This is a genomic window from Algoriphagus sp. NF (assembly GCF_028823735.1).
In the GTDB taxonomy this organism is placed as follows: Bacteria; Bacteroidota; Bacteroidia; order Cytophagales; family Cyclobacteriaceae; genus Algoriphagus; species Algoriphagus marincola.
In genome coordinates, this window is record NZ_JAPEIB010000006.1 from 1 (window position 1) to 115,343 (window position 115,343).

Here is a 115,343-nt window from a genome sequence, read left to right on the forward strand (position 1 = left end):
GAAAGCTCCTTTTGGCTACAATGAATTGGCTTTTCAGGCCCTTATCGAAGATCCCCTGAGAGCTAATGAAGAATACCATGTGGAGGTAGGCTTCTATCAAAAAGCCGGTAAAGAGGAAGTACAGGAGGTCCGTCGATTGATACAGACAAACTTGGATACTTACCTCAGTACGATTACCTCTGTGAAGAAAGGTGGGATCAGATTTGAAGATTCGGATGAGCAGATTCTGAACAATATGAATCAAATAGTCAAAACGGGAGCCTATTATTTTGAATTGCCTAATGGAGCGGAATTCCCGGGGTTTTCTGACCTCACCCGCAAAAAACTAGAGCAGCGAAAGAAGCTTAAGATGGGAAAGGCCAAGTTTAATGTGTCTGGCCTTAGCGAAGCAGATAATGCAAGAGGGGCCTATGCAAGACAATATTTGGACGAATTAGAGGCTATTGTTTTCTCAGAAGTTGATCAGTATTTCAGCACCAATTTACTAGCCCGAGTAGATGAAAAAATTTTTCAAAATTACTCCACTGAAAAGAAGCCCAATTCCATCCCCATCAATATAGGCTATGGAGCAATCTCACTATCCAAAAATCTTCCCCAGCAGGAATTTGTGTATAGTCCTTATGTAGGGTTTTCATTTCCTCTTGGCAACCGAACTTTCGCTCGCTTCATGAGCAATATGTCTATCAGTACTGGGGTTTTTGTCTCCGGAAATATGGAAAACTCACTGGGAGAGCGGATCTCTGGACCAGCCTTGGACAGGCCGGTTTATATCGGACTGGGTTATAATTTCTTTCGTTTTATCCGGCTCAATGCAGGCGGTACATTTTTGACCACGGAGCAGCTGGACGGTAGCAATGTCAATAGCTTCCAGCCCTATGTAGGCTTGAGTGCAGAATTTAGGATTTGGTTGGGATTTGGAAATAAAAGATGAGCACGATGAGAAGAACACTTTCAATACTCGCTTTTCTGCTGATTTTTTCTGCAGCACATAGCCAGCAATACGGATATAAATGGCGCTTTGGTTTTAGTGCCGGTACTACCAATTACTTTGGAGACATCCGGCCTCTGGGGGTCAGAAATTTCAGTGATTTCACAAAACTCTACCGTCGCTACGATACTTATTCTCAGGATCTTTCATTCCAAGCATCTATAGAATACGCCTTGGGCAATTCGGTGGGATTGATGCTTACGGCAGGAAGCTATCAATTTGGTTCAGGAGATCGATTTGTCAGAAATGACGGGACGCTTTTCACAGAAGGAGAAAACTTTGACCGCGCTCTCAATTTCCAAACAAACCTTCTCGATGCGGGACTTTCCTTTGTCATCAAGCCAGACAATAATTGGCTGCTTTCCGGAAAATCCATATTTGCACCCTATATCACCATTGGCGCAGGGGTTCAGACCTTTGATGTATTTGGTGACTTGCTGGATGCCAATGGAAACCGATATGATTATCGTAATCCGAATGTAATCCCGGACGGAACCTTCGAAACCAACCTAAGCGAACTGGAGACTGAAGTTCCGGGTGGCTATGACCGAGCTACTTTGTATGCAAACCTTGGTTTGGGCTTTCGGATCAGAATAGCCAAAGGCATCGAAATCTTTGCCCAGTCTGATTTCAAAAGAGCTGCTACTGATTATCTGGATGATGTATCGGGGGCCTATCGGGTGACCTATGACAATGATTTCCAAGAATATGCCGCAAAACCTGGAACCAACGTCATTACGGCCGATAATCCATTTCGAGGAAATCCAAACGGAAGAGGAGATTGGTATATTTATCATGGAGTGGGTGTGAAATTCAGTCTTGGAGCCAATAAGGAAAGCTTTCAGCCCCCAGTTATCAGTCAGCGCTTCACTTTTGTGCCAGATGAATTACTAAAAAAACAAATGGAGCAGGCTGATTCCATTAGGGCGCAGAGAAACATCCCCAGCGGTCCAGCAGTAACCAATAATTATTTTACGGTCATTCAATTACCAGCTTGGGAAGAGAAGGGTTTTCAGCGGGATAGTCTGGCCTTGGATTCAGCCGCTCAAGCCGAGGTAGAATTGATGATGGATTCAGTTTCCTTACAACGAGAAGAAATTCAGCGTGAACTTTTGGCTACCCAAGGGGAAATTTCTCGAATAGAGGAAACCATATCACTTGCAAGACGGGACAGCAGTGTCTCTGCTGCTGTCACAGAAAGCCGGGTAAATGGACTAGAAAACGAGCGATCTCAAGCCTTAAACCGAATGACTGCTTTAAATACACAAAACGCCCAATTGGAGTTTAAAGGCGATTCCCTCAACGCTGTATTGCAAAATGAGCAAATTCACTACTTGGATAGCGGCGCCATGATGAAGCAGATTCTGATCTACCCAGGGCAGGTCAGCAGGATTCTTTATAGTGCTAGTGGTGATACAGAAGTGTATTTGGATAGTATGAGCACAAATACTGAATCAGCCCAAGCTATGCAGTCAAGAGCTGTAAATAGTGCAATGAATGACACTACAGGCATGATGACCCGAGAGGAGTTTGAGGAAAAGATGGATGAATTCAGGTCTGAAATGCTACAGGCTCAGGCTACTCGAGACTCGGCGATGATGATGGCTTTTGCATCCAGAATACCTGAACCGCAGGCCTATGAACCTCAAGAAACAGAGCCGCAGGAACTCCTCATCAATACGGAAGCTGTTGATGAGAAAACTGCCAAAAAGCTTGAAAAGAACAGGAAAAAACAGGAAAAACTAGAAGAAAAAAACAATGAACTTCTAAAGGATGCTTTGTTAGTAGGAGGTACAGCAGCCACCACGGCAGCCATTGCAAACTCTGGCGAAAAGAAAGAGGCTGCCGCACAAGCTCAGCGAGACTCTTTACTGATGGCTCAAATTCAGGCGGACTCCATTCTAATCGATAGTCTCCAGCGCCAGTTAGCCATTCCTGTAGAAACAAGCCCGGATACGGTGATTGTGGAAAAAACCGTTCCTTCCTCCTCTCATATTTTACTCAACCAAAGTAAGGTAGATATCTATTTTGGCATCAATCAGACTTCTATCTCGGAGTCTGAGAAGACCAAATTAATGAAGGTGAAAGAAGTACTCGATGCAAACCCTGAGCTAGGAGTGGAACTGATCGGCTTTGCCGATAATACAGGAACAGTCAGCTATAACCTGAAAATATCTGGACAGCGGGTGGACTCTGTCAAGGCTTATTTCATAGAGTTGGGAATATCCGAAGACCGTATCTCCTCTGATGTCGGGGGACTTATAATCCGGGGAACTGCCAAGGGCTCAGTGGACAATGACCGGAAAGTAGAGGTACGGTTTGTAGAAATGTAAGCCTTTAACTCTAGGAGGCTTATTGTGTTCAATTTTGTCAAATTTTACTCATTATTGACAGCGATCCAGGGGGATCAAGTTGAATATCCGATTCAATCTTACAGTTTTATCAAATTATATCATTTTAAAATCAGCATGTTATGAAAAAAATCAGTTTTTTGGTTTGTGCATTTTTACTGTCAGCTGTCAGTATTGCTCAGGAAAAACCAAATATTCTTGTCATCTGGGGAGATGACATCGGTACTTGGAACATCAGCCACAACAATCGAGGCATGATGGGATACATGACTCCCAATATTGACAGAATTGCCAAAGAAGGAGCCGGATTTACGGATTATTATGGACAGCAATCCTGTACAGCTGGAAGAGCAGCCTTTTTGGGAGGGAATGTCCCTGTAAGAACAGGAATGACTAAAGTTGGTATGCCAGGGGCAAAAGAAGGATGGCAAGAGTCTGATGTGACGATTGCAACTGTCATGAAAAGCCTCGGTTATGCAACTGGCCAATTTGGTAAAAACCATCAAGGGGATCGGGATGAACATTTACCAACCAATCATGGATTTGATGAGTTCTTTGGGAACCTTTATCACTTGAATGCAGAAGAAGAGCCTGAAAATGAGGATTATCCAACGGGATTAATTTTAGCAGACGGTACTAAGTTTGAGGACCGCTATGGCCCCAGAGGAGTAATTCATAGTTGGGCAGATGGTAAAGGTGGTCAAAGAATTGAAGATACGGGACCACTCACCAAAAAAAGAATGGAAACTATCGACGAAGAAACCCTTGCTGCCGCAAAAGAGCATATCAAAAAGCAAGTGGCAGATGGAAAGCCCTTTTTCACCTGGTGGAATGCAACTCGGATGCACTTCCGTACGCACGTAAAAGAGGAAAACCGAGGAATCTCAGGTCAAGATGAATATAGCGACGGTATGGTAGAGCATGACCGCCATGTTGGTGAGCTATTGGCTCTTCTGGATGAATTGGGAATAGCAGACAATACCATTGTTTTTTACTCAACAGACAACGGCCCTCATTACAATACCTGGCCTGATGCTGGAACTACTCCCTTCCATGGAGAGAAGAACTCCAGCTGGGAAGGTGCTTTCAGAGTGCCTGCATTTGTAAGATGGCCTGGAAAAATCCCAGCAGGAGTGACTTACAATGGCATTGTATCACATGAGGACTGGCTCCCAACATTTGCAGCAGTAGCAGGTGATCCTAACATAAAATCTAAAATTATGAATGGTGTCACTTTGAATGGAAGGACCTATAAAAACTACATCGACGGAGTCAACCAATTAGACTATTTAACTGGTAAGGCGAAGGAATCACCGAGAAAAGGCTTTGTATATGTAAATGATGCTGGCTCAATTGCTGCACTTAGATACGATGATTGGAAAGCGATGTTTTTGGAAAACAGAGCTGATCAGCTTCAGATTTGGCTCGAACCTTTTGTAGAATTAAGAGCGCCTTATCTGATAAATCTAAGAAGAGATCCTTTTGAAAAAGCGCTCTATGGATCCAATACCTACTATGACTGGTATATTGATCGAGCCTACATTTTGATTTCAATCCAAGGCTATGCATTTAATTTCCTTTCTACCTTCAAAGACTATCCTCCAAGCCAGACTGCTGGTGACTGGAGTCTTGGCAAGGTCGAAAAACAAATCGAAGACATGGTGAAAGGCCAAAACCAATAATTAATCAATGAGCTATGGTCACCAAACCATAGCTCTTTTTTTTCCCATCCTACTATGAAAAAGAATACCTTTTCTATAATTGCGCCTTCCTTTCTCGCTTTAATCATTTACTCCTGTCAGTTTTCAGAAAATACAAGTGGAAATACTGAGACCGAAACTGCAGATATTACCTATTTAGAATCTTGGAATGATGGAGAAGCCAGGTCAAAAATCGAAGATTTTATCCGTAGCACAGCTTCCGAAGGGAGTTCCAACTTCGTTCCGGAAAAGGACCGTGTCGCCGTTTTTGATAATGATGGCACCCTATGGGGGGAGCAGCCCATGTACTATCAGCTGCTATATGCCGTGGATTTCATCAAAAAAAATGCGGCTGACCATCCCGAATGGTCTTCCAGCGAAGCTATTCAGGCCGTTTTGAATGACGACCTTAGTGGGGCCTTAGCCGGAGGGCATCAAGCCATATTTGAATTGGTAATGGTTTCTCACGCTGGCATGTCGGAGGATGAATTTGCTCAATCAGTTAAGACCTGGCTAGAGACCACTCGCCATCCCGATACCGGAAAAGCTTACAATGAGATGATCTACCAGCCCATGCTGGAGCTCTTGGAATTTCTAAGAGCAAATGGATACAAAACTTTTATCGTCTCAGGAGGAGGAATTGATTTTATCCGGGTTTGGGCAGAAGAAGCCTACGATATCCCTCCCTATCAAGTAGTGGGCTCTTCGCTTAAAGCCAAGTATGAAGAAAAAGATGGTGAAAAACAGGTCATTAAAATCCCAGAATTGAACTTCATCGACGACAAGGAAGGAAAACCCGTAGCCATTCACCAGCATTTGGGTATTCGCCCTACCATTGCGGTAGGCAATTCAGACGGGGACTATCAAATGCTGGAATACACCACCAACTCAACTGGCCCCAGGCTAGGTATCCTCATCCACCACACTGATTCCGAGCGGGAATATGCTTATGATAGCCTTTCGGCCATTGGAAATCTCAAAATGGGACTGAACAATGGTCCTGGCCTAGGTTGGGTTATCGTGGATATGGCTGAAGATTGGAAATCCATTTATCCGGATTGATATGGCTTTTAAGGTTAGCTTTTTTTTGATTCTTAGTGGTCTGATTTCATTTGCTTCAATAGCCCAAGAAACTGAGGAACCAGAGCGGGAAAAATCTCATATCCCAAAAATTCGGGGAGCGATCATGATGGCAAATTCCCACGTCCCCAATGCATTTGAAGGTGATAAAAGGGTCGCAATTATTCCTACTTGGGGCCTAGATATAGACTATTATTTCCATCCCAAATGGTCGGTAGTTTTTCAGGCTGATATGAAGGTTCAGTCCTTCGAAGTCGAAAAAGAGGAAGTACTTTTGGAGCGAAGCTATCCATTTTCTGGAGCTTTTGTGCTTCATTATCATGCAAAAAGGCATTGGTCCTTTTATGCCGGACCGGGTTACGAATTCGAAAAGAACGAAAATCTATCCTTTTTCCGGTTTGGATCAGAATATAGCTTTGAAATCACCGAAAAGTTTGAAATTGCATTAAATCTGGCCTACGAAACCAAGCAGGATGTCTACAATGCTTGGACCTTTGGCATCGCATTCAACAAACTGCTTTGGGAAAAGGAAGAATAAAAAATTAAAACAGAGACTCAGACATCTTTACTTATCATGAAAAAAATCACAACTCTTTTCGCACTCCTATTCATTGTATTCGGGAGTTATGCACAGGAAGTCCGACTTAACACCTACGGCGGCTATGTGTTTAAAGACCGCGTGGACTCTTACTTCTCCAACTCATCCTTTTTCGATGGAACTATCCAAGATGGGTTTCGCTGGGGAGCGGGATTGGAGTACCATATTCCACAAAAAGGTGCAATCGAACTTCAATACCTTCGACAAGACACCAATGCGCCGACCATTTATCAGGATGGAGGCTTTTTGAATGGGGAACTTCAATCCACCAATTTTGATTTGGCAATCAATTGGATCATGCTTAATGGTACCCGATACTTCCCGATCAATGAAACTGTTGAGCCCTTCGCCGGCGCAGGAATTGGCTTAGGAATCTTTGGAGTAGACAATCCTGACAATGGAAATTCGAACTCTTCCACAAAATTCTCTTGGCAAATCAGAGGCGGTTCCAATTTCTGGTTGGCTGAAAATGTGGCCTTGAGAATCCAAGCTTCTTTATTTTCAGCTACTCAGGCGATTGGTGGCGGATTATATTTTGGAACTGGCGGAGTGGGAGGAGGATTAAGTACCTATTCCAGCATGTATCAGTTTGGATTTGACGGGGGGTTAGTATTCCGAATTCCTCAGAAATAATTGCTTATCCTATGATTAAAGGCCTTTGCTTTTGTGTAAAGGCCTATTTTTATGCCTGTGCTATCGCTCAAAGATCATCCGACGAAGCGAGAGTTTTCTTCAAAAACTCTATCTTTCCTTATGAAATACACACTCCTCGCTTGGTTTTGTCTTCTCTTATTCTGCAGATCGGGATTTGGGCAAGAACCAGTCCAATATACTCCCAATAAAATCAACCAATTCAAATTTGTACCACTACCAGCCATCGGATCCAATCCTGCAAATGGCTGGATGTTTGGCTTGGCTCCTTCTGCCACTTGGTACATGGGAGATCCCCAGACGACCAAGCTGTCAAATTTGGTAGGGAACATCCTCTATACCACCAAGAAGCAATGGATTTTTAGTGTCAGAAGCAATATCTTCTTGAATGAAAACGACTGGATATTAGTTGGGGATTGGCGTTATTTTATTACCTCTCAGCCAACCTTTGGACTGGGAAGCAGCTCTCCGAACGAACCCAGTCAGGATCCATATTTCCGTGAACCACCGGGTGTTTTGTGGGGGGAGCAGCAGATGAATTTTCGATTGCTACGTTTTTATGAGACAGTCCTGAAGCGAATCTCGGACAGTAATTTCTATTTAGGAATTGGCTACCACCTGGACATTCACTCCAGAATCGAAAACTTCCTTAATGAACCAATTTCAGCTCCGGAGGAAGTTTTCACACATAATGCATACAACCTTTCCAATGGTTTTGATACAGAATCATACGCCCTATCAGGTCTCACACTCAATGCAGTTTACGAAAACCGCGACATTCCAGTCTCTCCTTATGAGCGAAACTTTGCTTTGATTTCTTATAAGGTCAATCCTACGTTCCTAGGATCTGATCAAAGTTCTTCCACCCTTCTGCTGGACTACAGGCACTATTTTAACCTGAGTGAAAGGCGAAAAAGGCACCTCATTGGATTTTGGGCCTATGGCAACTTTTTGGTCAGCGGAAAGCTACCTTACATGAACCTTCCTGCACTGACTTGGGATATGTTTGGCCGTACCGGAAGAGGGTATGCTCAAGGAAGATTTCGGGGAGAATCCATGCTTTATTCAGAGGTAGAATACCGATTTCCGCTACAAAAGAACAAGGAAACTTTTGGAGGTACCTTATTCCTAAACGCCAACTCATTTGGAAATGAATTCAATCAAGAAAATCTACTGAATCAAGTCAATCTTGGATATGGACTTGGTCTCCGGGTAATGATCAATGAAAAAAACCGAACCACGATCACCATTGATTATGGCTTTGGGAGAGAAGGAAATTCAGGATTTTATTTAAACATTAATGAGTCATTTTAATGCAAAAAATTAAATTTTTTCATCCTTAAAGTATATTTTTATTGAATATTGACATAAATAAAACTGATTTAAAAAAATCTGGGAGACCATTTAGATACTTTTGATTTTACTTTAAATGCAAGATTATGAAAAAGCTCATTTTACTATCTCTTTTACTGCTTGTCAGTCCAGTTTTAGTTTTTGCACAATCAATCGAAGATGAAATCACCTTGATCCAAGCTGAGTTTGGGATGGGTAAAAAACAATTGGTGGAAGCCTACATGGATCTACCAGAGTCCGTTGCCAATAGTTTTTGGTCTGTCTATCAACAGTACGAAGCCGAAAGACAGCTTCTCGCCAGGGAAAGACTTCTTATTATCAATGATTATCTAGAAAGTCTCGATTCCATCGGAGAAGATGAAGCCAATTCTTTGGCTACAAGAACCTTGAATAACGACCTTGCTCTGAGCAAGCTACATAAAACCTATTTCAAGAAATTCAAAAAAGCCACTTCTGCCAAGGATGCAGCTAAATTTCTGCAAATCGATGTGTATATCCACAATACCATCCGAAATGCTATGCAACAAGAGTTGCCTTTTATTGACGAAAACTAAACACGCCTAATAGATTAATATGAGAAAAAGTTACAAAGAAATCCTTCTAGGATTACTTCTAGCGGTCATTTATACTGCCTGTATTCCAGAGGGAGCAGAGTATGTTGATGAGCTAGATATCGTTTACACCAATTACTCTGAGGATTTTAATTTTACTTCCCAGAGCACCTATTCAGTACCTGACAGAGTCATCAAAATAACCGGTGATGAGATTGATGGAGAAGAAGGTTTCGAGCCAGAATTTATTGATCCGGTTTATTCGGCAACTATCATTGCTTCCATCCGATCCAATATGAATGCTTTGGGCTACAGGGAAGTCGATAAGAGTGCAAACCCTGACTTGATAATATTACCATCAGCTCTTCAAACCGATCAGGTATTTTTTTACTATGATTGGTGGTATTGGAACTGGTACTATCCGGGATGGGGCTTTGGCTGGGGCTGGTACTATCCTGGCTACTTCCCACCACAAGTTTCTAGAGTACGCACCGGTACTGTTTTTCTACAGATGACTCAGCCAAGCGGAATCAGTGCTTCAGATAAAATCCCCGTGGTTTGGTCTGGAATTATGAATGGTCTTTTAGAAGGAAGTAGAGATCAGATTGCCACTAGAATCACCAATGGCATCAATCAAGCTTTTAATCAATCACCTTACCTAGCCAAATAACCATGAAAAAGATCATTTACAGCAGTTTACTATTTCTTTTCTTGGGTTTAGGCGTGGCTAAGGCCCAGACATCTGCATTCACCATTGAGGTACCTGTGACCATTCCCTTGGGCAATACCTCAGACTTCATCGACCAATCAGCCCTAAGAGGCATCAATATCGAGTATCAGCGGTTTGTGACACGAGAAATAGCCGTGGGCGGTGAAGTAGGTCATCTGACACTTTACAAAAGAGAAGAAAACAAGGTATATACCGAAGGTACCGCTTCCCTTTCCGGTGTTCAATACCGCTACCAATATGCATATCCTATCTTAGTGACAGGTTCTTATTTCCCTGTGGTAGAAGGTAAAGTCAAACCTTATGCAGGATTGGGAATAGGTACAATCGCTCATGATAGACGAATTGACATGGGAATTTTCACATCACAAGATACCCATTGGCAATTTGCTATTCGTCCTGAAGTGGGATTGATCTTTGAACCATCCCCTCAGGTAGGATTCAAGATCGGGGCAAAATATTACAACTCCTTCGAGAGTAATAATCTAGCCGGACAATCTAACCTTGGGATCAACTTTGGAATTGTCTTTCTTCGCTAAGACAAATAAAATCTAATGATTAAGCTAGCCTCAATGAAAAGTAGCTTTTTGAATTAATATTAACTTATCAACCTCAACAGCTATGAAAAATTCATTTGTCTTACTGATTGCTATCGCAGGAATACTTGCTTCTTGCTCTGGTAAAAAATACGTGAATGTTCCCAAAGGGATATATGATGACTTCAATCTGAAAGAGTATAAATCTTTTGACTTCTATGAGCTCAAAGGTCCTGAGGAGCGTGGAGAATACTATGAAGAGAACATAGCCTTCCTTCAAGACGCCATAACCAAAAAAATGGAAGAGAGGGGCTTGAAACGAGATGCAAATAACCCCGATCTAAAAGTGAATTTGGGTATCAGCGTGCAAGAACAAATTCAAACGCGGGAGACAAGTTTGGCAACTGATCCATTTATGTACACTGGGCAACGAAGCTATACTTGGACAAGGACAGAAGTACCCGTAAACACCTATACAGAGGGATCACTGACCATGCACTTGGTAGATGTATCGGACAATGAGGCCGTTTGGGTAGGCACCATAGATCGGGCACTTCCTAAAAAGCAAAAGAATATCCCAAGTACCATTCAGAGTGCAGTGGACCTATTATTCCTTAAAATCGATAAATAATTACCCCAGCTGGTATTCTCATGGGAGCTCCGATCAAATTTAAAGATGGAAAATTTAATCGGGCATTTTTAGTAAATTGAACAGCTTAAAATAAAATAGAAATGAAGAAAAACTTATCAATCCTTAGCCTATCCTTGGTGGCTTTGATGCTTTCCTGCTCTCCCAGTGTAAAAATCCTAGGCTCTTGGACTGGTCCAAGCACACCAGCTGAAGGATATAGCAACCTTTTTGTCACGGCTCTGACAGATAACATACTTGCCAGACAAATGGTCGAAACTGATCTGGATAATCTATTACTGGAAGAAGGAGTAAATGCTGAAAGCAGTTTTGATATTCTTCCTCCGGGATTCAAATCCGATGGAGTTGATAAAGAGGAGGTTCTAAGAAAAATCCGAGAACTAGGTACCGATGCAATTCTTACGGTGGCAGTTTTGGACCAAACCAATGAAACACGCTACGTTCCAGGCTCAACCATGTATTCTCCGATGGGATATGGTTATTATGGCAGATTCTGGGGATATTATAATTATTACAATCCCGTCATGTATGATCCGGGCTATTACACCACTGACAAAAAATACTATTTGGAAGCTAATTTATATGATGCACAGACTGAAGAATTGGTTTGGTCTTCCCAGTCTGAAACCACCAACCCAAGCTCTATCGAGACCTTTTCAAGATCTTTCTCCACAACCATCATCAATCAATTGATCAAGGATGGTTTGATTGCGAAATAATTAATTAAAGCATCCAAATCAGAAAAGACCAGTTTTTATCAAACTGGTCTTTTTTATTCACACAAGCTAATCCTACCATTAAACCCCTGACTAGCTGATAAATATCAGCTCCGGAGATCCTATTTTTCAATCCAATTTGGAGTAAGTTTTTGTAATTTGGTATTACACCAAAAGGATCACAACCATGAAGACAGGATCTAAAGTTTTGTTGATGACCGATTTCTCGGAGGTCGCAGGCTATGCGGCTTACTATGCTAAGCAGCTTGCTTCCAAACTCAAAGCATCCGTAGAAGTCATGCATATTCTCAGCACTCCCGTAGACTGGGTGAGATTGGATAAAGACAAGGAAAAGTTTTATCCTCAAACCTTGCAAGACATCTCTTCTGCCAAAAACAAGCTTTCAGGCTTAGTACATGAGTTTGAGCAAGGTGGCTTAGATGCTTTTTCTACTCTGATCTATAGCTATGGCTCGGAGACGGTTTTCGAACATGTCAATCAAGCCTCTCCAGACTTTGTGATCATGGGTTCCGAGGGAAGAGGATCTAAAAAACCTTTCTTCTTAGGCTCGACAGCCCAAAAGATTCTTCGGAACATCAAAATCCCTACGCTAATCGTGAAAGAAGAGCCTGCCCGAATGGAAATCAAACGGATTGCCTTTCTCTCCACTCTTGAGCCAAGTCAAAGACCTGTATTTCAGAAACTAAAAAGCTTGGCCAATATGCTTGGAGCAGAACTGGATGTCATCTTTGTCAATACGCCTTACGATTTCTATGAGCAGGAGCGATCCGATGAACTCTTTCAAGAACTATGCGATGGAGACACATCCATCCGCCAAATTCTAATCAATGCAGAAAATCCTGAGAATGGAATCTTATACTATGCGGAGCGAAATCAACCGGATATTTTAGCATTAGCTAAGACCGACAAGTCAGGCTTTAGCAAGTTTTTCAATCCAAGTCTAACCGAAAATCTAGTACGGGTTCATAATTTTCCTATGCTTTCGATCTGTGCGGAGTGAAAATTTCTAAATAGGGAAGGAATTTCTAAACTCCAGTTAATTTCAAAGAATTATTCCTTTAACCTTGTTTTTAGATCCATCTGCTGATGCAAAATTCTGATAATTTCAATTTCAAACGGGTTTGACTTGTGATAAAAAATAATATGCTTCCCAATTTGATAACCCTTCAACCCTTGTAAAATATCACTGTAATCTTTCCCTAACTGACTATTTGAAGCGATTTCTTGACAGGCAAGTTTTAGCATTTCATAGTATTTATCCGCTTGCGTTTCGGACCAATTGTAAAAAGTATATTCCCATATTTCCGAAAGATCATCTATGGCTTCTTGCCGAAGAACAAGATTATCCATTTTCCTTCTTTTGGGACTTGAGCTTGATTAGATGCTGATCAAAATCAAACTCATTTACTCTTGGGCTATTTAAGCCCTCCTCAATTGCATTTTTTAAAGCCAGAGCCTGGGTCTCTTGATTTTCTAAGAGACGAAGCCCTGCCCGTATGACTTCACTTGCATTTTTATACCGTCCTGACTCCAATTGAGTAGTTACAAAACGGTCAAAATAATCTCCTAACGATATAGATGTATTTTTACTCATAGGAAAACCTTTCATTAAAATTACCAAAAATCGGTAAAAAATCCATGTTGAGTTATTTCCTGATCATCCTCGCAATGTAAAATCCATCGAATCCACTCTGATGGGAAAAGACCTTCTGCTCTTCCAGTAATTCAAAGTCTTTTCCTGCCTCTGATGCCAGAAACTTCTTGACTTGCTGTTCATTTTCTGAAGGGAGAATACTGCAGGTGGCATAGACTAGCTGTCCACCCTTTTTCAGCATGCTAGGATAGGATTGTAAGATTTCTTGCTGTGCCTCTTTCACTTTTGCTATGGACTCTGGACTGAGTTTCCACTTGGTATCCGGATTGCGACGAAGTACTCCAAGACCCGAGCAGGGGACATCCAAAAGCAATCGATCCGCAGAATCTTTCAGCCTTTTGATAGTCTTCGATCCTTCGATCACCTTTCGTTCGATGATGTCAATTCCATTTCGTCTCGCTCTGAGTTTGGTCTGCTGAAGTTTCCATTCCTCCAAGTCCATGGAGATGATTTTCCCCTTATTTTCCATCAAAGCTGCCAAATGCAAGGTCTTTCCGCCTGCACCTGCACAAGCATCAATCACCCGCATACCAGGCTCCACCGCAAGGGATGCAGCTACCAGTTGGGAGGATGCATCTTGCACCTCAAATAGCCCAGCCTTGAATGCGGCAGAACGAAAAATATTTTGTCTTTCTTCCAAAATCAAAGCATCAGGATAACCTTTCACATGGTAGGTTCGGACTCCTTCTTCCAGCAATTGATTCTTCAGCCGCTCCCGAGTAGTCTTTAGGGTATTCACACGGATGACAACTTCTGCTTCTTGGTTGAGACTGTGCAACTCAGTATCCCAGGTCTCGCCCAGTTCCTTTTTTCCTAATTCATAAAGCCATTCTGGCACAGATTCCAAAATTCCCGGATCCTCCAGTTGCTCATACTTTTCCTTGATTTTGGCTGGATTTAGCTTAGAAAATTCCTCCCAAGAAGGAAGCTCATGGCCTTGCATCAACCAATAAGTCCCAAAAAGATCCCAATAATTGGAAGAAGGACTGAGGTAATTGATCAGGCGCCACCAACGCACCATCTCGTAGGTAGTTTCAGCTATAAATGCTCTGTCCCTTGCTCCCCATTTTGGATTGGACTTGAGGGTTCGTTCGATGACCTTATCGGCAAATTGTCCCCGTTCAAAAATGGCTTCTAAGGCATCATGCACGCCTCGTATGGTGTTGTTGTGTAACTTCATCAGAAATATATTCTGCACAAAGGTAGTTTTTCTTTTGCAGACTTAAGGAAAAGAATGCTAAAAGGGCCTAAAGGTCAAGGAAATTCGGACACCTTCCCTACCTACCGCCGACCCAAAGTCATAGCGGTCCCCTGCATAACCATCAGCAAGGGCTTGTAAGGGGTCAAAAACAAGCGTGTTGATTTCTCCAGAATTCGTGGAGATCGTGCGCTTTCGAAACTCTAAAAAATTTGCTCTGATTCCCAAGTCAAGTTTCTTGGAAAGTGCCCAGGCAAAAGCCAAATCAATCCCCGATTTCCAATTGCGCTCCTCCACTGCTCGGGTGATAGGGCCAGGTGCAATCGACAGGCAATTAGGACAAGGCCACCAAGCCCAATAGGAATAATCAGGAAAGATTTCTATTTGGCCATTTTTCCCGCTTTCTCTCATGGCATACAGGTTGAAATTCAGCGAAGTCCGAGTGCCAAGCTTGATTTTTCGCTGTAAAAATAGTCCCCATCCCACCAGTTCATTTTGCAATCCTACATTCAATTCGTCTTGTGTGTATCCCAGCAAGATAGAATTACCGCTTTCATTTGGGTCAGGGCCATAAATCTCACGATTTTGATAGCCATTTGCCTGCTCCTCATAGTAGGCTTGATGTGAGCTTAATAAGCCAATAGCCCAGTTTTGACCGATTGGAAGCCCCAAAAATACACGTACACTTCCAAAGCGATTTTTCTCAGGAGCAAAGAATTGAGGGTGCTTTATGGCTCTTTCCCAATAACTCCCATCAATTTCAATAAAGGGACCTCTATTGCTTTCCTGAGACAAAGAGAGAAGTGGATTGAGACCAAAAACGAAGAGCAGAAGCAGTTTTTTCATAGGTAGCTTGATTAGTGATTACCTTTACGGAGCAAAGACCTAATTCGCTACAATGATCAATTATAACAGTCTAGTAAAAAAGTGGGCCTCAGAACTTGAACTCTATGAGCTACCCGAAGCTCAAAACTTGGTCGAGTGGCTTTTGGAGCATCATTTAGGGCTTCGACGAGTGGACATGATGAATTTTTTGGAGGAAAAGGATTTGCCAAAATCCCTCTTTGATGACTTTGAAAGACTAAAAAAGGGAGAGCCAATTCAACAGATTCTTGGAAAAGCTCCGTTCTACGGAAGAGAATTTCAGGTAAGCAGAGATACCTTGATCCCAAGAAATGAAACCGAGGAATTGGTGCATTTGATCATCAAGGAAAATCCGCAATCAGGTCTTAAAATTCTCGATATCGGAACCGGCACAGGTTGTATTCCAATTACTCTGTTTTTGGAAATGAACGAGGCAGAAGTTTACGGATTGGATGTGTCTGAGTCTGCTTTAGCCATTGCTCATAAAAATGCAGAGGAATTAAAAGCGAAAGTGCACTGGATTCATTTAGATATTTTGGAAGAAGAGCTTCCAATCGGAGATTTGGATATCTTGGTAAGCAATCCACCTTATATTCCTGAAAAGGGAAAGGAAAAAATGCACCGCAATGTCCTGGATTTTGAGCCAGAACTGGCACTTTTTGTACCTGACGAGAACCCGCTTCTTTTTTATCGCAGAATTGCCATTTTGGGTAAAAAGGCATTAAAACCTAAGGGCAAACTTTACTTCGAAATCCATGAGGATTATGGAAAAGATGTCCAGAACCTTCTTTTTGATTTGGGCTATTCAGAGGTAGAAATCATTCCTGATTTGAATGGGAAAGATCGGATGGTAAAAGGCAAAAACCTATAATTAGGGAAATTCTAGGCAAAACCCCTTTACAAGATTTAAAGTCCTTTCCTTTTCCTCAATCATTCCCATATGGCCTGTACCTTCGAGTTCGAAATAATGCGTGAATACTTCTTTTTGCCTCCGACTGGATTCAATCTTAACAGCTCCGTCTTCCGTACCGGCAATCATTAATTTGGGACCTTGAAAGTTTTTCAATACTTCGAATCGATCTTTTCGATCCCGCATGGCTTCAGTAAAAGCAATCAATCCTTCCAAGCTAGACTGCTTGGCCTGCTCTGTAGCTTGTTCGATTTCAGAGGCAAATTCCTCCCGGTGTTTCTCCGAAAAAAGCGGGGGGACAAAAGAACTCACGAATTTCTCTGCTCCAAATTTCTTCAAAAACTGAATCGTACGATTCCGCATTTGTTTTTTCCCGGCATCATCGGCAAATGCCGTCGAGTGAAAAAGCCCTATTCCCCTGATTTTACTGCCCATCAATTCCAATAGTGCCAAGGCTACATAACCTCCTAATGAGTGACCAATAATCACTGGGTCTTGGATTGAATGCTCTTCCATCCATTCCTCCAGCATCACGGCAGTTTCCTCCAAGGAGATTTGCGGCTTTGGCAAAGGACTCTTTCCAAATCCCGGTAAATCAAGACAAAGGACACGAAAGTCTTTCGATAATTCTTGGGTAAAATCTTCCCACATGGCTCCGATCTCACAAAATCCATGAATCAAAACCACAGGCTGACCTGAGCCTTTTTCAAAAAAATAAACTGAAGACATGATTTTAGTGTGCCTTTGCTACCTCAGCTAGACTACGAACTGCATCAGCAATGCCCGCAGCATCAAAACCACAAAGCTGGTGAAGTTGCTCCTGCTCTCCGTGCTCGATAATCGCATCAGGAATACCCAATCGCTTGATTTGAGCCTGATAGCCATGGTCCATCATCCACTCCAATACTGCGGATCCAAATCCACCCATCAAACATCCATCCTCCACGGTCACGACTTTAGAGAATTTTCCAAAAATCTCATGCAGAAGTTCCTCGTCCAATGGCTTGACAAATCGCATATCATAGTGAGCCGGATTCAGCCCTTCCTTCGCCAACTCTTCAGCTGCTTGGATTGCATAATTTCCAATATGTCCAATGCTCAAAATGGCCACATCCTCACCTTCTTTCACAATTCGACCCTGTCCGAGAGGAATCTGCTGGAAAGGAGTTCTCCACTCAGGCATCACGCCTTTACCTCTTGGGTATCGGATAGAATAAGGACCTTCATGCCTAAGCGAGGAATACATCATATTTCGAAGTTCTTCCTCATTCATAGGAGCTGAAACAACCAAATTTGGGATGCATCGGAAATAAGCTAAATCGTATGCACCATGGTGAGTCGGTCCATCTGCTCCTGCAAACCCTGCTCGATCCAAGCAAAATACGACAGGAAGATTTTGGAGGCAGACATCATGGATTACCTGATCATAGGCCCGCTGCATAAAGCTGGAGTAAATATTACAAAAAGGCTTCAGGCCTTGAGTTGCCATACCTGCCGAAACGGTCACGGCATGCTGCTCCGCAATACCCACATCAAAAGCCCGGTGAGGCATTGCTTTCATCATAATATTCATTGAAGAACCGGAAGGCATAGCCGGGGTCACTCCCATGATTCGCTCATCCTGCTCTGCCAGTTCTACAATGGTATGTCCAAAAACCTCTTGATATTTCGGTGGTTGTGGAGTGGAAGGCACTTTTTTGAATATCTCACCAGTCACTTTGTCGAAAGTACCGGGAGCATGCCAAGTGGTTTGATTTCCATTTTCAGCCGGAGCATATCCTTTGCCCTTTACGGTCACACAGTGCAGAATCTTCGGACCTGGAATATCCTGCAAATCCCGCATGATTTCAACCAAGTGATTGACATCATGTCCATCTACCGGTCCAAAATATCTAAGGTTGAGAGACTCGAATAAGTTGCTCTGCTTTAGGACTGCGGATTTGATCGCTCCCTCCACTTTGGAGATAACTTCTTGGGCAGACGAGCCAAACTTGCTCAGTTTACCAAGCATTTTCCAAACTTCGTCTTTGACCTTGTTATAAGTATGAGAAGTGGTAATATCAGTAAGATAATCCTTTAGAGCCCCAACATTTGGGTCAATAGACATGCAATTGTCATTCAGGATAATCAAAATATTGCTGTCGCTGACTCCTGCATGATTCATAGCTTCGAAAGCCATACCTCCTGTCAAGGCACCATCACCAATGACTGCTACATGTTGCTGCTTGTTTTTGCCCTTATATTTAGAGGCCATCGCCATTCCTAGCGCCGCCGAAATAGAGGTGCTTGAGTGCCCTACTCCAAAAGTGTCATATTCACTTTCTGACCTCTTGGGGAAACCTGAAATTCCTCCATAAATTCGGTTCGTATGGAATTTATCTTTTCGCCCTGTTAGAATTTTATGCCCGTATGCCTGATGCCCCACATCCCAAACCAACTGATCCTCAGGTGTATTAAGCACATAATGAAGTGCTACTGTGAGTTCGACCACTCCCAGACTAGCTCCAAAATGCCCTCCATATACAGAAACATTGTCCACAATAAAGTCGCGGAGTTCGTCACAAATTTGGACAAGCTTGTCTTTTGGAAGTTTTTTAAGATCGGCAGGGCTGTCGATTTGGGCGAGTAGTTCTCCAGGTTGGATCAACATGAATTCTTTGCTTTTTTTATGTATTGGAAAGATAAACCAGCGCGATTTGGTATTGTTTTTTAGTTAGCATAGCAACTAAAATCGAGCCGCTACTCCATCTCCCCTTTTCAATTAATTTACTTTAATTGAATATCTTTGGCTATAAGTTCGCAAAATTAACCAATAATCTAAATATCCTTTGAGTTTCGAAATCAAAATACCACTTTTCGAAGGGCCTTTCGACCTCATGCTCTTTTTCATCGAGCGTGACGAATTGGATATTTACGATATTCCCATCTCCAAGATTACCAATGATTTCCTCGATTATCTCCATCATCTCGAACGGATGGAGATCGAGGTGGCAAGCGAATTCATCTTGTTTGCAGCCACGCTGATGAAAATCAAGTCTCGGATGCTACTACCCCGACCCGAACTCAACGAAGAAGGTGAGGAAATTGACCCGAGAGAAGAACTCATTCGAAATCTTCTGGAGTACAAAAAATACAAGTCTGTCATTCAGGATTTAGCCAGTCTGGAATCTGACCGTCAGGCTAAAGAAAAGCGGGGAAATATTGCAGCCGAACTTAAATCACTTCATAAGATTGATGATGTGGATGCAGAAATGCAGCATGTGGATCTCTACAAACTGCTGAAGGTATTCCAAAAGTGCATGGCCAAAATGGCCGCTCGCAGCGAGGAAACAAAACATACCGTCATTCAGTATCCATACACTATCGAGCAACAAAAAGACTTCGTATTGGAAAAAATAAGCTTCAAGAAACAAGTACCCTTCTCAGATTTTATTGAATACAAGCCGGATAAGATTTTTGTCATTTACACCTTTCTGGCCATTTTGGAACTCTTACAGCTCTCAGAGGTTACCATTGTCATTGGTGAAGGATATAATAATTTTTGGGTAGAAAAGACTGAGCCAATCGCTGCAGCCTAAGTATGAAGCTTGACAACAAGAAGATTTTCAAAACGCTAAACCCTAATAAGGTTTGGGTTCCGATCCTAATCGGTTTAGGCATTGTGTTCGCAATGTTTTATTTCGATCCCAATGTCAATACCAAGACTTTGAAAGGAGTCTTTGACGCTTCATTACCCTACATCTTTTTGGCGATCCTGGTAATCATTTTCAGAGATGCCGGCTACGTCTACCGAATTCGTGAAATCACCCAGCGAGAGCTAACTTGGACTAGAGCGATTTATGTCATCATCCTTTGGGAGTTTGCCTCTGCGGTGACTCCTTCCGTGGTAGGCGGTACTGCTGTCGCGATTTTCATCCTAAATAAGGAAGGAATCAAGCTAGGAAGAGCCATTTCCTTTGTCATGGTGACTGCCATTTTGGACAATTTATTCTTTGTCATCGGAGCACCCATTATCTTATTCTTTGCCAAAGGAAACATCTTTCCAGACAGCAAAATCCTCGAAAATCAGCTTGAAAACAGTCTACAGGCAATATTTTGGATCAGCTATGGCCTGTATGCCACATATAGCTTGATCATGGCGGCAGCCTTATTCTACAGACCCCGCGTATTCAAATGGGTACTGATCAAGATATTTTCTATAAAATGGCTGAGAAAGTGGAAGCATGATGCGCAAGAATACGGCAATCAGATCATCGAAGCATCCAAGGAACTTAGCGGTAAAAAGTGGAGCTACTGGATTCCGATTATACTGGCTACGATATTTATCTGGAGCTCTAGATACTTGATGCTAAACGCGCTGATTTCAGCCTATGTACCGCTGAGCCTCGATAATCACGTGATTGTTTTTGCGAGACAGGTGATCATGTGGATCGTAATGATGATCTCTCCAACTCCGGGAAGTTCGGGAACTGCCGAGTTTTTCTTCGGACAGTTTTTCACCCAGTTCCTGGATGGTTACACCTTTGTGACCAGTATTCTGTGGCGATTGCTTTCCTATTATCCCTATTTGATTTTAGGAGCCATTTTCCTTCCTAGATGGATTCGGCAGGTTTTTTTCAAAAAGAAAAAGACACCAAGTCAAAGTCATGATTAGGCCTTTAAAGCTACCGGAGATTGCAAAAATCTGTGAGGGAAGCCTGTCATCCAATCAGCAGGATCTCGAAATAAATCGCATTTTCATAGATTCCCGGCAAGTATTTCAGCCATCCAAAAGTCTCTTTGTAGCCTTACAAGGGGCAAAGGCAAATGGAGTGGATTTTATCCCTGAGCTGATTGAAAAGGGCGTAAAATCCTTTATTATCCCTGATTCATTTGATCCACAGGGGCTAGAAGCAAACTTTATTCAGGTAGCAAATCCTCACAAAGCATTGCAAGCAATCAGTGCTTTGCTTCGGGATCACTTTGAAAAGCCGGTCGTCGGAATCACTGGATCCAATGGAAAGACCATCGTCAAAGAATGGCTTGGCCAGCTCCTACAGCAAGGGTTTTCTGTGGTCAAAAGTCCCAAAAGCTACAACTCACAGGTAGGCGTGCCCTTATCAATTTTGGAAATCCAAGCTTATCATCAAGTGGCAATTCTGGAGGCAGGGATTTCTAAAGTAGGCGAAATGCAAACTCTTGGAGAAATGATCCGGCCTGACTTGGGTATATTCACCAATATTGGAACAGCACATGACTCAGGCTTTCCGGACAGAAGATCCAAGATTCAAGAAAAGCTCCAGCTTTTTAAAGATTCTAAGCTTTTGATCTATTGCAAGGATCAGGAAATCGTCAGGGAGGAAATTGAAAGAAAATTCCCTGAAGATCGATTGATTGCCTGGTCGGATAGGGAAGGAGCGGATTTCACTCGAATTGTAAAAAAAGAGGCGACCGAAACCCGACTTATTTTCATCAAAAAAGATCTGTCCACACATACTTTTCGGACACAGCTTCGTGACACAGCTTCCCTTGAAAATATCACCCATTGCATCGTGGCAGCCTTGACTTTGGGTCTGCCAGCTCAAAAGATTCAAGAAGGTCTAAGTCATCTCAAACCGGTAGACATGCGCCTGACTCTAAAGGCGGGCATACGGGATTGCTTACTGATCGATGATACTTACAATCATGACTTGGGAGGACTGAGAGTTGCTCTGGATTTTATGAAGCAGCAGCGACCGAAGCGGAGGAAAATTTTAATTTTATCCGATTTCTTGCAGCAAGGGGAAGCAGCCCAAATCTACCAAGAGGCTTCAGAAATTTTGAAGAATCACCAACTGGACTTAATCATAGGGGTGGGCAAAGAGATTCGAACCTTAGAAAATCACCAAATCAGTTCATTCTCCTGGTTTCCAACTACCCAAAGCTTGCTAGCAGAACTCAAGTCATTCAATTTCGAAAATGATCTGCTTCTAATCACGGGAGCGAGGATTTTTGAGTTTGAAAAAATTGTCAATCAGCTGCAGCAGCGAATCCATGGAACAACTCTGGAAATCAATCTGAATTCCCTGACCCATAATTTCAATTTTTATAAAAAGCTCCTCAAAGCCCAAACCAAGGTAATGGTCATGGTCAAAGCTTTTGCCTATGGAGGCGGGGCTCCGGAGATCGCCAATCATCTTCAGATTTTGGGAGCAGATTATTTGGCAGTTGCCTTTACAGACGAAGGAGTGGCTTTGCGGCAGCAGGGCATACACTTACCCATCATGGTTCTCAATCCTGCTGAAGAGTCCCTGAGTCTTTGTCAGGAATATCAATTGGAACCAGTAGTGTTTAGTTTGGAATTCTTTCAGCTTGTAGGAGAATGGTCCAAGCATGGAGGTCAGGCCATGAAGATTCATCTAGATCTGGATACAGGGATGCATCGATTGGGTTTTGAAAAAGCTCATTTGGAGGAACTCAAAAAGCTCATTCAAGAACATCCCCAACTTAGCATCGCGTCCATTTATACCCATTTGGCTGCTGCTGATGAGTCCCACGAAAAAGAGTATTCGCTTAGTCAATTGAAAGATTTTGAGGAAATGAGTACAGAAATCTCTGCTTTCCTACCCGAAAAACCACTGTTTCATGCACTCAACTCGGCTGGAATCGTAGCCTTTCCGGATTATCAATTTGATATGGTTCGTCTGGGTATAGGTCTCTACGGCGTGGAAGTCACCGGTAATTACTCATCCGAACTCCAATCCATCAGTCAATTGAAGACGACCATTTCCCAAATCAAAGATTTACCGGCAGGGGCAAGTGTTGGATACTCTCGAAAAGGAAGACTCCCCAATGGCGGTAAAATCGCAACCTTGCCCATTGGCTATGCAGATGGCTATGACAGACGCTTCAGCAACGGTAAGGGATATGTTTTGATTAGAGGAAAGAAAGCACCTGTAATCGGAAATGTCTGCATGGATATGGTCATGATCGATGTGACTGCTATCGATGCTGAAGTGGGAGATGAAGTATTAATTTATGGTGCAGAAATTCCATTGGCACCCCTCGCTGAGGCCATCGGAACGATTCCTTATGAGTTACTAACCCACATCAGTACCCGGGTCAAGCGCGTGTACTTTTTGGACTGATCAGTAAAAACTGAAATTCATTTTTTTTATCTTCCCTCATGGAATTAACCAAAAAGCGACTTGCGCAGATTGTCTTTGATCATAATGACAAAGCTTCCCGCACATTTGACCTAGTCCTTTTAGCTCTCATATTTGGCTCCGTACTAGTGGCCGTCTTGGATTCAGTTGCCGAGCTGCATGATGTGTATGGAGACACTTTTTATATTTTGGAGCTACTTTTCACTTTTTTGTTTACGATCGAGTACATCCTTCGTATTTGGCTGACGAGCAAGACCTTCCGCTATGTTACCAGCTTTTTTGGGATTGTTGACCTTTTGGCGATACTTCCGGTCTACCTCAGCTTTTTTGTAGTAAATATCCAGTTACTCACTGTGGTCAGAGCACTTCGCCTTTTGCGCGTAATCCGAATATTGAAGCTTGGACGATACCTTTCTGAGGCAGATTTTATCAAGGAATCGCTGAAGGCTAGTATGGCCAAAATTCAGATTTTCTTGTTTACTGTATTGACAGTGGTATTAATCATGGGAACCCTGATGTATCTCGTCGAAGGTCCGGCAGCTGGCTTCACCTCTATTCCGAGAGGGATGTATTGGGCAATTGTCACCTTGACTACTGTGGGTTTTGGAGATATCACTCCGGAGACACCTCTTGGACAGTTTATCGCATCCCTGATTATGCTTTTGGGTTATGCCATCATTGCCGTACCAACAGGTATTGTAAGTTCGGAGATGGCCAAAAGACGGAAGCCAGATGAAATTATACATACTAAAGCCTGCCATTCCTGCGGTGAAGAAGGTTTGGGATTAAGTGACCTGTATTGTCGCCACTGCGGTGAAGAATTGGATAAAATCCGATGATTCGGTTTTCCTGAGCCTAAAAACTCCGCCCCGGTTCGGGAATGCCTGACGGACTTCAGATCTCCACGAAAAGAAATTAGAATTACGAATCAAATCGCTCAGCCTTGGTTCGTGTCTCCACGAACCAAAATAAGGATCACACTAATCAAATCGCTTCTCCGAAGCTCTGTTTTCTCTTTCAAAACCTCTGGACTACACTCAAAAAGCCTCGCTGAGTATTAAAAGCTAAAAGCCACATTTCCATTCATTCGTGCGAAAAATTGTCGCCCTCGCCAGAGGCCGCTTGGATTAGACGAATATCTTTCAAAAATTTTTTCCATACTCTAAATCGATTGCAAACTGAGATAAGCCTGATTTAAAGCGCTTTAGACAAGTCAGCTTAACCTTCTATTTTTCAAAATTTTCTTTGGCAAAAACAATTCCATTACCTTTGTAACGCAATGATATTCTTTAAGCCCCGAAAAAAGCCACATTAATTTTTGCTATTTGTCTAAGAAGCACAGGACTGCCAATCTGGACCCGGGACCTCAACGCACCAAAACATTCCTCTTTCATTGATTTGAACAGCCTTATGAAGAAGTATTTCAACCTATTTGATTTTAGCCAAAAAGTAGATTACAAAACCGAAGTTTTGTCTGGGTTGACCGTTGCCCTTGCTTTGATACCGGAAGCAGTTGCTTTCGCATTTATTGCGGGACTTTCTCCTTTGACCGGCTTGTATGCGGCATTTGTGATGGGCTTGGTCACTTCCATCTTTGGAGGACGTCCGGGTATGATCTCCGGTGCTACAGGAGCTATTGCAGTAGTAATCGTCACTTTAGCGGCTACGCATGGCGTGGAATACGTGTTTGGAGCAGTGGTTCTTTCCGGTTTGATACAGATTCTGGCAGGTAGCCTCAAACTGGGAAAATTCATCCGCTTGGTTCCTCATCCGGTCATTTTTGGCTTCGTCAACGGGCTTGCCATTATCATTTTCATGTCTCAATTGGATCAGTTTAAGGGTGCAGATGGCAACTGGCTTACTGGAGAGACCTTGTATATACTACTTGCCTTGGTACTCTTGACCATGTTGATCATTTGGGGACTTCCAAAACTCACCAAGGCTGTTCCCGCTTCTCTTACAGCTATCTTAGTAGTCTTTGGAATTGTGGTGGCCTTTGGAATAGATACCAAAACAGTGGGAGACATGGCAAGTATCAAAGGTGGTTTTCCTCCTTTTCACATTCCGGCTATCCCTTTCAACTTAGAAACTTTACAAATCATCTTCCCCTACGCAGCGATTATGGCGGGGGTAGGTTTGATCGAGTCGCTTTTGACCCTCAATATTGTTGATGAAATCACCGAGACAAGAGGTCGAAGTAACAAAGAAGCCATAGCACAAGGAGCTGCCAATGTTGCCTCCGGATTCTTCTCCGGGATGGGTGGCTGCGCGATGATCGGTCAAAGCTTGATCAATGTGTCTTCTGGAGCCCGAGCAAGACTTTCGGGAATTGTCGCTGCAGTGATGCTTTTGGTCTTTATCGTGTTTGGGTCTAGCCTAATCGAACAAGTACCCATGGCTGCCTTGACCGGATTGATGATCATGGTCTCGATTGGGACTTTTGAATGGGCGAGTTTCCGCACCATCACCAAGATGCCCAAAAAGGATATTTTCTTGATGTTTTTGGTCACTTTGATTACTGCTGTTCTCCATAATTTAGCTCTCGCAGTATTGATCGGGGTAATTTTGGCTGCCTTGTTTTTTGCTTGGGACAATGCCAAGCGAATCCGCGCCAGAAAGTATGTGGATGAAAAGGGCGTGAAACACTATGAGATGTTTGGGCCTTTATTTTTCGGTTCGGTGACTGCCTTCGGCGAAAAGTTTGATGTATTGAATGACCCAGAAGAGGTGATTATCGACTTTGAAGAAAGCCGAGTGGTGGATATGTCAGCAATCGAAGCATTGAATAAAATCACGGAGCGCTACCAAAAGGTGGGCAAAAAAGTCCATCTGCGTCATTTGAGCCCAGACTGTAGAAAGCTCCTTTCCAAGGCAGACCAAATCATCGATATCAATATCATCGAAGATCCTACCTACAAGGTTTTGGTGGATGATTTGGCTTGATGAAGGTTATTGAACTTGTCCGACAGCGTTTTAAAATTCATCCTATGAATCGTCCCTTTCGTATCCTCACAAACTGATTCTATCCGGTTGAAATAAACCTTCTGGCAAAAGCCATTTTCAATTTAGAGAACTCTTTGGAGAATGGGCTAAGGCCACATTCCTATTCAAGATTGAGTCCCCTAACCCAAGTTTTTGTCCTCACGAACCGGAAAATCTTTAAATACACATCTACTTTCTCCAATGGAGACCAACGGGCATTTTTTCAATCTGATTTTCCTTAATCAACTTCAGACAAAAACCAAAAAAAAGGAGACCCGAAAGCCTCCTTTTTTTGAAAATGCCAATGCAATCAGTCTTTACCCTGATGCACCACTCGTTGTGGGAAAGGGATCTCAATTCCTTTCTCCTCAAAGGCAGTATTGATGGCCTCCATGGTATCAAAATAGACTGGCCAAAGATCACCCGCATCAGTCCAGGCTCTGATTACCAAGTCCAGGCTACTATCTCCAAAATTATTCAAGAAGACTACTGGCTCTGGATCCTGATGTACCCGCTTATCATTTTTGAAAATATCCAAGATAGTCTCCCTGGCTACTTTGATATTGGTACCATAAGCCACTCCTACTGTCAAATCAGCTCTTCGGGTTTCTTGCGTACTCATATTGACTACATCCGAATTTGCCAGCCCACCATTGGGGATGATGATTTCTTTGTTGTCAAAAGTGGTCATTCGGGTATAAATTATCCCGATTTGCTTGACTACTCCTGTATGACCCTGTGCGACGATCACATCTCCGGATTTGAATGGCTTAAATACCAAGATCAAGACTCCGCCAGCAAAATTGGAAAGGGATCCCTGAAGTGACAGACCGATGGCCAAACCTGCAGCACCCAAAATCGCCACGAAGGAGGTCAAGGGAACTCCCAAGACGGTAGCAATTCCAATAAAAAGGGAAACATACAGCGCAGCTTTTACCACGCCACTTAAGAAGTCATTCAATGAGGGGTTCTTGTCACGCTTTTCCAGCACTTTATTGAAACCCTTGAGAATCTTACCAATTATAAATCGACCTACCAGGTAAAATAAGGCCGCATAGATCAATTTGGGAATAATAAGCCGCACAAGATCTATACCTTGTGCAATAAGTGAATCGACCATTTCTGGTGTAATTTCCATACTATTTGATTTTAAGTTAAAGTAAATTCTATTTTCAAACAGAAATCACCACTTGCCATCGAAACGCCCAAAACCAACGGAGCGAAAAATCGGATATTCCCGCTTGACCCAAGATATTATTCCAATCTTGGCGACTAAAACTTCTCAGCACCGAAAGGGGCGCATCGTTCACAACCATCGGGGATTTGCTAAATCCCTTGGTCAAAAGTCGAATGCTATGATAAGCTAGAGGATGTCTGTGCAGGTCATTGATGACGATCCCAAGATTGGCCTTTTGAAGCAACGTACTAAGCAAGGCCACTAATTCGCTATCCGTAAAATGATGGGTGAAAAGGGTGCAAGTAATAATGTCCGCCTTTTCTTCCACAAATGCCTCTTCGAAGACATTTTGTACTGACAAATTTATAGAAGGTTTGTCAGATAATCTAGTTTTGGCGAGATCAATGATGTTTGGATTAGCGTCAACTCCCTCAAAATCTATGTTTTGACCGTTTTTGATCGCCCAATCATCCATGACACGCAACATATCCCCTCCTCCACATCCTATATCCACTACCTTCCATCGGCCCTTTGGCGGTGCTGCATTGATTAATTTTTGAATTCCATCGGTAGTGACATGATTCCCTCCTAGCCAGCGATTGATTGTCTTGAGTTCCTTTAAAGTTTGCTCCAAAACCTCACCTTCGCATTCCAGATCATCCATCCACTCTTTCTGCGTACTTCTTTGGGAGAAATCAATCATGATTTAGCAAGCAAAAGTGTCTCTAGTGTCAGTCCCGGACCAAAACCCATACTGAGTATGTCTCCTGAAAGTGACTGATCCGAAAGCATAGCATGCAACACGAATAAAATAGTAACAGAAGACATATTGCCAAACTGCCGAAGAATGCTCATAGCATGTTGGTTACACTTAGGGTCAAAGCCAAAGGCCTCCTGGACCTTTTCCAAAATTTGCTTTCCACCAGGATGCACGGCAAAATTTCGAATCTTTGAAAGCTTGAACCGGTTTTCAAATTCAGCCTTCAGCTGCTCTACTCCTTCATTCAAAATCCCCGGAACGTATTTGCTGAGTGACATTTCAAATCCAAAATCACCGATACTCCAAGCCATATCCTTGGCTCCCTGTGAAAGGATGGCACAAGAATAATCTTTGATTTCAAAGCCTTCCGCCTGATTGGAAAGCAAGACCGCAGCCGCTCCATCTCCAAAAAGAGAATTAGCCAATAAATTATCCTCTGTGTAGGCTTTCTGAAAATGCAGGGTACAAAGTTCTACTGCTACCATAAGCACCTTGGCATCCGGCTCTGCACGAAGGATTTTATCAGCCAATTTGATTCCTGAAAAGGCTGCATAGCAACCCATAAAATGAATGCAATAGCGTTCTGTGGCCGGATTCATTCCCAGCGCTTCCATCAATTGCATCTCGACCCCAGGAGCAAGCATACCTGTGCAAGACACCAAGATCATGTGCGTGATATCACTAGGCTGAACCGGAGAATCTTTTAGACAGTTTTGGACAGCTTCCAGCGAAATCTTTGGTGCCTCTTTGGCGAAAACATCCATCCGGGCTTTTGTGCCTGGAAAGGGTTCTAGGGTTTCATTTTTTGGAAAAAAAGAGAAATCCTCCACCGAATCCTGCTCAAAATCTTCCAGCACACTGTATCGACTTTGAATACCTGACTTTCGATATAAAAAATCAAGTTTTCTCCCTTCCAATGCATCCAATCCATGAGCAATTTTCATGAATTTAGCGATGGATTCTTGGGCTACAGGGCTGCCGGGATTGGCCCGGCCGATACGATTGATAAAAGGCATGCAGGTAAGTTAGCGGATAATCTTTACATTAGAAGCACTTCTTAGGAAACCTAAATTTAACGCAAAGGTTATTCATTCTATGATTACCCGATCCAGTATTCTTCACCTCCGCATCCCTTTTTCACTCTTTTTGATGCCGGTATTTCTGTTTGCCTTGGGACTTACTCCCAATCTCAATGAGAGTAGATTATTGTACGTTTTCTTAGCCTTACATCTTTTCCTTTACCCTTCTTCCAATGGATACAACAGCTACTATGACAAGGATACTGAGAGCATTGGAGGTTTGAAAAAACCACCCACGGTCACCAAAGACCTATGGGCTTTATCTATGGTTTTTTTCCTGATAGCTATTGGTTTAGGATGGCTGATCAACTGGGAATTTGCAAGTATGATTCTGGTCTATGGACTAGTAAGCATGGCCTATTCACATCCTTCCATCCGGCTAAAGAAATATCCTTGGCTAAGTTGGCTAATCGCCGGCCTTTTTCAGGGCTATTTTACCTTTGCTATGGCCTATGCGGGACTGAGTGATTTTGGATGGGATGTGATAGTTAAGTCCCACGTAGTGATCCCGGGGTTTCTAACCTCTTTGATGCTTTGGGGGAATTACCCCCTCACACAAGTCTATCAGCACTCTGAGGATGAAAGACGTGGGGATATGACTTTAAGTAGAAAACTTGGAATAATCGGGACCTTTTCCTTTTCAGCATTATTCTTCACACTTACCGGAGCAGGATTTGGCTGGTATTTTCTGGATAAGGGTCTAGAGCCTATACTTTGGGTATTCTTGGGAGCGATGGCTCCCATCGTCCTGTATTTCTTGATTTGGTTTGCCTTTGTCCGCAGACAGCCTGATCGCTATGCTACTTACTCCTGGGCAATGGGAATGAATTGGATTTCAGCGATCGTTTTGAATGCTTTCTTCATCTATTTCTTCTTGGAATACACCCAAGTGATGCAGGTGTTTGGGTATTAAACCCAGAACAACCGGGTTAAAAAGGCTCTCCGTGTGTATTTTGAATTATTTTTCTGGAGAAATAGGGATAGTCAGCCAAAAGCTTTCGGGCGAAAGATGAAGTCATATTCGATCCAAAAAGTCGCTGAAGCCACCTTCCTAGAGTGAGACGATTTTCAAAATGCGCCTTCCACACTTTTCGATAATTTGATTCGATTTCTTCCCGCTTATCAAATTGGTCTAAAGTCTCAGCCACCAAATAAGCGGCATGAATAGCCATCGCCATCCCGTTTCCATTGAGCGGGGTGATGAGGCCAGCTGCATCTCCTGTCATCAGGATATGCTGCTCCACGGGTGATTTCTTCTCGAAAGAAATCTCGTTGATGACTTCTGGTTTGTCAAAAAGAAACTCAGCTTCCTGAAAAATCCGATTCAAATGGGGGTTTTTCCATAAAATTTCCTGCTCCATATCAGGAATAGAACCATATTTCCGTAAATCCTCTCTTCTACCCAAGTAGCAAAGATTAAAGCGATTACCTTCTACTGCATTGATACCGCAATAGCCCCGCTTGAAATTGTGCAAAGCCACCACATTTCTTGGCCGATCAATCCGGATATGGTATTTGACGCCAATAAAGGGAGAGCGCTTTTGCGTAAAAGCCCGCCCCATCTCGGAGTCAATCCGAGACCGCTTTCCAAAAGCACCAATCACATAATCAAAAGAAAAGGTCTTCCCATCAGTCAACGTAACTTCAAAGGAATTTTCTCCTTCCATAAAAGTCACTTCTTGAACCTGAATACCTGTATGAATAGTCGCCCCGGATGCTTTTGCTCTTTGATATAAAAAATCATCTAGGACAAAGCGACTGATACCAATTCCTCCAAGATCCAAATCGGCTAAAACATTCTGCCCAAAAGTATCCGAAAACTCAAAAGTATTGATCTGTGGAATATCCAAGGATTCCGGAAAGAGACTTTCACGCTTGAGGAAATCGACCACTTCATTGGATAGGTATTCGCCGCAAACACGGTGAAACGGATAGTTTTTTTTCTCAAAAAGCTGGACCGAATGTCCGTTTTTGACCAGTAGATATGCAGAAACCAAGCCGGCAAGCCCTCCCCCTACAATTCCTATATTTTTCCTAATTCCCAAGGTTCTGCCTTTAATTTTAATTATTAACCGCCCATCAAATAATAAGTTCGGATGGATGCACAAGCTTAATTTTGAAAGTTACTTTAAATGAAAATAAAAATAAGGTTTATGAAAAACACACTACCCAAATTTCTCAGGAGATTAATGTTTCTAGTGGGAATTCTTGGTGTTATGTTCTATTCCGAGGACAGCTTTGCGCAGCGGAAAAAGAAAAAAGATGCCAAAAATACTCCCGCAGCCCCCGCAGCTAAGCCTTCCAATGGCAATGGCAACAAAAAGGGACCTAAACCCTACAAGGATGTCATCACCAAGGAGGCAAAAACTATGGAAGGGCTTTTCAAAGTCCATCAAATAGATGATAAATACTTCTATGAGCTTCAAGACTCTTTGCTTGGCAGAGACATGCTCATGGTCACTACCATCGCTAAAACCGCAGACGGACTAGGTTATGGTGGCGAGCGTACCAATACCATGATGCTACGATGGGAAAAAGAAGGAGATATGATTCTCCTGAAAGTAGTTTCGGTTGACAATTTTGCAGCTGATTCTCTTCCGATCGCTCAGGCGGTAAAAAACTCCAATTTGGAGCCCATCCTTCAAAAATTTGAAGTCAAATCCAATGCAACTGATTCTACTGGAATCGTCATCGAAGCAACGGATCTCTTTGCAAAGGATGTACAGGCCTTAGGCTTACCTCGCAACAGACGTACCCAATACAGAGTACAGCGATTGGATAGTGATCGATCTTACATCAAGCACATTCACACCTACCCAATCAATATTGAGGCTCGCTATGTCATGACCTACTCAGCGCAGAATCCTCCATCAAATAGCTCTACAGGATTAATTACTTTGGAGATGAACTCTTCCATGGTCCTTCTGCCAAAGGAGCCAATGATGCAGCGATTATCAGACAGACGAGTAGGCTGGTTTAGCCGATCCTATGTAGACTATGGTGCTGATGCCCAAAAAGCTGAATCAAGAAGATACCTGGATCGTTGGAGATTGGAAGTCAAGCCGGAAGATATGGAGAAGTTCAAGAGAGGTGAATTGGTTGAACCAGTTAAACCGATCGTCTATTACATCGATCCAGCTACTCCTAAGAAGTGGGTGCCTTATTTAAAGCAAGGTGTTGAGGACTGGCAAAAGGCTTTTGAAGCTGCAGGTTTCAAAAATGCTATCATCGCCAAAGAAGCTCCTAGCCCAGAAGAAGATCCAAGCTGGAGTCCAGAAGATGCACGTTATTCTGTAATCCGTTATTTTGCTTCTGACATTCAAAATGCATATGGGCCACACGTATCCGACCCTAGATCAGGTGAAATCATCGAATCTGATATCGGCTGGTACCATAATGTGATGAACCTATTGAGAAACTGGTTCTTCATCCAAACAGCAGCTGTAAATCCTGAAGCTCGAAGCGTAAAGTTTAAGGATGAAGTGATGGGACGATTGATCCGATTTGTATCTGCCCACGAGGTAGGACATACACTAGGTCTTCCGCACAACTTCGCCTCCTCCAATGCTTATCCGGTCGAGAAGCTTCGTGACCCGGAATTCACCAAAACAATGGGAACAGCTCCATCTATCATGGATTATGCTCGATTCAATTATGTAGCACAGCCGGAAGACGAGGGTGTTTCTTTGATGCCAGATGTGGGACCATACGATAAGTATGCGATCATGTGGGGTTACAAGCCAATTCCTGAGGCCAGCACTCCAGAAGAAGAACTGGCTATACTAGATCAATGGATCTTGGAAAAGCAGGGAGATCCTGTCTACCGATATGGCCGTCAAGGCAATAGCTACGATCCTACTACTCAGAGCGAAGATTTGGGAGACAACTCCATGCTTGCATCTGAGTACGGTATCAAAAACCTAAAGCGTATCATGCCAAACTTGATGGAGTGGACACGAGAAGAAGAAAAGCCTTACAAGGACTTTAGCGATCTAGAAGAAATGTATGGCCAGGTTTTGGGTCAATTCAACCGATACATGGGACATGTCCGAACTCACGTAGGTGGTGTGATGGAAGTCTATCGCGCTTCAGGTCAGGAAGAGCCAGTCTACACACACAATTCTAAAGAAATGCAGCAGTCAGCTGTGGCTTTCTTGAATGAAAACCTCTTCCAAACGCCAAGTTGGTTGATGGAAGAAGAAATCATTGCCCGTACAGGAGATTTCGGTGCGCTAGAGCGAATCCGTAGCCTACAAGTCAATACACTCAATGGAATCCTTGAGTGGGGTCGCTTGGGTAGAGTAATAGAAAATGAAGCACTTAACGGAAGCGAGGCTTACAGAATGACCGAGCTATTCGATGATCTTCGCAAAGGAATTTGGACAGAATTGAGCAGAGGCTCTAGCATCGATGTGCACAGAAGAGCACTTCAGCGTGCACACATTGAGCGATTGGAGCTTCTTATGACTGGAGAAGTAGAAGTACCTGCCCAGTTCCGAAGATTCCTTGGACCTCAGATCAATGCATCTCAGTCTGACATCAGACCAATGGTAAGAGGAGAATTGAAAACCCTCCAAAGACAAATAAAAGCAGCCATCCCAAGAACTTCTGACCGCATGTCGAAGTTACACTTAGAGGATTTGGATGCCCGCATCGATATGATTTTCGAGCCTAAGTAAAATCCTTTTAAAATACTTGAAAAGGGCCTCCGAAAGGAAGCCCTTTTTTCGTTTTATTTATATTAGTAATTTGGAATGCTACGATATGGTCAACCCACATACAATATTAAAAAGTCATAAGCTTCGGATCACAGATTGTCGATTAGACATCATTCAGGAGTTTTTGGATCGGCAGGTAGCCTTGGCACACAGTGATTTGGAAGAAAAACTCAAGAGTAACTTTGACCGAGTGACGATCTATCGAACGCTCAATACTTTTTTAGAGCAGGATATTATTCATAAAGTTTTGGATGATAGCGGGGCCACAAAATATGCTCTCTGCTCACATGAGGATGAACATGATCACGATCATGAGCATGTACATTTCAAATGTGAGGTTTGCGGAGATACTAGCTGCTTAGAGGATATTTCCTTACCCGGTGTGAAATTACCCAAGGGGTATAAAAAGCGAGAAATGAGCTTATTGGTGACTGGTATTTGTCCCAAATGTAGCTAGAGTTCTACCGGATCAGGTTTGGTTTTCTTTGGGGAGTCTTTAGGCCAGATGACTCCGGGAGGTAAATCGATTTTAGGAGGCTTGAAGTTCTCGATTCCCCCATCTCCATCATCACTTCCATTCTTTCCATTTCGCAGGCTGTTTTTGGTCATCATCGCGACAAAATATATGATGATAACATATGCAAAGCCCGCCAAGAAAAGATTGATCATCAAGCTACTCATACCCAAATAATTTCTCTTAAGTTAATCGAATACACTATTCGAAGCAATCCGAAAGCCATTTTGTTTGGATTAGACTTTCAGAACCTTAGCAAGTGATTTGGTTAATCCCAAGGATACATGGATATTTGCGCCCTGAAAAAGACCATAAAATGATTATAAAAACAAAAAAATACCAACTTCCAACTGGTACCTACATCAAGATGGGCCTTGTGAATGTACTCAAAGAGCAATGGTGGGTTATCCTTATCGCTTTGGCTATTTGCTGCGGCTACTTTTGGATTCCATCGATTTGGTGGATTATCGGCGGATTGCTTGGATATGGTCTCTACGTGCTGTTTTGGGTAATTCAATTCGCGGGTGTAACCCAAATGGAACAGAATAAGGTGATTTTTGAGAAATTGGCCTACGAAATAGATTCTCGTCAAATCATGATGAAAGTCAATACCAAACAAGGCATGCCCATTCAGTGGAATATGATCAAAAAAGCTGAAATGCCTAAAGACGCCTTTGTACTTTATCTATCTAAAGCTCAGTTTATTCATTTACCCTATAAAATCTTCAACTCTGAAAATGAGCGGAAATTTCTGGAGACGATTCTAAAGCGAAAAGAGCTGATAAAATAACAAATCGGGTAGTCTTTCTCGTTTGAATACATGGATTATCCTCACTTTAAGCACTAATCAAAATCAGACGGCAAATGATTCAGACATTGAGAAACAGTCGGTTTACCAATGTTTTTTGGGGTATTTTTTCGCTGTATCTGTTCAATCTCAGTGCTGATAATCCTGACGCTACTTCAAGATATCAAAAAGAAGATCTCTCGATAAATGATCAGGAAAGTATGGTCGAAGTCGTACTGGAACAGATTATGGGATTTGAGGATGCGTTTGAAGAATATGAAGATCCTGATGGGGATGATCAGAAAAGTAAAGTCAATCTTAAAATCGATTTTTTTTGCCAAAAAGAATCAATCCTTGATTCGAAAAATTCCCGTTTTTTTTCAAAAAACTACAGTTCTGCCGACCTACGAGTTCACATTTTAAATGGCTATGGGAAACTTACCTCACCGCCTCCCAAAGCCTGATTTTTCACAAGCAGAAAAGCTCATTCATTTTGGGCAATTTTTCCATTCTAAAATTTTAAAACATGAAATCAAAAATAATTGTGATTTCTATAGCCCTGCTATGGATTCACACGGCTATATATGGCCAAATATCAAATGCAAAAAAAGATAGCTTATACATCGAGCAAATAGAAAATCAAAAAAAGCCAGATAAGGTACTTCATGCCGAACCCTTATACATCGATCTTATCCGTGACTTGGGGGCTAGAAAAGGTGAGAAAGAATGGAATTTGGGAGTAGGGCTTACCGATAATTTGGATTTTGATTCCTATGAAGCGCTGATCGAGTATGAGTGGGCACCCTTAGATCGCTTAGGCCTTGAAGTGGAATTACCTTTTACCTTCTACACCCCCAATAGCAGAAATTTCAGTAGAGAAAGCCTTCCTTCAAATCGGCTTAATAGTTTGAAACTAGCAGCACAATGGTCCTTTTTCGTCAACGAATATATTGCCACTTCCATGGCCTTGGGATATATCCACGAATTTGAATTATCTGATTTCAAAAATTTCGGAAGACCATTGCTCCAAGGGAATGTTTATAATCCATTCCTTGTGGTGGCAAAAAGATGGGGTTCTAATTTCCATTCGCTGATCTACACCGGACCCATGATAGAACGAAAATTTGCTGAGGCTAAGACAAACGTATCATACGATGTCAATACTAGTTTTCATTACATGATATCCGGGACACGAAATTTTATAGGCGTGGAGATCAACAAGACAATTGATGAAAAAAATGATTTTCATGCTGTCCTAAGACCTCAAATGCGGGTCGGAATCGCCGATAATTTGATGATTGGTATCGTGACGGGCATTCCATTGAGTAGGAATAATGAAAGGCTGAGTTCTTTTCTCAGGTTGATATGGGAACCTAAACATTAAAAAAAGCCTGTTTGGATTATTTTCCAAACAGGCTTTGAAATTTTTGTTGGTAGTGGATTACATTTTTGGAAGAATCACTTTGTCAATTACGTGAACTACTCCATTGTCTGCTTCAATATCAGCAGCAGTCACAGTAGCATCATTGATCATCGCTTTTCCATCTTTCAAAGAGACAGTTACTTCTCCACCTTGTACGGTTTTAGCTTTCTGACCATTCTTAAGGTCAGTTGACATCACCTTTCCAGGTACGACATGGTAAGTCAAAATCGCCACAAGCTTTTCTTTGTTTTCTGGCTTCAAAAGGCTTTCGAGTGTACCTGCTGGAAGTGCTGCGAAAGCATCATTGGTTGGTGCAAAAACAGTAAATGGACCATCTCCTTTCAAAACGTCTACCAAGTCACCAGCTTTCACTGCGGCAACTAATGTGGACAAGAAATCGGTACTTACTGCCAAATCTACGATGTCAGCTTCTACTTCGTGAACTGAATCTGTTTTTGGGGCAAATGAGGAGGCAACGAAAAACATTGCCATCGCAATCATACTTACTACTTTTTTCATGATAGTTGATTTTGGTTTGTTGCAGTAGAACAGTTTGATTATTAATATGTTTGTTAAATTCGTTTGAAGATTTTTAAACGGTAAATATTTGATTTAAACCTAAAAGACCTCATTATCACCTAGTAGGATCTCCTATGCAGCTTAAAATTATCGCTATCGGCAAAACAGACCATTCTGCCATTCTTGAATTACAAGAGCTCTATTCGAAAAGATTACAACACTACATTCGAATGGATTGGGAAATTATCCCTGACCTTAAAAACACCAAATCTCTACAAGAAAGCCAACAAAAAGCGAAAGAAGGAGAGGCGATCCTTAAAAAAATCAGTACGACAGACTGGGTAATACTTCTGGATGAAAAAGGGAAAAGCATGACATCCGTGGAATTTTCGACTTTTTTACAAGGGAAAATGAATTCCGGTATCAAGCAGTTGGTACTAGTGATCGGCGGACCTTATGGATTCTCTGATGCTGTTTACCAACGTGCAAATGGAAAAATTTCCCTTTCAAAAATGACCTTTTCCCATCAGATGATCCGAATATTTTTGGCGGAGCAGATTTACCGTGCCTTTACTATTTTAAGAGGAGAGCCCTATCATCATGAATAGATTGTAGGGGGCTTTTTCTTAGTGACAATAATAACCAAGTTATAGCCGAGAATCTGTCTCTAGTTCATCTTTCTCTCTATTTACGATTTACGAGGTACGAATTACGAAGGGTAGAGCAGATTTTTAGGTTAGTTAAGTTTGGAAGAGTAAAAAAACAACAGTATCAATCACTATATTTTTCCTACCTCGATATCTGCTTACCTCGTAACTACGGTACTTTGCACAAGTATTGGCCGACTTGCCAATAAGGTGCAGCTGACTCAGCATTTAATCAAATCCCTCAAACTTCCCGAAAGCAGGTTTTCTCCCTGAGCCAATAGCTCTGGCGTACCCACTTCCACCAGTTTACCTTGATCCAAAATCATCACTTCGTCTGCAAGCAGGGCAGGTCGGATACGGTGTGTGACTACCAAAACAGGAATCTCTTTCTTCACCTTCAGGATCAAGTCTAGCATTTTCTGCTCGGTCATGCGATCCATGGCTCCGGTGAATTCATCCAGCAGAAGTGCCTTAGGACGTTTGATTAAAGCCCTGGCAATGCCCACCAGCTGCTTTTGGCCTCCCGATAAATTCACTCCTTCTTCTCCCACTTGGGTAAAATAGCCCTGTGGCATCCGCTCGAAAAACTCATGCAATCCCAAGTACTGACATCTTCGAACCACCTGTTCAAAACAAGCCGGATTGGGATCCAAGCTGAGGTTATACCCCAGACTCCCGGTGAAAATCTTAATCTCCTGAGGCACATATCCCACCTGTTCACGCCAGCTTTTTTTAGAAATAGCTTTCATTGACCTATCCTCATTGATCAGGATAGATCCCGATTCGGGGGCATAAAAACCCATCAAAACTTGTAAGAGTGTACTTTTACCACCCCCGGATTCACCCAATAGCACGCTCAATTTTCCTTGCTTCAGTTCAAAACTCAACTCGTCGAAGAGTAGTTTTCTGCCGGGAAAGCGGAAACTCAAGTTCTCCACCTGAATCCGGGTTACCGTCTCAGGAATCTCCGCTCCCTCTTCCACTTGCTCCTGTTTAAGCTGTACAAATTCATAGAGTCTATCTCCTGCGATCGTTGCCTCCTGAATTTGAAGATTGGCAAGGGCCAGTTTGTTCACTGCCGGAACCAGCATTCCCAGCATTCCGCTGATCGCCACCAAGACTCCCAGTTCCATTTGATTTTGTGCCACCAGATAGCAGCAAGTGCCCAAAACAGAAACCAAAAATACCACACCCGCCAGTTGGGATACCAAGCCCAAGCGATTGCTGACTTGTCCTAAGGCAAAAGCTTCATCCTGAAATCATCGGTAGGCACTTTGATTAACTTTCAAAAACAGCCCCTCTTTAGAATCCCCCTTGACGGCTCCTATGCCAGTGAGCGTATCGATGAAACCCGATTCCGAACCCGAATAGCTCATCATCACTGCTTTCTGACCCTTTTGAATCGGCCTGTGGTATCGGTAAACCAGAAGAAAATAAACGGGGAGAAAAACAGCAACCCAACATCCAATCTCCCAAGAGTAGAGGAAAATGGAAACCGTGCACACGATGACCACAAAGGAGTCCACCATCAGTTCGGTAGTCAAGACCGATACCGCCCGCTGAATTCGGCGGGAATCATTCATCCGGGAGGTGATATCACCGACTTTTCGGGAATCAAAAAACACCTTGGGCAATCCAAGCAATTGCTCAAAAAATCCGCTGATCAGTCGGAGATTCAATTCTTTGCTTTGACGCACCAAAATGGAAGAACGCAGATAGCTGAGCACCGATCTTCCGATCAATAGGACCAAAAGCAAAACCAGACCCAAACTCAGCTTTTGCCAGGCTTGATTAGGAAGAAATTCATCGATCAGCTTTTGGGAAAATACCGCTACCGCCAGCCCCAGGATCGTGGTGACCAAACCCAGAAAACCCGATATCAACAAAATGGGAAAATCCGGACGGATTAGATCCAGAATCCATTTTCTCTTTTTCTGACGGCTACTTTTCGAGGTCTCAAACTCGAAACCAGGTTGCATCAATATCAAAGTCCTGCTTTGCCAGATTTCCAAAAGCTCTACCTCCGTGAGCCAGCGAGCTCCCAAAGCTGGATCCATCAGCTGATACTGCTGTCCTTTTTTGCCATAGCACACCACAAAGTGGCTTAACTTCTGGTCTATCACCACATGAAGAATGACAGGAAACTCCAGCTCATCCAAGTAACTCATTTGCTTTACTCGAAAAGCATCACCTTCCATACCCAGCTGCCGGGCTGCTTCCACCAAACCCAAAACCGTCGTGCCCTGAATGGCTGTGCCGCTCAAGTGACGCAGGTACTCTATCGAACGCTCGCCTCCAAAATACCGAATCACCGAAGCCAAACAGGCCACTCCACAGTCAGAACTTGCCTGCTGCTTGACTACAGGTATCTTAGCGGGAGCGATCATGAGCTTTTTGGATGGAAAGGGTCAAGTCTGACATCGATACCGCACCCAAGGTATAGTCCACCAGATTCCCCTCGGCATCATAGACAAAGGTAGCGGGGACTCCAGTCAATCGAAAGGCAGAGGCCAGTCTAAAAAGGATATCGGAATAAAAGCGGTGCGTATCCAAACTATCAAGGCTATAGTCTGCAGCAAAATTCTTGACTTCCTCCACTGATTCGGAGGAAACCCATAAAAAACGGGTGAGCGAATCCGATCTAAAACTTCTTTCAATTAACTCAGCCTCAGACTGACAGATCGGACAGGAGGAATTGAAGTAGATTAGTACAGAAGGGACAGAATCACCTTCGGTTTTCAAATTTATAGAATCACCATCTGTTGAAGTCAACATGATTGAAGGAATAGAACTGTAGGTTGATTGCAATTCCTGCTTTGTGGTATACCTAGAGAAACCAATCCAAGCACCAATCATGATCAATCCAGCTAGCAGAAAAGGGAAAACATATTTTATCTGCATAGCACTAGCTGTTTCCCAAGGAAATAAACATGACAAAAACTACCCAACAAAAAAGAAAGCTTACATAGTATCCCAATACTATTTTAAGCATAGCGTCCAAGGAGCTCTTCAAATATTTGGCTAAGAGGAAAGCCATGAGTATCCAATAAACGACTTCAAAAACATTCAATACTTTGAAAGGATAAAACAACCATTCCTGAAGTGACTCAGCATCAAATAAACTAAATAAAGACAGTGGCGCAAACAAACGAACCGACTCCATCGATACGGGATGAAAGGAAAACCATATAATTTTGATCAGCAGGGGAATAAAGAAAATAAACTCAGAAATAAGAACTACCCCAAAGACCTTTCTATAACTGATTTCATATTTAGCTAAATACAAACCCAAATAAATCAGCATAGCAGGAATCTGAAGGGCTATCAGTTGAATCAGCAATTTAATAGGATAAGTAACCCAGAGCCATTCTTTGCGAAAATCAAGCAACTCATAAACTCGAGATTCGGAAAACTTATCAGAATAAAATTCATAAAGAACCAAATCATTCAAAACAACATAATCAATTAAGAAATAGAAAAGAACATAAAAAATAAAGTATATGATAAGAAGTACCTTCATTACTTGCTAAAGAAAACATTTAAGTCCTTAATCCACTCTTTCAAAAGTCATTTCGGTCGGGCCAAGTTCTCCACCTTTTCTTACAAACCTTAATTTCAGATTCGAATCATTTACAGAAGATATAAAGAACTTTATAGGGTTTACTTTTCCAGATTCAAAAACAATCAGAGTATCTGATTTTAAGAGAAATTTTCCTTTCTTTTCCGAGACAGAGAAGTCAGGACCTGCATTCGTGAAAAAAATAGAGTCCTTCTGAAATGAATAAAAGGTATTATTCAAAACGAATTCCATACCTTGAATAGCATCTAACTTCTTTTCCTCCGACAATTTTTTAAATGCATCGCTACCGACCATAGTCGTAAAACCAGTAAAATCAATCAACTTCCACCTTCCTTCTAAATTACTATTATAAAACAAGGAGGTTACTAGGAGTAAGACAAATATAAAGTTCATCGTAAAGATTTTCGATTAAAAAGCTAGCCTACATAAGAATGCAGACTAGCAACTCAATTAAGCTTGAGGACAATTTACCACCCAAGTATCATAAAGTAAAAGCCAAAGCTCATCTGATCCTTGAAAACCTCCTCCAAAAAGCAGCAGTTCAGCATCCTCACAATACCCTGATCCCACCAGATTTTCCATCTGTTCATTTGTTAATTTTTCCATAGTTGTTAATGGTTAAAATAAATTAATATTTAATTTATTTTATATTGAAAATATACTGATCCAAACTATTTACCTAAATCAACTTTCGAATAAACATCCCTACTTCTAGCTAAATCTCCATTTGGAAAAATCAATCTAGTATATAATTCTTCTTCTCGACTTAATTCAATTAAATAGTTGTAAGTATAAATTTTATCATAATCAAAAATTCTCAAAGTATCTCCAATAATTATCCATTTCCCCTTTTTATGAACAATATTTTTATCTCTTGGATTAACATCAACCCAATAAACTGTATCCTTTTTAAACTCTAAATAAGCATTTTTAAGGTATAGTTCATTTACTTGAATAATTTCATCTTGTTGTTCCTTTGGGGTTGCATGGAATGCAGGTGAATTAATCATATTAAAGTGTGCTTCAGCAAACTTTAAACCCCACTTTCCAAATAGAAGCGTTGGATCAATTATTAAAATTAAAATAAATATCTTAAGCATGAAATTGTTGATTTAGAGATAAAGGAATGAAGGGAGAAATTCTCCCTTCACTTCAAATCGAGTTAGGCTTGGGGATCATAATCTCGACAATAGGTATCAAAGTATTGTACTGCCATAGCATAAAGCTCATCGCTCCCCTGAAATGGACCAATAAAAATAGTCGCATAGAGATTTGCACAATAATCGTTTCCACCCACCAGATTTTCCATCTGGTCATTTGTTAATTTTTCCATAGTTGTAAATGGTTAATTGTTAGAGATAATTGAAAGAATAACTGATTTTAGGTATTCTAGTTCATACTTCCAAATCACTTAGGATCAGAAGCTTACGATTCTTGGAGTAATACAATCTGAAAAACGGATTTTTTCGGAATATTCTTCTGAATTCTTAGTTTTACCCCCCCCCCCCTATTCCTTAGTTTATTTGGGGTTTATCTAAACTAACAAAATATTTCATCGAATTTCAACTATTTTTTAATTATTTTCAATTCTTGGAAAAATTCAACGATGAATTTAGCGGAAATCTCTTTTTTTAGAAATGTAGATAAAACAACCGATTCGAAAAAAATTCAGCTTTCTGATTCACGTTTTGAAAATAGCCGAACCATTAGCCCTCTAATTTAAAACTGGCTCAAAGATCGTGATTTGTGTCAAAAGCAAAGCAATGCCTGCTATTAAGCCCTTATCTCACTCCAACCCACCCGCTACTTATTACTTATCATTTACAAACTAAGACTCAATTGGAATACTTCTCTACGCTTGACTCGACTCCGTGTCTCATAAGCAAATTACAAATTAGTTTGTGATAGAGAGGCGTAGTTACAAACATACGCCTAGTCCCGATCATGATTTTGCTACATCCAGAAGGGGGTCTCTTCTAAACTTATCTTAAAACCTAATTACGATTTACGGGCGGCAGAGCTGATTGGAACCGAGATTCGGGATTTTTAGCAAACATTACCACTTTTCAACTTTCTAACTTTCCAACACTTTTTACGAAGTACGAAATACGAGCCGTAGAGCAGAATTGAATCGAGAATCAGAATTTTCAGCAAACCTTCCCTCTCTCAAACCTTCCAACCCTACTTACCATTTACTTCACTCCCTACTCCCCAAATATCAATCTAGGTCAATACTATTCCCAGAGCTCCAAATCAGCCTTTTTTAAAACTTTTACTTCATTCTCTTGTTTCTAATGTTACCAAATTGTTAACTTTAAGAAAATAAGTTAACATTGGGATTACAGAGAAATGAAGAATCTTGGGCTTATCATCGGACTTACCTGTCTGTTGATTATAAAATCAGCAGCCCAGGTGACCTTTGCCCAGTCCAATGAAACACTTTTTGACTCGAGTGTAGAAAAGGAACTTTGGCAGGAAGGCCTATCTTCAGATCAAGAGCTAGCATTATTTCGTGCAGTTCATCCCATTTCAGATTTTCCCGAGCAGAAGTGGGAAAGCTTTTTAGCTAAACTAGACCACAAATTCCAAAAGAAGGGTGAATCGTTGGCTTTCATTCGCTATGCCTTTCAATTATCCCACAAGGAGCTTTTTAAAAAGTACCAGCAGCACGCCACTTTCAATGAAATGATGGATTCAGGAAAGTTTGATTGTGTCAGTGGAACGGCTGTACTAGGAATGATCCTGGATCGATACGGATTTGATTTCGAAATCATCGAAACCGATTACCATGTCTTCACGATGCTATCGATCGATGAGCAACCGATTGTTTTGGAAAGCACTCTGAAAATCGGCGGAATGATCACGAGATCATCGGAAGTCAAAAAGTATATTGATGCCTACAAACCTGAAGAGGACTCTTATTACCTTTCGTTAAATCAGCGAATTGGTTCTACCGAAATAGACTACAGCGATAAGACCATTTTTCGATCTATCAATCTTCGCGAATTAGCCGGATTGCAGTATTATAACGATGCAATTTTTCACTTCAACCAACAAGCATACCGAATCTCGGAGGTTCAGCTTAAGAAAGCCTTGGAACTCTATCCCTCCGAGCGAATTGAAGGACTCTATGAGTTGACTATTGATCAGGCTTACAAGAGCTCAGGAACCGACTTAGGGAAAAAATAAATCCACCCAAAATTTCGGCAGTCAATTACTTCTCTACAATAGAAATATCAGAATAAATAAAATCAGAGCTAATAACCTGATGATGGGTAATACTTTTTGCATGAATCAATGACTTATGCACAAAAGAATCAATCCTAGGCTCTCCAATCAATAAGTCAAATGCCCTATAAACTAGTGTTGATGACCGCCCGGACCGTGCGCATGACCGTGCTCAATCTCCTCAGGAGTAGCTTCCCGGATTGACTCTATCTTACCATCAAACTGCAAATCATAGCCCGCTAAGGGAGGATTAAAATCCATATGAACTCCCATGTAATCCACTTTGATGATTTCCCCACGCATTTGGTTTCCCTGATCATCTTTCATGGGAATGACATTTCCGACACGAAGGACATCCTTATTCTTTTTCCCTTCTTCTTTGAAGTTGGCTTTAGGGATTATAACTCTCCGCTCTTCGAGATAATCTCCGTATCCATTTTCAAAATCAATAAAAACAGAGAAAGTCTCACCTGCCTCTTTGCCTGCGATGGCCTCTTCCAGCTTGGGAAGGATGTACTGTTGGCCAAAAAGAAAGGCAAAAGGCTGTTCGGAAGTAACTTCCTCGTAAAACTCCATTCCGGAATCTCCGTCATCCGCCAGCAAGCGATAGGAGATGGTAATGACTTTATTTTTTTCTGCTATCATCTTATCTAAATAAATAAGCTACGCCCAAATTGGCTACGAAATTCTTTCGGTCATAGCCCGGTACAAAATACTGGTCAGGTTGATTCTCTAGAAACCACTTGTAGTTCAAAGTATTTACATATTGGAATCTTCCGCTGAGTAATACATTTCCAAACCGCCAATCTGCCACTAAGGAAGGCACTAAGTCCACATATTTGTTTCGGAAATCCTTCGAAGCCTCATAGCGGAAATAGTAGAAATCATTGTTGTAAACAATTCGCTCCATCTGAAAGCCCAAACGATTCATGTCCTTTACCCATGCAAACTCTACAAAAATCTGATTGCTTGCTGGACCATTTCCTACTCCAAGCACCTGACCTTGATGGGTGTAGCCATGACGCACATGATCGTGAATGTACCAAGTCCGAAGCTGTCGGATTTCTTCACGGATCGTCTGCCCAGTTTGAGTCATTTCGGAGCTGATTTGGAAGTAGCTGCCCGGTTTCCCCAATTCCATCAAGTGCGAAAACCCAAAAGTAAATGCTCTCCCCTTTTCAGGCGTAATCATAAAATCGCTCACTCTACGGCTATTCCCTCGGGTCCCGTACTCTCCATAAAATTCGAAATGTCCTTCAGGACTCAACCAACGGAAAAAGCCTGAAGAAAACTGTTGTCTTCTATCACGAACCGGGTCATAGACATTTTCCGGCCCTTTGCGACCGTTGAAAATAGGTAGAATGTCTCCCATCACCTGCACCTCATCCCGATAGAGATGATTCGTGGCACCATAGCCAAGGAATAAACCTGGAACCCACTTGGGCTGATAGGTCAGGACGATTCCAGAAAGGTAGCGGTTGCCATTTTCCCGTTTTGGGATATAAACCGGGTTTTGCTGAATGGAATAATCCGGATGTGGCGGAAGAAAATCTGTGGAATTCAAAAAGCCACTAATCAACTGACCCTCGAAAGAGCCAATTGGACTGGAAACAGGTTTTCGAGTATTTAGGGTGAAATGAAAGAAACCCGGCGCATTATTACCTAAAAGAAGTGAGTTTCTCCTTCCCGGTCCCCACCAAAGATTCTCAGTGGACATACCGATCGAAAACTCATTGACATTATATCGTAAGCTAGACTGCCCTAGATAGAAGCGATTAAAGCTTTTATTGCCAAATCGCTCAGGCATGTCTATCCGATTCATGTACTCATAGTAAAAGAGTACCGTTGCCTGATGCTCAATTGGGAATCCGATGTAGTCTCTGTTTTGAGCCATCAAGATCTCTGGCTGAAACTGTAAGGACCACTTACCAAACTCCGCATAGGCTCCAAAGGATAAAACCTGCTGAAATCCCCTGTTGGGAATCATGGCCCCATCATTGACCCCAAAAGCATAAGTCGAATTGTACCGCAGGCGGTAACTGGCCGGTAGCATCAATAACTTCAACTGGCGGGCGGAATCCACATCCACGAACCGGTGAAATTTACTTTGATCAAAGTCCACTATAGAGCTGTCGAGATCAAAGCCATCTTTCACTCCAAATGCTTCGGTAGGATAAAGCGGACGAATCATCCAGCTGGAAGCAGAATCCACCCGACCTAATAATTGAGCTCTCCGGAGGTAATCATCCAAGACCGGCATGCCTAAAGGAATGGTCTGAGCAGAAACATTTCCGATCAGGAAAATCCAAAAAATCAACGCGATATATCCTTTTTTGCCCATCATCTCAATTCACTACTAATGCCTCCACAGTAACTCTAGCCAAAGACCAAGACTCATCGCAAGCAGGGTTAGGATTTTCTTCTTGTCGCAATTCGCTATTCCAGAAAATCTTCACGGAGTTATTGGAATGAGGAATAATCTCTTCGATTCGATAGCGGGTGGTATAATTACTGAAAGCCCCAAACAGACAAAGTCCAGGCATATTGGTTTGAATTGCTCCTTCCTTGGGTCGATTTTGTCGGAAATAACTATTGGGATAAGATTGATAAAGGCAAAAAGTCGATTCACAAGGAGAATTGGAAAAGGTGGTTCGGAAGATCTCAGTATTGTCTAAACCAAAAAACCAATAATCCGGACCGGAAACACCGTCTTCAGGATTCCCGTCCCAGCTGTCATGAATGAGGATTTCGGTAGTGACCTTCAGCATATTATGAGAGGGCAAATTTTCCAGTTGGACAGAAACCTCCTCATTGTGATAAAAGCCGGCAATCGTATCATTCTGAAAGATAAAAAGCTTTCCATTTTCAAAGCCTGCTAAATCAAGATTTGAAAAATCATTGTCATACACCACTTCAGAACGCTCCAAAGTATCTGTGCATGAACTCAAGAAAGCAAGAATCAAGATTGTAAACGCCCCTACTACTCTTCTCCAAAAAGCTGAATTCATGAATATTACCTAAAATCTTTGATTGACAAAGAAACAAAAAAGGAGCCAGAATTGAAGCAGATAATCCTCGCAAATTATCAGGTCGCTTGCTCCTAATTTTTTACTTTTGGATAAAATTTTAAAAAAATCTCATGCCCACTTTTACGATCGTGGCGGGAGCGAGACCCAACTTCATGAAAATCGCCCCCATCATCCACCAATTACAAAAGCAACAAGCTAAAAACCCAGCAATCAAATTCCGTCTGATTCACACGGGTCAGCATTATGATAAAAAGATGTCGGGAGACTTTTTTGAGCAACTCAATATTCCCGAGCCTGATGCCAATCTGGGTGGAGGAGGCGGTACCCAAGCCGAGCAAACAGCCGCTATCATGGTAGCATTTGAAAAGGAGTTGTTGGAAAATCCCACCGATCTGGTACTCGTAGTTGGCGATGTCACCAGTACCCTTGCCTGCTCCATTGCTGCCAAAAAACTCTGCATCGATGTAGCCCATGTGGAAGGAGGAATTCGCTCCGGTGACTTAACCATGCCGGAGGAGATCAATCGAATGGTCACGGATTCCATCACCGATCACTTTTTCACCACCTCCGAAATCGCCAATGAAAACTTGCGAAAAAGTGGCTTCTCTGAAGAAAAAATCCACTACGTAGGCAATACCATGATCGATACACTCCTAGCTCAAATGCCTCGATTTGAGAAACCTGAAGGAAAGCTTTTCGATCAACTGAAGCCGAAGGAGTACTTCGTCATGACCATGCACAGACCTGCCAATGTGGATCAGGAACAAAAGCTTAAGGCCATGATTGAAGCCATTTTGGAAGGAACACATGGTCTGCCGATTATCTTTCCGGTGCATCCCCGTACAGCCAAAAACCTCCAAGCTTTGGGAATATCCTCACCTAATCTCCACCTCTGTGAACCGCTTGGCTATTTGCAGTTCAATTACCTCGTCAAAAATGCCAAAGGGGTAATCACTGACTCAGGTGGCATCACCGAAGAAGCTTCCGTCATGAATGTCCCGTGCATTACGCTCCGTGATAATACCGAAAGAGCCGAAACCATCCATTTAGGAACAAATGAGCTGGTGGGAACAGACCCAGCGAAGCTAAAGCCCTATCTGGAAAAGGTCATGGCAGGGGAATGGAAGCAATACCAAGGAATCCCAAAATGGGATGGAAAAACTGCCGAACGAATCGTCGAAATTCTTGTCAAACACTATTCCTAATGGATAGCCAAAAACGCATCGCCCAATTAGTAAAGGAGCTCAAACTCCAACCTCATCCCGAAGGTGGTTTTTTTACAGAAACCTACCGAAGTACGGAGATACTAGAAACAGCCTCTGGAAAGCGAAACTTGGCTACTGTTATCTACTTTCTTCTGACCTCGGAAAATCACTCCAACTTCCACAGAATCAAAAGTGATGAGCATTGGTTTTGGCATGAAGGGAGCACCCTATCAGTTCATATTTTAGGAGAAAAGGGACATCAAATTTTAGCCCTTGGGCCAGTGGGAGAATCTGGCTGCTCACCACAGCAACTCGTGCCTGCAAATACGATTTTTGGAAGTACAGTGGACCACCCTAACAGCTACGCTTTAGTTTCCTGTGTAGTGGCACCCGGATTCGATTTTAAGGATTTTGAGTTGATGGATATGGAATTATTGCTAAATCAATATCCCGATGCGGAAGAAATCATCAGAAAATTGACTTGATATCAAGTGCCGTACTTCAAGACCAAAGCCAACTGACCTGAATGGTATGCTGTGTGTGTAAGGATCCTTCCAAAAGCTTCTGACTTGGTCTTCTTACCAAACTCTTTTGTCTCAACCACCGATGACCAGTCCTTCTGCGCACGAATGGCAGCTTCAAGCTCCTCGCCCGCATAAGTTGTATATTCTCTCAAATCAGTCAGATTGGTCCACTCGCCCGTATCTTTCCCTGCAATGAGCGTTTTGGCGGTAATTTTTACATCCCTTTTCCCAAATACATTTTTTGCAAAAAGCAATTCAACCTCTGCTACATGCCGGATCAAAAAACCAGCTGAATTAGGAGTATCTCCAAGTTTTTTGGTTAAATCTGCTTCCACAGCCTTATCCAAAAGCTTGGTGAATCGCGTTCGCCCTTCCTTCCAAAGTTCAATTAGTTGGTCATTTTCCATTTTGCTTCATTCAAATTCACAGGGATCACCCTCTAATTCTGTCTCTAAGGTAATGTGCTCAAAGTGAAACTTTTCAAGCCGCTTTTTTACCTCTCGTTTAATAGTGGCGATCTCTTCGAGTACTGTTTCTTTTTTTAATTTCAAATGGGTACTGAACACGTGTCGCTCTCCATCCAAAGACCAAATATGTGTATGATGAACGGAACAGATCCCTGCTATTTCCAATAGCTCCTTCTCAACTTTCTTACGATCAATTTCAGCAGGTTGACTCTGTAGGAAAATAAGGATTGTCTCCTTCAAACGCTTGATGACATTCCAGAGAATAAAGGCTGTAATGGCTAAAGATAAAATGGGATCCAAAAGAGGAATTTCCCAAAAATAGATAGCAATAGAAGCAATCAAAACTGCCACCCAGCCAAGGACATCTTCCAGCAAATGCCAGGTAATCACTTTTTCATTTAGCGTCTTGCCTCCACTGAGCTTCCAAGCTGCATAGCCATTGACGGCTACTCCAAATACAGCAAATATCAGCATCCCTTTAGCATCCGGTATTTCAGGTGAGATCAATCGATCTATGGCCTCTTTGATCACAAAAACAGATCCTAGAATCAGGATGATACTGTTGATCAAAGCTCCCAAAAGAGAAAAACGACGGTAACCAAAAGAGAAGCGCTTGGTCGGGGCCGACTTAGCTTTTCGCTCCATCAACCACGAAAACCCTAAGGAGATACTATCTCCCAAATCATGAATGGCATCTGAAATAATAGCCACACTATTTACCCAATAACCTCCGACCAACTCAAGAATGGTAAATGCCAAATTGAGAAAAAATGCCAATCCCAGATTCTTGGATGCCGAATGATGGTGGTGATGGTGAGACATAAATGACTAACTCTTAGATCCGAAGTTAAGCATTTGAAAGAAACTCCCCATTCCTTATTTCATTTTTGGAAAGGCAATAAAAAAGCCGGTCTGCTAAATGCAAACCGGCTCCCAAAATTCAAAATATATCTTAGAATGAATAGGAGAAGCTAAAGCTAATCTCCGTACCAGGTGCCAGGTTCGTGAAGAACTGATCTTGAGCCTGGAATGAACGGAAGACGAGTTGTCTCTTGTCATTCAAAATATTGGATACTCCAAAGCTAGTCTGGATTCGCTCATCAGCACCAAAGGACTTGTTCACATTCAAATTCAAGGCATGGAATGGCACCGTATAGGTATCTGTACGGTTACCGAAACCTACCAAGTTCAAGGTCGGGCCTTGTACGTTGTAGAAGATACCTGCTTCCCAACCAGAATTGAAATCCTGATAGCTAATTCCTGTATTGATGATGTATGGAGCCTGACCTGCCATGTCACGAGTATCTTTTACCTCTTCCCCTTCACGGGCAGTCAAGGATCTGGATCTAAATTCAGATTCTGACATTTTGATTTGAGACTCAGTGACAGTCACGTTTGTATTCCAGCTAAATTTCTCGAATGCAGGAGAAATGAAGCCCAACTCTTTTCTAAACTCGAGTTCCAAACCAGCCACAGTACCATTTCCTACATTTCGAGGCTGGAAAGCTCCCGGATCAGAAAGGAATTGTACGATTTCGATAGGACGATCAAAGGTTTTGTAAAAAGCACTCACAGAAAGCATTTGGCCTCTTTCCTGGAATGCTTCCCATCGAAGGTCAAAGTTATTGATTCGGGTTGCTGTCAGATTACCATCCCATAGCAATTCTGTTCCACCATTTGTTCGCTCTTCGAACAAGCCACCGATAAAGGTACGACCTGTGATTGGATCCAAAATTTCCGCAAAAGACAACTCCTTGAAAGAAGGTCTAGCAATTGTACGTGAAGCAGAAAGTCGAAGATTCTGATTTTCCTTGAGGCTGTAGATTAAGTTCAGCGTAGGGAAGAAGTCCAAATCATCCAGTACCCGCTCATTATCAAATACGATCGTCGCATTTTGGTTGGTACCGGTGTAGAACTGCGTGTATTTTTCCATTCTCACTCCAGCAATTGCCTTAAGACGCTCTGCCGGCTGCAACTCAGCTGATACATATCCTGCATAGCTCGTCACATTTGAGTTGTACTGGTTAGGATTGTTTGGAATGAAGTCCGGGTTGTATCTTACCCCGTTTCTATTTTCTGCAGAAAAGAGATTTTCTGGAGCTAGGATTTGATTAGGATCCCCATTCAAATCAGCATTTCCGGTAGGAAACTGGAAGCTTTGAATGTCAAAATCTCTGTTTTTATAAACATAATTTCCACCAAACTTCACCTTGGCATCACGATCAAAAAGGAAAGCTTGCTTGGTCAGATCCAATTTACCCACTAGGTTTTCCTCCTCTAAGAATCTCCAAATTCGAGTTGGAAGACCTACCTCTGTCCCTACTGTATTATTTGGCAGTCTGAATCGAGTGAATCGCACATCTGGATCTTCGATACTGGATCGTGTAGGAGCCACTTTCCAGTTGATTTCCCAATCTCTACCATTCAAATAATGCGTACCTCCAAGAAGAATACTGGTTAAAGCTCGCTCAGAATACTCCAAGTTATATTGCTTAGCCTCAAAATTTGCTCCGAGGTTCGTGTTGACAAAATCGAACTCCCCGGCCTTCGTCTCACCATTCTGAAGGTGCATAAAGTTCAATCTGAATTTAGAAGCCTCTGTCTTGAGGGCAATTCCGGCAATACCTCCTAGAAGGACATTGTTGACACCGTAGTCACCACGCTGTCTTTCGAGTGCTTCAAGCTCCGTTTCAGTTGACTCTCTTGGTTTTCCATAGAGATTAAACTCTGCATTCTGATAAAACTCGGTGTCGTTTTTATAAGTCAAAGCCAAATTATAACCCCAGGTAGCTTTTGGACGAACCAATTGATCTCCTAGTGAAAAACTCAAACCAAAATCCATCATACTGTTGGTTCGAAAGCCTCCCAACGTTTGGTTGAAGTTGCCCAGAATACTTTGATACTCCTGACCTAATGGGGAATTAGGGTTTCCTACCACATCAGCATACTGAGGAATGTCGGTACGGCCTCCTGTAGGGATAGCACGGGTTCCGTCATCGAATCCCAACCAATCTGTTTTTCCACCTTCATACTTAACATAGTTACTATTGAAGTGCATGGAAGGATTGTAGCCTCCAGAAATTCCTATTCTAGCAACCTTTTCTTCAGGAAAGTCTTTTGTTTCGATATCTACCACCCCACCAGTAAAATCAGCAGGAAGGTCAGCTGTGAAAGACTTGGAAACAATGATATTGTCAATCACATTGGTAGGAAAAATATCCATTTGAATGGTATTTCGATCTGGATCCAGACCTGGTACGTCTACGCCGTTCAGAACGGTTTTTGTATATCGGTCACCCAATCCACGGACGTAAACATATTTTCCACCTTCGATGGATACACCTGTAACTCGCTTCACTGCGGAAGCGGCATCTCCATCACCGATTTTACGGAATGAACTGGCCGAAATACCATCCATCAGATTGGCAGCATTTCTCTTTACAGACATCAAGGCTGATTCTGTCGTACGAATCGCAGAAGCCGCAATGGTCACAGTCTCCAATTCAGAGGCTTCTTCTGCCATCAAAATATCGTCTAAAACTGTGACTTCACCTGCTTTCACCTCCACGGTAGTAAGTTCTACAGTAGAGTAAGAAATGTAAGAGATTTGAAGATTGTAAGTTCCGGGAGCAACTTGAATTTCGAATTTTCCATCGAAATCCGTAACGGCTCCGGTTGATGTTTCTTTTACTAAAACTGAAACCCCAAATAGCGGTTCTCCAGTTGATTCTTCATAGATAGTTCCTCTGATGGTGCCATTTTGGGCGAAAGCCATGGCTGTGAGGAACTGAGTGAGAACGATAGCCCCTAAAATCAATAATTTTTTCATGATGGGCTGGGTGGATTTTGTTTTCATACAGCAATTTGATCTTGTATAAGGAAGAGGAAGGAAGTTCCTTGCGAGTCTTTCCTTCCTCTTTTATTGAGATTTAATCGGGATTTAGAAGTCAGCTAGCTCTCCTGCTACATCAGCCCAAGTCCAACCTGCGAATGCAGACTTGTCAGCACCAACAGTATTGGCACCAGCTGCTACAGATGATGCTGCAGCATCAGTTCCTGCTTTGAACACTGTGCTAAGTGCAACTCCTTCAGCAAGCGTGATTTCAAGATTCATGAACTTCAATGCTCCGTCAGCAAATGTTGCAAGAGTTTTGTCACCACTTAGAGAGAAGTCACCTCTTCCGTCTGTATCGGCAGGATTTGCAAATCCAAAGAAGTAGATGTTTTCAAAAGTTCCTCTTGCTCCATCACGGAAGTCACCTAGCTCAGAAACATCGTTGCCTTTCACAGAACCGTTTCTCAAAGTGTGACCAGCGTTGAAAGATCCTTCAGGTCCATCAATTTCAAGAGCGTGATCAGTCTCTCCGCCTGTGATGACGATAAAGTTGTCCAAAGTACCAGACCAAGCCTGATCAGTATCAAGCGCATCATCACCAGCATTCCAAACGATAGCGTTGCTTACATTAACAGCACCACCGAACCATTCGATTCCATCATCCTGATTGGCGATCACCTCTACATTTTCGATAACTGTTCCAGAGCCGACACTACCAAGTGTCAAACCGTTGATTTCGTTTCCTTCACCAATGTTTGCACCACCATGGCGAATAGAGATAAATTTCAAAATACCTGAAGACTCAGCATCATCATTTCCTCCATAAAGACCATTTGTATCTGATGGCGGGATACCTTCGATTTGAATTTCAGCAACGTCTCCCGCGAAAGAACCTTTTGCATTTCCAAGGACGATCAATCCACCCCAAAGTCCATTAAGGTCTGGATCAAGGTTAGGAGAAGCGATCTGACCTGGAGCGATTTCGTCTGCTACAGTGGTAAAAATGATTGGAGAAGTAGCGTTACCCTCAGCGTTGATAGTAGCTCCTCTTGCGATGATCAAAGCAGATGCATTGGCACCAGTTCCTACTTCACCTTTTACAATTACACCTGGCTCGATAGTCAAAGTATTGCCAGCTTCTACTACGATACGTCCCCCAAGGATATAAGTCTTACCTGTTTCCCAAGTCTGGTCAGCAGTGATATTGCTTTCGATTCTGATAGTAGTAGCTTCAGCACCTACAGTCAATACGTGAGTAGCTACAGCCTGATCACCGTCAACATCAGTTACAGTGAAAGTAAAAACTACATTCTTTCCTGCATCTTCAGGAAGAGCGGTGTACTCAAAAGGAGCAGTAGCTTGAGTACCGCTCAAAGGAACAGTAGCAAAGCTGCTTCCGTCTTTAGTGATTACTAATTGAGCCAAGCCGTCAGGAGCGGTGGCAGTTGCGGTCACAGGACCTAGAGTTCCACCAGCTTCAATAGTAGCTGTAGCAGGAATTCCTGAAATTGTCACACCATTATCAGGCGTAGGCTCGTCATCATCACAGCCTGTGAAGGCGATTGTGATGGCTGCGAACATCAAGAATAGGTAATTAAACTTTTTCATGTGATATAGATTGAATTTTGGTTTTGCTTTTATTTCGATGCAAAACTGATTCAATTTTCTACCACAAGAGAATTATTCGAATTATGCTTTTTTTAAAAATGAATTCAGAATTTAATATTGGATTAACAGATTTAGCATAAAAAAAGGCTTTCCTTTCAGAAAGCCACTTAAATCAAGTTTTCATGTTATTTCAATGTTACCGACTTATTAATCGGCACCTTTTCCAATAATATTTTCACCAAGTCACGGGTGTCGATTCCATCCGCCTCTGCCTCATAATTGAGAATAATCCGGTGATTCAGCACATCCTCGGCGATTTCCTTAATGTCCTCCGGAAGTACATAATCTCTCCCATCCATATAGGCCACAGCCTTGGATGCGAGGTTTAGATTGATACTTGCACGTGGGGATACACCAAATTGGATGTACTTGGCCTCATTTTTCAGACCATATTGATCCGGGAATCGGGTTGCAAATACCAATTCGATGATGTATTGCTCGAGGGGTTCGGCGATTTTGATTCCATTGATTTCATCCCGAATACCAAAGATATCCTCTTTGGAGAGGACGGCATTGACTTCAGAGCTAAAGGACATATTCGCCATGCGGCGCATCACTTCCATTTCATCTGCCTTGGATGGGTAGTCAATATGTACTTTCATCATAAATCGATCGACCTGAGCTTCCGGCAAGGGGTAGGTTCCTTCCTGATCCACTGGGTTTTGAGTAGCCAATACCAAGAAAGGACGATCTAGCTGAAAGGTAGTTTCACCGATAGTCACCTGCTTTTCCTGCATAGCCTCCAAGAGAGCTGACTGCACCTTAGCCGGGGATCTATTGACCTCATCCGCCAAGATCAGATTAGAGAAAATCGGTCCCTTTTTCACTTCAAAATCCCCATTCTGCTGATTGTAGATCATGGTACCGATCAGGTCAGAAGGCAAAAGATCAGGGGTAAACTGTATCCGGTTAAAATCCAAATGAAGCACTTTGGCCAGGGTATTAACGGTCAGGGTTTTCGCCAAACCCGGCACCCCTTCGAGCAAAATATGACCATTGGTAAAAAGGCCGATCAACAATCGGTTGACCATTTTGTCCTGACCGACGACGACCTTACGAACTTCCTCTGTGACAGCTTGGATTTTGTCCTGATACATCTGCTTAATTTTTCTGTGAGAAGTGTAAAAATAGAATAATTTGTCCCAAGCGCAATCTTAATTCTTTGAAGCGGTAATCTCAGGGGAGTAAGTGGATTTTTAGGAATTTTTAAGAAGGGATTCCTTTCTCAAAGTCGCTACGACAAAAGGGTGTAATAGTAGGTTATCCTGCTTTTCCGAAAGCTGGATTTTTTTCTTGATTCATACCTGGCAGCAACCATCGAAATACAATTTATTTGTGCTTGAACCGAAGGGTAAAATGTCGTGCATTTCCAATATCCAGCGAAATACTCCCTTCATCGTCCTGATTATGGGCCGCATTTCCAAATAGTAAGGCTTCTATCTGTTCATCCTTATCAAATACCTTTACAGAAAGTAGAAATATGGTATCATTTGCATCCGATTTGATTACTCCTTCCACCATTTGATCATTAAAACTTACAGTAAAGTAATTGGGACTCGGCCTATCGGTAGATAATTGCTGAACAATTTGAGATTGTTCTTCCTCAGGCTGTAAATTTTTATTTCTAGACTTTTCTTCTTCACATAGTTCTATTTGAACTTCTTCTTCTGCCTGTATGTCTTCTAGATCTATCCAAGAATGTTTTTCTTTTGTGACAAAATTTTTCCCTCTAAGTTCGATAAATGACTTTTCCAATCCCTTAGACTTAGCAATTACAGCCACAAACATGATAGAATACCTACCACTATTAATTTGTGCATCCCATTGTCGGTTTCTAAATTTGATGGAAATGTATTTCATCTTTTTTATAATTCTTCCTTATTCAAATAAGACCTGCCTGCTCAAGTATCAACCCAAACCCCATTTGCGCTTAAACACATTTGACAGCCTCTACAACCAATATTTCTGCTATTTTGGGATCAAACCTTCGCATTTTCCCCCTTTCCAAAATAAAAAATCATAGCACCGCTGCGTCGTGGTGAGCATAAACCAAAACTTACCTCCTCCGAAAACCAGTCAAGCCTAGGGATTTGTATATTTCTTCCTTACCCATTTCCCGGACTTCACCCACCTGAAAGCCCTCAATCGTCAACTTCTCCACCGACCAGCGAACCAGCCTCAAGGTAGGAAAACCCACTGCGGCTGTCATCTTTCGCACCTGCCGGTTTTTTCCTTCGATCAAGGTCAAGGCTATCCAGGTATCGGGAACGTTTTTGCGATAGCGGATAGGAGGATTCCGATCTGGCAGGGATGGGATTTCTTCCGGGATTTTTGTGATGGCAGGCTTGGTGGAATACATTTTCCCATCCACGTTGATCGTCACGCCATTTTCCAGATTACGCATGGCCTCTTGATCGGGAATCCCCTCCACCTGCGCCAGGTAAGTTCGCTGATGGGCAAACCGGGGGTTCAGCAGTTGGTGATTGAGCTGCTTATCATCCGTGATGATGAGCAAGCCCTCGCTGTCCTTATCGAGACGACCGACTGGATAGACTGTTTTGGGGAAATGAAAAAGAGAGGCCAGTGTCTGCCCCTCTCCGCTAAATTGGCTCAAAACCCCAAAGGGTTTGTAAATGATAAAGTACCGGTTCAAAACTGATCAGCTTCCGCAACCGATGCAATCAATACTGGAATCCATGGGCTTGACGCCTTTGAGTTTCATCTCGAGATTGTGGATCTGATCACGGATATCCATGTCCTGAAACATGTCTCCAGTCAATTTGCCTTTCAATTCGGCAATCTGTGCTTCTAGTTCTTTCAGTTGTAATTCGCTCATAAAAGTTGTGGTTAAAGGTTGATTGATGGGTTAAAATAGCAAGAATGAAACGTAAGTTCCCGATTGCTAGTAAAAAAACTGTGGCAAAAATGATTCCAATTGAAAATCAGGTAGATAAAAAATTTAATGGAAGTGGTTTTAAGTCCAGCAAAGGTTGGAGGGGCAAAGGAAAGACCTACTTCATTGATTTTTTGTAAATCGCTTTAGCCTCATCGTCCAAGGTAGGCTCTAATTTTTTCAATCGTTCCAATAAATTTATGGAAGTATGCCTTATGGTAAGCACACAAATCGCATCTCCAATTATATCACAGACTAAAAAGTGTTTTTGAACAGGATATACCACAAATCTTGATGATATGGTTTTGTTTACCTTCAGAAGACCTTCATTTTCTTTCAACAGATTTAAACAGTCTTCTATACCAAGCAGATACTTTAAGGCTGTGGATTCACCCCATTCAGAAATGGAATACTCATAAATTTCTTGAAGATCAGAAAGTGCTCTTGAAGTAAGAAGTAGCTTTTTCACTTTTCAAGGTCATTCTGATGTGCCTTCAAATCAGCCAATAGATCCCCCGAGAACTCCCTGGTTCGTCCATGGATGACGTCCTGATATCCTTCGATAATTGCTGAACGCAAAGATGCCGCTTCCAGACGATCACGCTCATGACGGATGAGGTCCCTCACATACTCACTGGGGGTGGCATACAAAGTACCTTTACCAGATTGACTGTTAATAAACTTTTTCATTTCTTCAGTCAAAGCTATATTTAAAGATTCCGTCTTTGCCATAATTCATCCTAAAATTGATCATCTAAATCTACCAAATACTTCATATAATATCAATATTTGAAGAATTTGAGACTAATGTTTTCCTAGGCTTGCAAAGAAATTAGATAAGCCCCACCTTTCTTCCATGAATTCCCTGACCCAACTTCGACACAGCCTTCATCAGCATCCAGAAATTGCCGGAGAAGAAACCGAGACTGCCCAGCGGATTCTGGAATTCTTTAAGCCATTACAAGCGGATGAGGTGATCGAAAACTTGGGTGGAACAGGCTTAGCTTTCATTTTCAAAGGAAAAAGTCCCGGTAAACGCCTGCTTTTCCGCTGTGAACTGGATGCCTTACCCATACAGGAAAAAGGAAATCCAAGCTATCGGAGTACTGTTCCCGGAAAAGGCCATCTCTGTGGACATGATGGCCATATGGCTATTATCTGTGGCTTGGGAGAAAAACTATCCCAAAACCGTCCCGAATCCGGGGAAGTGGTCCTGCTTTTCCAACCTGCCGAAGAGACCGGTGAGGGAGCAAAACGCGTCTTGGAAGATCCAAAATTTGATAAAATCCGACCTGATTTTGCTTTTGCATTGCATAATCTACCCGGATTTCCCTTGCATCAGATCATTACCCGAAAAGGAAGCTTTGCCGCAGGAAGTACGGGCATGACTCTCCAATTCATAGGAAAAACCTCCCACGCTGCTCATCCTGAAGACGGGCGAAATCCTGCAGAGGCCATTTCCAAATTAATTTTGGCATTGCCTGAAATACGTAAAGGTATACCGGGATATTGTTTGGCTACGGTCATCCATGTTCAGATCGGGAGTTTGGCTTTTGGCACCAGTGCGGGTACAGGCAGTGTGAGTTTGACCCTTCGGGCTTTTGATCAAAAAAACCTAGAACAGCTTATCGAAGAGGTAGAGAACAAAGCAAAACAGCTAGCAAAAACTGAAAACCTGGACATTAACATGCAATTCCAGGAAAGCTTTGCTGTATCGAAGAATGACCCTGCCGCAGCAAAATTAGCCGAGCAAGCCTTTGAAAATTTAGCATTAGAAGTGGTAGAAAAAGAAGATCCCTTCCGTTGGTCCGAGGATTTTGGACTTTTCAGCCAAAGTTGTCCCGCTTATTTATTTGGTTTGGGTACAGGAGAGAATTCTCCCCAACTCCATGAACCAACTTATGATTTCCCGGATGAATTGATCGAAACGGGGGTGGGGATATTTGATAGAATTGTCAGGAATCAATCAGAAATAAAATCGTAAACCAAACCGCTCTTCGAGTCCCGATAAGTATCTCGGATGTAATCTCGAAGCAAGATCGGAAGATTTGCAATCTTTTAATTCGAGTCCCTCAACTCATACAGTTTCTCAAATTCAAATGCAATTAGCCAACTCCAAACTATGTGACTATGTGGTTCCTCTTTTTTAAAACCAGATAGAAACATAGTGCACATAGGGTTTCCGTTCCATTTTTCACTATGTCAGAGGAATACCGAGCAATATGTCCAGCGTCTGAAGATGCAGGACAGCGAGATAGCAAGGAAATGGCGAATAAAAAATAAAAACCCTCAAAGTGATCCCGACAGATATCGAGACTCTTGGAGGGTTCTTCGTTTATTTGTTGACTTTGTAAGTAGCCTGTCCGCCTTAGGCGCATCCCACTCACAACTTAAAATCACTCAGCCGTTGTGAGTGTCTTCACTCACAACTTAAACTTACTTCCTTTTACTCTGAGCTCTTTTCATAGGATTGTCCCCGGTAGAAGCACCTCTTGCTCCTCCACGACCCTTGAAAAGCTCAAAGCGGCTAGGCTGATACTGTCTCGGCCAGTAGTTGCTCGACTCATCGATATCGGCAGTTTCGCGCATCGGGTCTAGCACAAATTGAACCACTTCTTTTTCCTTTGCAAATACTTTAGTCACTTCAGTTTCATTCAGTTTCCAGATTTCAGCTGGAATCCGCTCGATTTCCGAAGTACCATCAGCATATTGGAATTCGATAATCAAAGGCATCACCAAGCCACCTACATTCTCAAAAGTGAGTTCGTAGAAATTTAGATCAGAGTTCATTAATTCTTTCTCCTTTGGTGAAAGACTCGCCATGAATCGCTTGTATTCCTCCTCATCTTCAGGAGTAATGGCAAATCGATCATAACTGTTGTAGAAATCGCGAGTAGCCGGATCCGCTTCCAAAACGGTCTGTGGAACGTCCGCTTTATTAAATTCCTTCGAGATGTAGCTTTCTTCACGCTCGAATTCAGCCTTTTCAGCAGCCTTTTTCTCAGCCGGAGTGCTGTTGTCCAGCTTAAACCATTTCACATCCTGAATCGCGATATCCACGGGCTCTGTCCCGTAAAACCAACCTCTCCAGAACCAATCCAAATCCACTGCAGAAGCATCTTCTAGGGTTCTAAACAAATCTTCCGGTGTAGGATGCTTAAACATCCATCTTCTCGCATACTCCTTAAAAGCAAAGTCAAACAGCTCTCTTCCCATCACCGTCTCTCGCAAGATATTCAAGGCAGTTGCCGGCTTGGCGTATGCATTCGGACCAAATTGAATAATATTTTCAGAGTTGGTCATGATGGGCTCCAAGTATTGCTTTTCACTTCTCATGTAAGGCACAATCTTGTGAGCAGGACCGCGACGGGAAGGATAATTTCTATCCCATTCCTGCTCAGCCATAAACTGCATAAAGGTATTCAAGCCTTCATCCATCCAGGTCCACTGACGCTCATCCGAGTTGACGATCATCGGAAAGAAGTTGTGACCCACTTCGTGAATGATTACCGATATCATTCCGTATTTGACGGCTTCAGAGTAAGTTCCGTCTTTATCAGGACGGCCATAGTTGAAGCAAATCATCGGATACTCCATACCATTGCTACCTTCCACGGAGATCGCCGTTGGATAAGGATAGTCAAAGGTCTTAGCCGAATAGGATTTGATGGTGTGAGCGACTACTCTAGTGGAATATTGCTCCCAAAGCGGATTGCCTTCTTTGGCATAGTATGACATGGCCATTACATCTTTCCCGCCTTGTTTTACTGCCATGGCATCCCAGATAAATTTACGGGAAGAAGTCCAAGCAAAGTCCCGAACATTTTCAGCTTTGAAAATCCAGGTTTTCTTTTCCCTCGATTTGCCTTTTTCCAGTTTCTCTGCTTCTGCCTGCGTACGAATAATCACAGGATTGTCATAGGTCTGCTTGGCCTTATTCCAGCGCTCCAATTCGGTAGCAGAAAGCACTTCTTCCGGGTTTTGTAGCACTCCTGTGGCACCGACCATATGGTCTGCCGGTACGGTGATTCGAACTTCATAGTCTCCAAAAACCAGCGCAAATTCTCCTCTTCCGAAGAATTGCTTGTTTTGCCAGCCTTCGAAGTCGGAATAAACAGCCATTCTAGGGAACCATTCTGCCATGGTATAGAGGTAATTCCCATCCTCTGGGAAAAACTCATAGCCTGGACGGCCTGAAATGTAAGACATACGGTCGGTGATATTGAAAGACCAGTCTACGGAAAAGCTGAAGCTTTCCCCTGATTTCAAAGGCTCAGGAAGGTCAATTCGCATCATGGTTTTATTGACAGCAACCGGAAGGGCATTCCCTTCGGAGTCTTTGACATTCAAAACCTTGTAGCCAAACTCCTCATTTTCCCAAAGAATACCTTCTAGCGTACGCATGGTCATACGGGAATTGATAGAGCTTTCGGCCACTTTAGGAGCGTCCGATTCCGGACCTCGCTGATTTTCCTCCAACTGTACCCAGAGGTAAGTCAATACATCAGGCGAGTTATTGATGTAAGTGACAGTTTCCCTTCCTGAGATGGATTGATTGTCATCATTCAGTTCGACATCGATCACATAGTTTGCCTGCTGCTGCCAATACATATGACCGGGAGCACCGGAGGCAGTGCGATAGACATTGGGAGAGCGAAGCATGGTTCCGAGCTGCTCAAATCGCTCGGCATGATTTTGCTCAGATCGACGCGCCTGTGACCAAGATTCGGTCGATACCAGCGCAAAAACTGCTAATGCGAGTCCTAATTTTCTAATCATGATACTATATATTTTACCAAAATTTCGTTTCTAACATTAATGAAAGGGCAATCCCAAAGACACAGGAAGCAATGACCAAAGTCCAATCTCTACGATTGACTCCAGCGATTCCTACTAGAATTCCAGTCACTGTCAAGAATATTCCCACAATAACCAACTGACCCACTTCCAATCCCACATTGAAAGCCAAAAGTGGCTTCCAAATCATCGCTTCTTTTCCAAGCAATTCTCGAAGATAATTGGAGAAACCCAAACCATGAATCAATCCAAAAACCAAAGCGAGGAAATAATTTAACTGAATATTCTTACCCGAAGAAGGTCTTGGCTTAAGAATAGTCAAAAAAGCAGTAATCGCTATGGTGACCGGTATCAGAAATTCGATCACATCAGATCTTACCTGCACAATTTTGAATGTCGCCAAGGCTAAAGTTAGTGAATGACCAATAGTAAAGGCTGTAACCAATATCACGATCTTGCGCCAATCCCGTGGAATATACACTGCGCATAGAGCCAATACGAATAGGATATGATCATACCCTTGAATATCGAGTATATGCTGAAGTCCGATGCGGAAATAGAGTTCGAATGAATCCATAAGGGAATAAATATTCCAATTGAAGTAAATTGCGGCAATAATACAGGTTTATTCCCATAATATAGTCCCCAAATTCTTCCAAATGCAACAGTTTTACATCTCCATGATTTCCTTGGGATGGATGGTTTTATCCCACCCATTTTACATTTCCTTGACAGAAATCCGTCAAAACCCGAATTCCCAACGATTGGAGATTGCCTCCAAAATTTTTTGGGATGATTTGGAAGTAGGTTTAAGCAGTTTTCATGAGCAATCCATAGACTTTCTGAATCCTGAAAACCCCGAACTTCTTCAAAAGCAAGTAGAGGACTACTTGAAGGAGAACTTTCAGATCTGGATCGCTGAAAACGAGGTCAATTTGGTTCTTCTTGGCTTCGAGGTAGAAGAAGATGCTGCATGGTTTTATATCGAATCTGAGCCCGTTAAGCTGGAGAATAGCATTCGGGTAAAAAACTCAGTGCTAATTGAAGACTTCTCCACACAGCAAAACATCGTCCATGTTTATAAGGGAAATAGCCGAAGCCCTAGAAGTTTGCTGTTGGGAAAAGGACAGGAAACAGATGAATTGGAATTGAAATAGCTTGAAAAAGTGATTCTGTATATGCTGAATGATTCCAGTAGCCCAATTTCTATACTTCCCAGAAGGAAGTCGGAAGAATGAAGATCGAAGCTCCTTGATTCTGAACCTCTAAGGTTCTTGTAACAGTGCTCTTTGATTACTGACCTAAAAACGGATATAGATCAATCAATATTATGGCAGTAGATATTCTGAAAACAAAAAAGTCCGAGCCTAAGCCCGGACTTTTACTTTTAAAGATTTAGAAATCCTTAAGAAGGATTCTGAACCATGTTTTCGTTAGCGTTCAATTCAGAGATAGGAATCTTGAACTGCCAGTTTGAAGTACCAGCAGGCTCTTCAAACTTAGAGTTGATCACAGTCTCTACGTGGTTTGCACCAGTACGATCCAATGGAAGGTTCAGACGCTTCAAGTCGTAGAATCTGAAGCCTTCACCCCATAGCTCGATACGACGCTGTATCATGATCTCTTCGATCAAAGCTGCACCAGTGTTGGTAGTCAAGGTATACTCAGGATCACGCTGAGAAGCAAAGTTGAACAAAACCTGAGCAGCTTGGCTGTCATTTCCAGCTCTTGCCAAAGCTTCCGCTTCGATCAAGAACATTTCGGAAGCTCTCATGTAAGGCACATCACCTACAGAGCTTGCATTTGCTTGAGCGATAAACTTACGGTTCATGTAGTCACGCTTTGCAAAGGAGCTCAAAGTAACCTCATCGATGAATGGATCTCTCAAGGCAGGATCAGAAGCATTCGGATCCCAGAGGCCTTTTCTGTAGTCTGTATCAGAGATTTCAGCATAAAGCTTACTATTGATCGCCTTCGGATTACCTCGGATATTCGTCGAACTGAAGTTCAAAGAAACGTAAGCGAAGTAAGAAGCGAAGAATGTCTGCTGATCGTCAATCTGACGGCTTCCCCAAATCCACTCCGGATTATCAACATTGTTGAATCCTTCGTAAAGCTGAGACTCAGACATCAATTCGTATCCTTCTCGAGCCTGGCTAGCCTGCTGAGCAGCTACTGCATAGTTACCTTGAGTCAAAGCAATACGAGCCTTGATACCACGAGCCACGTTGATGTTGATGTGAGACTTTGCGTTTCTACCTTCATCCAAAAGAGCGATAGCAGCATCGATGTCAGCATTGATTTGAGTATAAACTTCCTCTACTGTATTACGAGCACCACCTTCGGTGATTGGCTCCAATACGATTGGAACACCTAGTTGGCTATTACCACCACCTGCTTGATAGCGCTCAGCAAAAAGCTGAACCAAGTTGAAGTGAGCCCAAGCTCTGTAGGCCAAAGCTTGACCTTTGATCTCATCTTTTTCAGCCTGAGGACCTTCGGCCTCATCAATATTAGCGATGATCATATTCGCATTACCAATGATTTTGTAGTAGAATCTCCAGACAAAACGAACATCACCACTGTTTTCATTGATATGGTTTAGCCATCTAGACATAGAGATAAACCAACCATTTGCAATTCCAGTCAATACATAATCCTCAGCAAGCGCTTCTCTCATGATCATCACACCACCTTCACCAGGCTGACCCTGAGAATCATAGCGGATAAACATGGATCTATGGATACCGTTTAGAGCTGTAAAAGCATTTTTTGTAGTCGTAAAGACAGCATTTTCGGATACCGCATCCGTAGGGAGGGTGTCCAAGTAGTCCTCAGCGCAACCAAAACTTAGGATTGCTCCGAGTAAGAATATTTTACTAATTAATTTCTTCATTGTTTTGGTAAATTACAGTTGTAAGTTAACACCAAGCGTGAATGTTCTAGCTGGGGTAAAGGTATTGGAAGTCGTACCGCTGAATGTACCGGATACATACATACCGGAACGTCCAGAAAGCCATCCCAAGTTTTCACCTGCTACATAAACTGTAGCTCCTCTCATTTTCCAACGCTCCAACAGGGTACGCGGGAAAGTGTAGGACAAGTTGACAGATCGTAGGTTCAGATAAGAAGCATCCGTTAACCATCTGTCAGATGCCACGTTGGTTTGAGCTGCACCCGTTACGTCCATTTTAGGAACGTCGGTTACATCTCCTGGCTGCTGCCATCTGTTTAGAATATCCACGTGAAGTGCGCCACCATCAGGATCGGCAGACATCAAGCCAGCGTAGATACCATCGTAGATATCACCACCCACTGCAAAGCTCATCAAGATATTCAAGGAGAATCCTTTGTACGTGAAAGTGTTGGTCAAACCACCAAAGAAGTCAGGGATTGCATTACCAGCGAAGTGGAAACGTGCATTCTGGAAATTGGTAGTAAGTGTATCACCATTCACAATACGATCACGAGGATCATCTTCTGCATACTCTTCTGCTCTGTAAAGACCTTCACCGGTCTCAGCATCTACTCCATACCAGTCTCTCAACCAGAAGTCATAGATAGAACGACCTACTACATATTTTTTAGTACCTACGATTTGCTCATCGAATGGAAGCTCTTTGAACTCATTCTCGAAGGTAGATACGTTTACGTTTGCATTCCAACGGAAATCACCAGAACGTACCAAGTCACCACCGATATTAAATTCAATACCTCTGTTAGACATAGTACCGATGTTTTGGAATCGGCTATTCAAACCTGTAGTCAAAGAAAGTGGAACTTCGAAAAGAAGGTTACTAGACTCTCTGTTGAAGTATTCGATGGTACCTGAGAATCTGTTTGCAAAAGCAAAGTCCAAACCGAAGTCAAGGGTATTGTTTGATTCCCACTGCAAGTCAAGTGCAGAAAGTGAAGCTTGTAAGATACCTGGCTCGTTAGCATTGTTGAATCCAAGATCATATAGTGCCTGCCAAGGATAGAAACCACCCACTGCGTTGTTACCTACTTCACCGTAAGAAGCTCTAAACTTCAATAACTGGAAGTAATTTGAGTTAAAGAAGTCTTCCTGATCGATAGACCAAGCAGCACCAACTGAGAAAAATGTTCCCCATCTAACGTCCTCGAAGAATCGAGAAGAACCATCCGTTCTCCAAGATGCAGAGAAAGAGTATTTGTCGTCATACACATAGTTCAAGCGAGAAAGGTAAGACTCAATTCTGTCACGGTCTAGACGTCCTGTAGCAGAGTTGATCGTTACAAAGTTGTCTGGCTCAATATTACCAGCCAAGATTTGATCTTGCTTGGAAATAAATTGACGATTTACTTGATAATCATAGTTCTCATGACCTGCCAAAACCTCTACGAAGTGCTTTTCTTTGAACGTATTGGTATACGTCAAGAGCTGGTTGAAAGTCAAAGAGTTGATTCGCACATTCTCTCTACGGGTACGTCCTGCTGGAGCACCATCACCCACAATCGTGTTGTCGTATCCGATGTCAAGAAGTGAAGTGATATCAGTGGCAATATTGGTTCTGAAAGTGAAGTTCTTCAAAAACTTAGCCTCAACATATGCACGAGAAGAGATCACATCACGATCAAATCTATCTACGTTTAGCAAAGTCTCCTGAACCACGTGACGACCTGGATATGCGCCTGCACCTCTACGAGGCAAACCAAGCTCTTCCAAGTCACCTAGATCATAGATTCTATTTCCAAATTCATCAAGGATGAATCCACCAGTTTGCATATTCTGAGCAAATACCGGATAGATTGGACCCATGGATCTTGCAGTAAAGAATGGGTTCACAAAGCTATTGCTACCACCATCTCTTGCATTGTTTCCTTCACTCAAAGTAGCAGAAAGGTTGATACCTGTCTTCAACCAGTCAGTAGCTTGGGTATTTACATTCAATCGACCAGTGAATCGCTCGATATCAGACTGGATGATAAATCCTTTCTCATTCAAATAGTTGAAAGAGGTGTAGAAATCAGTCTTCTCAGACCCACCTGAGTAAGTCATGTTGTATTCCTTACGATCACCCATTCGCTCCAACTCGTCGAACCAGTTAAGACCCTGGAAGTTGTTTCTTGCATTAGGGTTCAACGTACCGTCTGCACCCACGATCTGATCATTTGGCACATTGTAGATGTTGTAACCAAGAATGTCAATCAGGTTGTTAGAAGCAAAAGCAGCTGCATCAGCACCGCTGGCACCATTTCCAAGCTGTGAGTTTCTGAGAGATTCCCACACTAGCGGGTAGTACTGATCTGCATTTACGCGATCATACTCAGGAAGTGCACGGCTTGAGATACCTTGCTGCAATCTCAAATTGAAAGTCGGCTTGTTTTTCTTACCAGTCTTAGTGGTAATCATGATCACACCGTTAGCGGCACGAGAACCGTAAAGAGCTGCTGAAGAAGCATCCTTCAAAATGGTCATGTCCTCGATATCTTCTGGGTTCAAATTGGAAAGTGCTCCATCATATGGAACCCCATCCACCACATAAAGTGGAGAAGAAGAAGAGTTTACAGAACCAATACCACGAATACGAACAGCTGGAGTAGAACCTGGCTGACCGGAAGCAGAAGTAGTGATTACACCAGGAGCCTGACCTTCAATCGCGTTTACTACGTTATTGATCGGTCTGTTTGCGATTTGATCTCCTTTCAATGCTACAGCAGAACCGGTAAAGTTTCCTTTGTCCACGGTACCACCATAGGCGGTAATGATTACTTCTTCCAGATTCTGGGAATCTTCTTCCATCACTACATTGATCTCAGAACGATTGCCAATTTGCTCTTCCACACTGCGATAGCCTATGTAGCTAAACACCAATGTAGTGGCACTTTCTGGAGCCAAAAGGGTATACCTTCCATCCAAATCCGTTACGACACCAATGGTCGTACCCTTCACTAGGACATTCACCCCGATCAAACCCTCAGGTTCACCCGGTGATGTCACTCTACCTGTGATGGTTTTGTTTTGCGCCATTACCGACACGGATGCCAGCAATACAAAAACAAAACCCAGTAAAATTTTCTTCATAGGTTTAGTTTTAATAAAATGATTTAATTTTCGTGGAGATAAAAGACGATACTAATTTGTGAAAGAGCAAATTTGGTAGATGCTCAAAAAAAAGGTAAAAATCATACTATCATACTGAAAATATCAAATTTTAGAAATAATATTTGGATTTACTGGTGTCCGAACACTGTCCGGAATTCAAAAACCACGAATTTTTAATATTATTTTCAAATTCTCGATAATAAATTCTGAAAACGATAAAAAATAGTCTAGTTTATTTTTAAACTTGGAATAATTCAATTAATTTTTTGTTCTGCAAAAATTGATTTGATGGAAATATTATTCCGAATATTAAACCCATAATCATATTTTTAAAATATTATTCTGATGATGTTCGTTTTTGAAAATCATATTCTCGGAATTTTAAAAAGCTTTTTAAGCACCTGTCAAAATTAAATTTTTGTTAAAAATTTATTCGAATGGATTAAAAAATGGGCAAAAGGTCAAGTTTCTGCTAAAAATATCTCCTTTTGGGGTTCCCAAAGTCCATTTTTTCGCTTTAACAAATAGTAACTTCCAACTTTAAAATCTACTTCTAAACCCGCATTTTCTACTCTTAACCTAATAGACTCAAACTGCTCCTTCTTGATATCCTGAAAGGCAACCGTTAAATGAGGATGGTAATTGGTATCGCTCAACTCTAGATTCAATTTTAAATGTCTTTTACCAAAATTTCTCAGGCCATCCTGCAGTTCAAACAGCTTGGGTTGTTTCGCCACACTCAAAAACAAAACACGCCTCCGAAATTGATCCACACCTCGAATGCTCAGGGGGAAAGGAGAAAATCCTTGGTTGAAATTTTTTAGTACTTCCACCAAACGATCCTCCTTGTTTGCGTTGTACATAAAGGGCATTTTCAAGGTGATGTGGGCCGGAGACTTCAGGGTATATTTTACCCCAAACTCTTCCTTGAGCGAAAGTTTCAAATCGTGAACTTGCTCCCTAAATTCTTTAGGAGGAAGTATTGCTAAAAAATATTTTTGTAAGTCAGCCATTAAATTACCCGATCAACCTTTGAAAAGCTCAATTTCACAAAAACAGTTTAATTAACTCAATCAATCTCTTAAATTAAGCCTTTGAAACCAACAAGCGCTATCAAATACCCTGATGAGAAGCTCTCCGTAAGAGTGAAAGATCGAATTAGGGAAAAAGCCTTTAATCAAAACGCAGACACATGAAGATTTTTCCAAAAATCATGATCGGTTTGGACTTGACCGAAATGGATGAAATCCTGATCCAAAAGACCAACATATTCTTGAAGTTTTTAGGAGTTGAAAAATGCTATTTTGTGCATGTGGCAAAAAACTTGGCCATCCCAGATGACATTCTAAGCCAATATCCAGATCTCTTGGCCCCAGGAGACGAATCTATCGAGGCAATCATGGAGGAGAAAATCAAACGGCAGAAATTTCCTGAAAATATCGAGATCGAAATTTTTGCCGAGGAAGGAAGCCATCCTTTAGAGACCTTCCTCCGATGGGCCAAAATCAAAGATGTGGACCTCATTGTGATGGGAAGGAAAGAAAGCCTAGTAGGTAGTGGTGCACTTGCTAACGGAGTTGCAAAAAAAGCCCCCTGCTCCATCATGTTGCTTCAGGAAAAGCGCCCTCCTGGTATTCCTAAGCGTATTATGGTACCCACGGACTTTTCCAAGCACAATCACATGATTTATGAATTTGGGGAGCGAATAGCTGATGAATTAAAAGCTGAATTGATTCCAGTTCATATTTTCCATGTCCCAGCAGGCTACTCCAAGACTGGTAAATCCTTCGAGGAATTCTCTGAAATCATGCGACTCAATGCCGAAAAGGACTTCAAAAAATTCGTATCCAAACACGATCATCCGGAATTGAAATGTGAGTTTATCTTAGATAGCGGCGAAAGCTCCGGTAAACAATTGCTGGAAGAAGCTCATAAAATGGACGTGGATATGATTATCCTGGGCTCTCGCGGACGGACCAAATCCGCAGCAATTCTATTGGGAAGTACAGCCGAGAAACTCATCGAAGTCAATAATTCGCTTCCAATGATAATTTTCAAAAAGAAAGGTGAAACGATGGGCTTTTTCGATGCCCTCTTCCGAATTTAATCTGCTCGGCGCAGATAAAAACAAACCTGATCCCCTTTGCCCTCCTGATTGTACCGGAGGGCTTTTTTTTGAAATTCTCTTAATTCATTTGACGAAAAATGGGCTTCGCAATTGATCCCTGCAAGCTTAATTCCTCGCTGATACAAAATGGATCCCCAAAATTGGAAGGCTGTAGAGTCGAAAAGAATCTTTTCGAGCTTAAGACCTTGGTCATTTACTAGCTTTTTAAACCCCTCCAAACTAGGAATATTCAAGTGCCTTGGAGCATCAAGCTGAACCCAATTATCTCCAAATTCTTCCCAAGCGCTACTTCCTGCCAAAGGAGTACGGATTAGCAGTCTTCCATCTTTTTTAAGCTTTTGGCGACAAGTCTCCAAAGTTTTCTTTGGCTCTGCCATGTGCTCAAAAGCATGATGCATAAGCATAATGTCAAATTCCCCCGGAAGGTCCTCCAGTCCACCCTTGATCAATGACAGTCCTGGTTCCAAATCCTTTGAACTATCTAAAAAAGGATCCACTCCAGTCAAATTTTCAAAGCCAGATGCCCACAACTCATAGAGAAGCTGTCCACTACCACAACCGATATCAACTATTCGATCCGAATAGGCAGGATTTAACTCCCTAAGCCAATATCCATAGGAAGGGCTGAATGCCGAGGCTCCTGTTTTCAAAAAGAGCCACATTCTTACCTTTTTCAGGAAATTTTTTAGCGAACTTGAAGTGACTAAAGAAGAAAAGGAATAATAGGTGTCTGACTTATAAAAAGCAGAAATATCAGACGGCACAGATTTGATTTGAAGGGATTGACAATCCTGACACTCTTGGTAAGTAAACTGCTCTCCCAGACCGAGCATTTTCTCTTCTGCCTGAAAATCCCGAAGCGATTCGCTATTACAAAAATGACAGCGATTCATCGATCAATAGGCATTCTCCCGGTTGAAAAGCAGTTCGTGAACTGTCTTCACCATGATACCCATATCCAGCAAAAATGACCAATTATTGATATAAAAAGAGTCTAATCGTACCCGTGAGCGAATCTGATGTGGGTTTTCAATTTCCCCTCTAAAACCTCTCACTTGAGCCAAACCTGTGATTCCCGGCTTGATCTTGTGTCGGGAATTATACCGCTCAATTTGCTTTTGAAATGTCTGATTCATAGGAATCGTATGAGGTCGAGGACCTACAATTGACATATCCCCTAGCAGCACATTGATAAACTGTGGCATTTCATCCAAAGAGGTCGTGCGCAAAAAGGACCCAATTCTTGTGACCCGAGGATCTCCTTTTTTTGCCTGCACAATATCTGCATAATCGTTAGGAGTCATAGACCGAAACTTCAGGCAGCTGAACACTTGATTGTTGACTCCATTTCGTTTTTGGATAAAAAATATAGGACCTCTTGATTCCAGTTTGATTAAAAACCCGACTAGAGGGATCAACCAGGAAAGGATAAATACAATAACCAAACTGGCAAATACAATATCAAAAGCTCTTTTTGCAAAGCTATTGAAGGCATTGTCCAAAGGAATTTCATTGACATTGATGACAAAGAAATCGCCATACCTTGAAAATGATAGATTCTTCTCCAATTGAAGGGATCCGCCGGGAATCATCTTGACTTTGATGTAATTTTCATCTGCGAAGTCAATGATTTTTCGGACCAATCCTGGCTCTAATTGCTCGTGGATATAGATCAGATCAAGGTCTAATTCTGGGGCGTGTTCGAAAAACTGTTGAATCCCTCCACGGGTCTGTGCACAATCGGAGAGATTATCATAATAACCGAGAAAATTGATTCCGAAATCCTTTCGAATCCGAAATACATCAGCTAGCCGGGGACTTGTTCCTCCTTTTCCGACTATGACCGCATTTCGATAATTCTTCCCCTTAGATCTGTAGGACCGGAGCATCATATGAACAGACACCCGATAACTTCCCATCAATACCAGCATGCCTACTCCCAAAGTAAGGACTGGCAAAACCTGCAATTCAGGCGTATTGAACGGAATCCAAAGAATAGCCGTAGCACCGACAAACCAAAAGACCGTGCCTAAGAGATGCTTCAGCGTGTCCCCGTACTCATCAGTACGCCCGATTTTATAGTCTTTTCGAAGAAGGGAAATCAACAACCAAAGCACGGAAAGCGGCAAAAAGGCGTCAAGTTCAACCTTGGCAAAGATTCCAAATTTCTGAAGAAAGAAATTGGTCAGTAAAAGCGAAACAAGGGAAGCAATAAAATCAGAGGCTGTGAAAAGCCAAGGAAAACACCGGTCAAATCTGCGCTTCATAAAAATCTGATCAAACAATTACACTTTTGCAAAAACCGCGCTAGACTACATTTTTTGGCCGAAACACGATTTCAAAACCAAAATTAAGAAAAGAATCGTCAAGCATGCTTACTTTTGCGAGTAATTTCAAATGCAAAACGATTTTTAGTCTAAATGTTCTCAATTTCTAAGCTGTTCGCTTCTTCCGACGATCCCAATTCTCTTGGGGCGTATTTTCGAAAAAAACGTTTACAGCAATTTGAACAGCTTTTTTACAATCAATTCGATGTAAATCAGCAGGTTAAAATTCTTGACGTCGGAGGTACAGATTATTTTTGGAAAGGCAGCTCACTACTCGATCATCCAAAGGTCGAAATCACATTGCTCAACCTCCATCTCGAAGAGAGTTCTCATCCTGCTATCAAGAGTACCACAGGTGATGCAACTAACCTTTCAGAGTATCAGGAAAATGAATTTGATCTCATCTTTTCAAATTCCGTAATCGAGCATCTGTTTACTTGGGAAAACCAGCAGAAAATGGCGGGAGAAATTGAGCGAGTGGGGAAAAAGCATTTCGTACAGACGCCAAACCGATACTTTCCGATCGAAGCGCATTATGCCTTGCCTTATGCCCAATATTGGCCCGAAAAGCTACTTTTTTACACGCTCACGAAGACACCACTCAGCCGTTTTAGAAAATGGTCAAGCAAGGAAGCCTCGGATTATATCGCTGAGATCAGGCTACTCGATGAGAAAGAATTGCAGAGACTTTTCCCTAGTTCGGAAATTCTAAAAGAAAAAGTGGCAGGATTGACCAAGTCAATCACTGCACACAATTTACTTTAGTGAACCAAGGTCGCTTTTCGAGTCAAAATTTCTTGATTGATTCCGTCCCAAAGAATTTTTCTGGCAGACAAAGCTTCTTTGGCAGAAACCTTGGCGCCTTCAAGGTGAACGTCTGTCTCAAGAAGAAGAGAGACCATTCTCCAAGCCAAAGGACCGTGTTCTTCTTCGTCCAGATGAATGTGTCTGTCGAAATAGAAACCAAGCGTTTTTAATTCCTCAGGTTGATCTTTGACAAGCTCGTCCACCAATTTTCTAAATAAATCAGGGATCAGATCTTCTCTTCCCAAGGTAAAACTTGAGGCAATTTCGTGTGCAGAACCGAATAAGGCTGTTTGATAATTTACCCGAAGGAACTTCTGAACGAATTCTGGTAATTGGGCGACATTCATCGCATCGTCAAGATTCATTCCCGCGGAAACGGACTTTACAAGACTATTGATAGACTTGGTAGAAGCACCGGCTTCTTGCATAGCTCTTAAATAAAGTTCAAAGTGGCTACAAAAGCCTCCTTTTCCATCTTCATCACTTTCTTCGGCAAGTACAATGTCATTGATCAATCTGACCACGAGAGGATCTCCTGCCGGTATCCAAGGAAGACTCATACCGGTCAGTCTATGCTGAAGAGCTTTGAGCAAACTCATAAAATCCCAAACCGCAAAGACATGGTATTCCATGAAAACACGGAAATCTTCTAGGGTATTTAAGTTTTGATAAATTGGGTGATGTAGTAATTCTTGTCGGTCATTGCTTACCGACGAGATCAATTGATCCAGGTGATTGTTCATGAATAAATTTTAATGAGAAAACACAGAAGGACTGTGGGATTGTTCGATTCATTTGATAGAAAAAAACAATCTGGGATAATTAATTTTCTGCAAACTGTAAACGAACCAAGTTGGAATAAAATCCATCCTCTCGATCAGCAAGTTCCAGATGGCTTCCCTCCTCTACTATTCTTCCTTCGCTCAGGACGTAGATTCGGTCGACTTTTCGAATCGTCGCTAATCTATGAGCGATGATGATCGTTGTCCTTCCTTTCATCAGTTCGTCTAGGGCTTCCTGAACAAGGGCTTCTGATTCGGCATCCAATGAAGAAGTTGCCTCATCGAGAATCAAGAGGCTAGGATCTTTCAAAATAGCTCTAGCAATGGCTACACGCTGACGCTGACCACCGGAAAGCTTTACTCCCCGCTCTCCAACCAATGTATCCAGTCCTTCTGGAAACTGAGAGATAAACTGCCATGCATTGGCTTTTTTGGCAGCATCAATGATTTCTTCCTCAGTAGCCTCCGGACGTGCATAAGCGATATTTTCGCGGATACTTCCTCCAAAAAGCAAAACCTCCTGCGGAACCATGCCGATATGCCTTCTGAGCTCGTCCAAATTCCAGTCATTGATAGACTTTCCATTGATGGAGATGGATCCCTTCTCTACCTCATAAAACCTCAGTAAAAGTTGGATGATGGTCGATTTTCCTGCTCCGGAATGACCGACTAATGCCACTTTGTCTCCCGTATTAATTCGCATGGAAAGTGACTTCAAAACAGCCATTTCAGGGCGGGTTGGATATCGAAACTCGACGTTGGATAGCTCGATTTCCCGAATTTCCTCCTGAGCACTGCTTTTTCCGCTTTTTTCTTCTGACTCTTCCAGTATTTCCAAGACTCTTTCAGAACTCCCGATTGCTTTTTGGACCTGACTATAAATATCTCCCAAGCCGGCAATCGACCCCCCGATAAAAGTGGTATAAAGAACAAATGAAACCAATTCACCCACACTCATCTCCCCACTTGCCACCAAGCTTGCTCCGTACCACATTACTGCTACGATACCTCCGAAAAGCGCGAAAATGATAAATGAAATAAAGGCTCCTCTGAACTTGGCTGTACGCAACGCCACTTGAACCACATCTCCCAACTTATTGGAGTAGCGTAAAGACTCATAGGCTTCACCCACAAAAGACTTTACAGTTGAAATCGACTGTAAAGTCTCCTCCACGATGACATTGGCTGAGGCGAGTTCATCTTGTGTTTTCTTACTCAGAGAGCGAATAAACCTACCGAAAACCATTGCCAGCAAAACCAAAACCGGGAAGGATCCCAGCATGAAGAAGGTAAGCTTCGGTGTGGTAAAGAAAAGAAAGGCTATACCTGCCAGAAGAGTAACTACCTGTCTAAAAAGCTCCGCTAAGGTTACTGAAAAGGTGTCTTGAAGCAAACTGACGTCCGAAGTGATTCTTGAAATCAACTCCCCTGTTCTTCGCTTGTCGAAAAAAGTCATGGGTAATTTCAACATCCGGCTGTAAAGTTCCAGCCGTATATCCCGCATGGAGCGCTCAGATACTTGGGCAAACAACCAAACTCGGAAAAAGGAAAAGACACTTTGGATTGCTAGAATGCCCAACAGTAAAAAAGCAATGGAATCAATGTCCTGAATGATCCAGTCACTGCCCTGAGCTGTATCAATCAGTTTGCCTGCAACAAAGGGGAAGGTCAGCAGGGTAAGCGAAGATAAAAGCAAAAACACCAAACCAAGGATAAACCTTCCTTTGTATGGAACCATGAAACGGAATATTCCGCCTAGTTTTTGAAAATTTTGTTTGCTTAACTTACGCTTCTCGTGATCTTCTAACGCCGCTCCCCTTTTTTTAGCCATTCTGAATTAATATTGGTGCAAAAATAGCCTTTTGATTGAAAAGAAGCTTCCAAAACATGGAAATTTGAGGAAAGGGTTATTCGGCCAAAACTTGCGCAGCTAGCATTTCCCCAAGAGCACTTGCATGTTTGAACCCGTGACCTGAGCAAGCAGAAACTAAGGAAACCCGATCCATCTGTGGATGTGGCTGCAAAATAAATCGGGCGTCTTCGGTAACGGTGTAGAAACAAACCTCACTTCGCACGATTTCAGGTAAAAGTCCCACAAACTTTCCTTCCAATTTCTCTTTCCAAAACCTTTCTTGCTCCAGCTTGCTCAAAGAGCGATCGATCTGCTCAGGATGCTCAGTTTCCAAAAATTGCTCAGAGGCTATCTTCACCGTTTCCTGATCTTGGCTTGGAAAACCATACAAGAAATCTGTGGGCTTTGGACCATATCCCCACATAAATACAGAGTTCAAGGATTTCAAAGGACTATCTTCCTTCATCTTCACCCAGTGAAGTACTTGTCTACAGATTTTAAACTTCTTCTGAAAGCTAGGATCGACAAAGTCCTTTACCCAGCCGCCGGCTGATAGGATTACTTTTTTGGCACGAAGGGTTTCTTCTCGAAGTTGGATTTCAACGAATCCCGCTTTTTGCTGAATACCCAACACCGGCTGATGAACTCGGACCTTAGCACCATTCTTTACGGAAAGATCCAATTGTGCTTGTATGGTTTTCTCAGGAAAGACAAATCCTGCACTTGGCTCAAAGTACCCTCTTACCTTTTCCGGAAAATTGAACTGAGGAAATTCTTCATTCAATCTCTTCTGACCCAAAATCGAATGTGGAATAGATTCATTTTCAGCGATTTGTTTGGTTTGATCAAAAAAGCTAGAGCCTCCGTATTTCACCCAAGCTTCTTGGCCGGACTCGATCAAAAGTCCTCCTGCTTGTTTGAAAAGCTCAATTCCTGCCTCTTTTTCGATTTCTTGCCAGATCTCTTGGGATCGACGAGCAAACTTGACATACTCTCTTCCTTCACCCACAGCCAGTCGGGTGATTCGGGTTTCCCCATGTGAGGAGCCCATGCTATGCGGAGGGTCAAAGCGGTCGATTCCAAGAATCCTCTTTCCCCTCTTCGAGAGAAAATAAAGGGCGGCGGATCCTACAGCCCCGAGTCCAATTACCACATAGTCATAATCCTTCATGGAGACTTTTCAAGTCAGGATTTACCCATTTGGGCATCAATTAGTTCTCGCTTGAGTTTGCGCTCCCGCTCCAAGGTATTTTTGCGGTGCTGTTCAAATTCCTCCTGTAGTTCGGCGAGGTCTTTTTCGGCCTTTTTGATCTTTGAAAAACTTCTGAAATATTTAAAAGAGAAAAGGGCTAATGCTGCCGCTAATGCTCCTACCAAAACCCACATAAAAGTAGAGTAGACCCCTTTTTGAATTCCAAGTCCTAGGAAGTTGAAGTTGTCCTTGGCGGCTATAGCCTCCTGCTTTTCGGACTCAGTCTGTGCAAGAAGGTTTTGAATGGATCGAATAGAATCCTGCCGGGTTTGTACGTCTTTTTTGAGCTCCAAAACCTCTCCTCGCATGGTTTGGATGGAGTCTAGCATATTTGATTTTAATCGATCCAAAAATGACCTTCTGACGACCTTATACTCTTGATAATTATTTGAAGCTCCGTAGATATAGTCAAACTGTTCATCGATTGTGCCGGATTGAAGTGCATTTTCATTGGTTTCTTGGGCCCAAAGCTGACCCGAAAGTAGTGTCACAGTTAGCGCCAGAAATACTATATGCTTGTTCATTATCGTATTTTTTGAGTTCAAGGGGTGTTTCAATAAATGTGCCTTCCGGCAAATTTAGCCTGTTTTTTTTGAAACCTTCCCGTAAAAACCCTTTGTCAAAATCCTTTTTTGTTGATTTTCAGATAATTATAATTAAATTCCTTTTCCATTTTTTTTACCATGCGTATAAAAATTCTAAAGGTTTGGCTTTTTCTTTTGCCTGTAATTGGCATCATCGGGACTGTCTTGTATATCCAGTCATCGAATAATATCACCGAACTGGAAGAGCAAAACCTGAGAAGTATTCAAGCAGTCAAAAATGATATGCAGGCTGCCCTGCCTGATTATTATCAGCGAGTGGAAGGGTATATTTTCAGGGAGGCCTACGCTGTTTTTTCAGAAGATTCGATCAGTAAGGAGTCCCAAAAATTCGTCGACCTTCTTGCCAATGTCTTTCAACCTGAAATCGAAAGTGTCCGCTTGGTAGGTAAAAGTCAAGTTCCGCTCCCATCTCTTTCATTAGATCAAAACGAACTCTCGCGAAAGAATCTGAAGGTGAAAATCCCCTCAGATAAAATGAATTATTTCACGAGTTATGGATTTACAGGAAAGTTTGAAGCCAGCTCAGAATCCATCAAAGATGCCGTGATAATTGATGTCATCTTTCCTATCGAGGAGCTCCTTAGAAAGCAGGAAAACAATAAAGTATTCCAGCAATTTTTTATACTGAATAGTCAAGGAGAAGTAGTCTATCCAGAGGAGCAATTAGGCCTTCAGCTACTTGAGCCTTTCCCCCTGACACGAGATAGCCTAGGCGTGGTAAGATCAGGGGTTTATCACGAAGTAATCAATTTTTCCGGATTCAAAAACAGAGCCTATATCGCTCCGGTGACACTGGAAAACCTTCAGCTTTTCGCGGTAGGAACAGTTCCCGAGGCCCAATTCATGAAGGTAGGCCTTCGGATCAACTTTTCCTTACTGAGCATTTTACTTTTCTTCTTGGTTATACTCATTTCTTCTGTGCCCATTTTGGCCATTTTGAATTTGGGGCTTGGAGACTCACTGACAAGATCCAAAATTCTTCAGGTGGGTTTATCTCTTTTGGGCTTAACCTTGATTTTGGGATTTGCCTTTTCTTTTTTCAAAAATATACCCGATCCACTTCAAGAGACTAAAAATATACGCCTGACCCTAGACCAACAGTTCACTGATAGTCTTTGTCGCTTTAATACGATTTTGAGAGATTTTCAGGATCAAGGTGAAAAAAACACTTTTGGACAGGTAAATGAACTGATAGAATTCTCCGATGATGGCCTTGCCAAACAAATGTATTTTCAAGGTCCGGGCCTGGATTTGAATTTTGGAGATGGCTCAAATTCACCCATTGACTTGAGTGACCGGGCATATTTCACGTATTTCAAAGAAGGCGATAGTTCCGTTTTCATCAACTCTCATTACAGTAGGGGGAGTGGTCAGCTTGAGTCAGTAATTAGCAGGAAAACAGATGAAGGAAACATCCATGCTGTAACATTCAAGCTTCAACCAGATGCAGATATCAGTAAAAATTTCCGATTCCTCCTCATCAAAGAAGATGGAGGAATCTTATATAAAAGCCAGAAGATAATCTCCCCTATTTCCAACCTTAAGGAAGGAGTCAGTCTGGTCAAATGGCAGGAAATCGAATCTATTCTAGAAAACAATAGAGACTTGGGTGAAAACCAAACTCTCGAGGTGCCCTTCTATCTAAACGGTCATCAGTACACAGGAGTATTTTCACGGATACGGGATACAGGATTTGACCAACCGGTTTGGATGGTCTTCCTAGTCAATCACAACCTTACCCATGTGTTTTCCTCTCTTTCATCCTTGGAGGCCGTTTTGATTTTATCAGCGTATTTTCTGATTCTTCTCCTTTCAATGGCCGCACAGGGGCTTTCTCGACAATTATTGACTGATTTCGGATTTAACACCTTCCTGTTCGAATGGCTTAAGCCGACCCAGCAGAATCTTCGAAAGCTAAAATATCTGACCTTCGCTTTCCTGATTTATGGGGCGATCGTCCTTACGATCTATTATTATTTACCACTCGATCCGATCCGATTACTACTCCTGTTGATCATTTCCTCCCTTTGGATTTCATTTATCAACCTAGCAACAGATTCCAATAGCTCAAAAGGCAACTCTTCGAAAAAATACCACCTCAATGAGACTGCCTATGCACCTTTAGGGGTCAACCTCATGATCATTTTAGTATCGGTTTTATCTGGCTTAATTAGTTGGATTCCTATTCTCATATTGAGTTTATCGGCTCTTGTCCTGACTTATTTGTGGCATGGATTCGTCAAAAAAATCCCGGGAAGAATCAAAATCATTCCTGCCTCCAAAGTACTCCCTGTTTATCTCGTGACCTGGTTTCTATTGGTGGGATTTATTCCCGGCTATCTTATTCAGTCCAAGACGCAGATTTTCGAATCAAAAATCTGGAATAGCGTCAAAAGTTCTGAAAAAGAAGAGCAGAACCTTCAACTTGAAAGTCTGGAAAAATCCCGAAGATCGATCATGATGACGGTAACCGATCCTTTTGATCAAAAAATTCTCGACTTTATCACACCAAATCAGACGGTCTTTCGGGCAGCCATGCAAGGGACCTCGAAAAACTTGAGCTTTGGAATTGGCTGGATTGGAGTGATCGGACTCCTATTCCTTTTTGGCTTTTTGATCTATTATTTGCAGCGTACCATTTTCTTCACATTTGAACCTGTACATGAGGATAATTTTGATCTCAGCCAGCCAAAACTTTTTGTATGCAGTATTGACTCTGGGCATTTTGATGAGATTATGGATCAATTGCTTTCCAATAGCACTAAAACTGTGGCTAAGATTGACTTCCTGACGCAAGAGATCAATTGGCAGTTTAAAGTTGACACGAGCTATGACATGTATATTTTTCAAAATTTCCACTGTCTAACTGACCCTACAAAAGCCATTGAAATCATCGAAAATCTAGACGGTCCAGGCAAGTCCATTTGGATATGCTCTGGAAAAACCTGGCCTGAGTTGCTATCAAAAATCAAGGACAATGACCAGTCCATGCGTTTCTCGGAGGCTTTTTCAGATTTCCGATTTAAATTCTTAGCCATTCCCCATGAAACCCTTGAGACAGAAACCGGCTTCGAAAAACCAGAAATTCTACTTAGAGAAATGCGAAGCAGGAAGGCATTTTTTACCAATATGTGGGCAGAACTTTCATTTTTAGAGCGCTTAGTCTGTTATTCATTTGCTCAAGAGGGATTCTTTAGCCCCGCCCGAAAGGATGTCATGATTGGGCTGGCACAAAAAGGAGTCCTAAAACCAAAGGATACAAAAGTCAAAAAACCGGTTTGGCTAGAAAACCCTTGGTTGGAATGGCAACTCTACAGTCCGGTTTTTAGGAAATATATTTTGGACCAAACCTCAGAATCAGAACTTGAAGCTTTCCGGATTTTTGAGAAAAAACAAGGTAATGCCCAGAGCATTCAGGTTTCACTGGTCAGTTTCGCATTGATCTGTCTTGCATTGATCGGTATTTTCGATCAGAATTTCTTCTCAGAGGCCTATGCGTACCTAACCGGTTCACTCGGATTGCTAGGAAGTGTCTATGCACTTTTGAACCGTGGGCTTTTAAATTTTAAATTTGGGAAAAGTAATTCCTGAATGACCCGAATCTTTCTTGTCCTTTTATTCATTTCCCTCTGTGGTTTTGGCCTTGCCAGACAAAACAGCCCAAAAAATGACTTTGAGGCTGCCTTGGAAGCCATGGATCGTGAGGATCAGGAAGCGGCTTTTTTTCATCTGGAAAACTGGCTGAAAAGCTATCCCCAAGATGCGCTTGCTCACTGGTACATGGGTCAGGTCTATGAGTCCTTTCCTGGAGAAAACACTCCATTCGCACTCGAATACTACAATCAAGCCATCAATTTGAACCCGCAACTTGCCTCCGCCTACTTCAGTCGTGGGAGAATATTTCTTCAAATGGAAAGGTTTGAAGCTGCAGAAAAGGATTTTTTGACCTTTCAGAATCTTCCCAAAGGAGAAACCAATCAAATCTTTTTCGAAAAAAATTCCACCCAAGCTGGCGTATCGGGAATTTTCACCCTCCAGGGAAATCTATCAGCAAAAGTCTTTTACCACCTTGGGCTTTGTCAGATGGGGATGGAAAACTATGAAAAAGCCAATGATTATTTTGACCAGGCGATTGAGATCCGACCCGAACCAGACTATCTCACTGAGAAAAGCCAGGCTTTGCTTTCACTCGATCGGAGCAATGAGGCCGAATCTGCTTTAATCACAGCTTTGGAAATAGACCCGGATCATTTTCTTGCTCAAGAACGTCTTGCTTTGATTCGGGGGAAAAATCCAGAAGAATTGATCGAGCCGCTAAATATTGCCGTAAAAAACAAACCTGGTGACCCCCAAGTTTGGAAAAAACGGGCCTATTATTTTTTAGAAAGAGGAAATTGGAAATTGGCAGAGAGAGACCTTAGGGAGGCCCTTGCTTTAAACAATCAAGACGCTGAATTATATCTATACCTAGGAACGATTGCATCCAGGCAGCAAGAATGGGCTCAAGCCGAAAAGTACTACAGCGAAGGGCTTTTTCTAGATGAAACCAATACGCAAATCATCCTTGCCAGGGGACAAGCTCGCTACCAACAGAGTAAGTTGGAAGAGGCACTGGCAGACTTTATTCAATTGATAGGCATAGATCCCACGCTTCCTACGGCCTACTATCACCGAGGAATCACGCTCCTTCGGATGAAAAGAAATCAAGAAGCCTGCGAAAACCTACAGCTTGCAGCCAATTGGGGAATGGAAGCCGCCCAAGAAGTCATTAAAAAAGCCTGTCAGGACTAGAGTTCGTCCGTCGTCTTCACTCTTGCTGCGATCCAGGCTGGTCTCCATGAAGCGACCAATGTGATGAAAATGACCACCACGGTGATCCAAGCAAAGTCAGTCCAAAGCATTCGAACCGGGTATGCATCCACGACTGCAGAGGCAATGCCTAGAGAAACCAATCCAAAACTCTCTTGTAGCCAAACAATCGCAAATCCCAAGACTAAGCCTATTGCGGCACCTACCACGGCTATCATCGCGCCTTGCTTCAAAAATATTTCCCGAATTAGCTTATCCTTTGCTCCCAAAGCCTTTAGCATAGCAATGTCTTTTTTCTTTTCAATTGCGAGCATACTAAGGGAAAAGAAGATATTGAAGGAGGCAATGGCCAGAATAAAGCTCAGGGTCAAAAAAACAAATAGCTTTTCAAGCTTGACTGTGCGTAGCAAGCCCGCATGTTGCTCATCAGTATTTTTTACTGAAAAATCAGGTCCCAGGTGAGCCTTCAAATTTTCTTGTACCTCATCAATGGAATATCCATCCGAAATCTTGATTTCCAGAGAAGTCCGTTTGTTTCCATAGTTCAATAGCTCTCGGGTGAACTTCAAAGGGGCAATTACATACTCATCATCGAATTGACGCTCGACTGAGAAAAATGCAACCGGCTCAAGCGAAGCGGAGGAATAGAGTTGATTGGGATTGAGAGTGGCCGCGCTTCGAGGGGCCTTTGGGTAAAAGACCTTCAAGGGGACATTGACATCCTTGAGATTTACAGACAAGAAAAACCCAACTCCACGACCCATGATGGCGCCTGGTCTGAGATCACTTCCGAGCGTAGTGTCACCCCAAAAATATCCTCTGGAAAAACGGTCCTGCTCCAAAAAATTATCCGAAACTCCTTTGATGGTAGCTACTAATTGATTGCCATTGTAGTCCAAAAGCGCATTGTCTTCGATCACTTCGGTAAGTACAGCTACTCCATCTACGTTTTGGATCCCATCTAGCCATAAGGAATCCACTTCGAAACTTTTCCCGACAACAGCCTCCACTTTCAACTCCGCATCGAAGCTGGCAAAAAGTCCCCGGATCAGGTCTTCTAGTCCATTGAATACGGACATGACTATCACCAATGCCATTGTACCAACTGCCACTCCAATCATGGAGATAGTCGAAAGCACCGTGATAAAGTTTCGCTTCTTTTTACTGCGAAAATACCGGGCCGCTATAAAATAGCTGAGGTTCAAGTATCCAAGGAATTAATCTTCATCTGACTCATCTTCCTCCTCATCTGGCGCTGGGGGAATCTCCAATCCGGAGATCACCTGATCCATATGCTGGGCATAAGCCGCTGACTCATCCGGAAAAAATGCCAACTCAGGAATAATTCGAACAGACTTGCCGATTCTTCTACCCAAATGATGTCTAATTTCTTTTTTGTGCTCCTGAATGAGCTCATAAGTAGACTGCGTGTCTGCAAGCAAAAAACTAAGGTAAACTTTTGCAACACTTAAGTCAGGACTGACAAAAACCCTCGTAATCGTCACCATCGCCTTCCCTACCAGGTGTTTAGCCTCTTTTTGAAATATTTCTCCCAACTCCTTCTGCAGAAGTTTTGCGTGTTTTTGTTGTCTTTTGCTTTCCATTTGAAGTATTTATGGTACAAATTTAGCGAAATACTTGGGCAAGCTTTAATTTCGACCCAGCTAACCCCAATTCTACAGCCTTGTTTCAATTTTTCAAATTAAACGATCCATTCCGAATAATCGGTGTAGTCTTTTTTCTACTCCTCTGGACTATTCTTTATTTGGTGTTTGCGGACCTTCCGCTCACTCAGCTTCAAATGAGTTGGATGCTGCTCGGTGAGCGATTGGGAGATGGATTGCTCTTCTATCGCGATTTAGTAGATGACACAGGTCCCTTGTCGGCTGGCTTTTTCTTTCTGATAGATTGGATATTTGGAGGCAGCTCTCTAGCCTATCAAATCATCGGTAGGATTTTGATTTTCATACAAGTGATCTACTGGAACAGCGCTCTCATCAGATACCGCGTCTTTGATGAAAATACATTTATCCCGGCTATTGTTTTGCTGAGCCTATTCCATATTAGCTTTGATATGCTGAGCCTAAGTCCGGCACTATTGGGTAGTACCTTTGTGCTATTTGCACTATCACAGCTATTCTCCCAGACCATCCTCCAAAAAGAAAGCAGTGAGGCGACCTTATTAATTGGAATCTATGGGGGTTTGGCTACGGGCTTTCATCCCATTTATATCGTTTTTCTTCCCTTTTTGATTATCGTTGGAGTGACTATTAGCGGATTTAGCTTTAGGCAGTTGATCCTATCGCTGATTGGCTACTTCACGCCTTTGTTACTTATCGTGGTTTATTATTTCTGGTCGAATGGGCTGGAAGATTTTCTGAGAATTTGGCCTTTGAGTTTCACATCCGAAACATACCAGTTTCATACCTTCGCCACCTTAGGAATTCTCTTTGCATTCCCACTTGTTTTGGGATTTTTAGGATACTTTTTTGGAGTACTATCTAAAGGAGCCTCCATCAATCAGCAGAAACAGCGGCAAATATTATTTTTCTGGGCAATCTTCGCTGGCTTAGCCATTTTCATTTCAAGGCATCACGCAGCTTTGGAAATGATGGTTTTTCTCCCATTAATAAGTTATTTGATTACTGCTTTTTTCTTGGAGGTGAAGAAAAAATTACCTCTACAGATAGGCTTTTGGGGCTTGGTCATTCTTCTGCCTTTGGGTTCTTGGTGGTTTTGGGCAGAAAACAGATCGCTACAATCGGAATATTTCTTAAAAGAATCCCCAAATCCACAATGGCCGGGAAAAAGTGTCCTAGTGCTTGACAGTGACCTTTCTTTATACCAAGAACATTCCATGAAAGGCCCCTTTCTAAATTACTATTTATCCCAGGAGCTTTTGGAGAAGGAACGAACCTTCGCTAGAAAAGTGCAGCTTTTTAGAATGATCAATAAGCAAATGCCTGAAGTGGTTTATGATCCACATGGTGACTTTGGTCAATTGCTGAGTCAGTTCAAGGAGCTTGAACGAAAATATAAAATGGAAAAAACGAATGTCTTTATCTTGAAATAAGGGTTCAAACATTTGTATTTCAGCGATTTAAAATGTTATTTGAGACTGGTTCTTACTTTTTAACCCAATTCACAAATGGATCGTCTCAACGATATTTTGAATGCTTTTTCTACACAGGAAAAGGAGCAATTACTTCATTTAGCTTCTGCAAGAAATACAGCCAGGTCAAAAAAGCTCGACCTTCTTAGATTACTGATTAGAAATCCACATGAAGAGGATGACTTTTTTGCAAAGAGACTTTATCCTAATCATCAAAGCAATGCTTTTCCGCAGCTTAAAAAGCGGCTGAAGGAAGAGATCAAGGAAATCTCTGTTTTGATCAAGCCATCTGCAGTCAATACCAAAGCCCATCAGCGCATCAGGTGTTCTGAATTAATCTTACAATCTCAACTGCTGCTTGCCCGAAATCTTCGAGACGAAGGATCAAAACTCCTTCAAAAGAGCCTGGAACTGGCCATTGAAGGCGGCTTTCACGATTTGGCACTGACTGTATTCTCCATTGGACAAGAATATGGATCTGGCCACGTACTCAGTACCAAAGACCTTCCGGAGCTCGAGCTTGCCATCAAGTGCCATTTGCAGGTATTGGTAAGCCAGTCTGAAATACACGCTGATGGAAAATTGCATAGCTCCAATCGATGGTTGAGACAGATGATTCAAAAACTGAATGCAAATCGGAAACAATGGGGATTGGTAAGCAGCCTCAAAAATTCGATTCAAAAAAGAGATTATGAGGAGGCGAGCCTATTGATGGAGCAAGTAGAAAGTGAAGAGTTTTCCGAACCGGATGACTACTCTGCCTTGTGTGAATTTCTTCATGCCAAGCTGCAATTGCTCTTCGAAAAAATGGACTTTCTCCCAGCCCAATCCCTTTGCGAAGAATACCTACAATCGAAACTCAAAAACCAGGAAGTTCCATCGACATTTTTTCAATATTATTTCCTTTCACTATTTCATCAAAAAAAATGGGACGAGGCATTACAGGTAATTCATCAAAAACTTAATGGACCCGAACTTCAGAAAAATCCACACTGGGAATATTGGAAAGCTTTGACGTTTTTCTCCTTAGAAAAGTACAAACCAGCGTTGAAGTTAATTCATGATTGCCAATCCCGCCTCAAGTCGGTTCCGGATTATTATTTGGGATCAAAAATGCTGGAGTTAATGATTTTGTTTGAGCAGAAAGATATGGACTGGCTTGAGTACAAAATGGAAAACTTTCGAAAACTCCTTTCTAGATGGAGCCACAAGGCTAGCATTCGATTGAATTCTGCCTTTCATTTGCTCTCAGATCTACATCAACACACCGAGGTAGAAAGGCTTCTGGAATCTTCGCTATGGGAAAAACTCAACCAAAGAATAGGAGAATACAAGTGGCGCCCAGATGGATTTGAATTACTTCCTTATGATCAGTGGTTTTATAAAAATATTGTTAAATAATTTCTAGATAAAATTCAATATTTAAATTTTTTTAATTCTTTAATTAAATAAAAAGCAATTTAGATCTTAAAAAGATAGAGATTATTTTTAAACTCTTTTTGGTTTATATTTAATTGATTTTCAGGATTTTACAATATTTTGATGAGAATTTTTCTAGTTATTTCAATCTTATTTTTTCCTATCAAAGCCCAAGCCACTTCAATACCTTAAGAGGATCTTTATATTCTTTCATTCTTTCACTTTTAGTCGATGATCCATTCTGTTTTAGAATTTCTTACGGATGAGTTAAACACCTTTATCAAACTAAAGGTAGGCGATCCTACGACAACCCGGATTTATCTCTCTGGAGTAACCAACGAGGCTGGAATAGCCATTCCTGATCAATCTTTGGGTATTTCCCTGATCAATATCGAAGAAGAGCGGGTCAATAAAGACCAGCAAAACCGATTCGTCAATGCAGTGGGAAAAGTCGAGAAGCGAAACCCCGAAATCCGACTCAACCTCTACGTCCTAATCACGGCTAATTTTCAAAATAAGAACCCTAACAACTCCTCGGATGATTATGTGGAAGGGCTAAAGCAGCTGAGCTATGCAATTTCTTTTTTCCAATCGAAAAACGTCTTTACGCCTGAAAACAGCCCCGGTTTGGGGAGTTTCCATCCCAATCTTCAAAAGATAGTAGTGGAATTGTACAGCTATTCCTTCGAGCAGCTTTACAATTTCTGGTCTGTGGTAGGTGCAAAATACCTGCCCAGTGTGCTGTATAAAATCAAAACCATCAGCATTCAGGAAAATGCAGTCCTCGAGCAGGGTGAGCCGATCGAGCAGATATTCACACAAAGCCAGCACAAGTCATGAATATCATCTACAAGAGACTTTTCGAGCTTTCTATACGACACGAGTTTTTCGCAAATGGGAAAGGAAGAAACCTCAATCTAATTCCCACCAAAGAAACGCAGAACCTTTTCAAAAGTGGGCGAATTCTTTTTAGAGACACTCCCAATGGCACCTTAGTTTTATATCGAGCAAAAAATGACCTAGTAAGCCCTGAAATAGATCTTCCTCGACCGAAAACATTCACTTTTTTGCTGCAGAGTACTGATCAGGCTTTTATCCAAACTGTCAGCGATTTTGATAAACTACCCAGAAAATTTTCTTCTGGTGACTTTTTACATTTTCAAAATCTTCCTGCCCAAGCTTCCACCGATTCCTCGAGTCCAGAGTCCCTAGAACATGAAATATTGGATGGAAGACGTCCCATGAGATTCAGCTCAGAATTAGTACTAAATCCAAATCCCAGTATAGTCATTCTTCAAGTCCTGGATTCGGATGGGAACAAAATCAGCTCAGGTCAGGATTTCAATGGCCAAGCATTTCCGGTGGACCGAACTATTCAAGCTGAACCAGATGGGAAGGTCCGATTTGAAATCAATCTAAATGGTAAAAAGGAAGGAGTGTACACAATTCGACTCCGAAATGACTTAGATACCACGACGCTTTGGACGCGTGACTTTTTTTTATCCACAGATCCAAAAATATCAAATAGCCTTGGTGTGGTACAGATTCGATACAGCAACTCACCGGATCATTTATATGGATTGCAGGAGTTTTATCGCCTACAACTAAACAGAAAGACCTCAAAGTGGACATACTACATCGTCAACCAAAATAATCGAATAGACTTGAGCTCATCTACCCTGATCATCGAGGACAGGGAAAATCCCCCAAGCTCTCCCTATTCACAATATCAATTTGATCAGTTGGGAAGTACTCCCCATCCAGATATCCGGATCAATGATCACGAAACGGTCATTTTCAGATCGCAGGTACCCATTCCATATTTCGAAAGGCCCAAGCTCAACCTTGAGCTCCGAAGAAATCCAGGCAATCGGGTTTTATTTTCTCATTTACCCAATCCTCTCCGGCACAGCCCTGTCAAGACTGACGGAGGAGACCCCATATCCGAAATCTATGTATACATCTAGCATCACAGACCATGGCAGACTTTAAAACTCCTGGAGTTTATATCCAGGAAATCTCTACTCTTCCAGCCTCCGTCGTACCGGTAGCCACTGCTATCCCTGCCTTTATCGGCTACACCGCCAAACGGGAGAAAAACGGAGAAATAATCGCAAACAATAAACCAACCCGGATAACTTCATATCTGGAGTTTAAGGAAATATTTGGGGACTCTTTTTATGAAAGGTATGAGGTCAGCCTGACGAGCACCGAACCGGGCTATACTATTACCGACCCAAGTCATTTTTCAAATTACTTATTACCCTACCATGTCTATCTCTACTTCCTAAATGGAGGAGGACCATGCTACATCGTATCCGTAGGCACTCACATTTCCAATCCCAGTGGAAATGAAATTGATCCGGCAGCCTTACTGGCAGGTTTAGCTGCTCTAGAGGAGGAGGACGAGCCAACACTTCTTGTAGTCCCCGAAGCGGCAGTTCTTTCTGATGTCAACCGTACCACACTACATGATCAGCTTTTGGCACAATGTGCAAAGCTTCAGGACCGCTTTGCGATTATGGATGTCCTTCACACGACCAACAATACGCCTCTAGAAGATGCCACGGCATTCAGAAATCAGGTAGGCACATCCGACTTGAAATATGGAGCAGCTTACTATCCGGGTTTGAAAACATTTTTATTCAGAAACTTCAATGAGAAAACGCTCATTTTGACAGACAATCGTGGTGGTACAGCACAAGGTCCTTTTCACCAAATGCCCTTAGAAATGCTGGGAACGGGTAGCAACCGAGCAGTAGGCATTATCCAAATCACCAACAACGCTAACCTTGATCTGGACTCCTTCACTATTGACACAGATACCTTTACCGAAGGGGCAGAATTTACCAAAGAGCCTGGACCTTCAGCCAATGCAGGATCAGCAGAAAACTTACTGGTAGCCATCCAAGCAGCTGCAAATCCCAACTACACCGCCCGAAGGTCAGGAGCTACGATCATCATTGAAGCTACTGCCGAAGGAAGCGCCGGTGAAAGCTTGGCTCTGACTTATACAGACAATGGAGACGGAGGAGCTACTATTAGCCCTGGAGGCACTCTTCGAATCCCCCAGGCTGAAAAATCACTCTACAATGCCATCAAGGCGAAGCTTGAATCCAAGGTAATGACTCTTTATCCTTCTGCAGCAATGGCGGGAGTATATGCTCGCGTAGATGGTCAACGAGGCGTATGGAAAGCACCGGCAAATGTGAGCCTGCGCGGCGTATCTCAGCCATCTGTGCTTCTCTCATCGCAAGATCAGGAGCCACTCAATGTGGATGCTACCTCTGGAAAATCAATCAATGCGATTCGGCTTTTCCCAAGCAAAGGCAACTTGGTCTGGGGGGCTAGAACACTGGCCGGAAATGACAATGAATGGCGATACATTCCAGTCAGAAGGCTCTACATTTTTGTAGAAGAGTCAGTCAAAAAAGCTACTGAGTTTGTGGTTTTTGAGCCCAACGATGCAAATACCTGGATGCGGGTAAAAGCCATGATCGAAAACTTCCTATCCGGCCTATGGCGGGAAGGAGCACTGGCTGGGGCAAAACCTGAACAGGCATTTTTTGTCCGGGTAGGATTGGGTCAGACCATGACCTCATTGGATATTCTGGAGGGTCGTATGAATGTGGAAATCGGCATGGCAGCCGTGAGACCTGCAGAATTCATCATCCTGAAATTCTCTCACAAACTTCAAGAAAGTTGATCTAACCATTAAAAATAAAACCATGGCAAATTACTTCACACCAGGCGTCTATATAGAAGAGATCTCTACACTCCCTGCATCAGTGGCAGCAGTAGAGACAGCCATACCTGCCTTCATTGGTCATACCGATAAGGCTACAAAAAACGGAGAAGATGTACGGGGTGTTCCTACTCGAATCACCTCTATGCTTGAATATGAGTCCATCTTTGGCAAGGCCAACCCGGAGGCAATTACTATCACGATCACGGATACTTATGGAGGCCCTCCTACCAAACTTACTGAGCGAACTATTTCAGCAGCTTTGACTTCATCGGCCTCTGTTTATAAGATGTACTATAGCCTTCGAATGTTTTTTGACAATGGAGGTGGACCCTGTTACATCATATCAGTCAATGACTTCACCGCAGGGCCGAGTGTAGGAGATCCGACAGACAGCACCAGTCTACTGGGAGGATTAGCGGCTTTGGAAAAAGTAGATGAACCAACACTCATTCTTTTTCCGGATGATCTCTCACTGGCAAATGCAGGACAGGTATATGAGCAAGCTCTAGCTCAATGCGAAAAGCTTCAGGATCGCTTTGTCATCATGGATGTAAAAGAGGAAGGAGCAGGCCCCATTACAGATGCGGACAATTTCAGAGGTTCATTCGGCATCTCAGATCTGAAATATGGAGCAGCATATTACCCCAAGCTCAAATCAGCCTTGAATTATGGTTTTGATAATAGCTCAATTACAGTCGCACAAAGCAGTAGCTATGAAGGAACCGAAACTCCTGCTCCGTCTACCCCAACAGATGCAAATGGGCAGACGCTCGACTGGATCGCCACCAATGATCCGAGCCTCCACCGGGCTATTCTAGCCGAAATTGCAAAACTCTATGTGACTCTTCCCCCAAGCGGAGCAATAGCCGGTATTTATGCCAGAGTGGACAGTCAACGGGGCGTGTGGAAAGCCCCTGCCAATGTCAGCGTACGATCCATCATTGGGCCCTCCATCAAAGTGACAAACGAGCAACAAGGATCTCTTAACGTAGATGCTGCTTCAGGAAAGTCTATCAATGTCATTCGCAGCTTCACCGGAAAAGGAACCTTAGTCTGGGGAGCCCGAACCTTAGCAGGAAATGATAATGAATGGCGCTACATACCAGTAAGACGACTCTTCATTTTCATTGAAGAATCAGTTAAAAAAGCAACCGAATTTGTGGTCTTCGAACCCAATGATGCTAACACATGGCTTCGGGTGAAAACCATGATCGAAAACTTCCTTTCCAAGCTTTGGAGAGATGGTGCACTGGCCGGAGCCAAACCGGAGGATGCCTTTTTTGTCCGTGTAGGACTCGGAAGCACCATGACAGCTCAAGATATTCTCGAGGGAAGGATGAATGTAGAAATCGGATTGGCAGCAGTACGACCTGCAGAATTCATCATCCTGAAATTCTCACACAAACTTCAAGAATCATAAACCATTAAAATCTCAATACCATGGCAGTAGCATATCCAGTTTCCGTCTTTCATTTTCAGGTAGAGTGGGGCGGTACCCGAATAGGTTTCACCGAAGTATCTGGCTTAACAGTAGAGCTTCAGTCTATAGACTATCGAGAAGGAAGCTCTCTGGAATACCACGTCAGTAAAATGCCCGGCATTCCTCAATACAGTAATATCACACTCAAAAGAGGAGTCTTTCGTGCCGATAATGAGTTTTTCCAATGGCTCAACACCGTCCGGAAAAACAATATCGAACGACGAGATCTCACCATCAGCCTTCTCAATGAAGAACATGAACCCGTAATGGTTTGGAAGGTAAAAGAAGCCTGGCCATGTAAGGTAGAAGGCCCTTCACTCAACTCCACAGGGAATGAAGTGGCCATCGAGACGATCGAGCTTTGCCACGAAGGGCTTTCCATCGAAACTCCCTAATCCATGGCGCTTTTCTACCCACCTACCGGTTTTCATTTCTTGGTTCGATTTGAGGGTCTTCTACTCAAATATCCAGGAATTCCAGATGTTGGGTTTCAGGAAGTAGGTGGCCTAAGTGTAGAAATCGGAGTAGAGGAATATGCTGAAGGAGGAGAAAACCGCTTCAAGCATCGAATGCCAAATCCAGTTTCCTACCCAAACCTTACCATGAAAAGAGGAATGCTAGTCGGGTCCCAACTGATGAAGTGGTTTAAGGATTCTGTGGAAGCTTTTCAATTCGAAGCACAGGACATTACAGTTATCCTACTCAATGAGCAACACCTGCCACTTCAAGCTTGGAATTTCATCAATGCCTGGCCGGTCAAATGGAACATTGAAGGACTCAATGCGATGGAAAACACCCTGATGATCGAGTCAATTGAATTTGCTTATCAGTACTACCGAAGAATTGACCCAACAGACCTTTTACCGATTTGATATGCCCATTGAAGTCAAAGAATTAATCATTCGTACCACCGTGGATACGGCAGATGAAAAGCCTACCGGTACCAAACGTCCGATTCCTCGAGTGGAAGCTTTGGAAAAAGGAATGGAAGAAATAGTCCACCTGATCAAAAATAAAAACGAACGCTAATCTCATGGCACTTAAAGACATATTCTCACCGCTAGGAGGTCTGGAAAAACTGAAAATCACCGCATTTTCGGATGACTTTTTCACTTCTTCCAGGCAAACTTATGTCGTCATGTACAATCCGACTGCTTACAGTCAGGAGGTTCAAAATAAATGGGTGCCAGAAGAGGGACTCGCAGATGGAGCCCAGAATCAATTTCGTTCGAACCAGTCTGAATCGGTCACCTTCGAGTTTTTATTTGATGCGACAGCTGCCTCACCACCGGGAAATGATTCGCCCGGAGACATCAACCTGGATTATTTGGGGGACAGCAAGCCAAATACAGATTTGATCAGCAATGACAAGGTATCAGCGATCCAACTTATCCAAGAGGATAAACATGTGGACCGGGCCATTCAGCGATTCCTAGACATCACGCAGAAAATCCAATCTGACACGCACAAACCCAACTTTCTACAAATCAACTGGGGAGCATTTCAGTTTCGGGGAGTGTTGGAAAGCGCTACGATCAATTACAAACTCTTCAATTCGGCAGGACTTCCTATCCGGGCAACGATTTCAGCCAAATTCAAGCAATCCATATCCAGAGAAGAACAGGCCGCAGAGACTGCCCGCAACTCGCCGGATCTCACCCATGTCCGAGTGGTAAAAGCAGGAGACACCCTCCCCATCATGTGCCAGCGGATCTACGGCAACCCAGATTACTACTTGGAAATAGCCCGAATCAATCAATTGAAAAACTTTCGAAAACTAGAAATAGGACAGGAGCTTTCCTTTCCGCCAGTTCAAAAGAATTAAACTATGCCCATCATACCCGTAAGCGCTCGTACCAATCCAGATTTGGCTACTCACACCATCCTATCGGAAGGTCAGGAGCTCCCTGCTTCTGTGGGAGTTGCCATGCTTGCTGTGACCCATGCGATCAACAAGGTTCCCGCTGCCCGCTTGGTTCTCTTTGATGGAGATGTGGCGACGGGTGAATTCGAATTAAGTGATGGGGACTTATTTGTGCCAGGGAGAAAAATCGAAATCAAAGCAGGCTACAATAACGATGAAGAACAAATATTCGAAGGAATCATCATCAAGCATGGTCTGGATATCAGCAAGGACTCTTCCAAACTCGTTTTAGAGCTTCGAGATCCTGTCATTCGAATGACCGTGGGACGAAAGAACAATTACTTTTTTGACTCCTCCGATTCGGAAATCATCGAAACTTTAATTAGCAGCTATCCTGACCTAAGTGCAAATGTGGAAAGCACCCAGCCAAATCATGCTGAAATGGTGCAGTATTATTGCTCAGATTGGGATTTTATGCTTACCAGAGCAGAATCTTCCGGGAAAATAGTCTGCGTAGCTGCAGGAGAGGTAGAAGTTTTCAAACCTGACACTGGTAGCGAACCGGTACTTGAACTGGAGTTTGGAATGAATGTGATCAGCTTCGAGGCCGAAATGGATGCCCGAAGGCAATATTCTTCGAGTAGGGCCGTGAGTTGGGATGCATCCCTCCAAGAACTGAAAGAAAAAGAATCTGCCAACCCCAATTTGGATATCCATGGGAACATCAGTCCAGATGACCTAGCAGCAGTCATTGGGCTCAGCGAAAACAAGCTACAGCATGGCGGACCCAAAAAAGACGAGGAACTTCAATCTTGGGCCGACACCAACCTTTTCCGAAGCAGATTATCCAAAATCCAAGGCAGACTGAAGACTTTAGGAAATAACAGTATCCGTCCGGGTGATTTGGTATCCCTACAAGGATTCGGAGATCGATTTAATGGAAAAGCTTTTGTCTCCTCCGTGTATCATGAGATTTCACCAAATCAGAAATGGTTTACCCATCTGGGAATTGGTCTGGACCCAAAGCTCATTGCCTACACCTACGATGATATTCAGGATGCGCCTGCGGCGGGGCTTTTGCCGGCTATCAAAGGACTGCAGGTTGGAAAAGTGACGATGCTACAAGACGATCCGGAAGGCGAATTCAGAGTGAAAGTCGTCATCCCCATGATCAAAGCTGAAGAGGAAGGAATATGGGCACGATTGGCCCAAATTGACGCAGGAGATGGAAGGGGCAGCTTTTTCTATCCAGAAATCGAAGATGAAGTAATCGTCGGATTCATCAACGAAGACCCACGGGATGCAGTAGTCCTTGGCAAACTCTACAGCAGTGCCAAAGCAGCACCTCTGGAGCCTTCAGATGACAATCACGAAAAGGGAATCTTCACACGATCTGGAATGCGAATTCTCTTTAATGACGAGGTAGTTTCACTCAAAATCGATACGCCAAATGGCAATCAAATCTTCATCAGTGAAGAAGATGGGAGCATTTTAATAGAGGATGAAAATAGCAACCGATTTAAAATGAGCAGTGAAGGAATAGAGCTAGAAAGTAATAGTGATATTCAGATTAAGGCCTCAGGAGACATCAAAATGGAAGGCACCAATATAGAATTGAAAGCCTCGGCAGGATTGAATGCTGAAGGTGGTGCTTCAGCAGCATTTACTTCCTCAGGGAATACAGAAATACGAGGATCAATTGTACAAATCAACTAAGCCATGCCAGCAGCAGCAAGAGTCACCGATCTTACAAATCACGGAGGAACCATCGTTGGGCCCGGACAAGCAACCGTACTTATCGGAGGTATGCCGGCTGCAGTAATGGGGGATATGCATGTGTGCGCTTTACCACCCTCTGGACATCAGCCGACATCTAGCCCATTTACAATAGGAAGTGCTACAGTAATGATCGGAGGCGTGCCAGCCTTGCGAGTTGGAGATACCTGTGGATGTGGCGCATCCGCAGTCATTGGCGAACCCACTGTAATCATTGGATGATATGGAAGACAATAATTCATTTTTGGGAAGAGGCTGGGGATTCCCGGTATCCTTTGACAAAGGCTCAGCTGAAGTAGTCTTGGCTGAAAAGGAAGAGGACATTCGGCAAAGTCTCATCATCCTACTGAATACCACAGTTGGGGAAAGAGTCATGCGACCGGATTATGGGGCCAACATGGAAGACCTGCTTTTCGAAGCTCTCAATGTTACCACGGCTACCATCATCATCAACAGAATCAAGCGGGCCATTTTATTTCATGAACCAAGGGTAAAAGCGGAGGAGATCGATATGCGTCCAAATTATGAGGAAGGCAAGGTGGAAGTGCTCATCAACTATCGAATCATTGCCACCAACAACCGAAAAAATCTAGTCTATCCATACTTGAGTATTGAAGCCACAGACACCGAACTATGAGTCAAGACAATTGCCATAGCCTAGTCGCTCCAGGAAGCGGAACCAATCGGGGAAACCGGCTGCTGGAAAGCCTCTTGCCCAGCTATGTCGCTGTAGATGCCAGGAAAATAGATGAGCTCAAGGCTTTCGCAATTGGCATAGCAGAGCAACTCCGATTTGCTGAATCCAAGAAAGTTGGGGATAAGGAAACAGTGGAATTCAATGGAGATTGGAAACCATTTTTCGAAAAAAAGATCAGCGAAGAGGAAAGAAACTCTCCTCACTTTGCGCTTTTCTTGGCATTTCTTCAAGCCTTCTCTCTCGCTCAAAAAGAGCTGAACAGCCTAAGCAAAAAGCACTTGGACTTTTTCTACAGAGATGTTTTAAAGCTTCGCGAAAAACCAGCTGAGGCAGACCAAGCCTATTTGATTTTGCAGCTAGCCAAGCATGTTCACGAATACCTTTTGCCAAAAAACACTGGTTTCAAGGCTGGAAAGGATGATTTGGGGAAAGAAGTCACCTTCAAAAATCCAACTGACCAAGTCTTAAATAAAACAGAGGTAGCAGCTATTCAAGCCTTGTATCGGGATGAGAATTCAAGATTTTACAAATCCAGTATCGCAAATTCTTCAGACGGAAAAGGTGGAGAAATAGCTGAACCTGATGGAAGATGGCAGTCATTTGGGCGACCCGATGCACTTTTCCCGGATTCTGAAAGAGAAATGGCCATTTTGGGATTTGCTATTGCATCCCCTACGCTACACTTGCTAGAAGGTCATCGGAAAATCAAGCTTTCCCTCCACATCAAAAAGAAAGAAGGCCTCTTAGACAAACTTCTTTCGCTACATCTTGATTCCTCTTTTCGCTTTTGGTTGAGTGGTGAAGAAGATTGGATTGAAGCAAGTCCGTACCTGCCGGAGTCGGAATTGGAAGCAAAACAGGAGGCTTTAGATTTTATCAATAAGGCTTCCAAATGGTCGGATATTGCCGGGATTGAACCACAGATGGGACCCATTTTTGACAACCCTGAATTTGGGAAACATCGACCCTTCAAAGGATATGACATCGGAGAAGTCACCGCCAAAAACATCCTTGCCAGAAGAACTGCATTGGGTGGCCGTTTTGAGGAGCTAGAGCAATTGAAGGATGTCAGAGGAATGGGAAAGGACAAGTTGGAAGACCTAGAATACAGCTTCAGGACCAAAGCCCACTGGATTCAACAAAAGGAAGAGCAGCTTGTATTGGTTTTGAATATTCATCTCAATCCCGATCAGGCAGCGGTAGTCGCATATTCCGAGGAGGTACTTTTACAAAAATTCAAGACGAAGCAACCTGTCCTTAAAGTCGAACTGGCAGACACAATCCAAAGCTACCCTTACAGCGTCCTGAAAGAAGTCGAAGTGACTGCTGTCGATATCCGAACCGAGGTCAAGGGTGTGGAAAACCTCATTCTTCAAAATGATCAATCCATTCTTCCTGTGGGCAAGAATATTTTTCCTTTTGGATTTCGGCCCCAGATAGGCTCTTCATTCTACATTGGTAGCAAAGAAGCTTTCGCTAAAAAACTAGAGTCCTTAAAACTTCATTTTGAATGGTTTGGTCTCCCATCAAATTTGGGTAATCACTATTCTGCCTATACCAATAAAGACCGCAAAAATGACAGCTTTTTGGTCCAAACTGCCATCCTCGATGATAAGGCTTGGCTACCGGGCCCTCAACTGAAGCTATTTAAGCAAACCAATAACCAAACCCTTCAAACTAATCAGGCCCTTTCATTTGAAAGTACTTTTCTGGAAAAATTACAGGCTGAGCCCGATATGCCCTCATTTACGGAATGGGGGCCAAGTATTCGCAGGGGGTTTCTTCGACTGAGTTTGGCAGGAATAGATTTTGGCCATAAGGAATATCCAAGTGATTTGGCCAAAGCTATCATTGCCTTAAATAAGGATACAACTGGAAATACTCCACTCCCAAAAGAACCTTATTCTCCCGAAATCAAATCCATTAAACTGGATTATGTGGCCACAGATAGTTTTTCATTGGATCGGGATTCTGATTCTGATTTTTTGCATATTGATGCGTTTGGAGATGCAAAGTTAGATTCCAATCCCAAAGGCTTGAAACTACTTCCCGATTATGAAGCCGAGGGGATACTTTTTATCGGTTTAAAAAATCATCTCCCAGCTCAGTCATTCCAATTATTGATTCATGTATTGGATGGAAGCGGCAACCCTGAAAAGCCTGTGCCCACCGTCAATTGGAGCTACTTGAGTGATAATACCTGGATTTCTTTTGACAAGTTGGATATCACCGTGGACGAAACCAAAGGGCTGATCCAAACCGGGATAATTGGCTTTACTCCACCGAAAGCAGCAAATTCCTCTCATACGATCCATTCGGATGGACTTACCTGGATCCGAGCATCAGTAGAGAATAATAGTGATGCCATTCCCCTTTTCACTCAGATTTTAGCCCAGGCGATTCGGGTGACTTTTGAAGACCAAGACAACGATCCGGACAGGTTGGCTGAAGCACTTCCTGCCGATTCCATCTCCAAGCTAGTATCCGGACAAAGCCAAATCAGTAAAATATCTCAGCCATTTGGATCTTTTGGAGGGAAAGTCCCAGAGCAACCTGAAGATTTTTATCAGCGAATCTCAGAAAGGTTAAGACACAAGCAACGAGCCATTACACGATGGGATTATGAGCATTTGGTGCTAGAGCAGTTTCCTGAGATCTATCAAGTGAAAGTTCTCAATCACACCTTCTACGATGGAAATCTGGAGAAATACCGGGCATTGGCACCTCGCCATGTGACCGTTGTCATTATAGCCAATGTGCTGAATCAAAATGCGATCGACCCGCTAAGACCCAAAGCAAGTGTAGCCCTAATCGCAGCAGTGAAGGAATTTCTTGAAAAAATCAATCCTCCGGGGGTATTCCTTCATGTGGTAAATCCCATTTACGAGGAGCTGCAGGTCAAGACTAAAATCAAATACCGCCCTGGAATCGATGCAAGCTTTTTTACCAAAAAACTAGAAGATGAAATCAAAACCTTTTTGTCACCATGGGCCTATCAGCTGCCTGAAGGATTTGATTTTGCAGGTGAAGTACACAGTTCACAAGTGCTCCACTTCATCGAAAAGCGGTCTTATATCGACTATTTGACCTGTTTTGAATTGTATCAGATTATCCGAAATCCTGTCGATGGGAATCTCATTTCCAAGAAAAGGGTCGAAGAAGCAAAGGGTAGTACGGGGATATCCATCTTGGGATCAGCCGGTGTCATTGGCAATTACGGGGATCATCTGTTGGAAGTATTAGAAGGCGAGGATTGCGAATGTCCTGATAATGAAATAAAAGCCGCTGTAACGATTGCCTCATCTGAGGACTCAGACATGGACGAAGCCTACGAAACCTAAGCTATGCTCACACCGACAACCATATCGAAGGAAAAGTCTCAAAATCCAGTGATGGATTATGAACTCTTGCGAAAAGAGGCGATAGCATACATTCAGCGCCTATCTGGAAAAATCTGGACTGATTACAATGCGCATGATCCAGGAATGACTATTCTGGAGGTTCTCTGCTACGCAATAACCGATTTGGGGTACCGGAGCAATCTCCCTATTTCAGATTTACTGGCTGACTCGACAGGAAGTCTGAAAGATCAATTTTTTAAGGCTTCAGAGATTCTTCCCTCCAAAGCACTGACGATCAACGACTACCGGAAACTTCTGATGGATGTCGAGGTGGTAGAAAACCTTGATGGAAAAGATCTCTATGCAGGTATAAAAAATGCCTGGATTGAAATCCGACCAAGCAATGAGATTCCTGTTTTCCCAGATCGAAAAGAAAAAAAGCTCGCCTACCAGCCCTTCCCCAAATCAGAAAAAGCACTTCAAATGGGGATTCTATACGATGTCTTGCTGGAATTTGATGAAAACGAGCTCCTAGGAGATCTGAATGAGAATAAAATCTCAATGGAAATCCAACTCGATGAGCACCCTGACCTTGCAGGAATGGTCATCGATATCCAAGTAGAATTCCCACGATGGGATGCTGAAATCGATTGGAATGATCCCACTGAGATCAAAAAATCGATTATCGATATTATCGTCCAATACCAGAATGTCCCTGATAATTTTGAATTAACCTATCGCACTACCCCTTCCAACGCGATAAAAATTGAAGGGAGTGAATTGACCCCATCTGGACTAAAAGCCATAGATGGGCTTACCGCTATCAATACCCAAGTAAACAACTTTGTCTTCAAAAACGAGGATGGGATTTTGAGTTTTTACCTTCTAAAAATCAAGAAGGTGAAAGAGATTCTGGCTGAGGCAAAAAAAACACTGTATGCCAACCGCAACCTTTGTGAGGATTTCGTCAATTTCCACGCCCTTCGTGTAGAGGAAATTCTTATTTGTGCGGATATCGAGCTGCTTGCAGAGGCCGATGTGGAAGCTACAGAGGCTGCTATTTTCACCCAAATCTCCAAATTTCTTTCCCCTCAGGTTAATTTTTATCAGTTGGATGAGATGCTGCATCGCTGTAAATCAGGGAATCTCGAAATCCGGCGATTTGAGCAAAAGCCTGGGAAAATATGGCTTAATCTTGCCGAAGAAGAGTATCCAAAAATAGGCTCGCTGATTAGCATCGTTGGATCGGGAAATAATGTGGGCAGCTATTCGGTCACCTCAATAAGCCCTGACAAGAAATCTCCCAATCTTGCTCAAATACAGGTTAGCCCCGCTTTTCCAAGCCCTATTTTGCAAGATGAGGATCGAGTCTTTATCGGAGACTGGTCTTCTGAGCAGTGCACCCCAACTGAAAAGATTTTTGAAGGTCCACTTCTCAAACATGGATTCATTGATGAAGAGGAGCTGGAAAAAGCCAGTAGAAAATCGAAAATCCATGTATCCGACCTTATCCACCTCATCATGGATATTCCTGGGGTCAAGGCCGTGAAAAGCATTCAAATTGCCAACAAACCTCAGGATAATGAAAGTGGAGAAATCCCTAGTAAAAGCGTCAAGTGGTGTCTGGAGCTGGCAGTTGATAAAAACTACGTCCCACGCTTAAATATCCCTGAAAGTAAGTTGGTTTATTACAAAGAGGAGCTTCCTTTTGTTGCCAACCGGGAAGAGGTGGAGGATATCCTTTCCACACAAAAAGAAACCGAGCGAACTCAAAAAATTCGCAATGCGCAGGTAGATTTTGAATTACCACGTGGCACATTCATGGATCCCGGAGATTATTTCTCCATCCAAAATGATTTTCCTCAAGTATATGGACTCGGTGAGGATGGAATGCTGCCAGCTGCTCCCGGTAGGCCAAAAAAACATGAAGTGAAGCAGCTCAAGGCCTATTTGATGGTTTTTGAGCAGTTTCTGGTCAATTACCTGCAGCAATTATCCCATATCAGGGACCTCTTTTCTATGTCAGCAGAGCGGGATTCTTTTGGCAACCCCCTGATTGATCGGACTTATTTCACAAAAAGCTTGGAAAACCTAGTTCCCGACTCAGCCGATCTATGGAAGGACCTGGTCGGATTAGAACATGTGGTGAAAAACCTCGCAGAATCAGAGGAAACCTACTTGACACGGCGGAATGAATTCCTGAATCACCTTTTGGGAAGATTTGCCGAGCAGGTGGTGGACTATGCAAGCCTGAGTGTACGAATCGGAACCACCACCGCCAAGCGCCAACTGATAGACGACAAGCTCAGATTGCTAAATAATTACCCACAAATCTCATCGAGAAGAGGTCAGGGCTATGATTACTCGAAACAAGATTCATTTTTCCATATTGAAAATCAATCAGGATTGGAGGATAGAATCGGAGCTCTTTATGGATTCAAGAAAAAAGATTGGTCTTGGTTGCGGTTCAGCCCCTCCTTCGAAATTCGTGAAGACTTGACTGGCTGGACTGTTTGGGTAAAAGACGAATTAGACCAAGAAATATTTACCCTGACCGAGCTATTTGAATCTTATGGAGAAGCTGCTTTAGCACTGGAAAAAGTTATTAGCCTTGGCTCAAATTCTGAAAATTTCAGTATCACAGGATCAAGCGGAAATTATCTGGTCGAGCTTATTTATGAAGAAGAAATAATCGGGGAAAGCATTAAAAAAGATTTCCCCAATTCGGACAGCGGTGGAGAAGCAGCAATTTTTATCGAGAAAGTAAATGCCATCTTCAGGGAAGAGTTTCTCTTTAACGCTCGTGCTAACCGAAAAAGTCTTAGCCTAAATCTCGAAAACTGGTATGATTACAGCATTCAGGTGAGCCTTGCCACTGAACCTCCACGTTACGAGATCGAATTCGAATTCTTTGACGCTCCATTTGGGCAGGGAAATCAAATCCTCACTGGAAAAATCACTGAGGAAGTCCCCGATGCAACTACCGAGGAGGAACTGGAAGATTTAGCTGAGGAAAGAATCAAAACTCATATTTGGCAATTGGTCGCTTCTGCTTCTCGGCCCTCGGGCTATCAATTAGATCCAAATGATGCTTCTCCTTATCATTTTTACCTGGTAGACCCTGTATTTGGAAATACTCTGGCTAAGTCCAGCGAAGCCGATTTCAATGCCTCCCTCGCTTCCGATTTGCTAGCTGGGGTATTTGGTTCTGCTTATCTCCAGCAAACGGGTTTCCCTGAAATTGAAATAAATCTTGAACAAGCCGTGGCTCAAGGCAGCCAACTTCTTTTGAAGTTTGATCAGGTTCCTCAGAAAAAGGATTTGATCGAATTCAGAAAAGGCTTTCCCATTCTAAGTGTTGATTCGGACTTACACGAAATCACGATTGGAGGCGACCAACATACCCTTTGGAGCCAAGGAGATCAGGTCAATATTAGTTTCTCCCTACAAGGTGAATTGACTTCATTATCTTATGAAATACTTGAAAGTCGAGTATCAGGAAGTGATACCACTTTGGTAACAAAAAAATCTCCAAGACCAGACTTGGAGGGAGGGGAAGTCATCATCAGTAAAACCTTCGAAGTTCTTAGGGTACTTGGCAATAAAGTGCAAGTGCATGGTGGAGAGGAAGAAAAAGCCATTGAAGCTATACAGCAATTCTTTCAAAAGGAGTTTTTTGACCTAGAAGGAAGTCACCTATTCGAGCACATACTTTTGAGACCCAAATACAAGGGCTCCTATACTTATCCTGATGAATTAGGAAACCCGTTGACCTCAACAATTGAAGACCGCCTGCTTGACCCTCACTTCCAAGAAGAATGTGAATGCACCCTAGATGATCCCTATACCTGTATGGGTCATCTCATTTTACCATTTTGGGCAGGCCGATTTACCAATCGAGACTTCCGAAAATTTATAGAAAAAAAGATCAAACTAGAGACTCCGGCACATGTATTCCTTACGGTGTGTTGGATCAGTCCTGCGCATATGGAGGAGCTTGAACTCGCCTGGAAACTTTGGCATCTCGAAGCTCAGAAATCCGTACCCCATCCGCTTCACCTTTCCCAAGCCCTCCAAAGGCTGATTGAAGCGCTAGAACAAGTCCGAAACGTCTATCCCGCCGGTACATTACATGACTGCGACGAGGATGACAATCTGGACAATTCCATTATTCTCAATTTCTCATCTCTGGGAGAATTCTAATCCGAATACTATGAGCCAGCTTATTTCCAATTATCCGATTTTTGAAGGAAGCCAAGTCCTCACCAGTGCCCAGCTCAATCAGCTCAGCGCCTATCTCGATCAGCAAAATCGACTGACCCGATCCAAGTTAATAGGCATCGGTATTGTTTGCGGCCTCAAGATCAAGCCGCTTTCCGGCGGTCTCCTGATTAGCAAAGGATTGGGAATCACTTCAGAAGGATTTCTGATTCAGATCGGAAGAGATTTCGAAGGAAAATACTACCGCCCCTATACGCTACCCGAGGGTGTCAGCTATGCACCCTTTGGAAAGGATGGTCAAGACATCGAGCTGCACGAGATTCTTAGCGAGGAGCCCGATGATGATGAAACAGTCAAGAAATTAACCAATCCCTCCAATTTTTTAAATGACAAGTTTGTCCTTCTTTTCTTGGAAATATTCGATCAAGACCTTAAGTCATGCCTAGGGAACTCCTGTGATGATCGAGGTCAAAACCGATTGCTAACGCTGCGCAGACTCTTGATTTCCAAAGAAGACCTTGACCGGATCCTCCCCGAACGGACTGGTAATGTATCTGGAGACTTTGGACAGGCACTCGACTTAGTAGATTTCCAAATCAAACGTCCACTTTTTTCTCCAAATGGACCTGAGTCCAGTAATTGGGAAGCTTTTGTCAAAAACTATCAGAAACCCATAAAGGAGCTTCTTTCCAATAACTTCTGGGAAAGTGTTTCCAAGGGTTTTGGGGTTTTTTCGCCCATTTTGGATAAGACATTTGATTTCAATAACCCTTTTGAATCAGACAGTCTTCGGGAAAAAATCAAAAAAATCGAAGAACTCATTTCTGCAGATGACCAAAATATCTTAGGCATTCAATACCTCTATGATTTCTTCAAGGAGTTGGTCCTTGCTTGGACGGAGTTTTTGGAAACTGGTCGGAATTTATGGTATAGCTGCCCCACGGACCCTTCCCTTTTCCCTCTCCATTTGATGCTGGGAAGAGCTCGGGTGCAGTCAGAAACTGCCGCAGAATTCTATCAATACCGACACGGTTTTGTGCAGCCCCCCATTTACAATGATCAGCGGGAGGAGAAAGAGCGACTTGCCCAACAATACCGCCGATTGATCTTGATGATCGAGACATTGGAACTATCTATCATTCAGGAGGGGGGAAAGGAATACCCGGTGAAGATCACTCCTTCCAAGGAAAAATATGGATTATTGGGAGAGCGGAGCATTCCCTACTACTATGATATCAAAAGCAAAGGCAAAACGGGTTCCTGGTATTCCTTGGAAAAATCCTGGCCAGATCCACAGCGGAAAAACACCTGGTCTCCACAGCGGCAAGGCGTACTTTCCTATGATAACCAGCCTGATTCTCCGTCGGAAAAAGATGGATTTCTTGAAAGCCCTCTCAACTATGATTTGGATCTCTATCCGTTTTTCAGAGTCGAAGGTCATCTGAGTCAAAGCCTGGCAGAAGCTCAAAAAAGTATTGGAAAATTGATCAAACAATTCAACCTTCCCATTCATGTACATGCACTGCACTTGGATGAGGGTGAGGAAGAAACGCGTGATCGATGTGGCTGGCATGATCTACAGGAGGAATATGCCCATCAGCGATTACTTCTCATCGGTACGGCGAGAGACATTCGTGAAGTCATTGAATATGTGAAAAGTATCCGTGCCGAATTCAACTCTGAAAACCTTCGAACCGCCAAAGAAACTATCAAAGAAGACAGCGGCGAAATATTCCTAAAACGAGTCAGCGAATCCTTACCAGAATGCTTGGATCAATTGGACTGGGAGAAATTTCAGGAGGCTTACAAAGAACTCTTGGAGCTTATCCTTGACTTTTTACTTCTCCGCCTTCGCCTGATCAATCGCCTACGGGTTACCCCTCAAATTCCAAATATTGTGCTTCAGATGTACAATGGTATCATTTCCAGAATGTCTCCATTGCTTTATCGTCTTTTGGACTTGGTTTTCTTCAGCAAAATTCAACGACTATACCTTTCCTATCTCAATAGAATTCAACAGCTAAGTAGAAACAACCTTTTTGCCGATTTCCTTAAAAGAAATCCCGGACTCGAGCACCAATCGGGAGCTTACAGAGGAGGGACATTTATTTTGCTTTATCATCAAAAATCTGAGCGGATCATCGGAGACTTCTCCTTGCCGGGAGAAATTTGCTCCTGTGAGGATTGCTTTGATGCCTGCGAAAATTTGGACTGGGGGCTACTGCCTCCCTTTGCTCGACCCGATTACGCAGTCACACTTGCAAATGTCCCCATTTTGGTAGAGCCAAGCCTCAATGACCGCCTGGCTATCCCTAGAACTTACGAGGTAATCTTGGTCTCTTCTCAAAGTGATGAAGGAGGTGAGGTCAATCAAGATGAAAGCAAAAACAAGTTTTTATATACCCCTAAAAAGGACTTTGTAGGTATTGATCGCTTCGAATACAAACTCGTGGATAAAGAGACTGGAAAATCAGATAAAGGAAAAGTAACCATTCTAGTCCATGAAAATGCCAAGTCATGTTACTCTGCAGAAATTTTGAAATGCTGGGGAGAAAAAAATGTCAGAGCAACACTGAATTTCCGAGATATCAATATCCCGGATTTAGCCAATCCTGAACAAACCATCGATTTACTTTTAGCTAGCCTACAGGAAACCAAAGGATTCACTTCCCTCGAAATGACTCAAGGACCGTTAGAATCCGATGAAAGTAAAAAGGCTCTTCTTACTTGTTTGGGTATTTCCTTCACGGGAGAGACAGGCACGAAGTTGAACCGCTTGATTCTTGACTATCAGCAAGCTAACTGTGGCGGATCTGGAAATGACTGTATCAGTCAAGGAATCCAAGGAACTGTCACAGATGCAAATGGAAAGCCCATTCGGGCGGCAATTATCCGAATTAAAAACACGGATATTCAGACACAAGCAAGTGAAAATGGTATTTACGAACTTGGCTTCCCAAGCCCTGGTCAGACTATCGTCGTCTCTCGGGATGGATATATTTCGCAAGAACGATTCATCTGCTCAGAGACAACTGCTGATTTCCAACTTATGCCTTTCCAAAGGGTAGTGCCCACAGAAGGGTATGTGGTGACTATGGAAAATCTAGACAGGAAGGAAGTAGAAACCATACTCGCCAATCGAAATATCACTTTTGAAAAAGAAGCTGATAAAGAAACGCTGATTGCTACTTTCCTCAGAGAAAACCCCGAATCAGTTCTCAAGGAAGAAGAACTTAAAGTGCTCAAAAAAGACACCCTCAAAAAGGTGTTGGAGGAAAAGAATATTGAAGTAAGGGCAAGTGAGAACAAAAGTGAATTGATCAACAAATTCAAGCGCTTCTAATGGCTAGGCATATTATCCATACACAGCGACTGGAGCTTAGTTATGCTGAGGAAGAGCTTGCCCGAGCGGATCAAAATCGCTGGGGAGAAATCTACGAAAAAGAACTCCTGCCAGTCATGGAAGAAATTTTCGACAGGTATGAGCAAAATGGATTTCATCTTCGGCTTGATCGTCTGGATCTAAACCTAGGCAGCATCCCGCCAAGCCTGGATCTAGACATTTTAAAGTCACGGCTTAAAAATCAATTGGAGGATCAATTAGCTGTTTCACTGGACAAAAAACTGAAAGGAAAAGAGTTTGAAAAATGGAGTCAGGATTCAAATGATACAAGCTCTCCTAGTGATGAGCAAAGCCATTCTACTTGGGAATTATTTATTCATCTTCTCCGGTATGGAAGCAGGCCTTGGTGGTCCTCTTCTTCAAAGAAGCCTTCTTTAAAAACAGTCTTACAAGAATTAATTGATGCTGAAAGTCCAAAATTGATTGAATTCTTTGAGCAGAAAAATTTTTCCTTTCAGGAGTGGAATCGACTAATTCAGGTGCTTGATTTTCAAAAAACCTACGATTTACTTTCCCTTCTTAGCCCTCATTTTTCTAATAATGCCCGAAGACTCTATTCCGCTTGCAAAAAGCTCCTAGTAAATCATTGGCTTACAAAAGATCAGTTGGAAGATCTCTTGATAGAATTCTTTGTGATGGACTTGAAGCCCTTTTCGGAGAAATCAGAAGAAGAAATCAGGAAGTTTTTTGCGGCCATATTTAAGCCCGATTTAGAAACAAACAGTGATTTCTTTATCCACATGATGGCTTGGATTCTTTCAAAAAGAGCTCCTGAAATGACCGCTACAAAAATCAGGGGAGTAGGAGAAGAATTACTTACAAAAAGTCAAACTTATGGTTTTTTTAGAAGCTGGTCTTCCACAAGACAGCGGAGAGAAAGTCTGTTGAATAAATTCACTGAGGCTTACCTCCAATACTCAAATCAAAGAGTCAAGGAAAAACCAAAAAAGCTGGATAGTCCAAAGCCTCAAGATGATGAGATTTTCATCGTTTCCAATGCTGGGTTAGTCATCCTAGCTCCTTTTCTGAAGCATTTCTTCTCAAACCTTGGATACTTGGAAGACAAAAATTTCAAGGATCAATCAAGTCAGGAAAGAGCAGCACTCTTGCTCCAATATCTTGTAGACCCTAGCACTGAATATGCAGAGGAAGACCTTCTTTTAAACAAGATTCTCTGTGGAATCCCAATTCACCAAGCTATCCCAATAAAGGCAAGCCTTTCTGACGCTGAGAAAGAAGAGTCCATGGCACTACTCGAGTCCGTGGCCCATCATTGGAAGGCTTTGAAAACCACCTCCGGTCCCGCTTTGGCTAAAGGATTTTTCCCTCGGGAAGGCTCTATAAGGAAAATAGACTCCGGATACAAGCTGAAAATCAACCGATCCGCTATTGACATTTTGATTGATAGGCTTCCTTGGGCGATTTCAATTATCAAGCTGCCCTGGATGGATCAAACCCTAATCACAGAATGGTGAATTTACACAATGATAACGCCCACTGCATTCAATTGGAGCTCGAATGGCTACAGCAAATACTCAAGGCTCGTTCCATCCAAAATGCTAAACCAGGCACAGGACCGAGTGACCTTTTAGAAATCCCCGCCCCGGATTTGGAGGGCATGGATGCGCCTTTTGTCGAGTTGGTCAAAAAATACGACTTAGGTCCTGAACATCGATTCCTCTTGATCATGGCTGCAGTTCCACATATCCGCCCACAACTCTTGGATATGTTTATGAGCCGAAATCAACAGACTCAGCAAATCTATACGGAGTTTGGTGTGAAAAAGGGCAAGCGAGCCAGTGGAATTTTACCCACAGGAGAAACGGTGATGTTTATCCTTGCAGGAGGAGATTTGGCAAAGCGATTTAAGTACCAGTCACTTTTTGAGGAAGAAAGCATCCTTTTCCGTGAGAAAATCCTTTCGATGGGAGAGGTAGACCCTGAAGAGTCATTTCTATCCGGCACACTCTTGATCCAGCCAGAAATCCTAGATATCATGACCACCGGCAGAAAGCGAAATCCAAGATTTGGAAATGATTTTCCAGCCCACCCGCTTCGCACCAATCTGGACTGGGAGGATCTCATCCTTCCACATGACACGATGCAGCAATTGAGGGAGTTAGAGTCTTGGCTGAGAAACAAAGATTTTCTGATGGAAAACTGGGGAATGAAACGCATTCTCAAGCCCGGTTACAAAGCCCTTTTTTACGGACCTCCTGGAACAGGGAAAACTTTAACAGCAGCACTTTTGGGTAAAAAGATGGACCTGGATGTATATCGAATTGACCTTTCGAGGATGATTTCCAAATACATCGGCGAGACCGAGAAAAATCTCTCAAAAGTCTTCGATAAAGCCGAGCACCAAGGCTGGATTCTTTTCTTTGATGAGGCTGACGCTCTTTTCGGTAAGCGTACCGCTGTCAATGATGCACATGATCGCTATGCCAATCAGGAGGTATCTTATCTTTTGCAGCGCATCGAGGACTATGATGGCTTGGTCATTTTGGCCACCAACCTAAAAGGCAACTTGGATGATGCCTTTATGCGAAGGTTTCAGTCCACAATATTTTTTCCTGTGCCCAATCCTGAGGAACGCTATCAACTTTGGAAAAACGGATTCCCCATCCAAGCAAAACTAGAAGAGAAAATTGATTTGAAGGAGCTCGCAAACAGCTATGAGCTCAGCGGAGGAGCAATTATCAATGTGGTTCAGCACAGCTTGCTGATGGCCTTGGACCGTCCAGAGCGAAGGGTTCATCGGGAAGATATTCAGGAAGGTATCCGGCGAGAATTTCAGAAAGTAGGTCGCACCATTTAATCCCTAATTCTATGAAGCGAAAAGTAAGGAGAAAACCTGAACCCGAAGAGGAGGTAGAAGAACAAGCTCCCGTTCTTGAAAAAGAAAAGGAAGCTGAAAAAATGAGCCCTGTTGAGCAGGAAAGAATTCAGATGACACCCAAAGAGTCTGAAAGCCCCATGAATCCACTGAATAACTAATCATGGCAGCACAGGCAGAACGAATTCCCAGAGTATCTACTCCGCCGATCGCTCGGCATACGGGAATCGTACAGCCTGCCCTCAAAGTGGGAAAGCCGGGAGACAAATTTGAGCAGGAAGCTGAATCTGTGGCCAACCAGGTCATGATGATGCCGGCTAATTCTCAACCTGCTATGATGAGCCCACTCAGCGATGGGATACAAATGCAAGTGGAGGAGGAAGAAGAGGAAATCCAAATGATGCCTATTTCCTCCACCATATCAATGGTCAGCAGACAGGAGGAAGAGGAAGAAGTTCAGCTTTCCACAGATGAGGAAGAGGAAGTACAGCTTTCCAGTGAGGAAGAAGAAGAGCAAATCCAACTTTTTGGAGAAGGCGGTGGTACTGTCTCAAGTGATGTTTCCGCCCAAATCATCCAAAGCAAAGGCTCTGGTCAAAACCTCCCGAGTCCCATTCAGGCAGAAATGGGACAAAAGATTGGAGCCGATTTTTCTACTGTTAAAATCCACACGGGACCAGATGCAGCTCAAATGAGCTCACAATTAGGAGCCAAAGCCTTCACACACGGAAATGACATCTATTTCAATGAAGGCAAATTCCAGCCAGGCACCTCAGAGGGGAAACACTTGCTTGCTCACGAGTTGACCCACACCGTGCAGCAAGGGGCAGCAGTAAGGCGCTCGCCAGAAATGAGTGTTTCTGAAGCCGAACCGCAGGTTCAAAGGCTTCCATGGGCAGTTCGGGAAGGACTATCAAGGTTTGCCAGCTATATTCCAGGATACTCACTGTTAACAGTAATTATTGGCTATGATCCATTGGCTGGAAGAACTGTCGCCAGAAATGCTACCAACTTGCTTGGAGGGTTGCTGGGACTAATTCCAGTTTTTGGAACCTTACTTTTCACCAAACTCTCAGAACTGGGAATTATCGATTCGGCATTTGCCTGGGTGCAAAGCGAAATGGCTGCATTGGATCTCAGCACAAACCGACTCGAAAGAACTCTGGAAAGCGCTTGGGATCAAGTATCCATCCGGAATAGCTGGGATGAGAATATGGCAGTGCTTGACCGGACTTTTGGGCAATTATACCGCGATATCGTATCCTTTGCCGGAAGGGTAAAGGACAAAATATTTGAACTGATCAAGGAAGCCATGATGGCTGGACTCAAGGCCTTGGCAGAGTCCACGCCGGGATATCCGCTTTTGACAAAGCTACTCGGTAGAGATCCGCTCACTGGGGAGGAGGTTATCAGTACCACGGCCGAAAAGATCGAAGCATTCCTTACCCTGATTGGGAAGGAGCAAGAACTAGAGAGAATGCGAGCCGAAGGAACTATTCAGGAGACTGCAGACTGGATAGATGCAGAATTAGCCGCATTGAATTTCAGCTTTGAAGAGGTTCGCTTACTTTTTGAAACTGCCTGGAATGCCTTCTCCCTTGAAGACCTTCGGGATCCACTCGGCGCTTTTCAGCGAACCGTTGGGATTTTTACACCCTTCCTATCTCGGGTATTCACCTTTGCTGCAAATGTCGCTGTGAAGGTTCTCGAATTTATCAAAAATACCCTCCTATCTCAGCTATCAGCCTATGCCAGAGAGCAGCAGGGCTTTCACCTGATCACAGTCATTCTAGGAAAAGATCCATTTACCCAAGAGGAAGTCCCCAGGACAACCGAGAATATCATTCGGGGATTTATGGGATTGATGCCAGGAGGTGAGGAGCAGTTTCAGCAAATGAAGGAAACGGGTGCAATCGAACAGACAGTTTCTAGAATTGAGGCTGCAGTTGCCACATTGAATTTCACCTGGGAGTATATCACGGGCTTATTTATGACGCTTTGGAACAGCTTTACTATCCAGGATGTCTTTGCGCCGATCCAGGCTTTTGTGCGCATCATACAAACGCTGGCAAGTCCTATCCAACGCCTCTTTGCCTTTGTGGTGACCATCGTGAAGATTCTGGTTGAGGTATTGCTGGTGGTGATGAACTTCCCGATTGAGACGGTACAGCAAATTATTGCCAATGCCATGTCGGCTTTCGAAGATATCAAAAGGGACCCAATAGGATTCCTGAAAAATCTACTCCGGGCAATCAAACAAGGCTTTGTACAGTTTTTTGGAAATATTGTCACCCACTTACTAGGTGGACTGAGAGATTGGTTGTTTGGAGAACTAGCCTCAGCAGGCATCACCCCACCGGCCGATTTGAGTTTCCAGTCCATCCTAGACTTTGTCCTAGAAGTCCTCGGGCTTACGATGGAGAATATCTGGCAACGTCTTGCCTTGAAAATTGGAGAAGAACGGGTAGCTCAAATCCGGGGTGCGATCGATACCTTGACAGGTATCTGGACATTCATCAAAGATGTGTGGGAAAGAGGGCCGGTCGCCATTTGGGAATATATCCAGGAGAAAATCAGTGATCTCTGGTCCATCGTTCTCAGTCAAATCCAAAACTGGATCATGACTCGCATTATCGAGCAAGTCACAGTGAAGTTGCTGGGTATGCTGGACCCGACCGGAATAATGGCAGTGGTTAATAGCTTCATCGCATTCTATCGTGCGGTGCAGTCCTTCATTGAGAAACTGCGAGAAATGCTGGAGATCGTCAACAGTTTCGTGGCAGGAGTAGCCAATATTGCCCGAGGAAGTATCGCGGATGCTGCAAACTATCTCGAAAATGCACTGGCAAGAGCTATACCTGTTGCCATAGGATTTTTGGCGAATCAGGTTGGTTTGAGAGGACTGGGTACCCGAATTGGGGAGATGATAGCTGGGTTGAGAGAAAAGATCAATGCAGCTATTGACTGGCTAATTGATAAAGCACTTAGCGTGGGTGGGGCAATTTTGCAAGCAGGAAGGAATGCAGTATCTGCTGTTACGAATTGGTGGAATGCAAGAGTATCATTCCAAGCAGCTGATGGTCATCAACACGCTTTGTATTTAGAAGGAGAGGCAGAAAACGCTTCTCTTATGATCGCTAGTAATCCTCAGCAATTTGAAACCTTCATTCAAAATCTAGATACTCGAAATAATCCGCAAAAAGAAACCGCTAAACAACAAGCCCTTGCAAAAGCAATTGAAATCGATTCAGAAAAAAGGAGGCGAATTGACAGGAATCTATCTGATGAACAACAAGCTGAGGCTGAAAACACAA

101 protein-coding genes (1 of these 101 running past the window's edge) are annotated in these 115,343 nt (G+C 42.8%); 55 read left to right on the plus strand and 46 right to left on the minus strand.

The window, feature by feature from the left end; translation table 11 throughout:
- The 13 genes from OU792_RS03975 to OU792_RS04035 form a co-directional block, all read left to right on the plus strand.
- The coding region (locus OU792_RS03975; protein WP_274669529.1) for a hypothetical protein at positions 1-931 on the plus strand (931 nt) is incomplete at its 5' end.
- A 5-nt stretch (positions 932-936) separates the two neighbouring features.
- Positions 937-3,321 carry an OmpA family protein gene (locus OU792_RS03980; protein WP_274669530.1) on the plus strand — a complete coding sequence of 795 codons (2,385 nt, stop codon included), beginning with the start codon at positions 937-939 and terminating at the stop codon, positions 3,319-3,321.
- Positions 3,322-3,461: 140 nt separating this feature from the next.
- Positions 3,462-5,021 (plus strand): arylsulfatase, encoded by a 1,560-nt coding sequence (locus OU792_RS03985; protein ID WP_274669531.1) that lies wholly within the window; start codon positions 3,462-3,464, stop codon positions 5,019-5,021.
- Positions 5,022-5,075: 54 nt separating this feature from the next.
- Positions 5,076-6,101 (plus strand): HAD family hydrolase, encoded by a 1,026-nt coding sequence (locus OU792_RS03990; RefSeq protein WP_274669532.1) that lies wholly within the window; start codon positions 5,076-5,078, stop codon positions 6,099-6,101.
- 1 nt (position 6,102) lies between these two features.
- Positions 6,103-6,657, plus strand: a complete 555-nt coding sequence (locus OU792_RS03995; protein WP_274669533.1) for a hypothetical protein — start codon at positions 6,103-6,105, stop codon at positions 6,655-6,657.
- A 36-nt stretch (positions 6,658-6,693) separates the two neighbouring features.
- Entirely contained in the window at positions 6,694-7,350 is a 657-nt protein-coding gene (locus OU792_RS04000) for an outer membrane beta-barrel protein (protein WP_026946786.1), read from the plus strand.
- 120 nt (positions 7,351-7,470) lie between these two features.
- On the plus strand, positions 7,471-8,682 hold the full coding sequence (locus OU792_RS04005; protein ID WP_274669534.1) for a BamA/TamA family outer membrane protein: 1,212 nt from the start codon (positions 7,471-7,473) through the stop codon (positions 8,680-8,682).
- Between the two features lie 125 nt (positions 8,683-8,807).
- The gene (locus OU792_RS04010) at positions 8,808-9,275 is read left to right on the plus strand and encodes a hypothetical protein (protein ID WP_274669535.1); all 468 of its coding nucleotides are present in this window, start codon (positions 8,808-8,810) and stop codon (positions 9,273-9,275) included.
- 19 nt (positions 9,276-9,294) lie between these two features.
- Entirely contained in the window at positions 9,295-9,942 is a 648-nt protein-coding gene (locus OU792_RS04015) for a DUF4136 domain-containing protein (protein WP_134199194.1), read from the plus strand.
- A gap of 2 nt (positions 9,943-9,944) precedes the next feature.
- Positions 9,945-10,538: an outer membrane beta-barrel protein gene (locus OU792_RS04020; protein ID WP_274669536.1), complete on the plus strand. Its 594-nt coding sequence runs from the start codon at positions 9,945-9,947 to the stop codon at positions 10,536-10,538.
- An 82-nt stretch (positions 10,539-10,620) separates the two neighbouring features.
- Entirely contained in the window at positions 10,621-11,166 is a 546-nt protein-coding gene (locus OU792_RS04025; protein ID WP_274669537.1) for a DUF4136 domain-containing protein, read from the plus strand.
- A 101-nt stretch (positions 11,167-11,267) separates the two neighbouring features.
- Positions 11,268-11,903, plus strand: a complete 636-nt coding sequence (locus OU792_RS04030; protein ID WP_274669538.1) for a hypothetical protein — start codon at positions 11,268-11,270, stop codon at positions 11,901-11,903.
- A gap of 184 nt (positions 11,904-12,087) precedes the next feature.
- The gene (locus tag OU792_RS04035) at positions 12,088-12,921 is read left to right on the plus strand and encodes a universal stress protein (protein WP_035483794.1); all 834 of its coding nucleotides are present in this window, start codon (positions 12,088-12,090) and stop codon (positions 12,919-12,921) included.
- A 50-nt stretch (positions 12,922-12,971) separates the two neighbouring features.
- Here OU792_RS04035 and OU792_RS04040 read toward each other — a convergent pair whose 3' ends face one another.
- Genes OU792_RS04040 through OU792_RS04055 form a run of 4 tightly spaced genes read right to left on the minus strand, consistent with a single transcriptional unit; the run spans position 12,972 to position 15,619 of the window.
- On the minus strand, positions 12,972-13,271 hold the full coding sequence (locus tag OU792_RS04040; protein WP_274669539.1) for a type II toxin-antitoxin system RelE/ParE family toxin: 300 nt from the start codon (positions 13,269-13,271) through the stop codon (positions 12,972-12,974).
- Positions 13,264-13,515 carry a type II toxin-antitoxin system ParD family antitoxin gene (locus OU792_RS04045; protein ID WP_026946779.1) on the minus strand — a complete coding sequence of 84 codons (252 nt, stop codon included), beginning with the start codon at positions 13,513-13,515 and terminating at the stop codon, positions 13,264-13,266. The genes OU792_RS04040 and OU792_RS04045 overlap by 8 nt, the downstream gene beginning before the upstream one ends.
- A 52-nt stretch (positions 13,516-13,567) precedes the next feature.
- Positions 13,568-14,755: an RsmB/NOP family class I SAM-dependent RNA methyltransferase gene (locus OU792_RS04050; protein WP_274669540.1), complete on the minus strand. Its 1,188-nt coding sequence runs from the start codon at positions 14,753-14,755 to the stop codon at positions 13,568-13,570.
- A 57-nt stretch (positions 14,756-14,812) separates the two neighbouring features.
- A complete protein-coding gene (locus tag OU792_RS04055) occupies positions 14,813-15,619 on the minus strand; it encodes a hypothetical protein (RefSeq protein WP_134199183.1) in 807 nt (268 codons plus the stop codon).
- Between the two features lie 52 nt (positions 15,620-15,671).
- Here OU792_RS04055 and prmC point away from each other — a divergent pair, with 52 nt between their 5' ends.
- Entirely contained in the window at positions 15,672-16,508 is an 837-nt protein-coding gene (prmC, locus tag OU792_RS04060; RefSeq protein WP_274669541.1) for a peptide chain release factor N(5)-glutamine methyltransferase, read from the plus strand.
- On the opposite strand, the gene OU792_RS04065 is transcribed toward prmC, so the two are convergent.
- A complete protein-coding gene (locus OU792_RS04065; RefSeq protein ID WP_274669542.1) occupies positions 16,509-17,276 on the minus strand; it encodes an alpha/beta fold hydrolase in 768 nt (255 codons plus the stop codon).
- A gap of 4 nt (positions 17,277-17,280) precedes the next feature.
- A complete protein-coding gene (dxs, locus tag OU792_RS04070) occupies positions 17,281-19,197 on the minus strand; it encodes a 1-deoxy-D-xylulose-5-phosphate synthase (RefSeq protein WP_274669543.1) in 1,917 nt (638 codons plus the stop codon).
- Positions 19,198-19,375: 178 nt separating this feature from the next.
- Here dxs and OU792_RS04075 point away from each other — a divergent pair, with 178 nt between their 5' ends.
- The 5 genes from OU792_RS04075 (at position 19,376) to OU792_RS04095 (ending at position 26,614) form a co-directional block, all read left to right on the plus strand.
- Positions 19,376-20,125 carry a segregation and condensation protein A gene (locus tag OU792_RS04075; RefSeq protein ID WP_100628940.1) on the plus strand — a complete coding sequence of 250 codons (750 nt, stop codon included), beginning with the start codon at positions 19,376-19,378 and terminating at the stop codon, positions 20,123-20,125.
- 2 nt (positions 20,126-20,127) lie between these two features.
- The gene (locus OU792_RS04080) at positions 20,128-21,201 is read left to right on the plus strand and encodes a lysylphosphatidylglycerol synthase transmembrane domain-containing protein (RefSeq protein ID WP_274669544.1); all 1,074 of its coding nucleotides are present in this window, start codon (positions 20,128-20,130) and stop codon (positions 21,199-21,201) included.
- The gene (locus OU792_RS04085) at positions 21,194-23,653 is read left to right on the plus strand and encodes a bifunctional UDP-N-acetylmuramoyl-tripeptide:D-alanyl-D-alanine ligase/alanine racemase (RefSeq protein ID WP_274669545.1); all 2,460 of its coding nucleotides are present in this window, start codon (positions 21,194-21,196) and stop codon (positions 23,651-23,653) included. Before OU792_RS04080 ends, OU792_RS04085 begins: the two co-directional genes overlap by 8 nt.
- 38 nt (positions 23,654-23,691) lie before the next feature.
- On the plus strand, positions 23,692-24,510 hold the full coding sequence (locus OU792_RS04090) for an ion transporter (protein WP_134199171.1): 819 nt from the start codon (positions 23,692-23,694) through the stop codon (positions 24,508-24,510).
- Between the two features lie 571 nt (positions 24,511-25,081).
- On the plus strand, positions 25,082-26,614 hold the full coding sequence (locus OU792_RS04095) for a SulP family inorganic anion transporter (RefSeq protein ID WP_274669546.1): 1,533 nt from the start codon (positions 25,082-25,084) through the stop codon (positions 26,612-26,614).
- A 349-nt stretch (positions 26,615-26,963) separates the two neighbouring features.
- On the opposite strand, the gene OU792_RS04100 is transcribed toward OU792_RS04095, so the two are convergent.
- Genes OU792_RS04100 through OU792_RS04110 form a run of 3 tightly spaced genes read right to left on the minus strand, consistent with a single transcriptional unit; the run spans position 26,964 to position 29,606 of the window.
- Positions 26,964-27,791 (minus strand): mechanosensitive ion channel family protein, encoded by an 828-nt coding sequence (locus tag OU792_RS04100; protein WP_274669547.1) that lies wholly within the window; start codon positions 27,789-27,791, stop codon positions 26,964-26,966.
- Between the two features lie 34 nt (positions 27,792-27,825).
- A complete protein-coding gene (locus tag OU792_RS04105) occupies positions 27,826-28,533 on the minus strand; it encodes a methyltransferase domain-containing protein (RefSeq protein WP_035483790.1) in 708 nt (235 codons plus the stop codon).
- Entirely contained in the window at positions 28,530-29,606 is a 1,077-nt protein-coding gene (locus tag OU792_RS04110; RefSeq protein ID WP_274669548.1) for a type III polyketide synthase, read from the minus strand. Before OU792_RS04110 ends, OU792_RS04105 begins: the two co-directional genes overlap by 4 nt.
- Positions 29,607-29,685: 79 nt before the next feature.
- On the opposite strand from OU792_RS04110, the gene OU792_RS04115 reads away from it, so the two are divergent.
- Positions 29,686-30,582 carry a UbiA family prenyltransferase gene (locus OU792_RS04115; RefSeq protein WP_134199157.1) on the plus strand — a complete coding sequence of 299 codons (897 nt, stop codon included), beginning with the start codon at positions 29,686-29,688 and terminating at the stop codon, positions 30,580-30,582.
- Positions 30,583-30,598: 16 nt separating this feature from the next.
- Here OU792_RS04115 and OU792_RS04120 read toward each other — a convergent pair whose 3' ends face one another.
- Positions 30,599-31,714 carry an NAD(P)/FAD-dependent oxidoreductase gene (locus OU792_RS04120; protein WP_274669549.1) on the minus strand — a complete coding sequence of 372 codons (1,116 nt, stop codon included), beginning with the start codon at positions 31,712-31,714 and terminating at the stop codon, positions 30,599-30,601.
- Positions 31,715-31,822: 108 nt separating this feature from the next.
- Here OU792_RS04120 and OU792_RS04125 point away from each other — a divergent pair, with 108 nt between their 5' ends.
- Positions 31,823-34,348 (plus strand): zinc-dependent metalloprotease, encoded by a 2,526-nt coding sequence (locus OU792_RS04125; RefSeq protein ID WP_274669550.1) that lies wholly within the window; start codon positions 31,823-31,825, stop codon positions 34,346-34,348.
- Positions 34,349-34,433: 85 nt separating this feature from the next.
- On the plus strand, positions 34,434-34,844 hold the full coding sequence (locus tag OU792_RS04130; protein ID WP_026946761.1) for a Fur family transcriptional regulator: 411 nt from the start codon (positions 34,434-34,436) through the stop codon (positions 34,842-34,844).
- On the opposite strand, the gene OU792_RS04135 is transcribed toward OU792_RS04130, so the two are convergent.
- Positions 34,841-35,068 (minus strand): hypothetical protein, encoded by a 228-nt coding sequence (locus tag OU792_RS04135; protein ID WP_026946760.1) that lies wholly within the window; start codon positions 35,066-35,068, stop codon positions 34,841-34,843. The genes OU792_RS04130 and OU792_RS04135 overlap by 4 nt on opposite strands.
- A gap of 149 nt (positions 35,069-35,217) precedes the next feature.
- Here OU792_RS04135 and OU792_RS04140 point away from each other — a divergent pair, with 149 nt between their 5' ends.
- From OU792_RS04140 to OU792_RS04150, 3 genes are all read left to right on the plus strand, one after another.
- On the plus strand, positions 35,218-35,691 hold the full coding sequence (locus OU792_RS04140) for a YcxB family protein (protein WP_026946759.1): 474 nt from the start codon (positions 35,218-35,220) through the stop codon (positions 35,689-35,691).
- Positions 35,692-35,765: 74 nt separating this feature from the next.
- The gene (locus OU792_RS04145) at positions 35,766-36,152 is read left to right on the plus strand and encodes a hypothetical protein (protein WP_222584126.1); all 387 of its coding nucleotides are present in this window, start codon (positions 35,766-35,768) and stop codon (positions 36,150-36,152) included.
- Positions 36,153-36,214: 62 nt separating this feature from the next.
- Positions 36,215-37,072 carry an HAEPLYID family protein gene (locus tag OU792_RS04150; RefSeq protein WP_134199148.1) on the plus strand — a complete coding sequence of 286 codons (858 nt, stop codon included), beginning with the start codon at positions 36,215-36,217 and terminating at the stop codon, positions 37,070-37,072.
- A 57-nt stretch (positions 37,073-37,129) separates the two neighbouring features.
- Here the strand turns inward: OU792_RS04150 and OU792_RS04155 are convergent, their stop codons facing one another.
- Positions 37,130-37,630: a fasciclin domain-containing protein gene (locus OU792_RS04155; protein ID WP_274669551.1), complete on the minus strand. Its 501-nt coding sequence runs from the start codon at positions 37,628-37,630 to the stop codon at positions 37,130-37,132.
- A gap of 134 nt (positions 37,631-37,764) precedes the next feature.
- On the opposite strand from OU792_RS04155, the gene rlmH reads away from it, so the two are divergent.
- On the plus strand, positions 37,765-38,238 hold the full coding sequence (rlmH, locus tag OU792_RS04160) for a 23S rRNA (pseudouridine(1915)-N(3))-methyltransferase RlmH (RefSeq protein ID WP_222584127.1): 474 nt from the start codon (positions 37,765-37,767) through the stop codon (positions 38,236-38,238).
- 260 nt (positions 38,239-38,498) lie between these two features.
- Here the strand turns inward: rlmH and OU792_RS04165 are convergent, their stop codons facing one another.
- The 8 genes from OU792_RS04165 to OU792_RS04200 all read right to left on the minus strand — a co-directional run bounded on the left by OU792_RS04165 (position 38,499) and on the right by OU792_RS04200 (position 43,190).
- Positions 38,499-39,488, minus strand: a complete 990-nt coding sequence (locus tag OU792_RS04165) for an ATP-binding cassette domain-containing protein (RefSeq protein WP_274669552.1) — start codon at positions 39,486-39,488, stop codon at positions 38,499-38,501.
- A 48-nt stretch (positions 39,489-39,536) separates the two neighbouring features.
- Positions 39,537-40,664, minus strand: a complete 1,128-nt coding sequence (locus OU792_RS04170) for a cysteine peptidase family C39 domain-containing protein (RefSeq protein WP_274669553.1) — start codon at positions 40,662-40,664, stop codon at positions 39,537-39,539.
- Positions 40,648-41,178: a TlpA family protein disulfide reductase gene (locus tag OU792_RS04175; RefSeq protein WP_274669554.1), complete on the minus strand. Its 531-nt coding sequence runs from the start codon at positions 41,176-41,178 to the stop codon at positions 40,648-40,650. The genes OU792_RS04170 and OU792_RS04175 overlap by 17 nt, the downstream gene beginning before the upstream one ends.
- Before the next feature lie 4 nt (positions 41,179-41,182).
- Positions 41,183-41,797, minus strand: a complete 615-nt coding sequence (locus OU792_RS04180) for a hypothetical protein (protein WP_274669555.1) — start codon at positions 41,795-41,797, stop codon at positions 41,183-41,185.
- Between the two features lie 27 nt (positions 41,798-41,824).
- Complete coding sequence (locus tag OU792_RS04185; protein ID WP_134199136.1) at positions 41,825-42,250, minus strand: hypothetical protein; 426 nt, start codon at positions 42,248-42,250, stop codon at positions 41,825-41,827.
- A 57-nt stretch (positions 42,251-42,307) separates the two neighbouring features.
- Positions 42,308-42,463 carry a hypothetical protein gene (locus OU792_RS04190; RefSeq protein ID WP_166669346.1) on the minus strand — a complete coding sequence of 52 codons (156 nt, stop codon included), beginning with the start codon at positions 42,461-42,463 and terminating at the stop codon, positions 42,308-42,310.
- A 65-nt stretch (positions 42,464-42,528) separates the two neighbouring features.
- Complete coding sequence (locus tag OU792_RS04195) at positions 42,529-42,957, minus strand: hypothetical protein (RefSeq protein WP_222584132.1); 429 nt, start codon at positions 42,955-42,957, stop codon at positions 42,529-42,531.
- A gap of 62 nt (positions 42,958-43,019) precedes the next feature.
- Entirely contained in the window at positions 43,020-43,190 is a 171-nt protein-coding gene (locus OU792_RS04200) for a hypothetical protein (RefSeq protein ID WP_166669345.1), read from the minus strand.
- 1,016 nt (positions 43,191-44,206) lie between these two features.
- Here OU792_RS04200 and OU792_RS04205 point away from each other — a divergent pair.
- Positions 44,207-45,046 carry a hypothetical protein gene (locus OU792_RS04205; protein ID WP_274669556.1) on the plus strand — a complete coding sequence of 280 codons (840 nt, stop codon included), beginning with the start codon at positions 44,207-44,209 and terminating at the stop codon, positions 45,044-45,046.
- A gap of 171 nt (positions 45,047-45,217) precedes the next feature.
- Here OU792_RS04205 and OU792_RS04210 read toward each other — a convergent pair whose 3' ends face one another.
- The 3 genes from OU792_RS04210 to OU792_RS04220 are packed head-to-tail and all read right to left on the minus strand — an operon-like array spanning position 45,218 to position 48,093.
- Entirely contained in the window at positions 45,218-45,730 is a 513-nt protein-coding gene (locus OU792_RS04210) for an FKBP-type peptidyl-prolyl cis-trans isomerase (protein ID WP_222584134.1), read from the minus strand.
- A 1-nt stretch (position 45,731) separates the two neighbouring features.
- A complete protein-coding gene (locus OU792_RS04215) occupies positions 45,732-47,429 on the minus strand; it encodes a capsule assembly Wzi family protein (RefSeq protein ID WP_274669557.1) in 1,698 nt (565 codons plus the stop codon).
- A gap of 1 nt (position 47,430) precedes the next feature.
- Positions 47,431-48,093 (minus strand): hypothetical protein, encoded by a 663-nt coding sequence (locus tag OU792_RS04220; protein ID WP_274669558.1) that lies wholly within the window; start codon positions 48,091-48,093, stop codon positions 47,431-47,433.
- Between the two features lie 131 nt (positions 48,094-48,224).
- On the opposite strand from OU792_RS04220, the gene wecB reads away from it, so the two are divergent.
- Together wecB and OU792_RS04230 are read left to right on the plus strand one after the other, a co-directional pair.
- On the plus strand, positions 48,225-49,319 hold the full coding sequence (gene wecB, locus OU792_RS04225) for a non-hydrolyzing UDP-N-acetylglucosamine 2-epimerase (protein ID WP_274669559.1): 1,095 nt from the start codon (positions 48,225-48,227) through the stop codon (positions 49,317-49,319).
- Entirely contained in the window at positions 49,319-49,804 is a 486-nt protein-coding gene (locus OU792_RS04230) for a cupin domain-containing protein (RefSeq protein ID WP_274669560.1), read from the plus strand. Before wecB ends, OU792_RS04230 begins: the two co-directional genes overlap by 1 nt.
- 2 nt (positions 49,805-49,806) lie before the next feature.
- Here the strand turns inward: OU792_RS04230 and OU792_RS04235 are convergent, their stop codons facing one another.
- The 10 genes from OU792_RS04235 to OU792_RS04280 all read right to left on the minus strand — a co-directional run bounded on the left by OU792_RS04235 (position 49,807) and on the right by OU792_RS04280 (position 59,396).
- Positions 49,807-50,250: a DinB family protein gene (locus OU792_RS04235; protein WP_274669561.1), complete on the minus strand. Its 444-nt coding sequence runs from the start codon at positions 50,248-50,250 to the stop codon at positions 49,807-49,809.
- A gap of 6 nt (positions 50,251-50,256) precedes the next feature.
- Positions 50,257-51,132 (minus strand): cation diffusion facilitator family transporter, encoded by an 876-nt coding sequence (locus OU792_RS04240; protein ID WP_274669562.1) that lies wholly within the window; start codon positions 51,130-51,132, stop codon positions 50,257-50,259.
- Positions 51,133-51,262: 130 nt separating this feature from the next.
- Complete coding sequence (locus tag OU792_RS04245) at positions 51,263-54,139, minus strand: TonB-dependent receptor (RefSeq protein ID WP_274669563.1); 2,877 nt, start codon at positions 54,137-54,139, stop codon at positions 51,263-51,265.
- A gap of 111 nt (positions 54,140-54,250) precedes the next feature.
- The gene (locus OU792_RS04250; protein ID WP_274669564.1) at positions 54,251-55,753 is read right to left on the minus strand and encodes a hypothetical protein; all 1,503 of its coding nucleotides are present in this window, start codon (positions 55,751-55,753) and stop codon (positions 54,251-54,253) included.
- 185 nt (positions 55,754-55,938) lie between these two features.
- On the minus strand, positions 55,939-56,910 hold the full coding sequence (locus OU792_RS04255) for an AAA family ATPase (protein ID WP_026946743.1): 972 nt from the start codon (positions 56,908-56,910) through the stop codon (positions 55,939-55,941).
- A 232-nt stretch (positions 56,911-57,142) separates the two neighbouring features.
- Complete coding sequence (locus tag OU792_RS04260) at positions 57,143-57,673, minus strand: hypothetical protein (protein WP_274669565.1); 531 nt, start codon at positions 57,671-57,673, stop codon at positions 57,143-57,145.
- Between the two features lie 196 nt (positions 57,674-57,869).
- A complete protein-coding gene (locus tag OU792_RS04265) occupies positions 57,870-58,466 on the minus strand; it encodes a pseudouridine synthase (protein WP_222584146.1) in 597 nt (198 codons plus the stop codon).
- Positions 58,467-58,472: 6 nt separating this feature from the next.
- A complete protein-coding gene (locus tag OU792_RS04270) occupies positions 58,473-58,649 on the minus strand; it encodes a hypothetical protein (RefSeq protein WP_166669344.1) in 177 nt (58 codons plus the stop codon).
- 175 nt (positions 58,650-58,824) lie between these two features.
- Positions 58,825-59,175 (minus strand): type II toxin-antitoxin system RelE/ParE family toxin, encoded by a 351-nt coding sequence (locus tag OU792_RS04275; protein ID WP_274669566.1) that lies wholly within the window; start codon positions 59,173-59,175, stop codon positions 58,825-58,827.
- Complete coding sequence (locus tag OU792_RS04280; RefSeq protein WP_134199108.1) at positions 59,172-59,396, minus strand: ribbon-helix-helix domain-containing protein; 225 nt, start codon at positions 59,394-59,396, stop codon at positions 59,172-59,174. The genes OU792_RS04275 and OU792_RS04280 overlap by 4 nt, the downstream gene beginning before the upstream one ends.
- Before the next feature lie 166 nt (positions 59,397-59,562).
- Here OU792_RS04280 and OU792_RS04285 point away from each other — a divergent pair, with 166 nt between their 5' ends.
- Complete coding sequence (locus tag OU792_RS04285; RefSeq protein ID WP_274669567.1) at positions 59,563-60,690, plus strand: amidohydrolase; 1,128 nt, start codon at positions 59,563-59,565, stop codon at positions 60,688-60,690.
- Between the two features lie 452 nt (positions 60,691-61,142).
- Here OU792_RS04285 and OU792_RS04290 read toward each other — a convergent pair whose 3' ends face one another.
- Positions 61,143-63,485, minus strand: a complete 2,343-nt coding sequence (locus OU792_RS04290) for a M1 family metallopeptidase (protein ID WP_274669568.1) — start codon at positions 63,483-63,485, stop codon at positions 61,143-61,145.
- Positions 63,486-63,498: 13 nt separating this feature from the next.
- Positions 63,499-64,080 (minus strand): HupE/UreJ family protein, encoded by a 582-nt coding sequence (locus tag OU792_RS04295; protein ID WP_026946733.1) that lies wholly within the window; start codon positions 64,078-64,080, stop codon positions 63,499-63,501.
- A gap of 82 nt (positions 64,081-64,162) precedes the next feature.
- Here OU792_RS04295 and OU792_RS04300 point away from each other — a divergent pair, with 82 nt between their 5' ends.
- Positions 64,163-64,660, plus strand: coding sequence for a DUF6702 family protein (locus OU792_RS04300; protein WP_134199103.1), 498 nt, complete (start codon positions 64,163-64,165; stop codon positions 64,658-64,660).
- Between the two features lie 248 nt (positions 64,661-64,908).
- On the opposite strand, the gene OU792_RS04305 is transcribed toward OU792_RS04300, so the two are convergent.
- From OU792_RS04305 to OU792_RS04315, 3 genes are all read right to left on the minus strand, one after another.
- On the minus strand, positions 64,909-66,399 hold the full coding sequence (locus OU792_RS04305) for a RagB/SusD family nutrient uptake outer membrane protein (protein ID WP_274669569.1): 1,491 nt from the start codon (positions 66,397-66,399) through the stop codon (positions 64,909-64,911).
- Between the two features lie 12 nt (positions 66,400-66,411).
- Complete coding sequence (locus tag OU792_RS04310) at positions 66,412-69,549, minus strand: SusC/RagA family TonB-linked outer membrane protein (RefSeq protein ID WP_134199101.1); 3,138 nt, start codon at positions 69,547-69,549, stop codon at positions 66,412-66,414.
- 482 nt (positions 69,550-70,031) lie between these two features.
- Positions 70,032-70,583, minus strand: coding sequence for a 2'-5' RNA ligase family protein (locus OU792_RS04315; RefSeq protein WP_274669570.1), 552 nt, complete (start codon positions 70,581-70,583; stop codon positions 70,032-70,034).
- 179 nt (positions 70,584-70,762) lie between these two features.
- Here OU792_RS04315 and OU792_RS04320 point away from each other — a divergent pair, with 179 nt between their 5' ends.
- On the plus strand, positions 70,763-71,677 hold the full coding sequence (locus tag OU792_RS04320; protein ID WP_134199099.1) for a universal stress protein: 915 nt from the start codon (positions 70,763-70,765) through the stop codon (positions 71,675-71,677).
- Here the strand turns inward: OU792_RS04320 and OU792_RS04325 are convergent.
- A complete protein-coding gene (locus tag OU792_RS04325) occupies positions 71,674-72,591 on the minus strand; it encodes a class I SAM-dependent methyltransferase (RefSeq protein ID WP_274669571.1) in 918 nt (305 codons plus the stop codon). The two genes, OU792_RS04320 and OU792_RS04325, sit on opposite strands and share 4 nt — an antisense overlap.
- Before the next feature lie 3 nt (positions 72,592-72,594).
- Positions 72,595-73,965 (minus strand): exopolysaccharide biosynthesis polyprenyl glycosylphosphotransferase, encoded by a 1,371-nt coding sequence (locus OU792_RS04330; protein WP_274669572.1) that lies wholly within the window; start codon positions 73,963-73,965, stop codon positions 72,595-72,597.
- 153 nt (positions 73,966-74,118) lie between these two features.
- On the opposite strand from OU792_RS04330, the gene OU792_RS04335 reads away from it, so the two are divergent.
- On the plus strand, positions 74,119-74,790 hold the full coding sequence (locus OU792_RS04335) for a class I SAM-dependent methyltransferase (protein ID WP_134199096.1): 672 nt from the start codon (positions 74,119-74,121) through the stop codon (positions 74,788-74,790).
- Here the strand turns inward: OU792_RS04335 and OU792_RS04340 are convergent.
- The 4 genes from OU792_RS04340 to OU792_RS04355 all read right to left on the minus strand — a co-directional run bounded on the left by OU792_RS04340 (position 74,787) and on the right by OU792_RS04355 (position 79,242).
- Entirely contained in the window at positions 74,787-75,575 is a 789-nt protein-coding gene (locus OU792_RS04340; protein ID WP_134199095.1) for a DUF3050 domain-containing protein, read from the minus strand. The two genes, OU792_RS04335 and OU792_RS04340, sit on opposite strands and share 4 nt — an antisense overlap.
- A 79-nt stretch (positions 75,576-75,654) precedes the next feature.
- Positions 75,655-77,445, minus strand: coding sequence for an ABC transporter ATP-binding protein (locus OU792_RS04345; RefSeq protein WP_134199093.1), 1,791 nt, complete (start codon positions 77,443-77,445; stop codon positions 75,655-75,657).
- Positions 77,446-77,521: 76 nt separating this feature from the next.
- Positions 77,522-78,637, minus strand: coding sequence for an N-methyl-L-tryptophan oxidase (gene solA / locus OU792_RS04350; RefSeq protein WP_134199091.1), 1,116 nt, complete (start codon positions 78,635-78,637; stop codon positions 77,522-77,524).
- Between the two features lie 14 nt (positions 78,638-78,651).
- Complete coding sequence (locus tag OU792_RS04355) at positions 78,652-79,242, minus strand: hypothetical protein (RefSeq protein WP_134199089.1); 591 nt, start codon at positions 79,240-79,242, stop codon at positions 78,652-78,654.
- Positions 79,243-79,401: 159 nt separating this feature from the next.
- Here OU792_RS04355 and OU792_RS04360 point away from each other — a divergent pair, with 159 nt between their 5' ends.
- Positions 79,402-82,914 (plus strand): hypothetical protein, encoded by a 3,513-nt coding sequence (locus OU792_RS04360; protein ID WP_274669573.1) that lies wholly within the window; start codon positions 79,402-79,404, stop codon positions 82,912-82,914.
- Entirely contained in the window at positions 82,915-84,114 is a 1,200-nt protein-coding gene (locus tag OU792_RS04365; protein WP_274669574.1) for a tetratricopeptide repeat protein, read from the plus strand.
- On the opposite strand, the gene OU792_RS04370 is transcribed toward OU792_RS04365, so the two are convergent.
- Both OU792_RS04370 and rbfA read right to left on the minus strand, forming a co-directional pair.
- Positions 84,111-85,337, minus strand: coding sequence for an FtsX-like permease family protein (locus OU792_RS04370; RefSeq protein ID WP_274669575.1), 1,227 nt, complete (start codon positions 85,335-85,337; stop codon positions 84,111-84,113). The genes OU792_RS04365 and OU792_RS04370 overlap by 4 nt on opposite strands.
- A 12-nt stretch (positions 85,338-85,349) precedes the next feature.
- Complete coding sequence (rbfA, locus tag OU792_RS04375; RefSeq protein ID WP_026946719.1) at positions 85,350-85,736, minus strand: 30S ribosome-binding factor RbfA; 387 nt, start codon at positions 85,734-85,736, stop codon at positions 85,350-85,352.
- Between the two features lie 80 nt (positions 85,737-85,816).
- On the opposite strand from rbfA, the gene OU792_RS04380 reads away from it, so the two are divergent.
- The 20 genes from OU792_RS04380 to OU792_RS04475 form a co-directional block, all read left to right on the plus strand.
- Positions 85,817-87,205, plus strand: coding sequence for a hypothetical protein (locus tag OU792_RS04380; RefSeq protein WP_274669576.1), 1,389 nt, complete (start codon positions 85,817-85,819; stop codon positions 87,203-87,205).
- A 75-nt stretch (positions 87,206-87,280) separates the two neighbouring features.
- Entirely contained in the window at positions 87,281-88,645 is a 1,365-nt protein-coding gene (locus OU792_RS04385; RefSeq protein WP_134199080.1) for a hypothetical protein, read from the plus strand.
- 249 nt (positions 88,646-88,894) lie between these two features.
- Complete coding sequence (locus tag OU792_RS04390) at positions 88,895-89,503, plus strand: DUF4255 domain-containing protein (RefSeq protein WP_134199078.1); 609 nt, start codon at positions 88,895-88,897, stop codon at positions 89,501-89,503.
- The gene (locus OU792_RS04395) at positions 89,500-90,630 is read left to right on the plus strand and encodes a hypothetical protein (RefSeq protein ID WP_134199076.1); all 1,131 of its coding nucleotides are present in this window, start codon (positions 89,500-89,502) and stop codon (positions 90,628-90,630) included. The genes OU792_RS04390 and OU792_RS04395 overlap by 4 nt, the downstream gene beginning before the upstream one ends.
- Before the next feature lie 11 nt (positions 90,631-90,641).
- Positions 90,642-92,369 (plus strand): phage tail sheath family protein, encoded by a 1,728-nt coding sequence (locus tag OU792_RS04400; RefSeq protein WP_274669577.1) that lies wholly within the window; start codon positions 90,642-90,644, stop codon positions 92,367-92,369.
- 22 nt (positions 92,370-92,391) lie between these two features.
- Positions 92,392-93,831, plus strand: a complete 1,440-nt coding sequence (locus OU792_RS04405; protein WP_134199072.1) for a phage tail sheath family protein — start codon at positions 92,392-92,394, stop codon at positions 93,829-93,831.
- Positions 93,832-93,851: 20 nt separating this feature from the next.
- Positions 93,852-94,286, plus strand: a complete 435-nt coding sequence (locus OU792_RS04410; protein WP_024283984.1) for a phage tail protein — start codon at positions 93,852-93,854, stop codon at positions 94,284-94,286.
- A 3-nt stretch (positions 94,287-94,289) separates the two neighbouring features.
- Positions 94,290-94,763: a phage tail protein gene (locus OU792_RS04415; protein WP_100628891.1), complete on the plus strand. Its 474-nt coding sequence runs from the start codon at positions 94,290-94,292 to the stop codon at positions 94,761-94,763.
- 1 nt (position 94,764) lies between these two features.
- A complete protein-coding gene (locus tag OU792_RS04420; protein WP_165967576.1) occupies positions 94,765-94,920 on the plus strand; it encodes a DUF5908 family protein in 156 nt (51 codons plus the stop codon).
- 4 nt (positions 94,921-94,924) lie between these two features.
- Entirely contained in the window at positions 94,925-95,716 is a 792-nt protein-coding gene (locus tag OU792_RS04425) for a CIS tube protein (RefSeq protein ID WP_100628890.1), read from the plus strand.
- 3 nt (positions 95,717-95,719) lie between these two features.
- Positions 95,720-97,471: a type VI secretion system tip protein VgrG gene (vgrG, locus tag OU792_RS04430; protein WP_274669578.1), complete on the plus strand. Its 1,752-nt coding sequence runs from the start codon at positions 95,720-95,722 to the stop codon at positions 97,469-97,471.
- A 3-nt stretch (positions 97,472-97,474) separates the two neighbouring features.
- Positions 97,475-97,753, plus strand: a complete 279-nt coding sequence (locus OU792_RS04435; RefSeq protein ID WP_024283988.1) for a PAAR domain-containing protein — start codon at positions 97,475-97,477, stop codon at positions 97,751-97,753.
- 1 nt (position 97,754) lies between these two features.
- Positions 97,755-98,168 carry a GPW/gp25 family protein gene (locus OU792_RS04440; protein WP_100628888.1) on the plus strand — a complete coding sequence of 138 codons (414 nt, stop codon included), beginning with the start codon at positions 97,755-97,757 and terminating at the stop codon, positions 98,166-98,168.
- Positions 98,165-101,569 carry a baseplate J/gp47 family protein gene (locus OU792_RS04445; protein WP_274669579.1) on the plus strand — a complete coding sequence of 1,135 codons (3,405 nt, stop codon included), beginning with the start codon at positions 98,165-98,167 and terminating at the stop codon, positions 101,567-101,569. The genes OU792_RS04440 and OU792_RS04445 overlap by 4 nt, the downstream gene beginning before the upstream one ends.
- A gap of 3 nt (positions 101,570-101,572) precedes the next feature.
- A complete protein-coding gene (locus tag OU792_RS04450; RefSeq protein WP_274669580.1) occupies positions 101,573-105,772 on the plus strand; it encodes a hypothetical protein in 4,200 nt (1,399 codons plus the stop codon).
- 10 nt (positions 105,773-105,782) lie between these two features.
- Positions 105,783-109,133, plus strand: coding sequence for a hypothetical protein (locus tag OU792_RS04455; RefSeq protein ID WP_274669581.1), 3,351 nt, complete (start codon positions 105,783-105,785; stop codon positions 109,131-109,133).
- Positions 109,133-110,668, plus strand: coding sequence for a contractile injection system tape measure protein (locus tag OU792_RS04460; RefSeq protein ID WP_274669582.1), 1,536 nt, complete (start codon positions 109,133-109,135; stop codon positions 110,666-110,668). The genes OU792_RS04455 and OU792_RS04460 overlap by 1 nt, the downstream gene beginning before the upstream one ends.
- A complete protein-coding gene (locus OU792_RS04465; protein ID WP_274669583.1) occupies positions 110,662-112,011 on the plus strand; it encodes an ATP-binding protein in 1,350 nt (449 codons plus the stop codon). Before OU792_RS04460 ends, OU792_RS04465 begins: the two co-directional genes overlap by 7 nt.
- Positions 112,012-112,022: 11 nt before the next feature.
- On the plus strand, positions 112,023-112,190 hold the full coding sequence (locus tag OU792_RS04470) for a hypothetical protein (RefSeq protein WP_155847145.1): 168 nt from the start codon (positions 112,023-112,025) through the stop codon (positions 112,188-112,190).
- Positions 112,191-112,192: 2 nt separating this feature from the next.
- A protein-coding gene (locus tag OU792_RS04475; protein ID WP_274669584.1) for an eCIS core domain-containing protein crosses the window boundary here: on the plus strand, positions 112,193-115,343 show its 5' portion. It continues 911 nt past the right edge of the window; only the first 3,151 of its 4,062 coding nucleotides appear in the window; its start codon is at positions 112,193-112,195; its stop codon lies beyond the right edge, outside the window.

Excerpts from the sequence above, each read along its gene's own strand:
- OU792_RS03980 (WP_274669530.1), top strand. The coding sequence starts at position 937 with ATGAGAAGAACACTTTCAATACTCGCTTTTCTGCTGATTTTTTCTGCA.
- OU792_RS03985 (WP_274669531.1), top strand. The coding sequence starts at position 3,462 with ATGAAAAAAATCAGTTTTTTGGTTTGTGCATTTTTACTGTCAGCTGTC.
- OU792_RS03990 (WP_274669532.1), top strand. The coding sequence starts at position 5,076 with ATGAAAAAGAATACCTTTTCTATAATTGCGCCTTCCTTTCTCGCTTTA.
- OU792_RS03995 (WP_274669533.1), top strand. The coding sequence starts at position 6,103 with ATGGCTTTTAAGGTTAGCTTTTTTTTGATTCTTAGTGGTCTGATTTCA.
- OU792_RS04000 (WP_026946786.1), top strand. The coding sequence starts at position 6,694 with ATGAAAAAAATCACAACTCTTTTCGCACTCCTATTCATTGTATTCGGG.
- OU792_RS04005 (WP_274669534.1), top strand. The coding sequence starts at position 7,471 with ATGAAATACACACTCCTCGCTTGGTTTTGTCTTCTCTTATTCTGCAGA.
- OU792_RS04010 (WP_274669535.1), top strand. The coding sequence starts at position 8,808 with ATGAAAAAGCTCATTTTACTATCTCTTTTACTGCTTGTCAGTCCAGTT.
- OU792_RS04015 (WP_134199194.1), top strand. The coding sequence starts at position 9,295 with ATGAGAAAAAGTTACAAAGAAATCCTTCTAGGATTACTTCTAGCGGTC.
- OU792_RS04020 (WP_274669536.1), top strand. The coding sequence starts at position 9,945 with ATGAAAAAGATCATTTACAGCAGTTTACTATTTCTTTTCTTGGGTTTA.
- OU792_RS04025 (WP_274669537.1), top strand. The coding sequence starts at position 10,621 with ATGAAAAATTCATTTGTCTTACTGATTGCTATCGCAGGAATACTTGCT.
- OU792_RS04030 (WP_274669538.1), top strand. The coding sequence starts at position 11,268 with ATGAAGAAAAACTTATCAATCCTTAGCCTATCCTTGGTGGCTTTGATG.
- OU792_RS04035 (WP_035483794.1), top strand. The coding sequence starts at position 12,088 with ATGAAGACAGGATCTAAAGTTTTGTTGATGACCGATTTCTCGGAGGTC.
- OU792_RS04040 (WP_274669539.1), bottom strand. The coding sequence starts at position 13,271 with ATGGATAATCTTGTTCTTCGGCAAGAAGCCATAGATGATCTTTCGGAA.
- OU792_RS04045 (WP_026946779.1), bottom strand. The coding sequence starts at position 13,515 with ATGAGTAAAAATACATCTATATCGTTAGGAGATTATTTTGACCGTTTT.
- OU792_RS04050 (WP_274669540.1), bottom strand. The coding sequence starts at position 14,755 with ATGAAGTTACACAACAACACCATACGAGGCGTGCATGATGCCTTAGAA.
- OU792_RS04055 (WP_134199183.1), bottom strand. The coding sequence starts at position 15,619 with ATGAAAAAACTGCTTCTGCTCTTCGTTTTTGGTCTCAATCCACTTCTC.
- prmC (WP_274669541.1), top strand. The coding sequence starts at position 15,672 with ATGATCAATTATAACAGTCTAGTAAAAAAGTGGGCCTCAGAACTTGAA.
- OU792_RS04065 (WP_274669542.1), bottom strand. The coding sequence starts at position 17,276 with ATGTCTTCAGTTTATTTTTTTGAAAAAGGCTCAGGTCAGCCTGTGGTT.
- dxs (WP_274669543.1), bottom strand. The coding sequence starts at position 19,197 with ATGTTGATCCAACCTGGAGAACTACTCGCCCAAATCGACAGCCCTGCC.
- OU792_RS04080 (WP_274669544.1), top strand. The coding sequence starts at position 20,128 with ATGAAGCTTGACAACAAGAAGATTTTCAAAACGCTAAACCCTAATAAG.
- OU792_RS04085 (WP_274669545.1), top strand. The coding sequence starts at position 21,194 with ATGATTAGGCCTTTAAAGCTACCGGAGATTGCAAAAATCTGTGAGGGA.
- OU792_RS04090 (WP_134199171.1), top strand. The coding sequence starts at position 23,692 with ATGGAATTAACCAAAAAGCGACTTGCGCAGATTGTCTTTGATCATAAT.
- OU792_RS04095 (WP_274669546.1), top strand. The coding sequence starts at position 25,082 with ATGAAGAAGTATTTCAACCTATTTGATTTTAGCCAAAAAGTAGATTAC.
- OU792_RS04100 (WP_274669547.1), bottom strand. The coding sequence starts at position 27,791 with ATGGAAATTACACCAGAAATGGTCGATTCACTTATTGCACAAGGTATA.
- OU792_RS04105 (WP_035483790.1), bottom strand. The coding sequence starts at position 28,533 with ATGATTGATTTCTCCCAAAGAAGTACGCAGAAAGAGTGGATGGATGAT.
- OU792_RS04110 (WP_274669548.1), bottom strand. The coding sequence starts at position 29,606 with ATGCCTTTTATCAATCGTATCGGCCGGGCCAATCCCGGCAGCCCTGTA.
- OU792_RS04115 (WP_134199157.1), top strand. The coding sequence starts at position 29,686 with ATGATTACCCGATCCAGTATTCTTCACCTCCGCATCCCTTTTTCACTC.
- OU792_RS04125 (WP_274669550.1), top strand. The coding sequence starts at position 31,823 with ATGAAAAACACACTACCCAAATTTCTCAGGAGATTAATGTTTCTAGTG.
- OU792_RS04130 (WP_026946761.1), top strand. The coding sequence starts at position 34,434 with ATGGTCAACCCACATACAATATTAAAAAGTCATAAGCTTCGGATCACA.
- OU792_RS04135 (WP_026946760.1), bottom strand. The coding sequence starts at position 35,068 with ATGAGTAGCTTGATGATCAATCTTTTCTTGGCGGGCTTTGCATATGTT.
- OU792_RS04140 (WP_026946759.1), top strand. The coding sequence starts at position 35,218 with ATGATTATAAAAACAAAAAAATACCAACTTCCAACTGGTACCTACATC.
- OU792_RS04145 (WP_222584126.1), top strand. The coding sequence starts at position 35,766 with ATGATTCAGACATTGAGAAACAGTCGGTTTACCAATGTTTTTTGGGGT.
- OU792_RS04150 (WP_134199148.1), top strand. The coding sequence starts at position 36,215 with ATGAAATCAAAAATAATTGTGATTTCTATAGCCCTGCTATGGATTCAC.
- OU792_RS04155 (WP_274669551.1), bottom strand. The coding sequence starts at position 37,630 with ATGAAAAAAGTAGTAAGTATGATTGCGATGGCAATGTTTTTCGTTGCC.
- rlmH (WP_222584127.1), top strand. The coding sequence starts at position 37,765 with ATGCAGCTTAAAATTATCGCTATCGGCAAAACAGACCATTCTGCCATT.
- OU792_RS04170 (WP_274669553.1), bottom strand. The coding sequence starts at position 40,664 with ATGATCGCTCCCGCTAAGATACCTGTAGTCAAGCAGCAGGCAAGTTCT.
- OU792_RS04175 (WP_274669554.1), bottom strand. The coding sequence starts at position 41,178 with ATGCAGATAAAATATGTTTTCCCTTTTCTGCTAGCTGGATTGATCATG.
- OU792_RS04180 (WP_274669555.1), bottom strand. The coding sequence starts at position 41,797 with ATGAAGGTACTTCTTATCATATACTTTATTTTTTATGTTCTTTTCTAT.
- OU792_RS04185 (WP_134199136.1), bottom strand. The coding sequence starts at position 42,250 with ATGAACTTTATATTTGTCTTACTCCTAGTAACCTCCTTGTTTTATAAT.
- OU792_RS04190 (WP_166669346.1), bottom strand. The coding sequence starts at position 42,463 with ATGGAAAAATTAACAAATGAACAGATGGAAAATCTGGTGGGATCAGGG.
- OU792_RS04195 (WP_222584132.1), bottom strand. The coding sequence starts at position 42,957 with ATGCTTAAGATATTTATTTTAATTTTAATAATTGATCCAACGCTTCTA.
- OU792_RS04200 (WP_166669345.1), bottom strand. The coding sequence starts at position 43,190 with ATGGAAAAATTAACAAATGACCAGATGGAAAATCTGGTGGGTGGAAAC.
- OU792_RS04205 (WP_274669556.1), top strand. The coding sequence starts at position 44,207 with ATGAAGAATCTTGGGCTTATCATCGGACTTACCTGTCTGTTGATTATA.
- OU792_RS04210 (WP_222584134.1), bottom strand. The coding sequence starts at position 45,730 with ATGATAGCAGAAAAAAATAAAGTCATTACCATCTCCTATCGCTTGCTG.
- OU792_RS04215 (WP_274669557.1), bottom strand. The coding sequence starts at position 47,429 with ATGATGGGCAAAAAAGGATATATCGCGTTGATTTTTTGGATTTTCCTG.
- OU792_RS04220 (WP_274669558.1), bottom strand. The coding sequence starts at position 48,093 with ATGAATTCAGCTTTTTGGAGAAGAGTAGTAGGGGCGTTTACAATCTTG.
- wecB (WP_274669559.1), top strand. The coding sequence starts at position 48,225 with ATGCCCACTTTTACGATCGTGGCGGGAGCGAGACCCAACTTCATGAAA.
- OU792_RS04230 (WP_274669560.1), top strand. The coding sequence starts at position 49,319 with ATGGATAGCCAAAAACGCATCGCCCAATTAGTAAAGGAGCTCAAACTC.
- OU792_RS04235 (WP_274669561.1), bottom strand. The coding sequence starts at position 50,250 with ATGGAAAATGACCAACTAATTGAACTTTGGAAGGAAGGGCGAACGCGA.
- OU792_RS04240 (WP_274669562.1), bottom strand. The coding sequence starts at position 51,132 with ATGTCTCACCATCACCACCATCATTCGGCATCCAAGAATCTGGGATTG.
- OU792_RS04245 (WP_274669563.1), bottom strand. The coding sequence starts at position 54,139 with ATGAAAAAATTATTGATTTTAGGGGCTATCGTTCTCACTCAGTTCCTC.
- OU792_RS04250 (WP_274669564.1), bottom strand. The coding sequence starts at position 55,753 with ATGAAAAAGTTTAATTACCTATTCTTGATGTTCGCAGCCATCACAATC.
- OU792_RS04255 (WP_026946743.1), bottom strand. The coding sequence starts at position 56,910 with ATGTATCAGGACAAAATCCAAGCTGTCACAGAGGAAGTTCGTAAGGTC.
- OU792_RS04260 (WP_274669565.1), bottom strand. The coding sequence starts at position 57,673 with ATGAAATACATTTCCATCAAATTTAGAAACCGACAATGGGATGCACAA.
- OU792_RS04270 (WP_166669344.1), bottom strand. The coding sequence starts at position 58,649 with ATGAGCGAATTACAACTGAAAGAACTAGAAGCACAGATTGCCGAATTG.
- OU792_RS04280 (WP_134199108.1), bottom strand. The coding sequence starts at position 59,396 with ATGAAAAAGTTTATTAACAGTCAATCTGGTAAAGGTACTTTGTATGCC.
- OU792_RS04285 (WP_274669567.1), top strand. The coding sequence starts at position 59,563 with ATGAATTCCCTGACCCAACTTCGACACAGCCTTCATCAGCATCCAGAA.
- OU792_RS04290 (WP_274669568.1), bottom strand. The coding sequence starts at position 63,485 with ATGATTAGAAAATTAGGACTCGCATTAGCAGTTTTTGCGCTGGTATCG.
- OU792_RS04295 (WP_026946733.1), bottom strand. The coding sequence starts at position 64,080 with ATGGATTCATTCGAACTCTATTTCCGCATCGGACTTCAGCATATACTC.
- OU792_RS04300 (WP_134199103.1), top strand. The coding sequence starts at position 64,163 with ATGCAACAGTTTTACATCTCCATGATTTCCTTGGGATGGATGGTTTTA.
- OU792_RS04305 (WP_274669569.1), bottom strand. The coding sequence starts at position 66,399 with ATGAAGAAATTAATTAGTAAAATATTCTTACTCGGAGCAATCCTAAGT.
- OU792_RS04310 (WP_134199101.1), bottom strand. The coding sequence starts at position 69,549 with ATGAAGAAAATTTTACTGGGTTTTGTTTTTGTATTGCTGGCATCCGTG.
- OU792_RS04315 (WP_274669570.1), bottom strand. The coding sequence starts at position 70,583 with ATGGCTGACTTACAAAAATATTTTTTAGCAATACTTCCTCCTAAAGAA.
- OU792_RS04320 (WP_134199099.1), top strand. The coding sequence starts at position 70,763 with ATGAAGATTTTTCCAAAAATCATGATCGGTTTGGACTTGACCGAAATG.
- OU792_RS04325 (WP_274669571.1), bottom strand. The coding sequence starts at position 72,591 with ATGAATCGCTGTCATTTTTGTAATAGCGAATCGCTTCGGGATTTTCAG.
- OU792_RS04330 (WP_274669572.1), bottom strand. The coding sequence starts at position 73,965 with ATGAAGCGCAGATTTGACCGGTGTTTTCCTTGGCTTTTCACAGCCTCT.
- OU792_RS04335 (WP_134199096.1), top strand. The coding sequence starts at position 74,119 with ATGTTCTCAATTTCTAAGCTGTTCGCTTCTTCCGACGATCCCAATTCT.
- OU792_RS04340 (WP_134199095.1), bottom strand. The coding sequence starts at position 75,575 with ATGAACAATCACCTGGATCAATTGATCTCGTCGGTAAGCAATGACCGA.
- OU792_RS04345 (WP_134199093.1), bottom strand. The coding sequence starts at position 77,445 with ATGGCTAAAAAAAGGGGAGCGGCGTTAGAAGATCACGAGAAGCGTAAG.
- solA (WP_134199091.1), bottom strand. The coding sequence starts at position 78,637 with ATGAAGGATTATGACTATGTGGTAATTGGACTCGGGGCTGTAGGATCC.
- OU792_RS04355 (WP_134199089.1), bottom strand. The coding sequence starts at position 79,242 with ATGAACAAGCATATAGTATTTCTGGCGCTAACTGTGACACTACTTTCG.
- OU792_RS04360 (WP_274669573.1), top strand. The coding sequence starts at position 79,402 with ATGCGTATAAAAATTCTAAAGGTTTGGCTTTTTCTTTTGCCTGTAATT.
- OU792_RS04365 (WP_274669574.1), top strand. The coding sequence starts at position 82,915 with ATGACCCGAATCTTTCTTGTCCTTTTATTCATTTCCCTCTGTGGTTTT.
- rbfA (WP_026946719.1), bottom strand. The coding sequence starts at position 85,736 with ATGGAAAGCAAAAGACAACAAAAACACGCAAAACTTCTGCAGAAGGAG.
- OU792_RS04385 (WP_134199080.1), top strand. The coding sequence starts at position 87,281 with ATGGATCGTCTCAACGATATTTTGAATGCTTTTTCTACACAGGAAAAG.
- OU792_RS04390 (WP_134199078.1), top strand. The coding sequence starts at position 88,895 with ATGATCCATTCTGTTTTAGAATTTCTTACGGATGAGTTAAACACCTTT.
- OU792_RS04395 (WP_134199076.1), top strand. The coding sequence starts at position 89,500 with ATGAATATCATCTACAAGAGACTTTTCGAGCTTTCTATACGACACGAG.
- OU792_RS04400 (WP_274669577.1), top strand. The coding sequence starts at position 90,642 with ATGGCAGACTTTAAAACTCCTGGAGTTTATATCCAGGAAATCTCTACT.
- OU792_RS04405 (WP_134199072.1), top strand. The coding sequence starts at position 92,392 with ATGGCAAATTACTTCACACCAGGCGTCTATATAGAAGAGATCTCTACA.
- OU792_RS04410 (WP_024283984.1), top strand. The coding sequence starts at position 93,852 with ATGGCAGTAGCATATCCAGTTTCCGTCTTTCATTTTCAGGTAGAGTGG.
- OU792_RS04415 (WP_100628891.1), top strand. The coding sequence starts at position 94,290 with ATGGCGCTTTTCTACCCACCTACCGGTTTTCATTTCTTGGTTCGATTT.
- OU792_RS04420 (WP_165967576.1), top strand. The coding sequence starts at position 94,765 with ATGCCCATTGAAGTCAAAGAATTAATCATTCGTACCACCGTGGATACG.
- OU792_RS04425 (WP_100628890.1), top strand. The coding sequence starts at position 94,925 with ATGGCACTTAAAGACATATTCTCACCGCTAGGAGGTCTGGAAAAACTG.
- vgrG (WP_274669578.1), top strand. The coding sequence starts at position 95,720 with ATGCCCATCATACCCGTAAGCGCTCGTACCAATCCAGATTTGGCTACT.
- OU792_RS04435 (WP_024283988.1), top strand. The coding sequence starts at position 97,475 with ATGCCAGCAGCAGCAAGAGTCACCGATCTTACAAATCACGGAGGAACC.
- OU792_RS04440 (WP_100628888.1), top strand. The coding sequence starts at position 97,755 with ATGGAAGACAATAATTCATTTTTGGGAAGAGGCTGGGGATTCCCGGTA.
- OU792_RS04445 (WP_274669579.1), top strand. The coding sequence starts at position 98,165 with ATGAGTCAAGACAATTGCCATAGCCTAGTCGCTCCAGGAAGCGGAACC.
- OU792_RS04450 (WP_274669580.1), top strand. The coding sequence starts at position 101,573 with ATGCTCACACCGACAACCATATCGAAGGAAAAGTCTCAAAATCCAGTG.
- OU792_RS04455 (WP_274669581.1), top strand. The coding sequence starts at position 105,783 with ATGAGCCAGCTTATTTCCAATTATCCGATTTTTGAAGGAAGCCAAGTC.
- OU792_RS04460 (WP_274669582.1), top strand. The coding sequence starts at position 109,133 with ATGGCTAGGCATATTATCCATACACAGCGACTGGAGCTTAGTTATGCT.
- OU792_RS04465 (WP_274669583.1), top strand. The coding sequence starts at position 110,662 with ATGGTGAATTTACACAATGATAACGCCCACTGCATTCAATTGGAGCTC.
- OU792_RS04470 (WP_155847145.1), top strand. The coding sequence starts at position 112,023 with ATGAAGCGAAAAGTAAGGAGAAAACCTGAACCCGAAGAGGAGGTAGAA.